Origin of the sequence: Shewanella sp. 10B, from assembly GCF_023475885.1 — a bacterium.
GTDB lineage: Bacteria > Pseudomonadota > Gammaproteobacteria > Enterobacterales > Shewanellaceae > Shewanella > Shewanella mangrovisoli.
Window position 1 is genome coordinate 57,672 of the sequence record NZ_JAMDJO010000003.1, and the last position, 115,343, is coordinate 173,014.

General features: G+C 48.5%; 95 protein-coding genes, 1 pseudogene and 1 riboswitch (2 of these 97 cut by a window edge). Of the genes and pseudogenes, 41 read left to right on the forward strand and 55 right to left on the reverse strand.

Annotated elements, in window-relative coordinates:
- Nucleotides 1–44: the start of a 50S ribosomal protein L21 gene (gene rplU, locus M0415_RS12590; RefSeq protein ID WP_011073451.1), read on the reverse strand. Its footprint begins 268 nt before the window's first position; only the first 44 of its 312 coding nucleotides appear in the window; the start codon lies at nt 42–44; its stop codon lies off the left edge, out of view.
- Between the two features lie 273 nt (nt 45–317).
- On the opposite strand from rplU, the gene ispB reads away from it, so the two are divergent.
- A complete protein-coding gene (gene ispB, locus M0415_RS12595; protein ID WP_041413124.1) occupies nt 318–1,289 on the forward strand; it encodes an octaprenyl diphosphate synthase in 972 nt (323 codons plus the stop codon).
- 76 nt (nt 1,290–1,365) lie between these two features.
- Here ispB and ung read toward each other — a convergent pair whose 3' ends face one another.
- Together ung and M0415_RS12605 are read right to left on the reverse strand one after the other, a co-directional pair.
- Entirely contained in the window at nt 1,366–2,031 is a 666-nt protein-coding gene (gene ung / locus M0415_RS12600) for a uracil-DNA glycosylase (protein ID WP_088210352.1), read from the reverse strand.
- Nucleotides 2,032–2,314: 283 nt separating this feature from the next.
- Nucleotides 2,315–2,749 carry a hypothetical protein gene (locus tag M0415_RS12605; RefSeq protein WP_249556081.1) on the reverse strand — a complete coding sequence of 145 codons (435 nt, stop codon included), beginning with the start codon at nt 2,747–2,749 and terminating at the stop codon, nt 2,315–2,317.
- 395 nt (nt 2,750–3,144) lie between these two features.
- On the opposite strand from M0415_RS12605, the gene M0415_RS12610 reads away from it, so the two are divergent.
- Nucleotides 3,145–3,456 (forward strand): DUF3144 domain-containing protein, encoded by a 312-nt coding sequence (locus M0415_RS12610; RefSeq protein ID WP_220053708.1) that lies wholly within the window; start codon nt 3,145–3,147, stop codon nt 3,454–3,456.
- Nucleotides 3,457–3,576: 120 nt separating this feature from the next.
- On the opposite strand, the gene M0415_RS12615 is transcribed toward M0415_RS12610, so the two are convergent.
- Nucleotides 3,577–4,191, reverse strand: a complete 615-nt coding sequence (locus M0415_RS12615; protein WP_011621685.1) for a LysE family translocator — start codon at nt 4,189–4,191, stop codon at nt 3,577–3,579.
- Nucleotides 4,192–4,277: 86 nt separating this feature from the next.
- Complete coding sequence (locus M0415_RS12620; protein ID WP_249556082.1) at nt 4,278–5,828, reverse strand: S10 family peptidase; 1,551 nt, start codon at nt 5,826–5,828, stop codon at nt 4,278–4,280.
- A gap of 203 nt (nt 5,829–6,031) precedes the next feature.
- On the opposite strand from M0415_RS12620, the gene M0415_RS12625 reads away from it, so the two are divergent.
- The 6 genes from M0415_RS12625 to M0415_RS12650 all read left to right on the forward strand — a co-directional run bounded on the left by M0415_RS12625 (nt 6,032) and on the right by M0415_RS12650 (nt 13,331).
- Complete coding sequence (locus M0415_RS12625; protein ID WP_023269049.1) at nt 6,032–6,577, forward strand: thioredoxin family protein; 546 nt, start codon at nt 6,032–6,034, stop codon at nt 6,575–6,577.
- A gap of 511 nt (nt 6,578–7,088) precedes the next feature.
- On the forward strand, nt 7,089–8,552 hold the full coding sequence (locus M0415_RS12630) for a sigma-54 interaction domain-containing protein (RefSeq protein WP_249556083.1): 1,464 nt from the start codon (nt 7,089–7,091) through the stop codon (nt 8,550–8,552).
- Nucleotides 8,553–8,715: 163 nt separating this feature from the next.
- The gene (gene ccoG, locus M0415_RS12635) at nt 8,716–10,149 is read left to right on the forward strand and encodes a cytochrome c oxidase accessory protein CcoG (protein ID WP_249556084.1); all 1,434 of its coding nucleotides are present in this window, start codon (nt 8,716–8,718) and stop codon (nt 10,147–10,149) included.
- A 341-nt stretch (nt 10,150–10,490) separates the two neighbouring features.
- Entirely contained in the window at nt 10,491–10,715 is a 225-nt protein-coding gene (locus M0415_RS12640) for a ParD-like family protein (protein WP_011621680.1), read from the forward strand.
- Nucleotides 10,708–11,490 carry a type I methionyl aminopeptidase gene (gene map / locus M0415_RS12645; RefSeq protein WP_249556085.1) on the forward strand — a complete coding sequence of 261 codons (783 nt, stop codon included), beginning with the start codon at nt 10,708–10,710 and terminating at the stop codon, nt 11,488–11,490. The genes M0415_RS12640 and map overlap by 8 nt, the downstream gene beginning before the upstream one ends.
- Nucleotides 11,491–11,726: 236 nt before the next feature.
- Nucleotides 11,727–13,331, forward strand: a complete 1,605-nt coding sequence (locus tag M0415_RS12650) for a long-chain-fatty-acid--CoA ligase (RefSeq protein ID WP_249556086.1) — start codon at nt 11,727–11,729, stop codon at nt 13,329–13,331.
- A 102-nt stretch (nt 13,332–13,433) separates the two neighbouring features.
- Here M0415_RS12650 and M0415_RS12655 read toward each other — a convergent pair whose 3' ends face one another.
- The 4 genes from M0415_RS12655 to M0415_RS12670 form a co-directional block, all read right to left on the reverse strand.
- Nucleotides 13,434–15,221, reverse strand: a complete 1,788-nt coding sequence (locus tag M0415_RS12655) for an ABC transporter ATP-binding protein/permease (protein WP_249556087.1) — start codon at nt 15,219–15,221, stop codon at nt 13,434–13,436.
- A 334-nt stretch (nt 15,222–15,555) separates the two neighbouring features.
- Nucleotides 15,556–16,113, reverse strand: coding sequence for a heme utilization protein HutZ (gene hutZ / locus M0415_RS12660; RefSeq protein WP_249556088.1), 558 nt, complete (start codon nt 16,111–16,113; stop codon nt 15,556–15,558).
- A 30-nt stretch (nt 16,114–16,143) separates the two neighbouring features.
- Nucleotides 16,144–16,698, reverse strand: a complete 555-nt coding sequence (gene hutX, locus M0415_RS12665; protein WP_249556089.1) for a heme utilization cystosolic carrier protein HutX — start codon at nt 16,696–16,698, stop codon at nt 16,144–16,146.
- Between the two features lie 21 nt (nt 16,699–16,719).
- Nucleotides 16,720–18,807 carry a TonB-dependent hemoglobin/transferrin/lactoferrin family receptor gene (locus tag M0415_RS12670; RefSeq protein WP_249556090.1) on the reverse strand — a complete coding sequence of 696 codons (2,088 nt, stop codon included), beginning with the start codon at nt 18,805–18,807 and terminating at the stop codon, nt 16,720–16,722.
- Nucleotides 18,808–19,055: 248 nt separating this feature from the next.
- Here M0415_RS12670 and M0415_RS12675 point away from each other — a divergent pair, with 248 nt between their 5' ends.
- The 7 genes from M0415_RS12675 (at nt 19,056) to M0415_RS12705 (ending at nt 24,477) form a co-directional block, all read left to right on the forward strand.
- Nucleotides 19,056–19,919 (forward strand): energy transducer TonB, encoded by an 864-nt coding sequence (locus M0415_RS12675; protein ID WP_249556091.1) that lies wholly within the window; start codon nt 19,056–19,058, stop codon nt 19,917–19,919.
- Nucleotides 19,920–20,001: 82 nt separating this feature from the next.
- Nucleotides 20,002–20,739, forward strand: a complete 738-nt coding sequence (locus M0415_RS12680) for a MotA/TolQ/ExbB proton channel family protein (RefSeq protein WP_249556092.1) — start codon at nt 20,002–20,004, stop codon at nt 20,737–20,739.
- On the forward strand, nt 20,736–21,173 hold the full coding sequence (locus M0415_RS12685) for an ExbD/TolR family protein (RefSeq protein WP_249556093.1): 438 nt from the start codon (nt 20,736–20,738) through the stop codon (nt 21,171–21,173). The genes M0415_RS12680 and M0415_RS12685 overlap by 4 nt, the downstream gene beginning before the upstream one ends.
- A 92-nt stretch (nt 21,174–21,265) precedes the next feature.
- Nucleotides 21,266–22,189, forward strand: a complete 924-nt coding sequence (locus tag M0415_RS12690; RefSeq protein WP_249556094.1) for a hemin ABC transporter substrate-binding protein — start codon at nt 21,266–21,268, stop codon at nt 22,187–22,189.
- Between the two features lie 17 nt (nt 22,190–22,206).
- On the forward strand, nt 22,207–23,223 hold the full coding sequence (locus M0415_RS12695) for a FecCD family ABC transporter permease (RefSeq protein ID WP_249556095.1): 1,017 nt from the start codon (nt 22,207–22,209) through the stop codon (nt 23,221–23,223).
- Nucleotides 23,224–23,234: 11 nt separating this feature from the next.
- Nucleotides 23,235–24,053: a heme ABC transporter ATP-binding protein gene (locus tag M0415_RS12700; RefSeq protein ID WP_249556096.1), complete on the forward strand. Its 819-nt coding sequence runs from the start codon at nt 23,235–23,237 to the stop codon at nt 24,051–24,053.
- An 82-nt stretch (nt 24,054–24,135) separates the two neighbouring features.
- Complete coding sequence (locus M0415_RS12705; RefSeq protein ID WP_220053722.1) at nt 24,136–24,477, forward strand: DUF2956 domain-containing protein; 342 nt, start codon at nt 24,136–24,138, stop codon at nt 24,475–24,477.
- Here M0415_RS12705 and M0415_RS12710 read toward each other — a convergent pair.
- The 3 genes from M0415_RS12710 to M0415_RS12720 all read right to left on the reverse strand — a co-directional run bounded on the left by M0415_RS12710 (nt 24,474) and on the right by M0415_RS12720 (nt 26,758).
- Complete coding sequence (locus tag M0415_RS12710) at nt 24,474–24,839, reverse strand: hypothetical protein (protein ID WP_249556097.1); 366 nt, start codon at nt 24,837–24,839, stop codon at nt 24,474–24,476. The two genes, M0415_RS12705 and M0415_RS12710, sit on opposite strands and share 4 nt — an antisense overlap.
- Nucleotides 24,840–24,950: 111 nt before the next feature.
- Complete coding sequence (locus tag M0415_RS12715; RefSeq protein WP_249556098.1) at nt 24,951–26,426, reverse strand: NAD(P)/FAD-dependent oxidoreductase; 1,476 nt, start codon at nt 26,424–26,426, stop codon at nt 24,951–24,953.
- Nucleotides 26,423–26,758, reverse strand: coding sequence for a winged helix-turn-helix domain-containing protein (locus M0415_RS12720; protein ID WP_249556099.1), 336 nt, complete (start codon nt 26,756–26,758; stop codon nt 26,423–26,425). Before M0415_RS12720 ends, M0415_RS12715 begins: the two co-directional genes overlap by 4 nt.
- A 198-nt stretch (nt 26,759–26,956) precedes the next feature.
- On the opposite strand from M0415_RS12720, the gene M0415_RS12725 reads away from it, so the two are divergent.
- Entirely contained in the window at nt 26,957–27,508 is a 552-nt protein-coding gene (locus M0415_RS12725) for a DUF924 family protein (RefSeq protein WP_249556100.1), read from the forward strand.
- A 160-nt stretch (nt 27,509–27,668) separates the two neighbouring features.
- Nucleotides 27,669–28,490: a substrate-binding periplasmic protein gene (locus tag M0415_RS12730; protein ID WP_086902734.1), complete on the forward strand. Its 822-nt coding sequence runs from the start codon at nt 27,669–27,671 to the stop codon at nt 28,488–28,490.
- A 2-nt stretch (nt 28,491–28,492) separates the two neighbouring features.
- Here M0415_RS12730 and M0415_RS12735 read toward each other — a convergent pair whose 3' ends face one another.
- From M0415_RS12735 to M0415_RS12745, 3 genes are all read right to left on the reverse strand, one after another.
- Nucleotides 28,493–28,930, reverse strand: a complete 438-nt coding sequence (locus M0415_RS12735) for a universal stress protein (protein ID WP_086902702.1) — start codon at nt 28,928–28,930, stop codon at nt 28,493–28,495.
- Between the two features lie 163 nt (nt 28,931–29,093).
- Nucleotides 29,094–29,525, reverse strand: coding sequence for a universal stress protein (locus tag M0415_RS12740; RefSeq protein WP_011718062.1), 432 nt, complete (start codon nt 29,523–29,525; stop codon nt 29,094–29,096).
- A gap of 19 nt (nt 29,526–29,544) precedes the next feature.
- Nucleotides 29,545–29,943, reverse strand: coding sequence for a SpoIIAA family protein (locus M0415_RS12745; RefSeq protein ID WP_011718063.1), 399 nt, complete (start codon nt 29,941–29,943; stop codon nt 29,545–29,547).
- Nucleotides 29,944–30,140: 197 nt separating this feature from the next.
- Here M0415_RS12745 and M0415_RS12750 point away from each other — a divergent pair, with 197 nt between their 5' ends.
- Nucleotides 30,141–31,565: a coniferyl aldehyde dehydrogenase gene (locus M0415_RS12750; protein ID WP_086902701.1), complete on the forward strand. Its 1,425-nt coding sequence runs from the start codon at nt 30,141–30,143 to the stop codon at nt 31,563–31,565.
- A gap of 21 nt (nt 31,566–31,586) precedes the next feature.
- On the forward strand, nt 31,587–32,189 hold the full coding sequence (locus M0415_RS12755; protein ID WP_086902700.1) for a TetR/AcrR family transcriptional regulator: 603 nt from the start codon (nt 31,587–31,589) through the stop codon (nt 32,187–32,189).
- A 58-nt stretch (nt 32,190–32,247) separates the two neighbouring features.
- On the opposite strand, the gene M0415_RS12760 is transcribed toward M0415_RS12755, so the two are convergent.
- From M0415_RS12760 to M0415_RS12805, 10 genes are all read right to left on the reverse strand, one after another.
- Complete coding sequence (locus M0415_RS12760; RefSeq protein WP_086902699.1) at nt 32,248–33,054, reverse strand: CsgG/HfaB family protein; 807 nt, start codon at nt 33,052–33,054, stop codon at nt 32,248–32,250.
- On the reverse strand, nt 33,054–33,449 hold the full coding sequence (locus tag M0415_RS12765; protein ID WP_011627049.1) for a curli assembly protein CsgF: 396 nt from the start codon (nt 33,447–33,449) through the stop codon (nt 33,054–33,056). Before M0415_RS12765 ends, M0415_RS12760 begins: the two co-directional genes overlap by 1 nt.
- A gap of 10 nt (nt 33,450–33,459) precedes the next feature.
- Complete coding sequence (locus tag M0415_RS12770) at nt 33,460–33,870, reverse strand: curli production assembly/transport protein CsgE (protein ID WP_086902698.1); 411 nt, start codon at nt 33,868–33,870, stop codon at nt 33,460–33,462.
- A gap of 232 nt (nt 33,871–34,102) precedes the next feature.
- Entirely contained in the window at nt 34,103–35,758 is a 1,656-nt protein-coding gene (locus M0415_RS12775; protein WP_086902697.1) for a sensor histidine kinase, read from the reverse strand.
- 40 nt (nt 35,759–35,798) lie between these two features.
- The gene (locus M0415_RS12780) at nt 35,799–37,235 is read right to left on the reverse strand and encodes a sigma-54-dependent transcriptional regulator (protein WP_249556101.1); all 1,437 of its coding nucleotides are present in this window, start codon (nt 37,233–37,235) and stop codon (nt 35,799–35,801) included.
- A gap of 96 nt (nt 37,236–37,331) precedes the next feature.
- Nucleotides 37,332–38,531 carry an ABC transporter permease gene (locus tag M0415_RS12785; protein ID WP_249556102.1) on the reverse strand — a complete coding sequence of 400 codons (1,200 nt, stop codon included), beginning with the start codon at nt 38,529–38,531 and terminating at the stop codon, nt 37,332–37,334.
- Between the two features lie 11 nt (nt 38,532–38,542).
- The gene (locus M0415_RS12790; protein WP_249556103.1) at nt 38,543–39,847 is read right to left on the reverse strand and encodes an ABC transporter permease; all 1,305 of its coding nucleotides are present in this window, start codon (nt 39,845–39,847) and stop codon (nt 38,543–38,545) included.
- 8 nt (nt 39,848–39,855) lie between these two features.
- Nucleotides 39,856–40,596 (reverse strand): ABC transporter ATP-binding protein, encoded by a 741-nt coding sequence (locus tag M0415_RS12795; RefSeq protein ID WP_011621658.1) that lies wholly within the window; start codon nt 40,594–40,596, stop codon nt 39,856–39,858.
- Nucleotides 40,597–40,691: 95 nt separating this feature from the next.
- Entirely contained in the window at nt 40,692–40,967 is a 276-nt protein-coding gene (locus tag M0415_RS12800; protein ID WP_249556104.1) for a hypothetical protein, read from the reverse strand.
- A gap of 95 nt (nt 40,968–41,062) precedes the next feature.
- Entirely contained in the window at nt 41,063–42,325 is a 1,263-nt protein-coding gene (locus M0415_RS12805; RefSeq protein WP_249556105.1) for an efflux RND transporter periplasmic adaptor subunit, read from the reverse strand.
- A gap of 369 nt (nt 42,326–42,694) precedes the next feature.
- On the opposite strand from M0415_RS12805, the gene pyrC reads away from it, so the two are divergent.
- The 4 genes from pyrC to M0415_RS12825 all read left to right on the forward strand — a co-directional run bounded on the left by pyrC (nt 42,695) and on the right by M0415_RS12825 (nt 45,964).
- Nucleotides 42,695–43,726 carry a dihydroorotase gene (pyrC, locus tag M0415_RS12810; protein WP_249556106.1) on the forward strand — a complete coding sequence of 344 codons (1,032 nt, stop codon included), beginning with the start codon at nt 42,695–42,697 and terminating at the stop codon, nt 43,724–43,726.
- Nucleotides 43,727–43,861: 135 nt separating this feature from the next.
- On the forward strand, nt 43,862–44,908 hold the full coding sequence (locus M0415_RS12815) for a hypothetical protein (protein WP_249556107.1): 1,047 nt from the start codon (nt 43,862–43,864) through the stop codon (nt 44,906–44,908).
- Nucleotides 44,909–45,067: 159 nt separating this feature from the next.
- Nucleotides 45,068–45,424 carry a nuclear transport factor 2 family protein gene (locus M0415_RS12820; protein WP_249556618.1) on the forward strand — a complete coding sequence of 119 codons (357 nt, stop codon included), beginning with the start codon at nt 45,068–45,070 and terminating at the stop codon, nt 45,422–45,424.
- A gap of 246 nt (nt 45,425–45,670) precedes the next feature.
- Nucleotides 45,671–45,964, forward strand: coding sequence for a DUF3144 domain-containing protein (locus M0415_RS12825; RefSeq protein WP_011621652.1), 294 nt, complete (start codon nt 45,671–45,673; stop codon nt 45,962–45,964).
- Between the two features lie 157 nt (nt 45,965–46,121).
- On the opposite strand, the gene M0415_RS12830 is transcribed toward M0415_RS12825, so the two are convergent.
- From M0415_RS12830 to M0415_RS12900, 15 genes are all read right to left on the reverse strand, one after another.
- Complete coding sequence (locus M0415_RS12830) at nt 46,122–46,346, reverse strand: hypothetical protein (protein ID WP_088210316.1); 225 nt, start codon at nt 46,344–46,346, stop codon at nt 46,122–46,124.
- 331 nt (nt 46,347–46,677) lie between these two features.
- Nucleotides 46,678–47,004 (reverse strand): hypothetical protein, encoded by a 327-nt coding sequence (locus M0415_RS12835; RefSeq protein ID WP_249556108.1) that lies wholly within the window; start codon nt 47,002–47,004, stop codon nt 46,678–46,680.
- A gap of 53 nt (nt 47,005–47,057) precedes the next feature.
- Nucleotides 47,058–47,441, reverse strand: coding sequence for an MAPEG family protein (locus tag M0415_RS12840; RefSeq protein ID WP_011718077.1), 384 nt, complete (start codon nt 47,439–47,441; stop codon nt 47,058–47,060).
- 44 nt (nt 47,442–47,485) lie between these two features.
- The gene (locus M0415_RS12845; protein ID WP_011718078.1) at nt 47,486–47,881 is read right to left on the reverse strand and encodes a GNAT family N-acetyltransferase; all 396 of its coding nucleotides are present in this window, start codon (nt 47,879–47,881) and stop codon (nt 47,486–47,488) included.
- Nucleotides 47,882–47,891: 10 nt separating this feature from the next.
- Nucleotides 47,892–48,446: a P-loop nucleotide/nucleoside kinase family protein gene (locus M0415_RS12850; RefSeq protein ID WP_249556109.1), complete on the reverse strand. Its 555-nt coding sequence runs from the start codon at nt 48,444–48,446 to the stop codon at nt 47,892–47,894.
- Between the two features lie 80 nt (nt 48,447–48,526).
- Nucleotides 48,527–49,351 (reverse strand): cobalamin-binding protein, encoded by an 825-nt coding sequence (locus tag M0415_RS12855; protein WP_249556110.1) that lies wholly within the window; start codon nt 49,349–49,351, stop codon nt 48,527–48,529.
- A gap of 15 nt (nt 49,352–49,366) precedes the next feature.
- Complete coding sequence (locus M0415_RS12860; protein ID WP_249556111.1) at nt 49,367–50,404, reverse strand: T6SS phospholipase effector Tle1-like catalytic domain-containing protein; 1,038 nt, start codon at nt 50,402–50,404, stop codon at nt 49,367–49,369.
- Between the two features lie 148 nt (nt 50,405–50,552).
- Nucleotides 50,553–51,188 (reverse strand): cob(I)yrinic acid a,c-diamide adenosyltransferase, encoded by a 636-nt coding sequence (cobO, locus tag M0415_RS12865; RefSeq protein WP_011718082.1) that lies wholly within the window; start codon nt 51,186–51,188, stop codon nt 50,553–50,555.
- Between the two features lie 28 nt (nt 51,189–51,216).
- On the reverse strand, nt 51,217–52,842 hold the full coding sequence (locus tag M0415_RS12870) for a cobyric acid synthase (RefSeq protein ID WP_249556112.1): 1,626 nt from the start codon (nt 52,840–52,842) through the stop codon (nt 51,217–51,219).
- A gap of 87 nt (nt 52,843–52,929) precedes the next feature.
- Entirely contained in the window at nt 52,930–53,532 is a 603-nt protein-coding gene (cobU, locus tag M0415_RS12875; RefSeq protein WP_088210311.1) for a bifunctional adenosylcobinamide kinase/adenosylcobinamide-phosphate guanylyltransferase, read from the reverse strand.
- Entirely contained in the window at nt 53,529–54,317 is a 789-nt protein-coding gene (locus M0415_RS12880) for an adenosylcobinamide-GDP ribazoletransferase (protein ID WP_011621638.1), read from the reverse strand. The genes cobU and M0415_RS12880 overlap by 4 nt, the downstream gene beginning before the upstream one ends.
- A gap of 96 nt (nt 54,318–54,413) precedes the next feature.
- Nucleotides 54,414–55,466, reverse strand: coding sequence for a nicotinate-nucleotide--dimethylbenzimidazole phosphoribosyltransferase (gene cobT / locus M0415_RS12885; protein ID WP_249556113.1), 1,053 nt, complete (start codon nt 55,464–55,466; stop codon nt 54,414–54,416).
- A gap of 162 nt (nt 55,467–55,628) precedes the next feature.
- A complete protein-coding gene (locus tag M0415_RS12890) occupies nt 55,629–56,777 on the reverse strand; it encodes a FecCD family ABC transporter permease (RefSeq protein ID WP_249556114.1) in 1,149 nt (382 codons plus the stop codon).
- The gene (locus M0415_RS12895; protein WP_249556619.1) at nt 56,774–57,754 is read right to left on the reverse strand and encodes an ABC transporter ATP-binding protein; all 981 of its coding nucleotides are present in this window, start codon (nt 57,752–57,754) and stop codon (nt 56,774–56,776) included. The genes M0415_RS12890 and M0415_RS12895 overlap by 4 nt, the downstream gene beginning before the upstream one ends.
- Before the next feature lie 133 nt (nt 57,755–57,887).
- Nucleotides 57,888–58,054, reverse strand: a riboswitch (cobalamin riboswitch).
- A gap of 172 nt (nt 58,055–58,226) precedes the next feature.
- Nucleotides 58,227–58,949, reverse strand: a complete 723-nt coding sequence (locus tag M0415_RS12900; protein WP_249556115.1) for a histidine phosphatase family protein — start codon at nt 58,947–58,949, stop codon at nt 58,227–58,229.
- 209 nt (nt 58,950–59,158) lie between these two features.
- Here M0415_RS12900 and metH point away from each other — a divergent pair, with 209 nt between their 5' ends.
- The 4 genes from metH to M0415_RS12920 all read left to right on the forward strand — a co-directional run bounded on the left by metH (nt 59,159) and on the right by M0415_RS12920 (nt 67,270).
- The gene (gene metH, locus M0415_RS12905) at nt 59,159–62,893 is read left to right on the forward strand and encodes a methionine synthase (protein ID WP_249556116.1); all 3,735 of its coding nucleotides are present in this window, start codon (nt 59,159–59,161) and stop codon (nt 62,891–62,893) included.
- Between the two features lie 797 nt (nt 62,894–63,690).
- Entirely contained in the window at nt 63,691–63,849 is a 159-nt protein-coding gene (locus M0415_RS12910) for a hypothetical protein (protein WP_249556117.1), read from the forward strand.
- A complete protein-coding gene (locus tag M0415_RS12915) occupies nt 63,828–64,670 on the forward strand; it encodes a HamA C-terminal domain-containing protein (protein WP_502957206.1) in 843 nt (280 codons plus the stop codon). Before M0415_RS12910 ends, M0415_RS12915 begins: the two co-directional genes overlap by 22 nt.
- 8 nt (nt 64,671–64,678) lie before the next feature.
- Nucleotides 64,679–67,270: a DEAD/DEAH box helicase gene (locus M0415_RS12920; protein WP_249556119.1), complete on the forward strand. Its 2,592-nt coding sequence runs from the start codon at nt 64,679–64,681 to the stop codon at nt 67,268–67,270.
- A 493-nt stretch (nt 67,271–67,763) separates the two neighbouring features.
- On the opposite strand, the gene M0415_RS12925 is transcribed toward M0415_RS12920, so the two are convergent.
- Entirely contained in the window at nt 67,764–68,726 is a 963-nt protein-coding gene (locus M0415_RS12925) for a dienelactone hydrolase family protein (protein ID WP_249556120.1), read from the reverse strand.
- A 271-nt stretch (nt 68,727–68,997) separates the two neighbouring features.
- Between M0415_RS12925 and M0415_RS12930 the strand changes: the two genes are divergently transcribed.
- The 4 genes and pseudogenes from M0415_RS12930 to M0415_RS12945 all read left to right on the forward strand — a co-directional run bounded on the left by M0415_RS12930 (nt 68,998) and on the right by M0415_RS12945 (nt 76,809).
- Nucleotides 68,998–71,286 carry a hypothetical protein gene (locus M0415_RS12930; protein ID WP_249556121.1) on the forward strand — a complete coding sequence of 763 codons (2,289 nt, stop codon included), beginning with the start codon at nt 68,998–69,000 and terminating at the stop codon, nt 71,284–71,286.
- A 9-nt stretch (nt 71,287–71,295) separates the two neighbouring features.
- Nucleotides 71,296–73,029: a toxin-antitoxin system YwqK family antitoxin gene (locus M0415_RS12935; protein WP_249556122.1), complete on the forward strand. Its 1,734-nt coding sequence runs from the start codon at nt 71,296–71,298 to the stop codon at nt 73,027–73,029.
- Between the two features lie 160 nt (nt 73,030–73,189).
- A pseudogene (locus M0415_RS12940) lies at nt 73,190–75,501 on the forward strand (toxin-antitoxin system YwqK family antitoxin).
- Nucleotides 75,502–75,711: 210 nt separating this feature from the next.
- Entirely contained in the window at nt 75,712–76,809 is a 1,098-nt protein-coding gene (locus tag M0415_RS12945) for a calcium:cation antiporter (RefSeq protein WP_220053753.1), read from the forward strand.
- A gap of 29 nt (nt 76,810–76,838) precedes the next feature.
- Here M0415_RS12945 and M0415_RS12950 read toward each other — a convergent pair whose 3' ends face one another.
- From M0415_RS12950 to prfB, 4 genes are all read right to left on the reverse strand, one after another.
- Complete coding sequence (locus M0415_RS12950) at nt 76,839–78,428, reverse strand: rhomboid family intramembrane serine protease (RefSeq protein ID WP_249556124.1); 1,590 nt, start codon at nt 78,426–78,428, stop codon at nt 76,839–76,841.
- A 189-nt stretch (nt 78,429–78,617) separates the two neighbouring features.
- Nucleotides 78,618–79,574: a D-alanyl-D-alanine endopeptidase gene (gene pbpG / locus M0415_RS12955; protein ID WP_011621623.1), complete on the reverse strand. Its 957-nt coding sequence runs from the start codon at nt 79,572–79,574 to the stop codon at nt 78,618–78,620.
- Between the two features lie 356 nt (nt 79,575–79,930).
- On the reverse strand, nt 79,931–81,433 hold the full coding sequence (gene lysS, locus M0415_RS12960; RefSeq protein ID WP_249556125.1) for a lysine--tRNA ligase: 1,503 nt from the start codon (nt 81,431–81,433) through the stop codon (nt 79,931–79,933).
- 29 nt (nt 81,434–81,462) lie between these two features.
- A protein-coding gene (gene prfB, locus M0415_RS12965; RefSeq protein WP_161629216.1) for a peptide chain release factor 2 occupies nt 81,463–82,561 on the reverse strand; the annotation gives its coding sequence in 2 pieces (ribosomal slippage) (nt 81,463–82,485 and nt 82,487–82,561; 1,098 coding nt in all).
- A 524-nt stretch (nt 82,562–83,085) separates the two neighbouring features.
- Here prfB and fdhF point away from each other — a divergent pair.
- Nucleotides 83,086–87,384: a formate dehydrogenase subunit alpha gene (fdhF, locus tag M0415_RS12970; protein ID WP_249556126.1), complete on the forward strand. Its 4,299-nt coding sequence runs from the start codon at nt 83,086–83,088 to the stop codon at nt 87,382–87,384.
- A 113-nt stretch (nt 87,385–87,497) separates the two neighbouring features.
- Here fdhF and M0415_RS12975 read toward each other — a convergent pair whose 3' ends face one another.
- The 4 genes from M0415_RS12975 to M0415_RS12990 all read right to left on the reverse strand — a co-directional run bounded on the left by M0415_RS12975 (nt 87,498) and on the right by M0415_RS12990 (nt 101,348).
- Entirely contained in the window at nt 87,498–89,162 is a 1,665-nt protein-coding gene (locus M0415_RS12975) for a methyl-accepting chemotaxis protein (protein WP_249556127.1), read from the reverse strand.
- A gap of 135 nt (nt 89,163–89,297) precedes the next feature.
- Complete coding sequence (gene chrA, locus M0415_RS12980) at nt 89,298–90,449, reverse strand: chromate efflux transporter (protein WP_249556128.1); 1,152 nt, start codon at nt 90,447–90,449, stop codon at nt 89,298–89,300.
- 184 nt (nt 90,450–90,633) lie between these two features.
- A complete protein-coding gene (locus tag M0415_RS12985; protein WP_249556129.1) occupies nt 90,634–95,742 on the reverse strand; it encodes a S8 family serine peptidase in 5,109 nt (1,702 codons plus the stop codon).
- Nucleotides 95,743–96,230: 488 nt separating this feature from the next.
- Entirely contained in the window at nt 96,231–101,348 is a 5,118-nt protein-coding gene (locus M0415_RS12990) for a S8 family serine peptidase (RefSeq protein ID WP_249556130.1), read from the reverse strand.
- 293 nt (nt 101,349–101,641) lie between these two features.
- On the opposite strand from M0415_RS12990, the gene M0415_RS12995 reads away from it, so the two are divergent.
- From M0415_RS12995 to M0415_RS13010, 4 genes are read left to right on the forward strand one after another with little or no spacing between them, the layout of a single operon-like run.
- Nucleotides 101,642–102,484: a MipA/OmpV family protein gene (locus M0415_RS12995; protein ID WP_249556131.1), complete on the forward strand. Its 843-nt coding sequence runs from the start codon at nt 101,642–101,644 to the stop codon at nt 102,482–102,484.
- A complete protein-coding gene (locus M0415_RS13000; RefSeq protein ID WP_220056414.1) occupies nt 102,474–102,893 on the forward strand; it encodes a DUF3019 domain-containing protein in 420 nt (139 codons plus the stop codon). The genes M0415_RS12995 and M0415_RS13000 overlap by 11 nt, the downstream gene beginning before the upstream one ends.
- A complete protein-coding gene (locus M0415_RS13005) occupies nt 102,890–103,612 on the forward strand; it encodes a response regulator transcription factor (protein WP_011718112.1) in 723 nt (240 codons plus the stop codon). Before M0415_RS13000 ends, M0415_RS13005 begins: the two co-directional genes overlap by 4 nt.
- A 5-nt stretch (nt 103,613–103,617) precedes the next feature.
- Entirely contained in the window at nt 103,618–104,847 is a 1,230-nt protein-coding gene (locus tag M0415_RS13010; RefSeq protein ID WP_088210289.1) for an ATP-binding protein, read from the forward strand.
- A gap of 14 nt (nt 104,848–104,861) precedes the next feature.
- Here the strand turns inward: M0415_RS13010 and rlmC are convergent, their stop codons facing one another.
- From rlmC to ohrR, 3 genes are all read right to left on the reverse strand, one after another.
- Nucleotides 104,862–106,016 (reverse strand): 23S rRNA (uracil(747)-C(5))-methyltransferase RlmC, encoded by a 1,155-nt coding sequence (gene rlmC / locus M0415_RS13015; protein WP_249556132.1) that lies wholly within the window; start codon nt 106,014–106,016, stop codon nt 104,862–104,864.
- Nucleotides 106,017–106,194: 178 nt separating this feature from the next.
- Nucleotides 106,195–107,370, reverse strand: coding sequence for a glycerol-3-phosphate dehydrogenase/oxidase (locus M0415_RS13020; protein ID WP_249556620.1), 1,176 nt, complete (start codon nt 107,368–107,370; stop codon nt 106,195–106,197).
- Between the two features lie 80 nt (nt 107,371–107,450).
- Nucleotides 107,451–107,948, reverse strand: coding sequence for a transcriptional regulator OhrR (ohrR, locus tag M0415_RS13025; protein ID WP_249556133.1), 498 nt, complete (start codon nt 107,946–107,948; stop codon nt 107,451–107,453).
- Nucleotides 107,949–108,077: 129 nt separating this feature from the next.
- Between ohrR and M0415_RS13030 the strand changes: the two genes are divergently transcribed.
- The 3 genes from M0415_RS13030 to M0415_RS13040 all read left to right on the forward strand — a co-directional run bounded on the left by M0415_RS13030 (nt 108,078) and on the right by M0415_RS13040 (nt 110,438).
- Nucleotides 108,078–108,503 (forward strand): organic hydroperoxide resistance protein, encoded by a 426-nt coding sequence (locus M0415_RS13030; RefSeq protein ID WP_249556134.1) that lies wholly within the window; start codon nt 108,078–108,080, stop codon nt 108,501–108,503.
- 226 nt (nt 108,504–108,729) lie between these two features.
- The gene (locus tag M0415_RS13035) at nt 108,730–110,154 is read left to right on the forward strand and encodes a cytochrome C biosynthesis protein (RefSeq protein ID WP_249556135.1); all 1,425 of its coding nucleotides are present in this window, start codon (nt 108,730–108,732) and stop codon (nt 110,152–110,154) included.
- Between the two features lie 98 nt (nt 110,155–110,252).
- Complete coding sequence (locus M0415_RS13040) at nt 110,253–110,438, forward strand: hypothetical protein (protein WP_011718119.1); 186 nt, start codon at nt 110,253–110,255, stop codon at nt 110,436–110,438.
- Between the two features lie 132 nt (nt 110,439–110,570).
- Here the strand turns inward: M0415_RS13040 and M0415_RS13045 are convergent, their stop codons facing one another.
- The 3 genes from M0415_RS13045 to M0415_RS13055 all read right to left on the reverse strand — a co-directional run bounded on the left by M0415_RS13045 (nt 110,571) and on the right by M0415_RS13055 (nt 111,854).
- Nucleotides 110,571–110,861, reverse strand: coding sequence for a hypothetical protein (locus M0415_RS13045; RefSeq protein WP_011621606.1), 291 nt, complete (start codon nt 110,859–110,861; stop codon nt 110,571–110,573).
- A 61-nt stretch (nt 110,862–110,922) separates the two neighbouring features.
- The gene (locus M0415_RS13050; protein ID WP_249556136.1) at nt 110,923–111,447 is read right to left on the reverse strand and encodes a class I SAM-dependent methyltransferase; all 525 of its coding nucleotides are present in this window, start codon (nt 111,445–111,447) and stop codon (nt 110,923–110,925) included.
- Nucleotides 111,444–111,854 (reverse strand): hypothetical protein, encoded by a 411-nt coding sequence (locus tag M0415_RS13055; RefSeq protein ID WP_089067080.1) that lies wholly within the window; start codon nt 111,852–111,854, stop codon nt 111,444–111,446. Before M0415_RS13055 ends, M0415_RS13050 begins: the two co-directional genes overlap by 4 nt.
- A 504-nt stretch (nt 111,855–112,358) precedes the next feature.
- Here M0415_RS13055 and fccA point away from each other — a divergent pair.
- Nucleotides 112,359–114,149: a fumarate reductase flavoprotein subunit FccA gene (gene fccA / locus M0415_RS13060; RefSeq protein ID WP_249556137.1), complete on the forward strand. Its 1,791-nt coding sequence runs from the start codon at nt 112,359–112,361 to the stop codon at nt 114,147–114,149.
- Between the two features lie 245 nt (nt 114,150–114,394).
- On the forward strand, nt 114,395–115,343 hold the 5' portion of the coding sequence (ldhA, locus tag M0415_RS13065; RefSeq protein ID WP_249556138.1) for a lactate dehydrogenase LdhA. It continues 41 nt past the right edge of the window; only the first 949 of its 990 coding nucleotides appear in the window; the start codon lies at nt 114,395–114,397; its stop codon lies beyond the right edge, outside the window.

Sequence of the window (115,343 nt, forward strand, 5' to 3'; positions counted from 1 at the left end):
GCTACACGGTGTTGTTTACCACCACTTTGAAAAACAGCGTACATAGCTATTTTACTCCGATATTCCTAACACGCTGGCTCACACTATGGGAGGCAGGGTGCTACAAAAACTTTATTGACAATGGGCGCGGAGTTTACGCGAAGAATCCTTATCTGGCAAGCCCTAATTAGGAAAGAATAAAAAAAGGCCGGAATAACTCGCACATTAGTAGTGTGAGTACTGTCATATGTCGGAATTTTAGGTAAAATTCATTCTATATAACACGTGAGCCTAAAATAGAGGCCGGGTACGTAATGGCCCCACAACCAGAGTCTATTATGGATTTAAACGCTATTCGTCAACTGGCTGACACTGATATGCAAGCAGTCAATCAGCTGATCTATAAACAGCTGGAGTCAGATGTCGCCCTGATAAACCAGTTAGGTTTCTACATTATTAATGGTGGTGGTAAACGTCTTCGTCCTTTACTGTCCGTCCTCGCAGCACGCGCCGTCGACTACCAAGGTGAAGCCCACCTTAAGCTTGCCGCGATTATTGAATTTATTCATACCGCCTCATTATTGCACGATGATGTGGTCGATGAATCGACCCTCAGACGCGGCCGCGAAACCGCCAACGCTCTCTTTGGTAACAGCGCCAGTGTATTAGTGGGTGACTTCCTTTATACCCGCTCATTCCAAATGATGACCGAACTCGACAGCATGCGCGTACTGCGTGTATTAGCCGATACCACCAACGTATTGGCCGAGGGGGAAGTATTGCAGTTAATGAACTGTAATGACCCTAATACCACAGAAGAAAGCTATATGCGGGTGATTTATTGCAAGACAGCTAAGCTATTCGAAGCCGCCACCTTACTGGCCGCCGTATTAGCTGGCGCCACTCCTGAGCAAGAGGCCGCATTAGGCGACTATGGTAAGTATTTAGGTACTGCCTTCCAGTTAACAGATGATTTGCTTGACTACACCGCCGACAGTGAAGAGTTAGGTAAAAACATCGGTGATGACCTCGCCGAAGGTAAGCCGACCTTACCGCTGATCTATGCCATTGCCCATGGCACAGAAGAAGAACAGCAACTCATTCGTCAAGCGATTGAGCAAGGTGATGGTACCCATGCCATTGAAAAAATTGTTGCCGCTCTGCATCACTGCGGCGCGCTCACTTACACTCAGCAAAAAGCCATTGAAGAATCCAACAAGGCGATTGCGGCATTGGCGGTATTACCCGACAGTGATTTCAAAACCGCATTAATTTCGCTGGCAAAAATCTCCGTTGACCGCAACCACTAATTGGCTGCGATAAACCAATAAAAAGGCCTTGCTTAGCAAGGCCTTTTTATTTTTAGCGTTCTTTATCAAAGTGAACTTAAACCTGCCATTGGATCGGTGCTTCGCCCCTTGCCATCAGCAGTTGGTTCACTTTAGAGAAATGCCCACAACCAAAGAAGCCGCGATAAGCTGAGAGCGGTGACGGATGCGGCCCCGACAAAATTTGATGCTGTGGCGCAGTAATCACCGCCCCTTTTTTGATGGCATGGCTGCCCCAGAGTACGAAAATAATCGGCTGCTCCTGCGCATTAAGCAGCTTTAATGCCTCAGTGGTAAAAGTTTCCCAGCCCGCATTGGCGTGTGAATGAGCTTGCCCCTGCTCCACCGTCAGCACGGTATTGAGCATTAAGATCCCCTGCTCCGCCCATTGGGTTAAATCGCCATGGTTAGGGATTTGGAAACCGGGAATATCGTTCACTAACTCTTTATACATATTGGCCAGCGATGGTGGCGGTTTAATGCCTCGTTTAACCGAGAAACACAGGCCGTGGGCTTGGTCGGGACCATGGTAGGGATCTTGGCCGATAAGTACCACACGCACCTTTTCCAAGGGAGTTGTCTTAAAGGCGTTGAACACATCCTCCTTGGGGGGATAAATCACCTTACCCGACGCACGCTCTTGATTCACAAATGCAATCAACTGCTGGTAATAGGGTTGAGCACGTTGATAATCGATAAATTCCTGCCAAGTTGCCACAGTCACAATCTTTTCCTCTGGTTAGAATGCCGTTAGCTTAAAAGTGATAGCGTAACATGACAAGCCAACTCAGGTTTTTATTCCCTAGTCTTGAGATATCTCAAGCATATTATGACCTAAATCCATCGCCGCCCTTTAGCACAAGGCAATCGATTACTATCAAAAGGCGCCCCTTATCGCGAAAGCGCAATCGAGCAAAGCAGAGTGCTGTTCCTAGACGCTTTGACTCGCATATAGATCTGATAAGCATCAACTACATTGATAGGGGCGTTTGTGCAAACAATCCTTGTTAATCTCGACCACGGTGACCATGACCACGGTCGTCATCCCAATCTTTGCGGCGCTCATGTTTGTCGTAATGCTTGTGGTGATGCTTATCCTGTTTATAGGTGCGGTAGCGAGGGACATATTCGTCACGATACCAGCCATCTTGCACAAAATAGACCGGACGACCACAGGCACCGTAGGAGGCACAATAGCGTCCCCATTTTTTCGCATGACCTGGCGGTACATGCAGATAGATAGGTTCATACACGACCCGCGACTGCTCGATGATGATAGGCTGTTCGTAAATCACCTGTGGACGAGGAAAATTACCAATATTGATCTGACCGTAAAAGTTTGGATCGCCGATGTTAATCGACACTCCGACATCTGCCGCAATGGCCGAAGATGAAGCTGCAGCGAGTAGTAAGGCTGACAGAGTAAGTTTAATTGCTTTCATGGCGGTTCTCCTGTTGATGGAAGCAGTATGCGAGTGGCTAACTGAACAGAAGATGAATCCTCACAGGAGGCTAAATCGGATATTATTCCCCTCACATTGCCATGTAGAGGTTTTACTTCGGCAGACTATCTACATCCCAAATCGATAAGGATCCAAACCACGATGACGGAACTGATACGCATCTGCTTCTTTGAGCGAACAACACTTAACCAATTGATAAAAATTACAATATCGCCAAACCAACCTTCAAACCAACTGCAATTAAGCGATGGATAACCTACTTAGTATTGAGCTAACGACAACAGATACAGATCCCAATAGTTAAGCGTTAACGATTCCTTCTGGCCGAATTTAGGATAGAATCGCCCACCAATAAATTATTTTGAGTAAGCGCTATGACTGATACCAGCAACACCACGATTTTTGAACTTGCCGATCAATTTATTGCCTTAGCCAATCAGCTAAGCCAGCAGGAAGGTGATGTCGGTAAAGTCGGCACGGCCCTGCGTTTTGCCGCGGCCCGTTTTAACGCCTTTGAAGCCGCGATTAAATCTGCCGATTTAGGCGCAGAAAAAGACAACGCGCTCGACTGGTTTAGCGCCGAATACCGCGAAATGCTAAACGACAACCTAGACGACCATATCGCCAATCCACCCGTTATGCAGGAAGAAGCAGTGGATGATTCGGTACAAATCTTTAAAGGCTGATGATGCGCTAAACGCCAAGCATCGTCTGCCAAAATCCCATAAAAAACGCCATCCTAGGATGGCGTTTTTTTATATCTGAACACTTATCTCTTCGCATTGTTCTAAACGCATTGCAATACGTTAGAGGGTATACACCACGCGTATCGCGAGCAGGATCAGCACCACGCCAGAAAGTTTATCAATAAGCCCTGCTTTTTCCCGCAACTTAGGCAATACGCTCGAATGGGACAGCAGTAAGGCAATCAAAGTATACCAAAGCCCATCAACCACCAAAGGCGTTAACACGATAAGCGCTTGACCCGTCAAGCTATCGGCCACCATCACAAACTGACTAAACAGCGCTAAAAAGAACAACATAATCTTAGGATTGAACAGGGAAATCGCGATACCATCGCGCGCCGCAGTGAGCGTATCCGTCGCCTCCCCCGCCGCAAGTTTTGCCTGCATGCCTCCGTTTGAGCGCAATGCTTGGATCCCCATCCATGCGAGATAGAGCGCGCCTAAAATCGCGATCCCATTAAAAATCAACGGCGCTTTTTTCAATACAACGGCTAGACCGAGTAACGTCACTAACGCATAAATGCCAATACCAATCGAGTGCGCCCAAGCGCAAACGATCCCCTTGCCGCGACCACCGCCCAAGGTATGACGCACAACCATGGCCAAACTCGGCCCGGGAGACATAGCGCCCAAGCAACAAATCGCCAACAGCCCTAACCAAGTACTAAAGCTCATTTTTAACCCTTTAAAGCATAAAAAGGCCCTCTATAGGGCCTTCACAGGAGTGGCAGTTTAACACTGGCCAAACAATACGGTCACTCTCATTTAGCCGCGTTAGGATGATAAAAAGTGCGGATATCTTGTACCAGTTGCGCAAGCGATGCGGGCTCTATATACATCATGTGGCCTGCCTTGTAGTAATGCATAGTGACGCGGCTATTATCTATACCATTATCGGCAAAGGTATTTTCAGTCGCAAAGAAGGGCGTCGCAAAATCGAAATAACCGTTACCGACAAAAATGCGCAGGTCTTTATTCTCGCGCTGCGCCTGCCCTAAATAGGGCGCCACATTCACATAATGCATTTGCTTACCGCTGATATTCCAGTTCCAGCCACGGTTAACATCGGTGGAGAGCACGTTGAAGGGGCGCGATAATTTAACCCCTAAATCCTCATACAGATATTGGTGAATAGCCGCCGTATAAGCACCATCGATACCATATCCTGACGGGTCGTTATCAGTCGAGTCACCACCACTGTCGTAATCTTTGCCGGTGTAGCGGCTGTCTAATCGCCCGACGGTCAAATCCTGATCCCTGAGCAATTCCTTGGTATAGCGACTCGCACTCACCCGCAAATTCACTCGGTCGAGGTAAGACTCACTCAAGCCGGTAAAACGCGCCAACTGTTTGCGTACACTCTGATAATCGCTTTGCGCCAAACGGCTGCCCTGCAATAGGGCTAAGGCGTAATCTTTAATTGCGAATTGACGCGCCTGTTCGATAAACGCTTCGAGCCCCAAGGCCTTGTCGGCCTCGCTGACTTTATTGTGATAAAACGCGGTTGCCGCCATGGTTGGTAAAAAACCAATGTAGGGTTGGTTATTACCCGGTTGATAGCGGGCGTGGCTAAAGTCGAGAATCGATGAAATCAGCATCACGCCATTGACCGAGATATCGGTCCAACCGCCTTGGAGCTCATCCACTAATGCCGCGGCTCGCGTCGTACCATAGCTTTCACCCGCAAGATATTTAGGTGAATTCCAACGCTTATGTTCAATCAACCAACGGCGCATAAACTCAGCAATCGATTGGGCATCTTCTTTCACGCCCCAAAAATCGGCGCCTTTCTTCTCTCCGAGAGCGCGGCTAAAACCCGTGCCCACAGGGTCGATAAACACTAAGTCAGACTCATCGAGTAATGAGTAATCGTTGGCTTCTATCCGATAAGGCGCCGCACCATCATCTTTAGCATCACCTGGCACAATCACACGTTTTGGCCCAAAGAGCCCCATGTGCAGCCACAGCGAGGCAGAACCTGGGCCACCGTTAAAAATAAACGTGACCGGGCGTTTACTGCTGTCCTGCACATCATCCCGTAAATACGTAATAGAGAAGATGCTGGCCTGAGGCTCTCCCTTATCATCCTCTAAAATGGTCTCACCACTGATGGCTTGATAACTGATCTTCTGATTTTGAATCGTCATTCTATGCTTAGTGGTCACCACCTCTGGCACTAGCTTATCCACTTTGGCATCGCTTTTTTTAGCTGGCTCGGCATGGCCGACCATGGATACAGTGAATAACAAGGGCAGCAACACACTTACCCATATCAGCCTTGAGGGCGATTGCTTCTCTGTTAGCGCTCGCATCAATTATTCTTCCCTTCTGTAGTGGTTATTTTGTGATCTTTTTATTGGAGCACCAGCTTACAAAGACTGTGCACTCGGCGCAAAAGCACAATTGCAACCGAATGCGTCAAAGGTTTAATCGGCTTTTAAAGCATAAATTCACGCAGATTTAAGCTGTTAACCGCTAAGATAGATTGGATTATTGGAAACTCATGTAGGCATCTATGGGCACTATCACTCTTATCAGTCTGGTCATTCTCGCATTACTTGTGGGCGCGATTGGCCTGTTAATCTGGCAACGCAGCAAAGGTAAATGCATTCCACTGGCAGTAATTTTTGTGTTGGGATTTTTCGCCGTCGGCCTAGGCGGAATTATCGGTTTTGTACATAAAGGCGAAGATTATCAAGCCTATCAAAAGCTGCAGTGGCACACGCTGGCCCCTGAAAAAATCGCGCCACTGGTCGCCGATGGCTACACAGTGTTTGTGGATATCACCTCTGACTGGTGTAGCATTTGCCAAACCAACAAGGCTGAAGTCACGCATAGGGAACAAGTGGTGAATGCGCTGATGGCCGACAAGGTTATATTGATGCAGGGAAATTGGAGCGAAGCCGATTCCACCATTGCGGGTTATATGAAGCATGAAGGCGTACCGGGCACACCTTACAATAAGGTTTATGGCCCAAGGGCGCCTAACGGCATAGTGCTGCCTTCAACACTCACCATAGAGGCCGTGCTTAATGGCTTAGCTCAGGCAAAAGCACTGTAAGCGGTTTACTTGGCTTAAACTTCAAAAACAAAGCTTTAAGATTCAAACACTCGCGCAATAAAAAAGGCTGCATCGCAGCCTTTTTGCACACTTCAAATCAGTAGAAAGCAATTTTCCGGAAAGGTGGGCAGAAAATCACTCCGTACTCTTAACAACCGTCTAACCCCAAAACGCTATTTGACTCGCTCGTTCACTCACACCGTACTTCAATAAACATCCCCAAGTTGCCGTGAATTCCCAGTATTAAGGGCGAGCCTGCTTTGTTCAGGTCAACTTAGCCAAAGATATTTGTGAAACATTTTTATAACAATTTACTCTTTTACGCCAGCACTAAATACAACTTTCGAACGATTAAAATATAAGCTCTTTATTATCAACAAGTTAATGGTCAGACCTCTAAACATATCTCTAAACCATTCAATTCAAGCATTACTGAATAACTCACGATATATCGCGACACGACTCAAGGGGTTATACTCTGGGCACTCATTCGTATTAAGGAATCAACGGAATGACCTCAACACAGCCCGCCGCAATGCCCTTAGATAAACATTTTCTGCCCGAAAATCAGTTACTGCTTAATGCCGTGGGTGAAGGTATTTATGGGTTTGATTTAAATGGTAATGCTGTCTTTATCAATCCTGCCGCCGAGCGCATGACGGGCTGGAAAAATGAAGAATTACTCGGCAAAAATATCCATAATTGCCATCATCATAGCCACGCGGATGGCAGTCATTATCCGCAGGAAGATTGCCCCATCTACAATACGTTAAAAGATGGGATAGCAAGGGAAATTACCCACGATGTGTTCTGGCGTAAGGATGGCAGCAGCTTTCCAGTGCATTACAGCTCTACGCCCGTCTATCGGGATAACAAGCTTATCGGGGTGGTCGCGATATTTCGCGATATTAGTATTCAGAAACAAACCGAGCAGTCGCTACGCCAAGCTTTGGCGCAGGTTCAGGCTCTATCGGAGCAACTTGCCAGCGAGAATCACTATCTCCAAGCCGAGTTAGCCGATAAGACCGGCGATGTGGATATTTCGGGCACTAGCGCGGTGATCCGCCATATGATCCAGCAACTGCATATGGTGGCCAATACCGACAGTACCGTGTTGATTTGTGGCGAGAATGGCACAGGCAAAGAACTGGTTGCCCGCAACTTGCATCAACTGAGTCGCCGTAAAGATAAACCCATGATCAGTGTTAACTGCGCGGCGTTTTCAGCATCACTGCTAGAGAGTGAGTTGTTTGGCCATGAGAAAGGCGCCTTTACCGGTGCGACTCAGCAACGCAAGGGCCGCTTCGAGCTCGCCCATCAAGGCACACTGTTTCTCGATGAGGTGGCCGAATTAAGTTTGGAGGCGCAATCTAAGTTACTGCGGGTGATCCAAGAGCAATCCTTTGAACGACTCGGCGGCAGCGAAACCATCAAGGTCGATATTCGCTTAGTCGCCGCCAGCCACCATGATTTACTCAAGCGCGTTGAACAGGGCTTATTCAGGATGGATCTCTATTACCGCTTGAATGTCTTCCCTATTCAAGTGCCGCCGCTGAGGGCAAGGCTTGAAGATATGCCCGAGCTTGTCAGCCACATTTTGCATTCCCTAAACCGCAAACTCGGTAAGAAACTGCGCGGCGTAAGCCAAAAAGGTCTGCAAAAACTGATGGCCTACAGCTGGCCTGGCAATGTGCGCGAATTACAGAATATCCTCGAACGGGAGGCCATTTTATCCCAAACGGATATTTTACAAATCCATGCCATGCCTACGCATCACCTACAGACTCAAACCGCGGCTTCGCCGTTACAAACCTTGGCCGAGGCGGAAGCGCAACATATAGAGCAAACATTAAAGCAGCTCAACTGGCGTATTTCGGGCCCCAATGGGGCGGCTAATGTGCTCGGCGTCCCGCCAAGTACACTCAGATCGCGGATGAAGAAACTCGGGATTACACGCCAAACCCCTGCAAAATAATAGCCTTAAAAAACGCGATATATCGCCAATTAGCGATGTATCGTGACACCAGCCAAATCGCAATCCAATTTAATCATTAAATATCAATACGTTAAAACGCAAAACTCTTGGCCTAACGCTTGCTATAGGGAGCCGAATCTTATTTAAGCCGTTAGGACAGCATATGCCCAAGAGTGACACCCTACAGAGTGAGAACGCCAAACGCCCCTCTGCCGAGCAATTTATCCCCGTAAAAAATATCCAGGCGGACGATAAGCCAGCACATAAAAGCAGTGGCCAGATTCATTTCCGTGAGCAGAAGGGCTATTTTCAACGCCTGAGAACCACAATGAATAGCCTATTAGTGCTGCTGTTTTTTGTCCTGCCCTTTATTTCCTTTGATGGTCGGCAAGCAATATTGCTGGATGTGAGTCAGCAACAGTTCTTCTTTTTTGGCCTCACGCTCTGGCCACAGGATTTCACCTTACTCGCTTGGGTGTTTATTGCCGCCGCCTTTGGATTGTTTTTCATCACAGTGTTTTGGGGGCGCGTCTGGTGTGGCTATCTTTGCCCGCAAACCGCGTGGACTTTTATGTTTGTCTGGCTCGAGAGCCGGATTGAGGGCAACAGCAACAAACGTAAATTGCTCGATAAGGCGCCATGGTCAGCCAATAAACTCGGTAAAAGAAGTCTCAAACACGGTCTGTGGGGATTAGCCGCCTTAATTACCGGCTGTGGATTTATTGGTTATTTCATTCCCGCCCGCGAACTCTACTTGGATATTTTTACCGGCAACGCTGGCTTTTGGACGACCTGCTGGGTATGGTTTTTCGCCATTTGTACCTACTTAAATGCAGGCTGGATGCGCGAGCAAATGTGCTTACACTGCTGCCCCTATGCGCGTTTTCAGGCCGTCATGTTCGATGCCAACACCAAAACCGTGACCTATGATGCCGCACGCGGCGAAGCGCGCGGTCCACGTAAACGCAAACAACAGACTGAACTCGGTGATTGTGTTGACTGTAACTTATGTGTCGAAGTTTGCCCGACGGGAATTGATATTCGCCAAGGCCTCCAATACGAATGCATTAACTGCGGCGCCTGTGTCGATGCTTGTAATGAAACCATGCAAAAATTCGACTACAAACAAAATCTAATTAGCTATGTCAGCGAGAATGAATTAAAGGGCATAGCCCATTCCAACTGGCGCTCGCCACGCTTTTTAGGTTACGGCGCCGCAGTTGTCATTATGTTGGTTGTGATAGGTTTAGATCTTTCTAGTCGCAGTGAAATTCAGCTTAACGTCATTCGCGACAGGCAAAGCCTGTACCGCGAAACCGCCGATAACAAAGTTGAAAATACCTACCAGTTGAAGATCCGTAATAAGACTCAGCAAACCAAGCAATATCAACTCGCGGTCAACAGCGAAATGCCCTTCAGCTTAATTGCCGATCCTGTCATTACTCTCGCTCCAGGCGAGCAGTCGGATTATCCCGTGACAGTATTAGCCGATAAGGATGCAATCCCAACGGGGCGCAAAATTATCGAATTCTCGGTAACGGATGTCAGCAAACCTGAACAAAGCGTTAGCCAAGAAACTGGCTTCTTTAGCCCTTAGCGTAATGCGCTAGTGTGCTCGCCAATAAACGAACACACTGCATGACTGTTAGTCACTTCTATTAATGATGCCCGTTGGATCACTGTGGTTCGCCGGGCTTTTTTGTTCACCTTATTTCGTTAAATCAGCTAAATAGCCTCAACTCGCGCCGCACAAATATGAAGTACGTCAATTCAACACCATTGCCTCCTAACCACTTATCTTGCGCCTGTATTGCGTTTGCGGTTACTGCTTAGAAGAGACTCGGCTGTCATTTTTGCAAACCAATGTCGATTTATCATTGACGAACCACAATACAGATCGAATACAATAAACATACAAAACATATATAAAGTATATTTATGGGCATAGTTAAAATTTCCGAAGAACTGCATGATGAGCTGAGAAAAGCCAGTTCGGTCATGTCACGTTCAATCAACTCACAGGCGGAATTCTGGATAAGGATCGGGATGCTGGCAGAGTTGCATCCACAACTCTCTTTTAATCAGTTAGTCGCCGATTTGATGAAATCTGCGGACGTGAACCTAGCTAACGTGACCCAAGTAAAGGAAATGGCCGATGAATAATCAGGTGAAGATAAAATCTGCCAAAGAAATTGCACTGATGCGCCGTGCGGGGCAATTACTAGCTCAAGTATTTCAAATGCTTGATACCTATGTCCGGCCCGGCATCAGCACCATGGACATCAACGATACGGTCGAAGCCTTTATCGTCAATGAGCTAAAATCGCGTCCCGCCAGTAAAGGTCAGTATGGCTATCAATATGTGCTGAATTCGTCCATTAACGAAGTGGTCTGCCATGGTGTGCCCTCAGCGAATGAGGTCATCAAAAGCACAGATATCATTAACTTAGATATTACCCTCGAGAAAGACGGCTATATTGCCGACTCCAGTAAAATGTATGTGATGCCACAGGCACCCGCCGAAGCGAAGAAGCTGGCCGATGTTACTTATCTTGCCATGTGGCAGGGGATCAAACAGGTAAAACCTAGGGCGACTCTAGGCGATATTGGCCATGCGATTCAACAATATGCCCAATCCTTTGGTTATAGCATAGTCAAAGATTACTGCGGCCATGGGATAGGTCAAGAAATGCATGAAGAGCCGCAAGTCCTTCACTATGGAAAGCCGAATCAAGGCCTTAAGCTCAAAGCGGGCATGGTGTTTACCATTGAGCCCATGGTGAATCAGGGCACAGAAAAGATAAAGCTCAAAAAAGATGGTTGGACGGTTGTTACCCGCGATAAAAAACTCTCGGCGCAATCGGAACATACGATACTTGTTACCCCCACGGGATACGAAGTGCTCACCCTACGCCATGATGAGCAATCTCCCCGCTAATTTCGACGCTAACTCTCGCTTTTTCATCTCAAATTCAGCTGTGCTGTAGTAAATTTGCACTGCAGTTCACCGCCCTTCATTAGAGTAAAAATTCTATTTTTACAATTGGATAGCTGTGCAAATTGCTACAATAATTTAACGATAAACGTTGACCTGACAGGTTGAATCCTTCTAATCTAAACACTCGTTTGATTTTAAAATAATAACAACGATAAACCTATTTGAGGTAGTTAGGCATGGCATACGATCAAGAGTCACAACTCGAACTTGGCAAATACTCATCACTCATAGACTTAATCGAACGCACTAGCCAACGCTTTGGTGATAAAACGGCATATGCTTGTTTGGGGAAAACCAGCAGCTTCAATGACATAGAACGCGATTCACGCTATTTTGCCGCCTATTTGCAGAATAACACTAACCTAAAACCCGGCGATCGAATCGCGATTCAATTACCCAATATTACCCAGTTCGTTATCGCCGCCTATGGTGCGCTGCGGGCGGGACTTATCCTCGTCAACACTAACCCGCTCTACACCGAAAGAGAGCTTATTCATCAGTTTAATGACTCTGGTGCTAAGGCCTTAGTGGTGCTGTCGGATCTATTGCCAACCCTCGCCAAAGTGGTTGCGACCACACCAATTGAATTGGTGATTTCGACCCACCAGTTAGATCTTATCGACCCACAAGTTCAGCCCAAAACGGGGCTTAAAAATGTCGAATTCTGCCAAGTGCTAAAACAAGGGGCTGAACTGCCCTTTAGCCGTTTTGTCCCTGCCGCAGGGGACTTAGCGGCGCTGCAATATACAGGTGGTACTACGGGCCTCTCCAAGGGAGCCATGCTGACCCACGGTAATATGCTCGCCAATGCGGCGCAGGTAAAATCCCGTATTGGCAGTGTTATCACCGAAGGCGAAGATATTTTTGTCGCGCCACTGCCGATTTACCATATCTACGCCTTTATGGTGAACTTAGTACTGTATTTTGAATGTGGTGGTTGCTCGGTATTAATCCCCAATCCCCGTGATATTAGTGGCTTAATCAAGACACTGGCGAAATACCCTTTTACCGGTTTTGCAGGGCTTAACACCCTCTTTGTCGCTTTGTGTCATCAGCCCGAATTTAAGGCGCTGGATTTCAGTCATTTAAAAATCACGATTTCGGGCGGTACAGCACTCACCGCTGCCGCTGCCAATATCTGGCAGCAAACCACGGGCAATACCATCAGTGAAGGTTACGGGTTATCCGAAACCTCACCGGTAATTTCACTCAATGCCCCCGGATATCAGAAGATTGGCACTATCGGTAAGCCCGTACTCGGCACTGAGGTCAAACTGTTAGACGAAAACGGCAATGAAGTCGCGCAAGGGGAAGCGGGTGAACTCGCCGCCCGTGGGCCACAAGTGATGCGAGGTTATTGGAATAATCCCCAAGAAACGGCCAATGTGATGACTGCCGATGGTTTCTTTAAAACCGGGGATATTGCGATTTTGAACGAGGAAGGATTCCACCAAATCGTTGACCGCAAAAAGGATATGATTATTGTCTCCGGCTTTAACGTCTATCCGAATGAGGTCGAAAACGTGCTCGCCAGCCATCCAAATATCATTGAATGTGCCGTGGTTGGCGTAAAGGATGAACACTCAGGAGAAGCGGTCAAAGCCTTTGTTGTGCTAAAAGATGACAGCCAAGATCATGAGCAGATGAAAACCGCTATTCTTAACTTCTGCCGCGAGCAACTCACGGCCTACAAGCTACCCAAGTTGATTGAATTTATGCCGCAGCTACCTAAAAGTACCGTGGGTAAAATTCTACGCAGAGAACTGAAACATCAGGCTTAAACTTACCTAAACATCAGTGATGTGTGAGCAGTCTGAAATCCAAAATAAAACCCCAGAGCAACACTCTGGGGTTTTATTTACATGACATTCCCCATTCAAACCTTACTCGCTCAGCGCACTCACTTCATCCGTGAGTAGCTGCAAACTGGCAAACTCACGATATAGAGCATTGGTTTGTATAAGAGTTTGATGCTTACCACTGGCGACGATACGCCCTTTATCGAACACGATAATTCGGTCCGCATTGATCACAGTGGCGAGGCGATGGGCGATGATAAGCGTGGTTTTCCCCTTCATCAATTCATCGAGTGCCTGCTTCACTTTTTGCTCGCTTAAGGCATCGAGCGCACTGGTCGCCTCGTCGAGCAGCAAGATAGGCCTGTCGGCTAAAATGGCCCTCGCAATGGCGATACGCTGCTTTTGACCACCGGATAAGCGCACGCCACGTTCACCCAAATAGGTTTGATAACCTTCACTAAACTCACTGATAAACTCATGGGCACGGGCTGCGATACAGGCATCTATCACCTCCTGCTCGCTGGTATCGACGCGGCCATAGCGCACATTCTCTAGCACACTGGTGGCAAAAATCACTGAGTCCTGCGGCACAAGCGCAAACTGTGCCCGCAAATCCTTTGGTGAAAGCTCAGCAATATCAATCCTATCCAAATGAATGCTGCCCGAAGACGGCACATAAAACCGCTGCAATAACTGAAATAAGGTACTCTTGCCGGCCCCACTCGGCCCGACCAAGGCCACCCGCTCGCCCGCGGTTATCGTTAGATCTAAGTCACTGAGCACTAACTGAGTTTGCTCGGGATAATGGAAGTTCAGTTGTTGCAGTTGCAGCTCGCCACGCACTTTCGCGGGCAGCGTTTTAGGCACCTGTGGCGCAGGAATATCGACCTCAGTTTCGGCCAGTTCGATTAAGCGCTCGGCGGCGCCCGAGGCGCGTTGGATTTCACCCACGACTTCACTAATGGTGGCGACGGCACCTGCCACCATCACGGCATAAAACATAAAGGCCGAGAGTTCGCCGCCCGTCATCTTACCTGACATCACATCGTGGGCGCCGACCCAAGTCACAGATGCTATGGCGGCAATACTTAAAAACATCACGGAGGAAATCAACATGGCGCGGTAACGAATGCGACCACTGGCGGCGGTCATCACATCTTCGACGCGGCCATTGAACAAACTGCGGTCCTTATCCTCATGACCATAGGCTTGCACTGTGTGGATTTCATGTAAGGTTTCATCCACATAGGCACCCAAATCCGCCACCCTATCTTGACTCTCCCGCGCTAAGGTTCGCACTTTTCGGCCAAAGAAACCGACAGGCCCTAGCACCAAAGGCACGGCCAGTAGCACCAGCAGCGTCATCTTCACGCTAGTGATCCCCATCATCGCCAGCCCGCCGATCACAGTCACAGCGGAACGCAGCGCCATCGACAGACTCGAGCCGACCACGGTTTGCAGCAGAGTCGAGTCGGCGGTGAAGCGCGAAATCACCTCACCGGTACGCACCTTGGCATAGAAGGCAGGAGACAGCTTCAGCAGTTGATTGTAAACCGTCAGCCTTATATCGGCGCTGACCCGCTCGCCGAGCCAAGTCATCAGATAAAAACGGCAAAACACCGCAGTGCCACTCACAGCGGTGATCAGCAGCACCAACAGAATAATTTCATTGAGGCGCTGGGCGTTATCCTTAATAAAACCTTCGTCCACCATCAGCCGCACGCCTTGCCCGAGGGATAGCCAGGCCAAGGAGCCAATCAACAGAAATACAATCGCCGCCACCACCCGCAGGCGATAGGGCTTAAGAAATTGCCAAATCCAGGGCAATACCGCCCGTTGGCGAATCGAAGAATTAGCAGCGTTGTGAGACATAGTGGACTCTGATAATGATCGTGGGGGAAGTGTACTCGATTCTGTAGGCTCAGTTAGCGGTTTGTTCACTATTGATATCCTTAGGCTTTATATGCCCATCAACCTTAACATATGCGAGTATTAACAGAGCATACCCGAAAGCCTTAAGGATAAACAAAGTGACTTTCGCAAGGCATAGATATACTGCGGGCAATAACAAAGAATGAAGGCATAACGAAATATCTCGAGGAATATAACAATAAACCCGCCTAGATAGCGGGTTTATGCTTGCGCCTTGAGTCGGTCAAGCTCAAGGCGCTGATTCTCAAAACAGAAATGTTTAAGCTAAAGTCACTTAAGCTACCTGCATATCTTCGGGCGCTTTAGGTGTGCCATGGTGCCCATCACGCTTCCAGTTGACATCGAGTAATTCGCTGCCTGTCAGACTAAAGGCTTGGCCAAAACCTTTCACATACAATCCCTGATGGGGCGCTAACTTATACAGATTAAAGTCCATCAGTGCCGCGAGGTTATCGGACATGTCGCCAAAGCGTGTTGATAACAGGCTGACTCCCTTACTAAAGGTGGGCGTATCCCGCTCAACCGCTTGAGCGATTGCATCGAAAGTGAGGCGTTTACGGGCGAATACCGACTTAGCTTCGGCTTCATCCTCCACCAGCATGACAGACACTTTGGTCGACTGCTTAAGATTGTGGCCATGACGTGCTAAGTCACTCACTAAGATGTAAAAACCATCGTCAGCTAAGGCAAACGGGGCGTAACTGGCATTGGGTTGCCCATCCATATCGACTGTTGCGAGCTGCAAAGTATGGCGCTGTTGTTTAAAGGCCTCAATTTCGGGTAACAGTTTGTCCCTTAAACGTTGTTCTTGCTCGGAGATTTCAGGCTTCATATTGGATACCTTAATAAATTATATCGATGACTATTGAGTGGCAAAGGTGCTCGCTAGCGTTTTAAAACGGCGAACTTGCTCAGGAAAAAGCACTCTTTGCTTGTCTCGTCCTAAATAAACTTTGAATACCACCTCGCCTTGAGGGCCAAAAAAGTTAATCGAATGGCTCTCACTGCCCCTAAAGGGTCTACTGATTAACGCGATCGCTCGCATGTTATCCAGCTTGAGATGGCCATGAAGGCCATCGCCTTTGCTGTAGAGGTTGTAATATCCATGGGCAAATTTCCCTTGGGGAAAATCACCTTTAAATTCAAAAACGCTGCCCGAGAGCATCACTATCGTGGTCAGAGGTCCCCACTCGGGTAAGCTCTGCAGCAGTTCGTCGATTTGTGTCAAAGGTAGAAACACCCGCTGCGCTTGCGGCAGTGCCGCGACCACATCAAGCTCGGCAATCCCTAATTCACTCGCCAGTTGTGCAGGCATTAAATCGGGCTGGCTGACAAAGCGCTGCCTTAACATGGACTGCGAGTCGGCATCAGTGTGATGGCTCGGGTGGCTGATTTCAGTGTCGATTGTCTGTGTCATTTGCATCTCCTAAAGCTGGGCCTAGAACATATAACGTGCTGACAACTTCATATTGCGACCAGGTTGATACAGGGTCTGCCATGCCTGCTGGTATTTCTCGTCACCAATGTTTTCGATGGCGAAGTCGACTCTCAGGCCAGACATAGCCCCCATCGCTGGCTCCCAAGCGAGGTACACATCCCACAGGGTGTAGTCGTCATACTTAGCCACGCGATAACCTTCGGGCGTATTGGATTGGCTGGCGACATAGGTCACTCGGGTGCCGAGTTTCATATCGCCTTCCATGATGCCTTGGGATAGATCGACGTTAAACTTATTGGCGGGCATACCCTCGATATAGTCGCCAGTCTTACGGTCTTCACCTCGGGTCTGACCGTAATTCATCGCCAGCCGTGTTTGCCCAATGCGATAACGGCCGCTCAGCTCAAATCCAGTTAATTGCGCATCTTCCACGTTATTCCATGAGGTGGTTTGCTCAAATCCTGGGATCCCCATTAACGGATTGGAGACTTGCTGAACGATAAAATCGTCCACATCGTTACGGAAGATGTTTAAGGTGAAAGCCAGCTCATCATCTCCAGCTAAGTCGTTGAAACGAAAATCGGCTTTCAGTTCTTTATTGCGGGCGACTTCAGACTTTAAGTTAGGATTCGTCGCAAAGGTATTACACAGACCTTGGGGTAAAAATCCGGGGATCGGCGGAATGCAATAATGGGTACCAGTAGAAAACATTTCCTCAACCGTTGGCGCACGGAAAGCCTGATCATATCGTGCACTTAAGGTCAGCCACTGCTGAGTCTGCCAGCTCAAACCCAGCGAAGGCGATAACTCATTGTCATCCGCGGAGGCATTGAGGTTGTGACTCTCGTTTTTGAAGCTGTCATAACGTAAGGCGGCGTCGAGATTGACGGTTTGCGTCAATTGAATATCGGCACGGGTAAAGGCGCCCCACACTGTGGTCTCACCATCGATATCCCCTGGACGCTGCCCCACTTGGCCCCTATCGTCTCTAACGGTTTTAAGGGTATCGCGATAACCATCGACACCATAGGTCAGCTTAGTATTGCCAAGTTGCGAACTGTTGTTGAGATTGATGCCAATGGTGCGGTATTCGGTGCTATCGAATTGACCTTTTGTCACTCGGTCTTCGTCATAATCCGTGCTATTCCAATAGACCTGCACTTTAGTGTCCAAATACGGATTATTTGCCGGCGCCAAGCTGTAATTAAGGGTAACGTTTTGATCGTCCGTTTTGCGGCGCACTAAAGGCACTGAACTGCTCACCGCAGCGGAAGGATTACTCGGCACGAGTTCATTAATCTTGTTTACTCTTGCCGATAACTCTAAGCGTGAAGCCTCATCGGCTTGCCATCCAAACTTAGCCAAACCACTGCTCCCCAAAGAAGCACTGTTCGCTAAGGTTTCGTCATTACCCGTATTGATATTATTGGAGTCGAAGTAAGATCCATTGATTAACCAATCAATAGTATCTTGTTGACCATACACGGCAGCGCTGGTTTTAGTGCGGTCGCCATTAGTGTCATACCCTTGCTTTAGATAGCCACCAAAGGTTTCGTTAGGAGCCAAGAAGTCTTGAGCCGATTTAGTATTCTGCGCCACCACACCACCGATAGCACCACTGCCCCAGAGGCTACTAGCAGGACCGCGAATCACCTCAATTGATTTGAGTAATTCTGGATCCATAAAGTAAGAACCACGGTGACCAGAACTGGTATTTTGCCTTGCACCATCAATGGTTTGTAATACACGATCGCCGCTTAAGCCACGGATCTCAACCCCTTGAGACGTCGCTCTTGGGCCATTGGTTAAAGTGATGTTAGCTTCATTCTTTAGCGCTTCGGCAACCGATGATGCCTGAGCCACATTGAGCTGCTCTTCACTCACAACGGCAACACTGCGGCTAGTTTGGGAGACTTTTTCACTCAAACGTGTTGCGCTGACTAATACTTCATCAAACTCAGTCTCGGCTAATCCCGGTTTCTTTTCCTTTTGCTGCGCAGTCACACCTTCTTCAGCCGCTAACGTGAAGCTTAGCGCCGTAGTCGTTAATGCGATCGCAATGGCGATAACTAACGGCTTCTTTTGCATGGTTACATCCTTAAATCATCAATGATATTAATCGATTAGAATTCAAATCGACCATGTATGGTTAGTCCGTCAACCTAGGTCGAGCTGCTGCATTTTTGAGCATCCATTTTCGTAATTGCTGGCACTCTAACTGAGATTGGAAAATTGATCAAATAGAAATCATTATCATTTGCGATCTTATTTATATTCACGTATCTTAATTAGCATTGATTGATGGGCGACTGTTTTTTGAACTTGGAAGGCGTACTGTGACACCGAAACGATATCTGGTTTTTGGCGCATTAACCGTTGCAATCCAAACGGGTGTGATTGCATCGCAGCCTGCTATGCCATTACTAAGTAGTCTCAGTGAATCGACACAAATGACCGCACTCAAAGAAGCAAATAAAGCGGTTACCTTAAGCTTTGCAGCTCCTCGTGCAGCAGAAAAATCAGCGATAAAAAATACGCCTGCAAATACGATTACCGAAGATGCGATTTCAACAAATGTGCCTAATACCAGTAAGCCCCAAACGGCGTCAGCACTCACTGATACACCAGTAACTGAAATGGCAAAGCAAGCCTCCGCACCAACCACAGCTAAGCCGCGAACGATTCAATCCGCAGTGCAGAACAAGCCAACGTCGAACACATCCTCTAAGGCTGATGCGACAACAGCAAAGCCTCTTATGGCCGCAAATACACAGCATCAGAAAGAAACTGAAGAGATAACAAAACCTTCTGACTTAGTGTTGTCGCAAATGGCAGAAATCAAGGCTCAAGATAATGCCGCTATTAACAACACCAATATGACGTCCACCAGTGTCAGCGAGAACACTAAAGCCACTCCCGAGATTATTGAACTGGCGACGCCAACTTTTGCCAGTAAACCGCCGCAACCTACCTATCCACGCATGGCACGTAAAAAAGGGCTTGAAGGCACGGCGACGGTAGAAGTGCTGTTTAACGAATTTGGACAACAGCTCGCCCTCACCTTAGTGAAAAGCTCAGGCGTGGGGCTGCTAGATCAAGCGGCATTAGAGGCGGTGGAGACCTGGGAGTTTCAAGCTCCCACCAACAAACTGGCCAGCCATTACAAGGTGAGAGTACCTATTCGCTTCGCCTTAAATTGAACGTCCCTAACCGCAGCATTTCAGTTATCGCTGATAGCTTGATAACCATTATTAGATAACGAATTTGACCTAAGAGGCTCAATTGCCCATGACTGACTTTTCCACCCTACAGGCTCAACTCGGCGCCCTGACTTGGCCGCTACTTATCTGCGCCTTTCTCGCGTTAATGATTTGCCTCGAACGTAGTGCCTTATTTTTACAGCAATCCTTTGCATCTATATCACCCAAAAAACAGGCTTGGGTGAAAACGCTGCGTCAATCCGATGCCAAGGCTTGCAGTGAAACTATTCAAGCACTTATCGAGAGTACGAGTCGTCAGCAGGACTTACTGACAAGGGGCGCCAATTTACTGCTAAAACAAGCCGATAAGCCAAAGCCGCTCAGGGAAGAATTACTCAGCCTGTGGCTGAACAAGCAGCAAAGGGACTTACAAGCGGGCCTCAAGTTACTGCAAGTGATTGGGATTATTAGCCCGTTACTGGGTCTATTGGGAACAGTATTGGGGCTGATTGAGATGTTCGCCCAGTTAGGGCAATCCCAAGGTCCTGTCACCCCATCACAGCTCAGCGCCGGGCTTGGGCTGGCGATGAACACCACGGCAGCGGGTCTAATTATCGCGGTGCCGACCATTACTGCCGCCCATCTGTTTGGGATCTGGGCCCATAGTCAATGCGTAAAAGTGAGTCATGTATTGAATCAGCTCAATTTGTGGCTATCTGGGGTTGAACATATCGCCCTCGAGCAGAATCACTATCAGGCTTTTGCCGACGTTAATCGCACGAAACCCGCCTCTAACACTCAACTCGAGTCACAGCCATGATCAGTGCCGATAGAGCCTCATTACCTCAAGCGGGGATCTCGGCCTTAGAGCCCCTTCCGAGCATCGATCTTACGGCGTTGATTGACATTATTTTTATCGTCTTAGTATTTTTATTGCTCACCGCCAATAGCCGTTTGATGAGTTTACCCGTGGAAGTGCCGCAAAGCCCAAGCAGCGCCATCACGGCTGTCGAACCTAAAGAATCCATCGCTATTAATATCCTGGCAAACGCTCCCCACTGGGTGCTAAACGGCGAGACCTATTCCGAGTTAAACGCCTTCAATTCGGCATTTGAAGAACGACTAAAACGTCATCCTCAGGCCAGTATTGTTATCGCGGCAGATAAAGCCGCGCCAGTAGAACCCTTAATGCAGCTGTTAGCGCTCTTGCAGGGCAATGCCATCAGCCAGACGCAGATTTTGATGGAGCATTAATCGCTTAGGTTAAAGCAGAACATTTTTCGAAACCATTTCCCTTGGCAGTACCTTTTGCCTGCCTTGCACACAGATGAAGTAGGAGTTTATCCATGTTGTTTCAAGCCAATCGTCATGCCAATAAATCAGCCAATAACTGGCGGCTATTTTTCCAGGCGCTCAGCCTCTCAACATTCGCGGCCTTATTCTCGACTAATGCCTTATCGCAGGAGATAAAACTGGTTAGCGCGGGCGCTGGGGTGACAGAGTTGGTGCTTGCCCTCGATGCCGCCGACGAGCTGGTTGCAGTGGACTCCACCAGCTATCTTCCCGAGCACTTGGCGTCAATTGCCAAATTGGGGTATCACAGAATGTTGTCGGCCGAGGGCATTATGGCGTTGTCACCAACTCTAGTTGTCGGCTCTGAGGTGATGGGGCCAGAAACCACGCTCAATGTGCTCAAACAGGCCAAGATAGAGGTGGTGAAGTTACCCTCCAGTGCCGATGAGAAACAGCTGATGACCAATATTGATACCCTAGCTCAGCTACTGAAACGCACAGACCAAGCGACACAGTTAAAACAAGATTTGCATCAAAGACTTGAAGGACTAAATAAACAGCAACAGCAATTGAACCAACAGCAGGCCCAGCCGAAAATTCTGTTTATGTTATTACAGGAAGGACGCGGCGCCCGCGTCGGCGGCAAAGGTACTGCGGCCGATACCATTATCGCGCTCTCTGGGGCGAAAAATATTGCCGACTTTGAAGGTTATAAGAGTCTATCCCAAGAGGGCATACTCTCACTCCAGCCCGATGTGATTTTACTCTCTAAGCGCAGCGAACAGAGCGATGCACAAACGGATGAACAAACCGCGCAAGCACTCTTAAAGGAAATGCCGTTACTCGCCCACACTCCCGCAGGCAAAAATGGCCATATTCAAGCCCTTGCCCCACAAGCCTTACTCGGCGGGTTAGGCATTAGCGCTATCGGTGCGGCTGAAACCTTAGCCGCCACGTTGCTCAAGCAAAGTCAATAATTTTAGGGCTGATGAGTATGTTACAACATCGCTGGCTATGGCCCACCATGGCAATGCTGCTTATCCTCAGCAGCCTGCTTTCCGTCAGTGTCGGGCCGGTGAATATCAGCCTTATCGACTCCCTCAGCGCGGTGTTTAATTGGGCCACGGAGCAAAACATTGGCAATCTTGCTCCCCACGAGCAACTGGTTGTCAGCAATGTCCGCTTGCCTCGCACCTTACTAGCCCTTGCCGTTGGGGCTATGTTGGCCCAATGCGGTGCTGTTATGCAGGGGTTGTTTAGTAACCCTCTGGCAGATCCTGGAATTATTGGCGTGTCATCCGGCGCGGCATTAGGTGCGGCCATCTGCATAGTGCTGTTCCCTCACGCCGAATCTGTCATGATTTCTGTCAGTGCTTTTGGCTCTGGTTTAATCACTACCCTTATTGTCTATCGTCTTGCCAGCAGCGCTTTAGGCACATCGGTCGTGTTATTGCTCTTATCTGGCGTCGCCGTTGCCGCACTCGCCGGAGCTGGGATTGGCGTATTAACCTATTTAGCCAATGATATGGCGCTCAGGGATTTAACTCTATGGCAAATGGGCAGTATTGCCGGCGCACAATGGCAATATGTGGGCTTATGTTTAGTGGTGTTAGCCCTGCTGAGTTGGCAATTTAATCGTGATGCTAAGGCACTTAATGCCCTGCTGCTCGGTGAGGCCGAGGCCAGGCATTTAGGCATTGATGTTGATTCACTCAAGCTGAGACTCATCCTGCTCTGCGCCTTAGGGGTCGGCGTCAGTGTTGCGGCAACGGGCATTATCGGTTTTATTGGCTTAGTAGTGCCCCATTTAGTGCGTATGTTGCTGGGGCCAGATCATCAACGCCTCCTCCCCATGAGCGCCCTGTTAGGTGCCGCCTTGTTGGCACTTGCCGATATCGGCGCGCGCGCCTTTTTACCCCCAGCGGAACTCCCCGTTGGCTTAGTGACTGCGCTCATTGGCGCACCATTCTTTATCTTTTTACTCCTGCAACAACGCAGCAAATTAATCTAAGCGAGAACCCCATGGCTATGAGCTTATCGGCTGCGCCCGTCGCTAAACAACATTTTGAACGTACCCAATTAAGCGTGGATAGACTTAGCTACGCTATCGGCGATAAAGCGGTGTTAAAGGACATTAGTGTGCAATTTCAACCGGGCAGTGTCACCGCACTGTTAGGACCTAATGGCGCGGGTAAGTCCACACTGTTAAAGGCGCTGTGCCAAGAGATCCCCGCCGCGCGCGGCAGCATTTGGCTTGGGCACTGCCCGCTTGTCGATTGGCCAAGGGCAGAACTGGCAAAATCGCTTGCAGTGTTACCGCAGCACGCGAGTTTAACCTTTCCCTTTAAGGTGAATGAAGTGGTTGCTATGGGGCTTTATCCCTTAACCTTGAGTCAAAAAGAGGGACAGCAGTTAGTTACAAAATGGCTCACCGAGGTGGAGATAGTGCACTTGGCGCAGCGTAGCTACCCCACCCTTTCGGGCGGTGAAAAACAAAGAGTGCAGCTAGCGCGGGTATTAACTCAATTGAGCCAATCCCCCTTCCCGCCGATTTTACTGCTCGACGAACCCACCTCGGCACTGGATTTGGCGCAGCAACATAAGATATTAGCGCTGGCAAAAAATCTCGCCCACAAGCACGCCTACACTGTGATTGTGGTACTACACGATCTCAATCAGGCCGTCCGTTACAGCGATAGAGTTATCGTCCTCAAGCAGGGTGAAATCGTCAGTGAAGGCTCGGCAAGCAAGGCCTTATCAGCCGAGATAATTCGGCAGGTGTGGGATTATGAACCTGAGTTTATTCCTGCACCACAGGGCGGTTATCCATTGATTTTTTAGTCCGAAATCGAACTCGCTAAGCTTTTTCACTTAAGGTTAAGGGTATAATCGTGCCAATCGATATCGCCAGTACATTGAGCAGATGAAAAACACAATTTCCACCGAGACGCAGCAAGACGCCTTAAGCATTGCCAAAGCCACGCAAAAACCGGGGCAAACGAAGGAACAGACTAAGCTTATCGCTCAAGGGATTGAAAAAGGCATTGCCGAATACAAAAAACGCCAAAAAGCCAAGGCCCGTGAGCGCGATAAATTGAGAAAACAACAACTAAGGGTAAGAAACCAACAAGCAAGCGCGGCCGACGAGATGGATGACGGCGAAGATTTTTCGCTGCCGCAGACTCAATTTACTCCTGTCGCTTGGGCCGCCATCGCCCTGTTACTCCTTAGCTGGCTTGGCTTTGGAGCCTATATCTTCCTTTAACTCAGGAGATTAACGCGTAACGTATCAAGGTAGATGGCAAGCTCCTGCGGCAGAAATGTTTGTGCAGTAAGCGCCTTAGCATTGATATTGCCAGCCTTTAGCTGGACTCGCCCTGTCTCCGGCAAAAAGACCAACTCAATCCAGTTGGCTCTGTCGGGGTAGCCATCGAGTGTTAGGCAAAGCGTATTGTCCCGCTCTATCGCAAACTGACAATCCCAGCATTGGCCGACAAGATCGAGCAGCACTTGCCCGCTTTGTGTATCGGTTAATCTCGGCGCATACACCCAATGGGACATGCGCATTTCATGGGGAATGGTCTCAAGCTTAAAGCGGCCCTGTAGAAAAAACTGTTCGGTTAACATATTCGGATCATCAAAGTAGTTATCATGTATGAAAAATCGTGTATGAATAAATCGTGTATGAATAAAAATGACTCGGTAATGGGCTGATTAACTCACTGGTTTATAAGCAGATTAACTCATTAAGCCTTCTAATCGATTCGCGAGCCACTTAGCTAAGCCCTTTTGCCAAGCCGCACTCTTTGGCTGACTGTAGAGCCTATCTTCCCACGCAAAAATCTTGTTCATACCATGGTAAGCGAGCCAAGGTAAAGGCTCGCGCTCCCAGGGGGCTAATACCTGTTGAACTGGAGCATTAAACGCCCAAGGCATAGATACAAGCTGTGTATCACGCCCTAATATCAAGTCCACCAGCGTGCGGGCAAATAGGTTTGCCGCCCCGACACCTTCCCCGCCATAGCCGCCAATCAGGCCTAAACCGAGACTTTTATCAAAGATGGCATGGGGAGTAAAGCGCCTCGCCAAGGCTAAGGTACCGCCCCAACCATGGGTAATTTCAACACCCTTAAGTTGAGGAAATAACGCCAATAATAATTGATAACGAAAGCCAAATTCGCCCTCGAAAACACGCTGAGGTGAGCTTTGATTGGCGGTAAATTTCGCATTAAACAGTTTAGGGTCAAAACCAAATTCGGTGCGAATTTTCGCCCCAAAGCCATAGCCGCCACGGGCACCAAATATCAGCCGATTATCAGGGCTACGCTGACCGTAAGTCACTATGCGGCTGGCATCACTAAAGGTCGCGCGATTAGCCAAGCCAATTGCATCCCATGAGGCGTCCGTTAACGGCTCGGTGGCGATAAGTAAGCTCTGCACGGGTAAGGTAAATCGCCCAAGTCCACTGAGCTGACGCAGATAACCTTCCACTGCGGGCACCACAATCGCCGCCCGAACATTTCCTTGCGGGGTCTGTAATTGGGTTTGTGCATCGCCAAGATGCGCCATGTGAATTACAGACGTGCGCTCGTAGATCTTCACCCCTAAGCTTTGTACGAGCTCGGCCAAGCCACAGACGAGTTTCGCCGGGTGTATTCGCGCGCAATGGGGCGTAAAAAGTGCCGCTTGGCCCTCGGCCATAGACACTTGCTTATCGAGCTCGGTCTTATCCAGCCAACGAATATCTTCTTCACCAAAACCTTCTGCGCGCCACTGCGCTAATTCGGCTCGAATATTGGCTAATTGCTCGGGATAACGCGCCGCCACCCGCAGGTTACCGCCATGGTGTAAATCACAGTCGATATGATGCTTGGCGCAAACAGTGGCCACTTCAGAAATAGTTGCTTGAATAATGGCTTTAGCGATAAGGCGCTGCTCGCCCTCGACCCGATTGAGATAGGCGACATCGCCACTGAAACTGCCCATCAACCAACCACCATTGCGGCCGGATGCACCTTGGCCTATGCGTTCGGCCTCTAGGATAACCACAGACAGATTTGGCTGGTATTGTTTTAGATAATAGGCCGTCCAAAGTCCGGAATACCCCGCACCGATAATGGCCACATCGGCGCTGATATCCTGCTCTAAGGGCGGTAAAACGGCTCGTTGAGTTAACTTAGGCTCAGTGTCGAACCAAAATCCGCGCTCTTTCACACCGAGGCTTCACTCGAGGCATTAACACCAATGATTGCAGCAATTTCATCGACATGGGTATCAACCCAGGCGCTGCTGATAGGCCCCCAAGTGACGATACGATAATAACCTGCATTGTTACGGCTGCCGTCCTGCACAAACTCGACTCGAATCCCAATATCTTCAAATGCGGCGATAGAATCCTGCAACGTGCGCCGAGGCATTCCAGTTAACTTATTGAGTGATAAAAGATTATGTCGTTCATCATCCATTAAATGCGCTAAATATAACTTACGCAAAAATGCCTTATGCTGTTTCGACATCGATTGAGCGGCTGCGGCTTCTAGGGGCATAGAGGAACGATCCAAAAATTGACCAAGAGACTATAAAATTACTTGATATTCAGTGAATAAGAAATAGCCTCAGCGCAAATTATTAGTCAGAGTTTACAGGGTTACCCCCGCCAATATTGAACAAATTTACCTCATTGACTTGTGTTTATCCCCCCATGGCTGTTATTTCTAAAAGGAGTCAATCTATGGGAGTAAGTGATGAGCCAAATGATTACCGCTGAGCAAGTGTTACATTTCTGGTTTGAGGAAATCTCACCTAAATCTTGGTGGATCAAAGACCCTGAATTTGATGCCTTAATCCAGTCCCGCTTTGAAGACTTACTCAAACAAGCCAAACGGGGTGAACTTGCCGATTGGCGCATCACGCCTCATGGACGTTTAGCCGAAATCATAGTGCTGGATCAATTCTCCCGAAATATTTATCGCGATACGCCCGCTGCCTTTGAGGCCGACGCCATTGCCCTCGTTCTTGCCCAAGAGGCCGTCGCCCAGCAGGTTGACCAAGCACTTAAGCCAAAACAAGTGCCATTTTTATTTATGCCCTACATGCATAGCGAGTCGCCGCAGATCCATCAAGTTGCAGTGAAATTGTTCAACCGAGAAGCGGCTATCGCCAATTTAGCATTTGAACTGAGGCACAAGGAGATTATTGACAGATTTGGTCGTTATCCCCATCGAAACAATATATTAGGCAGAGAATCTACCACAGAAGAAATCGCCTTTTTAAGCCAACCAGGGTCCTCCTTCTAAAAGCCTGATTGCGCTTTTGCTAAATAAAATAACTAAGACTATAAATTAGCAAACTACACTTATTGCTGTAGGTCATGGAGCGGCCAATACAGGTTGGTGACTCACAACGAGGTATTGATGAGTGATGAAACACGCTAAAGTTGCTTCAGGTTCCGCCAGAATGTCCCGGCTTCGTTACCGATTGTTGGGCTTAGCCGCCCTAATTCATCCCCAAATAATGCAGGCGGCGGAGCTGAAAATTGGGGTAAGCCTTTCTATTCCCCCCTATGTCATTCAAGAATCCAACAGCGGTTTAGAGCTTGAATTGTTATATCAAGCATTAGCCGTCAAAGGTCACAACGCCAGCATTCACTACCTGCCCTTGGCCCGTACTTTCCATGAGCTCAAGGAAGGCAAACTCGACGGCATTATCAACATTAAAGACGGCATGGTTGATAAAGTCTTTTACTCCGATGTCGCCATCCGCTACCAAAACTGCGCCATCAGCCTCGATGATAAAGACTTCACTATCAATAGCGTTAAAGACTTAGACGGCAAGAAGGTGGTCGCCTTCCAACGCGCTTCGATATTGCTTGGGGAAGAATTTACCCAAATGGCGAAGACCAATCCCAGTTATCAGGAACAGGCCAGGCAGATACAACAAGTGTATATGCTGATGAAGCACAGGGCCGATGTGGTGGTGATGGATAAGAATATCTTTAAATACTATCTCAAGCAGGCATTTATCGAGGGGAAATTGACCGAGGCAGAAATCAAGCAAGTGGCTATTTGCAATCGTATTTTCCCACCTACAGAATATAAATTTGCCTTCTTAAATGAACAAATTCGTGATGACTTTAATCAAGGATTAAAGCAGATCACCGAAGATGGAACACTCAACGCACTACAGGAAAAATATCGACGTTTAGTGTCCCTAGATAATGAGGCCGAGGCGGCTAATACCCTGCTGGATCATTCAGTGTTAAAGCATGATCCGCTCTGAACCTACTTAACGACTAGTACTGGACACTTAGCGAGTCGCACCACATCTTGACTCACATGGGGTTTTAAAAAGTCCATTAAGCTAGTGCTACCATGGCTGGCAATCACCACCATGCCTACATCGGAGGCTTCGGCGAGAATTTCTTCACTGGCATCACCATGGCGAATGACGGGTTTGATATTAAGGCCTGACTTTAATCCCTGTTGCATCTCCTGCTGAAGGCTTTGCATTTTTTGTTCAACAAATTCGGCGAGCTGTTGCTCTAACGTCGCAGGCGTCTCCACTGCCACACCGTAAAAGTGGGCGCTTCGCGCCGGGCTAACGACATGCAACAAGCGGATATCCACCTGATAAAGATTTGCCATTTCAACCGCATATTTAAGAGCGTGGGCGGCAGTTGCCGAAAAGTCCGTCGGGCATAACACTTCTTGAGTACGCATAATCTTATCCATCGCTTATGGTTGTTTCGCCCAATAAATGGGGGCTGATAATCTGTATTTTATAGCAGTAAATCGGGACAAGCAGCTAGGTCGTAAAATTAATTATGCTTTAGCAATCAAAAACAAAGGGCGCCTTAGCGCCCTCTTATCAAAGCTTTAAATGCTATTTCACTACCAGTACGGGGCAAGCGGCGCCATTGGCCACGGCCTCGGCGACATTGGTGTGTAAAAAGTGCGAGATCCCCGTCCGGCCATGGCTGGCAATCACCACCATGCCCACATCCTTACCATTGGCTTCTTCTAAGATCTGATCGACGGGATCGCCACGGCGAATTAGGGTGGTAATAGGTAATTCGGTTTTGAGGCCCTCGAGTAAAGCCTGCATCTTGGTTGCGGCGGCTTCTTCCATACTCTTAGCGAGTTCCTCAGGCGTGATCGCTAAGATCATATAGTTCTCGTCACCGATGGGTTGCTCAACAACGTGTAATATCTTTAGCCCTACATGGTATAGATTTGCCATTTCAATAGCATAACGTAGCGCATGGGCCGCAGTTTCCGAAAAATCTGTGGGCCAGAGTATTTGACCTGAACGCATAATCTGTTCTCCTTAATGGCTAGTCATCGTTAAGCTCATCTTTGAGCCAAGTAATAGCATCCAGCTTATCGACAAAAAACTTAACCTCGGCCGGAGTGAACCAGTTTGCCAGCTTTGCCATCACCTCCTGTAGCGTCGTTTTACCGACTATGGCAATCCGCTCAAAGTGACGAACATGCTTAACCCCTAGTTTTAGATCGTCCCAAGCGGCTTGAAGTTCCCAACCTTCGAGCTCAGTCACATCGACTAAGGCATAAATATCGGGATCTTTTACCCCTGCTAACGCGGCCTCGAGCACGGGCACCATCACCTCATAATCTTGATGAGTTAAGGTACCAACCGCTTTAAAGGCAACAAAAAAATCATCATCGCCATAACGCTCAATGCCAACAGAAATACCATGCTTTAACAAAGTCATACCTACTCCTTGTCTAACAAACTACCTTTTAAGTGTAGAAGTTAAGCCCATAACAGGCCGTGATCTTGCTCATAAAAGCACCAGAACACTTGCGTATGCTCACGCTGTTCGCTAGGATAAACCGACTAGTCAGTCGGTTTATTTTTATACACCACAAATCGCTTCCAAAGCTTAAGACTTGCATCCGAGGAATCACTATGAATATGGCAACAGAACCAGCAAAAATCTCGCCACTCACCGAGTTACTCCAACGCCAACGTGCAAGTTACTTGGCCGCTCCGAATCCCGATTACGCTATCCGTAAAGAACGCTTAATCCGCCTTAAAGCCGCCTTGCTGAAATTCCAACAGCCGCTCGTCGAGGCGCTGTCACAGGACTATGGCCACAGATCGGTCGACGACAGCTTGATTTCCGACATTATGCCCGTGGTCAATAACATCAATTACAGCCTGAAAAACCTGAAGAAATGGCTCAAGCCAAGCCGCCGTCATGCGGGAATCTTACTCGCCCCCGCCCAAGTGAAAGTGCATTATCAACCACTTGGGGTTATTGGGATAATCGTGCCGTGGAACTTCCCCGTCATGCTCTCTATCGGTCCCTTAGTCACGGCCATCGCCGCAGGCAACCATGCCATGCTCAAACTCTCGGAATTTACCCCAGCAACCAATAGCGTCATTAAGCAATTGCTCGCCGAAGTGTTTGAAGAATCCCATGTTGCCGTGGTCGAAGGGGAAGCCGATGTCGCGGCGCAGTTTTCAGCCCTGCCCTTCGATCATCTGCTGTTCACTGGTTCAACCACAGTCGGTCGCCATGTGATGCGCGCCGCCGCTAATAATCTCACGCCAGTGACTCTCGAGCTGGGCGGGAAGTCGCCAGTGATTATCGCCCCCGATATGCCACTTGAGATAGCAGTAGAACGAATGATTTATGGCAAGTGTTTGAATGCTGGACAAATCTGTGTAGCACCTGACTATGTGCTTTGCCCTAAGGCGAAAGTGGCAGAATTCATCCAAGCCTATCAGGCGAAATTCCAGGCCATGTATGGCGCCATTACTCATAACAAAGACTACGGCAGCATTATTAATGCCCGCCAGTTTGAACGTCTGCTAACCGTGCTTGAGGATGCCAAGGCTAAAGGGGCTAAAGTGATCCCCACCTCGAATGACGTGATTGATAGCCAGCATCGTAAACTCGCCACTCAGCTCATTACCGACACCACCGAAGATATGCTACTGATGCAAGAAGAAATCTTCGGCCCACTGCTGCCTGTGATTGGTTATGACAACTTAGATGAAGCCATTAGCTACGTGAACCATCGCGCCCGCCCTTTAGCACTGTATGTGATGAGCTTTGATGAAGCGAGCCAACAAAAAATCCTCAAGCAAACCCATTCCGGCGGTGTGTGCATCAACGAAACCGTGTTCCATGTGGCGGCCGATGATGCCCCCTTTGGCGGTATCGGCCCATCGGGTATGGGGCATTACCACGGCAAGGAAGGATTCCTCACCTTTAGCCACGCTAAAACCGTGCTTAGCCGAGGTCGCTTCAACACGGGTAAGTTTGTCCATCCTCCCTATGGCACTTTTATCCAACGCATGTTGATGAAGCTGTTTTTACGCTAACACGGGCGCTTAGGAGTAGTTATGTCGACCATATTATCAACAGACACTAAACCCATGACAGATAAACGTCAGGCCATTTTGGAGACCGCCTTACGCTTATTTGTCGACCAAGGGTTTCATGGCACCTCGACCGCATCGATAGCCAAACAAGCGGGCGTCGCCACGGGCACTCTGTTCCATCATTTTCCGACCAAGGAAGCACTGATGGAAAGCCTGTTTCTTACCATCAAGCAAGAATTTGCCGATGCCTTGTTGCTAAAGGTCGGCGAGGGGCAAGATCTTAAGCACAATGCCGAAACACTCTGGCAGAGTGCGATCGATTGGTCGATTGAAAACCAAGTCAAGCAATTGTTTTTCCAGCAATATTCCATGTCGCCGCAGATAGCGGTGCATATTCGCGAGCAGGCGATGAACAGCATCTTAGGTTTTATCGCGCAATTGATAAAACAGGGGCAGTTAATGGGACTGATTGCACACTATCCCGTTGATTTGATGTTGGAAAACTGTCACGGACAATACTTGGCCGCCACGCGCTTTTTTATCGATAACCCAGCATTAGGCAAAGATAAACATTACCGTGATGCCAGCTTTGCACTGTTTTGGAAGGCATTACAGGCCGATTAACCATAAAAAAACCGAGCCAGACATGTCGCTGGCTCGGTGCTTGTTATCGCAACGGGAATTAACCTTGGCTCAACTCCTGCTGTCTTTCAGCGGGTTGTGTCACCTGAGCCTGACTCCAATAACCTTGCTTAATGCCCTTATCAATCAACTCGGCAACCGCGAGTTCGATGGCCTGCAACACGCAAAATTGCACGGGTTCGTTAGTGGTAAAACCGACTTCCGCCTCGGCCAAACGATTCAAACTGGTATAGCGGAACAGACCTGCACGCATTTCCTGCGAAAGTACCCTTTTACTCGTAGATACAGACATCATCACTTTCCCCGTGTGCACATCGACCGCGCGCAGATAGATAGTGACTAAATCCTCACGGTACATTTCCGAGGCGCCGATGCCATAGTATTCCACTCCAGTACCGCCGGTGCTGGTGTTGGTCTCGTAGCTGATAATACCGCCTTCTAATAGCAATCTCGCCGTCGATAACACTGGAATATCATCACCCTTAGTACCATTTTGTTTGTTGCTGATTTTGCGCTCGGTCAGTAGATTTTGCAGGCCCTCACGCTCGACGGGTGTAAACCATTTAGAGTCAATCAAGGTTTGCATCAGCATCGATGTCGCCCCTTGTGTAACCGCAGTAGAGAATGAACTCACGTTAGCCTGAGGCTTATACTGGCCCGTTTGGTCGCGAAATGAATACACGGCCACAGGGATAGGAAACTTAGGCCCAGGCTGATTCTGTAGCCCTTTCATCACCTCACTCATCGGATTAACTTGAGCGGGCGTGATATTTAAGTCAGGCTTTGGGATCAAACTACAGGCTGACATACTCAGCAGCATCAGGGCGATAAACACTAAACGAGTCATTAGTTTCCGCCTCCGAAAGTTGGCATTTCAATCACTGTCACTTCACCGGTTTCGATATTGGTGATGGTCAGCATCACCCCTGTGCCAGTTGAAGCCACTTCAATACGGAAATCACCGGTATCGTACACCCCATCGGTGATCTCCCCATCAGCCACGCCACGGGTGATGGAGTTAATGATGTTACGTTCTAAGGATTCCTTAAAGCGGGTAACAAAGTCCTTCTCGGTCGAGCTGGCTTTGTTATCATTTTGAGCCTGCGCTTTGTTCAGCAGAAAGGAGCCATTAAGCGGATTACCGCCAAAGCTGGGATTCACAGGGGTATAGATTAATTCGGTTGCTTGGCTTGTGCATGCCATGCAGAGCACGGCAAGAGAAAGTAACGTCCTGTAAGTCATTATTATTATCCTAAAAGTCGTCCGTTGTTCCTGAAAAATCACCCGTAATGGCATTGGCTCGAACCTGAGCTAAGTAATCAATCGTCAGCAATATGGCCTGCTCTGCGCTTTCCTTAATCGGATTGGCGCGGCGGCCAAAGTGCGTGGTATAGATACGCGTACCGTTGACCTCTAAGGTTAAAACCGTGCCCGCCTGCGGAAACACAGTCTCATATAAGGTCACGTTAAAGCCTTGGGTAAAGGGCAATTCGCGCCAATAACTTGAATAGTAAAAGCCAAAATCCTTACCAAAACGGGTTAAGGTTCTGTCTATAACTAATCCACTGATTTCAATGTCATCATCGGCCAAAACACTGGGGGAACTGACAAGCAGCAAGGGACACAAGATGCAGACGAACAACCGCTTTTTTAACGATCTCACTTTCCTCTCCCTGTTGATGAAAGCCACCCATTGCGCGATATCCAAAGCCGAACCAAGGGCCAGCCCTTAGTCAACATTTTCGCTTACGCAGGGTAACAGGGCAGCCGATCTTTCGTCATTAGAGGGAGGGGTAAATTAGCCCGAAAAGCTAAGGTAAAAACCGCAAAATAGCCCATTTGGGTAATACATTCGGCTGAGGAGTGAAACCTCTTGATACACACTTAAACGCGGTTTATTGCGGCAGCCACAAGTGTACCGATAGGCCGCCGTCGCTACAGTTATGCATGCTAATACTGCCATCGTGGGCTTCGATAATTTCGCGGCAAAGGGGCAGGCCTAAACCCGTGCCCGATTGTTTAGTCGAGTAAAAGGGCAATAGGGCTTGCTCTAACACTTCCTCGGACATACCACTGCCACGATCTTCGATTTTGATACTAAAGCCCGTCCCATCGACCATGGTTTGGTGGCGAATCGAAAGCGTCACTTCATCGGGGTTAGAACCTGATTCATGGGCATTTTTCAGTAAATTCAGCAGGACTTGCTCCATTTGCCCTTGGTCGAAATAGCCCATTTCAGCGGGTAACTCATTGGCTAAGGTAAAAGGGTAATGTTGGGTTAAATGCTCGATAAGCTGCTGCCACGGCACATCACGTCGCTGCGGTAAAGGCAGTTTAGCAAAGCGCGCATAATTGAAAATAAACTGGCTCAAGTGATTCGTGCGACTCTCTATGGTGTCGAATATCAGCTTAAGCTTGGGATTATCGAGATCTTTCGTCAGTAAACGCCCCGAGTTCACCATGGAGGCGATGGGCGCAACGGAATTATTTAGCTCATGGCTGATAATGCGGATCACCTTCTTCCATACCGCCACTTCCTGACGATTAAGCTCTCGGGTCATCTGCTTAAGCAAGATTAAGTTATGCTGTTGGTTATTCAGTAAAAACTGGCCACGGCTCAGATACCAAGTCTCAGTATCATCCTCACCCATGGTAAACAGGCCGCTCTTTTCCTGCTTAAGGGCCAAGGCAAGCGCTTCGGGTAAGTCTTGCAGCAGCTCGTCGAGGCTCAAGCCTTCCATCTTGCCTTTGATATGAAAAAGATGCCGCGCCGCATCGTTGGCATACATGAGTTTTTGGTGATCGTTAAACAGCAGCATCACATTCGGAGAGCTTTGAATTACCTTATCCAGCAGCAATTCCCGCTGGTAAATATATTGCCGCTCTTGGCGCAGCTTAGCCGCCGAATCATTGAATAACTCCGCCAACGCTTTCAGCTGCCCTTCACCATTCGCCGGAATGCTCACGCTAAAGTCATTGTCGTTAAAGTTGAGTAAACCAACCTCTAATGCATTGAGACTGCGAGCTAAATGGCGGGTAAACCAAGCCACACCCAAGGCACAGGTGCCGCAGGCAAACAGTAATATGAATAGCCATTCAGTGATTGGCGGAGTGGACACTGCCTGGTGTTCTAACTTCAACTTAGGCAGCGAGATAGGTTCAGCGGGTGGCGCTATGGGGGGCACTTCAGGATGGACTGAAGGGCTAAAGAGTCCGTCTTTAAGTTGCTCGAGTTTATAGAGCTTAATTTGCAGCTGTTCTTGCTTAAGTTGCTCCAACTTTTGCAGCTCATGCTTAATCTGTTCCGCCCTTAAACGCTCCTGCAATGGCAGAGTTTGCTGTAATTGCTCGTTATTTTTAATCGCTGCCTCGACAGTCTCTTGCAGCTTATCTACATCGAGGGGCGGTATAGTTATATCGGGGATCTTGATGGGCGCAGCGACTTCAACGGGCGAGATAGTCGGACGATAGCTCACAACACCTAAGGTCAAGAGCACACCTAAGGCGCAACAAACGGTTGAATAAATGATTAATTTTGTTCGCAGTTGCACCTAAAATTCCGCCTAATGCTCAGTGTTTATCATGCTATGACTATTTTTCTAGACCAAACTTATCCATGCGGCGATACAAGGCCTGTCGACTCAAGCCTAGGGATTTCGCCACGCGCGCAATCACGCCCTTGTGTTGCCTCAGGGCCATTTCAATCTGCTCACGGCTAACATCCATAGCGTCGCTGGAGTCCGATTGAGCAGGTACGTCATGATGCAAACTTTTCACCTGCGGTTCAATCGGTGTTATTGCGGACAAGGTTCGCCCAAATGTCGTAGTGTTTATTGCACTGGAATGACTTCCATGGGCGGGTGGTAACCCAAAATCGGCTTCGGTTAACACTCGGCTTTGGGCCAATAGCGCCGCACGTTTGCAGGCATTTTCCAACTCCCGCACATTGCCCGGCCAGCGGTGCTGCAATAGGGCTTGCTGCGCCGGTTTACTCAGGCTAAAACCCTCGCCGACAAAATGCTTCACTAAGGGCAAGATATCATCAATGCGTTGATTCAACGGCGGTAAGGCCAATTCAATCACATTCAAGCGGTAGAATAAGTCCTCACGGAAACGCCCCTCGGCAATATCTTGGGCCAGGTCGGCGTTAGTCGCACTGATCACCCTCACCTTCACCTTTAAGGTTTTGTGGCTGCCTAAGCGCTCGAATTCTCCGGTTTGTAATACCCGCAGCAATTTCACTTGGCCAGACAGGGGTAAATTACCTATTTCGTCCAAAAACAGCGTGCCGCCATCGGCCGCTTCAAAGCGACCAATGCGCGCCTTATTGGCGCCGGTAAAAGCTCCCGCCTCGGCACCAAAGAGTTCTGCTTCGAGCAACTCCATCGGCAAGGCGCCCACATTCACCTTGATAAACGGTTTGTTTTTTAAGGGAGAATTAGCGTGAATAATATCGGCAAGTTTGTCTTTACCCGCACCATTGGGGCCGGTGATCAACACTGACACATCTGAACGCGCCAGTTGCAAGGCTAAGTCGATACAGCGCTGCATAGCGCCACTGCCAAACACGATTCCACAGAGATCCGCATCGGCGATCGCCACCTGACGCTGGGAATTCACTCGTTCGAGTTGTTGGTTTGCACGGGCAAGTTTATGTAGCGCGATTAAATTAGTGATACTGTTAAGTAACTTAGCATCATCCCACGGTTTACCCATATAATCGGCGGCGCCCGCTTTAACTAGCTCGACCGCTGTTTCAAGCTGGGTCCAGGCCGTCATCAGAATGATCGGCAGATCTTGCTGACGCTCACGCAGGGCATAAAACAGCTGCCGCCCTTCTTCACCCGAGGTGGTATCGCGGGTGAAGTTCATATCTTGGATAACCAAATCAACATCTTGGGTTGCCATTAGGTTAAGGGCATCTTCGGGCGTATGACAAGTCAACACCTGATAACCATTGATCTCCAGCATTAAACCTAAGGCCTGGCAGATGGCATGGTTATCGTCGACAATCAGAATAGTGTCCATGTGAGCATGTGCGTCCTGAGTAAAACTATTAACCTTAAAGTAACAAAAAGTGCAATAACATCCTACTGTTATCGCACTTAATGCCCTTCAACTTATTTAAACACTGCGGGTGGCTGTCGCCGGAGAAATCTTCGCGGCCTTGCGAGCCGGTAAGTACACCGCAAGGGTGGTTACCGCAAACAGCCCCGCCACAGTCAACAATGGATAGACTATCTCCAGCATCGGCAGGCTATAGAGGCTCATCAATTGCTGGCCGAGCTGAATCGCTAACAGCACACCAATGCCGCCGCCGAGCAAGCAGAGCAGATAGTTTTCGACGAGAAAGTAGCTGATAATATCGCGCTTTTTCGCCCCTAACGCACGGCGAGTGCCGATTTGCTTAGTGCGGCGCTGGATATTAAACATCACCATGCCTGTCACCCCAAGGGATGTGATCAGCAGCAGTAACACCACCATCATGGTCAGTACGGTTGCCATTAACTCATGGTCACGGTACGCCTCGATACGGCGCTCTCCCATGGTCGTAAAACCTTCGACCACGCGGCTCGGATATTCCTTGTGCAGCAGCTCGGGAATGACTTCCTTGAGGCGAGCCATATCGCTCGACTTAGCTCTTACTAAATAGCGTTTATAGTCAGCGGGATAATTCACCGACAACACTGAGCTAAACTCCAAGTTTTTGTTATCCACCCACGCCGTTTGTAAGCGCTCCAGCACTCCAATCACCACAAAGTGCTGCGTGCCCATATAGACGCTTTTCCCGAGCGCGGTTTCATTCGGCCATACCTTATCGGCAAAGGCTTTAGTGACGAGCATCTTGCCACCATCTTCCAGCAACTCTGTGGTGATCTCCTGGGGATAGAAGTTACGTCCTTCGACTAACTTCAGCCCTAGGGAGTTGATAAAATGCTCATCACTCATATACATGCCCGTATTGGGCGTGGATTTAGCACGCTCATCGGGCCCCAGCGTAAAGTTACTCGACCAACCGCCGCCGCTCAGGGGAGCCATTGAGGTGGGCGCAACATCAATCACCCCAGGAATAGCACGCAGAAGTTCCAAATCCCGTTTATCCTGCGCGACTAAATCCGTCGATTTATCAAAATGATAAACACTGAAATCGAAAACTTCGTTTTCAACAACCCCCGAGTCACGCGCCATTAAATTCAAACGCTCGGCGATAATAAAGCTCGCATTCGCGACGATAGCCACAGATAAAATGATCTGTAATAACAGCAACAAGGGGCCGCTTTTACTGCGTAATAAACTGCTGAGAATAGGTTTGATATGTAACATATTGCCCCCGATTATTGGCTCTTAAGATAAACACTTGGGTTAGTAGTACACACACGCCACGCGGGGTAGATACCAGCCACCACAGCCGCCAAAATCGCGATCATTGGTGCTATCAACCACATACTGGTATCGAGGTGAGTTAAAGACGCCTCCAAGTCAAACTTCTTGGTCAGCAGCATCAATGAGCCCCAGGCCCAAGCCAAGCCGAGTAAACCGCCGAATAACCCCATCAAGGACACTTCCACCATATGTTGGGCAAAGATCTGCCCTTGGCTAGCGCCGATGGCGCGGCGCACGCCGATCTCGGGAGCACGGCGTAAAAACTTAGACAGCAACAACCCTAACATATTGACTAAACAGACGATTAAGAAGAGTGCACTCAGGCCCACCAGCACCTTGTTATCCTCCGGCACCACTTTATTGATGGCTAACCATTGGTCAACATCGGACAACTGCACATCGGCCTTAGGCGAGCTAAAGCGGCCTAATTTCTTTTGTTGATCAATATATTGACGTACCCACTGACGGTATTCAGCCACTTGCTCAGGCGTATCCAGTTGCACCCAATACTGCGTCCAATGCTTTTCAGAGGTTAAACGCTGTGCATAGGTGTTGATGCTTTCATAGTTCCAGCCGTTGGTATTCCCCCAACTGCCATATTCCTCAATCGGCGCTAAGCTGTAGGGCACAAACAAGGTATCCACATTGCCAAAGGCGCCGTTGTTAAGGTCGTAATAGTTTGGACTCGGCTCCCAGGGCTTAAGTACTCCAACCACCTGATAAGGCTTAGCATTGAAATAAATCGTCTTGCCGACACTATTTTGGCCCGCAAACAGCGTCTTATTTAGCTCATTGGTCAACACCACTTCGTAGCGAGCATCCTGATCGACACTGTCATCCCACGCCTGACCATATTGAAACTCGAGGCCAAACAGTGGGAAAAAGTCGTTATTGGTTACCCTAACCCGAGATTGCAGCACGGGTAAAAAAGCCGGGTCTTCGGTTTGCACCGCGCCGCCCGTGCGAAACATAGGGGTTTGCAGGCTCGGAATATCACTCTTGAGTAAGTTCATCCCGTCTTGATAGGTGATCTGTTGATCGAAACGATCCCAGGCATCTGGACCTTGGCTCCACAGCTGCACCGCAAACAATTGACCCGACTTCTCCCCAGCAGGGTTAATCGACATCATTTTATAGATGTTGAGTGTAGTGATAGTGATGCCAATGCCGATTGAAATCGCCATGATCATCAATGCCGACAACATAGGCGTTTTTTTGATGCTACGCCAAGCTAAATCTAAGTAATAGAAGAACATAACCGCTCCTAGCCTTGGGCGTTAGCAACCAGTTTATCGACACTGCCGTGGCTTGCACTGCGGGCCGCATTGGGTTGATACATGGTAAAGTCGCAGACTTGACCATCGACAATTTGAATATTGCGCTGAGCACGGCGAGCCAGTTCAGGATCGTGGGTCACCATGATGATCGTGGTGCCAGACTGGTTAATATTCTCCAATAATTCCATCACTTGGCGGGCCATTAAACTGTCGAGGTTACCCGTAGGTTCGTCGGCGAGCAGAAAACGAGGTTCCCCCGCTAAAGCGCGGGCAATCGCCACCCTTTGCTGTTGACCGCCGGATAATTGGGTCGGCAAATGCTTCATCCGCGCACCTAAGCCCACTTGCTCTAATGCTTGCTCCACACGGCGTTTGCGCTCCTTGGCACTGAAACCACGGTAGCGCAGCGGCACTTCAATGTTTTCCGCGAGGTTAAGATCGGGGATCAAGTTAAAGCCTTGGAAGATAAAGCCAATCTTCTCGTTGCGTACGGCAGCACTCTTGTTATCACTAAGGTTAGAGACATTAATCCCATCTAAAAAATAATCCCCATGGGTGAAGCCTTCAAGCAAGCCTGCAATATTTAAGAAGGTGGTTTTACCTGAGCCCGAAGGACCCGTAACCGCCACAAACTCGCCCTCGTTCACCTCAAGGTTGAAATCCCGCAGCGCGTGGGTTTCCACTAAGTCCGTTTTAAAAACCTTGCTGATATTCTTCATTGATAACATTTTAATTTCCTTGATTAATTTTTATCTTTGCGCGCAAACGGCTTATAAAACGCGCAAGTTTTTTATCTTTAAGTGGTAACGGCTACACAAAGCCCTTACCCCGCAAAACGGCCCATCACAAACCCACTCAAGGCATCGAACAACCCATTGAGACTGGCGAATATAAAGCTCACACTTTCCATCGAGACATCACCCACCTGGCGCACTTCTTCTAGGGGATTCGTCCATTCCAAAATATTTAAGCCGAGGAAAAACCAGCTGTTGGCCTCACCTATGCCCAGCTCAACCGCCACGACCAGTAAGGCTAAGGCCAGAACGCCAAACAATTTGGATGACATAAACAGACCAAGATCGACACTTTTAGTACGCATAATGAACTCCTTGTACACCTTAGCCGCAGACTTTTTAGCCAGAGCGGCGTTAATTACATCAATTTGATTAATAAGTAATTTTTGACTATCGGTCATCAATGCATTTTGACCTGTTCGGCATGATTGAAGGGCTCAACACTGGAGATCACCCATTCGTCACCCGCTTTACCGCCTTCGATCACTTCCACCTGACTCATACTGGTACTGCCGAGCTTAATGTCGCGGCGGGTAGCAATATCGCCTTCGACTTGGTAAACCTCATCGCCACCACCGCTGGTCATAAAGGCTCCGCGTTTGACCATCAACACATTCGCCCTGTGTTCGAGCAAAACTCTGGCGGAGATCCGTTGGTTTTGGCGCAGCTTCAAGCTTTCACTCTGGACAAACTGCACTCTGGCGGTCACTTCACGGTTACGCACTTCGGGGGAAATCGAGGATAACTTGCCCATGAGTTTGACTTCACCGAAGCTCAGTTCGACCTCCATTCCGAGTCCTAACTCGTCGGCGTAGGATTCAGGCACTGCCAACTCGGCCTCATAGGCACTTAAATCGACTACGGTCAGAATGGGTTGATTGGCGCTCAGACGCGTTTTTTGCTCGGTCAACCAGTTACCAATAATGCCGCTCACCGGCGCCTTGATATTTAAGGCGTCGACCTGACGCTCAAGCTCTTTGACCGCCAGACTCTGACGCTCCATTTCCAAGGCCTTGTTTTTCACCTCAAAGGTTAAGGTATCCTTGGTTAAGGCCACTTCCTGCTCCGCATGCTTAAATTTCAGTTTTGCCTTGTGCAGATCGTCCTTGCCCTTCTCATAGTCGATTTGGCTGATCAGTTTAGATTGGATCAGTAAATCTCCACGACGGCTCTCCCGATCGGCGGCTTCCAAATCGACCGAGGCCATGTCTAAGGTTTGATTGACTTGTAATTGATTACGTCTGGCGTCTAGCTTGGCACGTTCAAGGGCGCTCTCTAATCCCGCCAATAGCGATTTCGCCTGCTCTAATTGATTGGTTAATCTTGGACTCTCCAACTTTGCGACCACATCACCTTTGCTGACGCTATCCCCAGGGTTGCTCAGTAGCGTCACTGTGCCTTCTTCGGTGCTGTAGAGGATTGGCGCATTGGCGGCAACAATTTTGCCCGTGGTGGCCACATCTCGAGTGAGCGTGCCAACATATAAAGTGGCGGTAGTGAGCTCGCTGCGGCTGATGGACTGGCTGACTTTATCGCTACCAAAACTGGCCCACACTAAGGCGCTGACCAGTAAGGTGCAGCCGCCAATCATCAGAGGCAACTTGAGACGTTTGGCGGTTGATGGCACAAGGACTTTATCTTGGCCGCTGGTATCTTTAATCATGGCGTTTCTCGCTTCCCTGTCGGAGGGCTGGATAGGCCCATCGCTACGGACACTATTAAAAATCGATATCCAGTAATAGCAACGCCTATGCCAATTTCGTTAAAACATTTATTTTCAGTCAGTTAAGTGGAATTCAAGATAAAAGTGTCCGCGGACACCGAGGGCTTTATTAAAAAGTGTCCGCAGGTTTTCGCAAAAGTGTCCGCTGAAAAGCGGTTTGCCAAATAAGAGGAAGACGGAGTGCGGACACTCAACATGCGTTAACACTTTTATTGGTGAAATGGCTGAGTTTCCCTTTACAGCTAAATCCTTGCCACATAAGATCCTGCCACCCTCGCAGCAGAAACATTCAACAAGATGAATCGCCCTATGACAACACTCACTATTACTCGTCCTGACGACTGGCACATTCACCTAAGAGACGGCGCACAATTAAAAGACACGGTTCGCGATATCAGCCGCTATATGGGCCGCGCTATCGTGATGCCTAACTTGGTTCTTCCCGCTATCGATACCGAAACCGCCTTGGCTTATTACGATCGTATCAAGGCGCAAGTGCCAGCCGGCTCGCAATTTGAACCCTTAATGGTGTTGTATCTCACCGACAAAACCAGCCCAGAAGAAATCCGTAAAGCCAAAGCCTCAGGCAAAATCGTGGCCGCTAAACTCTACCCAGCAGGCGCGACCACCAACTCGGATTCTGGCGTGACCGATTTGAAGAACATCTACCCCGCCCTCGAAGCGATGCAGGAAGTGGGCATGTTGTTCCTAGTGCATGGTGAAGTGACTGATTCATCGATTGATATTTTCGACCGCGAGCGCGTATTTATTGAGAATATCCTCAGCAAGATCGTGGCCGATTTCCCGAAGCTTAAAATCGTTCTCGAACATATCACCACTAAGGATGCGGTCGATTTTGTGACTCAAGCGTCTGACAACGTGGCCGCCACGATCACCGCGCACCACTTGCTCTATAACCGCAACCATATGTTGGCTGGCGGTATTCGTCCGCACTTCTATTGCCTGCCGATTTTAAAGCGCAATACCCACCAGCAAGCACTGTTAGGCGCCGCGGCCAGCGGCAATAAGAAGTTCTTCCTCGGTACCGACTCAGCGCCACACGCCAAAGATCGTAAAGAAGCCGCCTGTGGCTGCGCGGGTTCTTATACTGCCCATGCGGCCATTGAGCTGTACGCCGAAGCCTTTGAATCGGTCAATGCGCTGGATAAACTAGAAGCCTTTGCCAGCTTCAACGGCCCAGATTTTTACAATCTGCCCCGCAACAGCGATACCATCACCCTAGTGAAAAAATCTTGGGATGTGCCCGTCAGTTACCCACTTGGCGACAACAATGTAGTGCCAATTCGCGCCGGCGAACAAATCGATTGGCAGGTTGAATAAACAGGCCTTTTAAGGCGATAAACGGCTATCTAAGCCTGCCTTTTATCAAGCTTGAAACCGTTAAGAGTCGCCTTAAGGCGACTTTTTTATAACCAGCAAATAACGCCATAAGCGATTATTTTTTAAGAGAAAAACATGAATACACGGAAGTTACTAACGCTGCTGTCCTCAAGCCTATTGCTTGCCACTACGCTACCTTTTAGCACTCTTGCCGCCGATGAACTCTCAGGGATTTGGCAGGGCACGCTGGGTAAAAGCAGTATAAGAGTCTGCTTTAATCAATACGGCAGCGGCAGTTATTACTATCAACGCTACCTAACTCCAATACAACTCGAGCTGCAAAACGGTATTTGGAAAGAAGAAAACAATACTGGAAACTGGCAGTTCGATAGCGCTACGGCGCAGCAACTCAGCGGCCATTGGTTTAAAGACAATTCAGGCAAATCCTTACCCATAAAGCTTGAGCGCCAACTCAGCCCCGATAACCAGGATGACTGCGGCGCCGATGCCTACAATCTGCCGCTTGAAACTAAACCCTCACTGAGCCGTGGAAAATGGCAAGCCTTTCAAACCATTGAATACCGTCCACTAACCTATGGCACCGAAGTCGGCATCGAATTTAACGGCCCACAAAAAGGCATTCCCGCCATTAATCAGTGGCTTGAGAAAAAGCTCACCGATGATGCGCAACTGGCACAGACCTTTGATACGCGCCGCAGAATGTTGTCGCAAATGGGCCATTTTGTGGCCGATGAAACCTATGCAGAACCGATCTTCCTCAATCAGCATTGGCTCAGTGTGCGCTTATATCGCTGGGCGGCAGGTTTTGGCGCCAATGGGATCAGCCAAGAGTTTGTTAGCTTCTCCCTCGCCGATGGTAAACCTTTCCATCCGTGGCAGTGGTTTATCGCCGATAAACCCACGCAAACCTTGCCAGAAAGCATGAGTTATCAGCTCCCACCTGCACTTAAGGAAAAGCTGTTTGCCAATGCGGCACCAGATGCCGAATGCCCAAGTGCCGATGGCTCAGGCTACTATCAACTCACCCTCGAGGCGAATGGGATTAAGTTTTGGGAAATGCCTCGTGGCGATGGTTGTGAGCAGGAGTTTATCTTAACCCCTCAAGAAGCCATGCCCTTTGCCACACCTTGGGGGAAAACGCAACTTAAGCTATTGGAGTAATAGCATTTAATATAGATTCATCATTAAATCGCGATAGCGGGAAAGCTGGCTGAGATAACGATAATAAGCGTTGAAAGCCCTTTCTCGTTAACCTTAACGGGCTAACGTCTCTTGTCAGACTCAGCCCCTATTTTAAAGGAAGATAGCTTGAGCCAGCAAATGCCCCAGATAGCAGAACAAACAGCCGAAGCCTTAGTGCAAGCCCAGTTAGTCGCCTATAACCAACGCGACCTTGCAAGCTTTGTAGCGTTTTTTAGCAACGATGTTTGTATTTACCGCCCACCCGCCACGGAGCCCGTGATCCGAGGCAAGGCTGCCTTTAGTGATTTCTATCAGAATGAACGTTTTAACTTGCCGCATCTGCACGCCGAGATCCTCAATCGTATGGTGGTCGGCAATAAAGTGGTCGATCACGAACGGATCAGCGGCATCCGCGAGGAGCCCTTTGAAGTCATGGTGGTCTTTGAAGTCTCTAATGGCCTTATCCAAGCAATGTGGAGCTTTGCCGCTAACTAGGGCGAGCTCTAAATGGTCATATCAAGCTGACTAGCGTAGCAACAAGCATCTGCAGCAAAGACGCTCGCCAAAGCAGTGAAAAGTGTTACGCCTATCCCATATTTCATTTCGGCGCCGCCTTTTGGTGTGATATCAACGGATTCTGTGAAGCGCACGACTGTCCCTCAACCACAAAATACCTTAGGGTTATTAAAAGGGCGATGCACTCAACGCCCTCTTCACTTTGCCCAACAATAGGAATTGCTGATGTCTGATAACCAACAAGCCTTTTACGAACGTGCCACCGAGATGATTAAGCTCGCGAACCAGCAAAACCAAAACACCGAGATCCAAACCGGTGAGGTCAGCGCTTCCTTTATGTGGGCCGTCGCCCGCTACAACGCTTGGTTTGGTTCCACCAGCTTTGAATCCAAAGAACAAATGCAGGCCAAAAAACAGGAAATGATGGATTACTATATCGAGCGCTATAAAGAGATGATCGACGCCAATCTCGAAGACTATATCGAAAACTTCGACCACTACCGCGCCACACAAAAGTAGCCAGTGAACAAACAGCAGCTCTAACAAGATTGCTTTAGTTGGTTTTAGGGCTCATAAGCCCAAGAGGGGCAAATAGGATTATTTGCCCCTCTAGTTTGACACTGTGGCGAACAGCTTCTTACTTATGCGCAGCAAGAACAAAGATGATACATCGCCGTTATTGAGTGCATGCGTTTGTCGTTTGGCAGTCGGCTGCGGCCTGACGCTTAAGCTGCTGAGCATATAGCTCCGCCGCTGCTTTTGCCTTTCGAGCCTCTACCTTATGTTGCACATTCTCCACCAAGACCTTATCAAAGGTCTCCATTCCAAAATGGTCGGAAACATCCTGATAAATAAACCAAGATGCAAAGGCGACAATGCCATAGGTCATTAGACGTAACATGGTTTTTAAACCTCAACAATTGTATCAACAACTGCAATATAACTGAGGTTTTTCATAAAGAAAACTGTCAATTTAATGGCTTAAAATTGTCAAATTACCACCATTATTCAATAGGATACAAAAACACAAAAACCTTTAATTACATCAATTTAGCTATTTGAGACCAAAGTCAGCTTCTAGCCGTCAAAATTGGCTATTAACCATTAAAAATGAGCGATTATTTGACATAGTTTTTTAAGTGACAATAAATCATGTACTGCTTAACTAATGTCAGAAAGTCGACGATAAATTCATCAATTGTGATTTTTGACACAGCACACCAAGCACTAAGCTATAGTGCTGTCTTAAGTTGATGGAGACCCCTTTCCCGCCATAGCTGGATTGCACGACGAGATAAGGGTTCAAACTCTCTGGATTTATCTCTGCCTCGATAAATTGAGCGGCTGTTTTCAGCAATCGGCACCGAATAATGAATGTCATAGGCGAGTTGCGTTAAGTATTCTCGCCCCATCTCACGATAGCGCGCAGATTCCTGTTCATTTAATGGGATCAAGTAGTGATAACCAAATGCACTCATACTGCAGTTAGCATCCAGATAAAGTTCGCCCTCATGTTCAAACAAAAACCAGGCTCGATTCTCAGTATCCACCACTCTCATCTCAACTCCGTCGATCTTAGAGACTCACATCACTGTTAACCAACACTAGCTCGTTAAAACGCTTGGAAGAAGACCCCAAAGGCGCTGAAAATCGCCACAAACCAAGACAGTGAACGTAATGTGCCTTTATTCAGTAGATACAAGATCTGATACGCCACCCGCGCGACAATATGCACAACCGCCAACCACTCAGCAGTCGCAGTGACTTTGCCCGTGGCGATAACCGTCACTACGGCTAAACCAAAAATCAGTAGGGATTCGAAGGCGTTTTGATGTCCAGCGAGTGCCCGCGCACCAAATCCGGTTAATTGCGCCTGTTGAGTTCGCGGATGATGATTATCATAACCGCCGGCTTTGGCCATTGCCCATGCGACAGGGCCTTTGGCCAAATACGGCAATAACATAGCGATAAATAAGCAAATCAGTAACGTGTTCATCTTTAAGGGATCCTATTGTTTTTGTTGTGTATGCAAGCCTGCGCCTATTTCACCAGATACATGCCTTCGCTGGCGGGGCGACTGAATTTAAAACCAAATTTTTCATAGAGTTCAGGCACATCGGCCATTAAGGTGATATAAGCCCCCGTAAAAGCCTCACGGTCTAGGTAGGCCATAATATGCTGCATAATCAATCGGCCAAGCCCCTTGCCTTGATGCTCAGGATCTACTGCCACATCGACGATCTCAAAGTTAATCGCCCCATCCCCCACAACCCGCCCCATACCCACGGTTTGGGTACCACAGTTAATTTGCACGCCGTATAAACTCTTTGGCAGCGCCTTGACGACACCCGCCAAAGGTCGAGGACTTAGGCCCGAAATCTGCCGTAAACGTATAAAATCTTCAACCGACGCCACTTGCTCTATCACTTGGTACATAGTTCATTACTCAACAGTCTGATGACTCAAGGATTTCAATATTAAGGCCCTCTTCTTCCGTGGGCGCTTGAAAGAAACTGCTCACATGCCAGTACACGGCTTCGGTATCGAACTGGGCGCGTTCTGGCTCTGCTTGGCGGCGCAGGGCAAGGCGACTCAGACATAACTCATCGCTGTGCTTTAGATAAATCAGTCGATGGGCCGCCCCCGTATCGAGACTCAAGCCCAGCAACCAACGCCTTTGATTGAGGGTATTAGCAGGAAAATCCATGACCACAGTTAATCCGGCCAGCAGCAGTGCCTCAATGTGGCGCTTCAGTAGCGGCTTGAGGCGAGCGGCGTAATGAATATAGGCATCAAAGTCTTTAATTTCATTTGGATATAAAGTCGCTAGCCATTCATCTTCACTGATGAGCACGCAGCGTTCCCCCTTGGCCAGTTCACGAGCTAAGGTCGATTTACCCGCGCCCATCTTGCCGCACAGCAGCACGAGTGTGCCCTTATCACTGATTTCTGAATTGGCGCCTGAACTGATATCTACACTGACATTGATTGATGTCGACATCTTTATCCCCCTTACGCGCATTCCCTGCTGCAATAGACTATTAACGCGCTTTAATTACGCACTTTAGTTACACGCTTTAGCTAACGCGCTTTATCCAAGGCATCACATACGGCTTTTACTCCGAGTAACGCTCTGGGTGTCGCGCGGTGTAATAAATCGGCATTTAATTGATAAATATGCTGGTTTTTAACCGCGGGGATTTCGGCCCATTGGCTCCAATCAATCCCTTTGACATTACCCTCCTCTTCGCTCTGTAAAATCACCTCGGGCAAGGTCAGTAACACATTCTCCAAACTCACCTGCGGGTAATCACTCGCCGCATCGTAGAAAACGTTTTTGCCATGGCAAACACCTATGATTTGCTGGATCCAGCTGTTTTTGGCGACCGTCATTAAGGGCGTCGACCACAGCTGATAAAACACCTTTGGCTCGGATTTAGCCGCATTCTCGCTACGTAATCGAAGCAACTCACTGCGATAATCCGCCGCCACTCGACTCGCCTGCTCTGTGTGTCCCGTCAGCTCACCTAACTCCTCAATTTCTTTGGCGACATCCTCAAGCGTTTTTGGGGAGCTGCTATAGAGTTTAAAACCTAAGTTTTTAAGTTGATTGATATCCTCGGCTTTATTGCCCGTGTCCCACACCACAATCAGATCGGGATTAAGCTCTAATACCCGCTCAATCTGGATCCCATAATAACCACCGATACTGGGGATTTTTTTCGCCGCTTCGGGATAATCCGCATAATCTGTCGCGGCCACAATCGACTCCCCCGCGCCGATGGCGTAGAGCATTTCAACCGCATGGGGCGAAAGCGCAATAATACGTTTTGCAGGCTCGGCCATCGCCACTATGGGTAACAGCGCCAAGCTCAGGCCGAGGGCAATAAAGCGTCGCATTAACATGATGTTCCTTATGATTTAATCGATGAATTCTTCTGGCCAGCCGAACTGCTCAAGGTAGGTCTGCAGGTTTTTAGGCCGATATTTAGGGTCTTGATCCCAGCGCGTTTTCACCGAGCGATGCAGCAACACGGGCGCGACGTTAGGGTCGATCGGGCGCAAATAGGATTGCTTAATTCGGTAAAAACTGCGGCGCGAGTCGTGTAAGGTTGCCAAAGGATTAGGGTGTAAACTCGCCGCTAGGTGCGGCTCTAAGCTCAAATTAAACCGCTCAGCCTCGGCCATCATCCACGCGAGCGCATTATCCGATAGTAGCGAGCCATCCTTATCCGGCTGATAGCTGCCACCAATATTGCTATGGGCGCCCGCAAACCAGACCTGTTGCATATCCATATTGTCGCGCAGTTGCCAAATCGTGGGTTCGAAGTCGCTGCGGTGTTCGTCTATCGCCAAGGCATGGCGGGCAACCCGCACATTACGGCCAATCTTAGTGTCGTAAAATTCGTCTTTATCTTCGAATAAGCCGAGGAACGAAATCGGGATCCCCATGGCGCCCACCGTATCCCACACGCCGACAAACTGAATCTCCCGCGATTCGTGGCTATGCTTTTGTCTAAATTCAACGGATTTATCGCCGCTTGGGGCAAAGGGCGCACTGCTTTTTTTATAGTGGTCAAAGGCTTGCTGTATAAGCCGAGCATCGGGGCGCTTAAGAATGCCGCAATTATTAATAAGGCCACACAAACAGCGCACTGTGTAGGCGCCTCGGCTAAAGCCAAAGAGATAGATCTCATCACCGGGGGAGTAGTTCTGCACTATGTAGCGGTAACCATCCATGATGTTTTTATGTAGTCCACGCCCTGTCGCGCCGCCGATGGCTTGATCGTAATAGGAGCCAACGCCCCAGTCGTAAAACACCTGCTGGGGTTTTCCATCGGCCGCCATCGGGCTGATGGCCCGCGCCAGACGCAGCACATTGGTGGGAAAATCCACCTTAAGGTCTTTCTCCGGCCGATTCCAAGTACCGTCGGCACAAATCACAATACGTTTATTCATCACATCATCCTTGAGTTACCCATGCTACTCACGCTATCAATAAAAACGCTAACGATAGAGACGCTAACGGATTTTACCGAGGAACAACAGCCCTAATTGGGTTTAAAGGGCGGCTCGCGGTGTAACCCATCCGCCTTAGCCGCCCTGCTTAATAGTCGAATCCCGGCTGTGCTTTAATGCCCGCTTCGAAGGCATGTTTAATCGGCTGCACTTCGCTGACAGTATCCGCCAGTTCGATAATCGCGCGGTGGCAAGCACGGCCAGTGATAATCACATGCTGCATCGGCGGACGGTTTTTCAGTGCAGTGAGTACCCGCTCCACATCGAGGTAATGGTAACTCACCATATAGGTCAGCTCATCGAGCATTAAACAATCAATACTCTCATCTTGGAGTAATGCTTCGGCGGCTTCCCACGCCACGAGGGCTGCGGCAGTATCCTTTTCTCTGTCTTGGGTTTCCCAGGTAAAGCCTGTGCCCATCACATGAAAGGCCACGCCCGCACCTTCAAGCAGATTACGCTCGCCACATTCCCATGTGCCCTTGATAAATTGCACTACCGCCGCTTTTTTGCCATGGCCGACTGCGCGGGCAACCGTGCCAAAACCTGAGGTCGACTTGCCTTTGCCATTGCCTGTGAGCACCAGCAGAATGCCTTTTTCTTCTTGGGCGGCGGCAATTTTAGCGTCCACACCCGCCTTCACTTTTTGCTGACGCGCCTTATGGCGTTCGGCTTTGATTTGCGCTTGCTCGTTGTCGAGCTGTTTTTCGTTCTCTACTGTCATGATCTTTTGTTCTTCCTACTGCTAACACTTATGCATTTATAATGGATGCGAGCTTTTGCATATCGAGGTGCCCGGCTAATACATCGGCCAAACGCTCCAGCTGTTGCTCGCGAATATCATTGATATCAATCGTTTGAGCATTTTCCAACCCCGCCCAGTTAAGGACGAGCTGGCAGGCCTCTGGGCTGTCGAATAGCCCATGTAAATAGCTGCCGAGCACTTGCCCGTCGTCACTTAAACAGCCATCGGCAAAAGACTTTTCTGCCTGTTGATCGCAAACACTCTCACTTTTCAAGCGTAATGGCGCACTCTTGGCGGCATCACTGGAGGTGAGATATTGGGACTCACCGCAGTGGATCTCATAGCCCTTGACCTCTACTTGTTGCCCTTGCAGCGCTAAATGGCCTGTGACCCTACGTAGCTGTTTTTCAGCCTTAAATTCGGTGGTAATGGGTAAATATCCCAAACCTTGGCTCACGCCGAGCGTGTCTTCAATCCCCATAGGATCGGCAATGCTTTCACCCAGCATTTGATAACCGCCACAAATCCCCAGCAGCTTACCCCCATAGCGCAAATGCTTGGCAATTTGGTTATCCCAACCCTGCTCACGCAAAAAAGCCAAGTCCGCTCGGACATTCTTACTGCCGGGTAAAATCAGCAGATCGGCGGCAATATCCTGCGTCTGGGCAGAGGTCTGAGTCTGGAGCGAGACATAATCAAAATCGATATCTGGGTGCAGTCTAAGCGGGTCAAAATCCGTATGATTACTGGTGCGGGGATACACTAATACCCGCACCTTAAAACGGCTCTTTGCCTGCTTAGTGGGCGACTCGATAAGTGCATCCTCGGCGTCTAAATGCAAATCATGCAAATAGGGCAACACGCCCAACACGGGCTTTTGCGTATGGGCCTCGAGCCAATCGAGACCAGACTGTAACAGCCTGATATCGCCTCGAAAGCGATTGATCACAAAGCCTTTTACCCTAGCCTGCTCGGAGGGCGACAATAGCGCTAAGGTGCCCACTAAATGGGCAAACACCCCGCCTTTATCGATGTCGGCAATGATGATCACTGGGCAGTCGACCGCCTCGGCAAAGCCCATATTGGCGATATCACCTTCACGCAGATTAATTTCCGCCGGGCTTCCCGCCCCTTCAACCACAATCGTTTGGTATTGCTGACCTAAACGGCCAAAGGATTCCAGCACGGCATTTAGCGCCATGGCTTTATAATCCTTAGACTTTTCCCCGAAAAAGGCAGAGGCCTCTAAGGTGGTTAAGGCTTTACCGTGCACTATGATCTGTGCGCCCGTGTCCGAACTTGGCTTAAGCAGGATGGGATTAAAATCCGTGTGCGGCGCGAGAAAACAGGCTGCGGCTTGCAGCGCCTGAGCGCGGCCAATCTCGCCACCATCAATGGTGACTGCGCTGTTAAGCGCCATATTCTGTGGCTTAAAAGGCGCGACCTTAACGCCCTCACGGGCGAGCAATCGACAAATCCCCGCTACCAACGTACTTTTGCCCGCATCCGAGGTTGTCCCCTGCACCATAAGCACTTTTGCGCCTGAATGCTGAGCTTCACTTTGGCTTACAACACCTTGAAACTGGTTTTGCGACAAGGCCGAAGTAGGATTAGAGGCGTTATTTGAATTCATGGGCAAGAACATCACTCAACAGAGGAAAATAAACTAAAGGGGAATCGGTTCACTCCCTTACTAAGAATGCATTGATGACACAGTGTCTTAGCTCGATTTAAGCACCAATGGCAGACCCGCCACCACTAAGGTCACATTATCCGCCACCTCGGCAACGGCCTGATTTAACCAACCCGCCTCATCGACAAACTGGCGACTCAATTCGCCCAAGGGCACAATGCCAGAGCCGACCTCATTGCTGATTAAAATCACTACGCCCTCAAGGGTGCTTAAGGTCTGGATAAAATCGGCGCGCTGCTGCCGCCAGTGTTCTAAAGGCTCATGGCGAGAGCGGGCAAAATCCAAGGCAAAGTCCGATTCCGTTGAAGCGGGCTCGGCCTCGGGGCTTTGTGCAAGTAGTTGATTGGTGAGCCAGAGCGTTAAACAATCCACCAGAATCACTCGGCCGGGTTTGGCTAAGTGTTTGAGCTTGGCGGTTAATGCCAAGGGTTCTTCGACGAGTTGCCAGTCAATATCATCCTTGGCACGTCCATCCTGATGTAAACGAATGCGACTGCTCATTTCGGCATCGAGCGCTTGTGCGGTCGCTAGATAGCAGGCATCGAATCCGAGGGCGGTATACTGGCGCACTAAGGCTTCGCCGTAGCGACTCTTGCCACTACGTGCGCCGCCTAGCACTAAATGGATCACAGTATGCTACCCACAACCAGCAGCACGAAGTAACAGACGATTTCGCAGATCTGCTGCGCCGCACCTAAGGTATCGCCCGTGTAACCACCGATTTGGCGTCTAAAAATCACCACAATCAAACGGCGTAGACCTATCATCACCAGTAACAATGACAGCGCGGCAATGCCCTTAAGCACTAGCAGCACTAACACGCCGCTGGCGATCAAAATAAACAGTTCATTAATGCCTTGATGCTGCGCTAACGGCTTGGATTTACTGGACTCATCGTCGCGCACATATTTCTCGGTAAAGATAAGGCTGGCGGCAACTACGCGGCTCACAGTATGGGCGACTATCATCGCCGAGCCTGCAACTACAGGGTCATAAAGTGCGAGTTCCACTAATAATTGCCACTTGAGCATCAGCACGAGCATCAAAGCCAAGGCGCCGTAGCTCCCTAGGCGAGAGTCTTTCATGATCCGCAGCTTGTCTTCCGCCGTCCAACCGCCACCGAAACCATCGAAGGTATCGGCTAAACCGTCCTCGTGAAAACCACCCGTTAACAGCACGCCCGTGACCATAGACAGCAGCACAGACACCCCAGCGGGCAACCAGTTTTGGGTGAGCCAAAACACGATAGCACTGAGTAGCCCCACCAGCAGGCCCACTAAGCCAAAGTAACGGCTGGCTTTGTTGAGTTTGTCGGCATCGACCTCAACCCATTTGGGCATAGGAATGCGGGTAAAATAGCCCATGGCCACTAAAAACAAATCTATCTCTTTGTGCCAGCTTTCGCGTTCTGACATAAAGCATCCTTAGTGAATTAACACTTGCTGCAAGGTTTAAGATTAAAAAGGTCTGCTAAAAGTTATTATTTTAAATAAGCCACTTAGCAGCGCACATCATACAACAGCCTCAATACCCGCATCACTAAAACTCGCCATTTGATTGTAAAAATTTACAGCGGCTTGAATTAACGGCAATGCCAAGGCGGCGCCCGTGCCTTCGCCTAATCGCAGCCCTAAAGATAACAAGGGCTTAGCCTTTAAATGTTCCAACATGCGCTGATGGCCTTGCTCCTCGGAGCGGTGGGCAAAAATCAAATAATCCCGCACATTCGCGTTGATACTCACGGCAACCAAAGCCGCCGCGGTTGCAATAAAACCATCCACCACGACCAGCATCTTGCGCTCGGCAGCGGCGAGCATGGCCCCCGTCATCTGCACAATTTCAAAGCCGCCCAAACAGGCCAGCACTTGCCGAGGCCCTGTCATCGCACTCTGGTGTAACAACAGCGCGAGTTCGATAAGCATCTGTTTACGCTCTAGGGTCTCGCTATTGATCCCCGTACCACGGCCAACACAGTCGGCTACATCGAGTTGCATAATGGCCGCCATAATCGCCGCCGCTGACGAAGTATTGCCTATGCCCATCTCACCAAAGGCGACCAAGTTACAGCCCGCCTGATGGTGACGCTCGATTAACGCCTGCGCCATGGCAAAGCCCTTATCCACGCAAGCTAACGTCATGGCTGGCTCTAGGTGAATCGCTGCCGTTCCCGCGCCAAGGCGTTGGTCGATAATGCCTTCGGCATCTTCAACTGGGGTTAAAATACCGCAATCAATCACTTCGAGATTGAAGCCTAACTGACGACAAAACACATTGATGGCCGCGCCGCCATGGGCAAAGTTTTGCACCATCTGCCGCGTGACTTCGCTCGGGGCAATCGACACCCCTTCGGCAGCAATCCCATGATCTCCGGCAAACACCAACATGGTAGGGTTAACTATCTGTAATTGCTGCGGCCCTTGAATGCGGGCAATTTGCAACGCTAAGGACTCTAACTGCCCCAGAGCGCCGGGCGGCTTAGTCTTAAGATCGATCTTTTGCTGGATGAGTTGATCCTGCGCTTTACTCACAGGCTCGATTTGAAATAACGGGACAGATTGAGGCATTCACACTCCAGTGGCAATGTCGAATCCAATGATAGATCCGCTGCTAATAACTCATTTGCGAGTACGTTCGCTAACACATTCTAGAACAACAACTACGAAGCATCCTGCTGCAATTTGCCATACGCACTTAGTACTAAATTTCGGCAATCCATAAGACCCATGCTAATTCGATAGCTTGCGCCGACGCAAAATCAGCAAAAAGAAGAAGCTACCAATCGCAGCGGTAATAATCCCCACGGGTAATTCCTGATTGCCAAGCAAACATCGGGCGAGTACATCAATCCACACCATAAACAGCCCGCCCACCAGCGCCGTCAGTAAGATGGGCTGACGACCGGGGAATAACAAACGAACTGTGTGCGGGATCATCAAGCCGACAAAGCCAATGCCGCCACAGGTCGCCACTAAAATCGCGGTGATAAACGAACAGAGCAGCAACATATTGAGGCGCAGCTTAGGCACATTCACCCCTAAGGTGTGGGCCGTTTCATCCCCGGCTTGCAGGGCCATGATTTGGCGTTTCCAACCTAGGATAATAAAAAAGCTTAGTAGCACCACTAAAGACGGCAGCACCAGCAGCGACCAACTGGCCTTAGCAAAACTGCCAAGGCTCCAAAATAACACCGATGCGGTAGCCTGCGGGCTGGCAAAGTACAGTAATAAACTGGTTAAGGCGCTAAACATAAAGGAAGTGGCCACCCCAGAGAGCAACATGCGTTCTACTTGGCTCTTAAGGCCTAACCCAGCTAACGCCAGCACGATTAGCACCGACAGACTGGCACCAATAAAGGCGCCGAAGGGTAAGCTAAACCATAACAAGCCAGCAAAAGTCCCTGTACCGCTAAAAATCCCCGAATTGGCGATCGTGCCCGCATTGCCAAACAGGCCAGAACCAGTGAACAGCGTCAGCATGACCACGGCGCCGAAGGAGGCGCCAGAGCTAATGCCGAATAGATAAGGATCGGCAAGGGGGTTACGGGTCACGGTTTGCAGCACGCTGCCCGCCAAGGACAGCCCCGCCCCCGCCACAAAGGCGAGTATAATCCGTGGCAGTCGCAGCTCCATCACAATCCGCTCTGTCATGCTGCTGGTACTCACGGCCTCATCGGCCATAAACAAGTGACTGAGTTTATTGATAAACACCTGCAACACATCTAAAAAGCTAATATTGGCCGCACCAAAACTCGCGGCGGCGATGGGGGTAAGCAGGGCAAAACCCGCCAAGCCTAAGATGAGCCATTGCTGGCGCGTGAGCGGCGTAAAAATATGGCTAAAAAAATTCATGGTCACCAGTTTAAGTGTGTCTATCATGGCGTGTTCTCGACGCTCTCATTTTGCAATGCAGCTCTTTGTAAGACCTCGCTTGGCGCGCCGGGGTTATGACAGGCGCAAGCCTCTGATGCTCTAGCTTGAGCCGAAGCTGCGTGGGAGTCACTCGCCGCGTCCACTGCATCGATCTTGGGCTTTTGATAACCATAAAAGTAATTAATCAAGGGGTTACCATGCTGGGGATGGGGCGTCACTTGGGCACATACCCCAAAGACTTCGGCGATACGTTCCTCGGTTAGAACCTGAGCTGGCGTGCCCATGGCACTCACCTGCCCCTTATCGAGCAGCAGTAAGTGGTCGCACAGGGCGCTGGCTAAATTCAAGTCGTGAATCGAGGCGATTACGCTGATCCCAAGGCTACGCACTAGCTCTAAGATTTGAATTTGATAGCGGATATCGAGGTGGTTTGTCGGCTCATCTAAAATCAACAATTGCGGCTGCTGCACTATGGCGCGGGCGATCAGGGCGCGTTGCTTCTCACCGCCCGATAAACGATCGTATTGTTGATGCACTTTATGACTGAGGCCTACCTTTTCCAGCGCCTTAGCAATTTTTTCACCGTCGCCGCTGGAGTTGGTATCAAACATCCCCTTATGCGGCGTGAGTCCCATGGCAACCAATTGCTCTGTGGTCATGTCGAAGTATTGCGGCGTATCCTGCTGCACCACCGCCACTTTACAGGCAAACGCCTTGGGCGACAGCTCGCTAATATCCTGCGAAAACAAACTGATATGACCTTTAGCAGGGCGAATAAAGCGGTATAAACAGCGCAGCAAACTGGATTTACCCGCGCCGTTGGGGCCAATCAGCCCGAGCATTTCCCCCTGCGGCAGGGCAAAGCTTATCTCCGAGAGAATGGTTTTTCCCTCAATCGCCCAGCTCAATTGGCTGACCTTAAGTGCCATATTGGCGGAAGTCGCAGCGGGCGCTATGGGCGCAAGGCTCGATGTGGAATGCATCACTAACGATTGCTCCCACATGGATATTGATTGGTGTTATCTGTGCCTGCTGCCACTTGGGCCAACAAGGCGAAACTCATTAATGTCATCTTCTGCTCCCTCGAGTTACCCGCTCGAGAACTAAGGCTGCACGCAGCGAAAACAGAAATAGGCAGGTATCCTGACTCGTAGGGGAAGACACAATGTTCTTCGACTACTCACAGTTGCGGGTACAGTTCGGGCTACTGACGGGCAGCTCCCCGATTCCCTATTATGTTTGGGTTATCCGGCGCGCTTCAACACTGTTGCCTTTAAGCAATAGCACTCAATCGCACAAAATTCCCAACACCTATTTCTGCGACCTTTGGGCTTAACGTACAGGGTTCGTTATCTGGCTCAAATGTCAGGGAAAAGCATTATCCTATATCTTGCCCATTAGGCAATGCTGTTTAAATCAGAAAATTTTCATCATCCGATGACTGATGCTTTTAAGCTACTCACAGTGGCCCGATGGCCAGTCTAAACGCCAGTATCTTTTACCTTGCTCATCCTCGAGCACATTAATAGTCACCACCGCCGCCACGGGTAAGGCGAGCTGACTGTAAAAACCTAAGGTTTTCACCGCCCCCAGCGCTTTTGACATCAAGTGGCGAATAACCCCGCCGTGGGTCACTACCCAGATATTGGCTGCAGGTGCACTGGCATTAAACTCCCCATGGGCCTGTTCATCATCCATCGCCAGCAGGGCAAACTCTTTATCAAGGATTTGTGCTATCGCGCCATCGATGCGGGCCTCGAAACTTGCCATGGCTTCACCATTGGGCGGCGTCACCTCCCAGGGATTCTGCCAATAGGCCGCCATCCGCTCGCCGTCGTGTTGATATAAGTCATCGAGCAGACAGCCATCCCAATCGCCAAAGGCTATTTCCTGTAACTCCTCCAGCAGGTTGACCTTGAGCGGCAAAGGCGCGGGCGCATCTAAACTCACGCCCACGGACGCACTCGAATGCAGCTCAGCCGCAAAGACCTTAGCAAACTCGGCGCAGCGCCTTGAGGTCGAGCTATAAATGCCATGGCACACAGTCGCCTGCGCCGCCACCGCCGCCGACATCTGCCGCCAACCCTTGTCGCTCAGTGGCACATCGACTCGACCCCGCAAAATCGCCCCGCCCTCGCATTCTCCATGGCGTAACAGTAATAACCTGAGCTGCTTCATCTAATCTTTCCTTTTAGCGTTTTTATCTGCCTTATCTCGCCTATGCTATACCAACTTTAGCCTTGCCCTGACAATCCGATGTCGCGTATTATGGACGTCTATACGTATAAATGTCCAAAACATAACGAACGACATTCAATAATAAAATGCAATTTGTCACCCGATTGCGTACTTTGGACTCAACTTAGCTGTAGTAAAGGTAATCATTTATGGCGATATTTCTCCATCGAGCCAGCCAAACACTGGCAGACATTCGCAAGCAGTTGTCAAAGCGCATTCTGATTTTAGACGGCGCCATGGGCACTATGATCCAAGGCTACAAGCTTGAGGAAGAGGATTACCGTGGCGAGCGCTTCAAGGATTGGCATACCGACGTTAAGGGCAATAACGATCTTTTAGTACTCACGCAGCCACACATCATCAAACAAATTCACATCGACTACCTAAAAGCTGGTGCCGATATTATTGAAACCAACACCTTCAACGCCACTACTATCGCCATGGCCGACTACGATATGCAGTCGCTGTCCGCCGAGATTAACCGCGAAGGTGCGCGCCTCGCCCGTGAGGCCTGTGATGAAATCGAGCAGGCCACGGGTAAGCCACGTTATGTCGCCGGTGTGTTAGGGCCCACTAACCGTACCTGCTCTATCAGCCCCGATGTTAACGATCCTGGTTTTCGCAATATCCACTTTGATGAGTTAGTGACCGCTTACTGCGAATCGACCCGCGCCTTAATTGAGGGCGGCGCCGATATCATTATGGTCGAGACCATCTTCGATACCTTAAATGCTAAGGCCGCCTTATTTGCCATCGAAACCGTGTTCGATGAACTCTTTGGGCCAAATTCACCCGCGCGTTTGCCGGTTATGATCTCAGGCACTATTACCGATGCCTCGGGCCGAACCCTGACCGGACAAACCACCGAAGCCTTTTATAACTCCCTTCGCCATATCAAGCCCTTATCCATCGGCCTTAACTGCGCCCTCGGCCCTAAGGAGCTGCGCCCCTACGTCGAAGAACTGTCGCGCATCGCCGAGTGTTATGTCTCGGCGCACCCTAACGCGGGTCTGCCAAACGAGTTTGGCGGTTACGATGAAACCCCAGAAGATATGGCGAGCGTTATCCAAGAATGGGCCCGTGAAGGCATGCTCAACATTATCGGCGGCTGCTGTGGTAGCACGCCCGAGCATATTAAGGTTATTCGCGAAGCCGTAGAACCGTTTGCGCCACGGGTACTGCCCGAGATCCCCGTCGCCTGCCGTCTCTCTGGTTTGGAACCGCTCACTATCGACGCCCAAACCCTGTTTGTGAACGTGGGTGAACGTACCAACGTCACTGGCTCGGCCAAGTTTTTAAAACTGATCAAAGAAGGTAAGTTCGAGCAGGCGCTTGATGTTGCCCGTGAACAGGTAGAAAGCGGCGCGCAGATCATCGACATCAACATGGACGAAGGCATGCTCGATGGCGTCGAGGTAATGCATAAGTTCTTAAATCTTATCGCCTCTGAGCCGGATATCAGCCGTGTGCCGATTATGATCGACTCCTCAAAGTGGGAGGTGATTGAAGCGGGCCTCAAATGTATTCAAGGCAAGGGAATCGTCAACTCTATCTCCTTGAAGGAAGGCGAAGAGAAGTTTATCGAGCAGGCAACCCTAGTGAAACGCTACGGCGCCGCGGCGATTATTATGGCGTTCGACGAGCAAGGTCAGGCCGACACTAAGGCGCGCAAAGTCGAGATCTGTACCCGCGCGTATCGCGTGCTGGTCGATAAGGTCGGCTTTCCGCCCGAAGACATTATCTTCGACCCTAATATCTTCGCCATTGCCACGGGTATCGATGAGCACGATAACTATGCCGTCGATTTTATTGAAGCCATTAAAGAGATTAAGGCCACCCTGCCCCACGCGATGATTTCGGGCGGTGTGTCGAACGTGTCGTTCTCCTTCCGCGGTAACAACCCAGTGCGTGAGGCGATTCATGCGGTATTCCTATACCACGCAATTAAAGTCGGCATGGACATGGGTATCGTCAACGCGGGCCAATTAGCGATTTACGATGATATCGATCCCGAACTTAAGGATAAGGTCGAGAACGTCGTGCTCAACCTGCCTTGCCCAGTTGAAGACTCAAACAATACCGAGCAATTGCTTGAGATTGCAGAAAAATTCCGTGGCGATGGCTCAAGTAGTGCTAAAAAAGAAGATTTAGAATGGCGCTCATGGCCGGTGAATCAACGTCTCGCCCATGCGCTGGTCAAAGGTATCACCGAATTTATCGATGAAGATACCGAAGCGGCTCGCCAAGCAGCCTCACGACCACTTGATGTGATTGAAGGCCCGCTGATGGATGGGATGAATATCGTCGGCGACCTGTTTGGCTCGGGCAAAATGTTCCTGCCACAGGTGGTGAAGTCGGCGCGGGTGATGAAAAAGGCCGTGGCCTACCTCAACCCCTTTATCGAGCAAGAGAAAGTCGAAGGCCAATCTAACGGCAGAATTTTGATGGTCACGGTTAAGGGCGACGTGCACGATATCGGCAAGAATATTGTCGGCGTAGTGCTCGCCTGTAACGGTTTTGAGGTGTTCGACTTAGGCGTGATGGTGTCGGTGGAACGCATTCTCGAGGCAGTGAAAGAGCACAATATCGATATTATCGGTATGTCCGGGCTTATCACCCCAAGTCTCGATGAGATGGTGCATAATGTGAAAACCTTCCACCGTGAAGGCCTTACCATTCCAGCGATTATCGGCGGCGCTACCTGCTCGAAAATCCATACTGCGGTGAAAATTGCCCCCCATTATCCCCATGGCGCGATTTACATTGCCGACGCCTCGCGCGCCGTGCCTATGGTCAGCAAGCTAGTCAGCAACGAAACTCGCCAAGCGACTATTGATGAGACCTACGCCGAATACGAAGAGATGCGCATTAAGCGTTTATCGCAAACCAAGCGTAAGGAAATCGTCTCGCTAGAGGCTGCCCGCGAAAACCGCTGTCAGCACGACTGGGCAAACTACACCCCGTTCAAACCCAATGTGCTGGGTCGCCAAGTGTTTGAAGACTATCCATTAACCGACTTAGTCGACCGTATCGACTGGACGCCCTTCTTCCGCGCATGGGAGCTGCACGGCCATTACCCCGAGATCTTAACCGACAAAGTAGTGGGGGTTGAGGCACAGAAACTGTTCGCCGATGGTCAGGCGATGCTTAAAAAAATCATCGATGAAAAATGGCTCACCGCCAAGGGCGTGATTGGGCTATTCCCCGCCAATACCGTCGGCTTCGATGATATTGAGCTCTATACCGACGAGACTCGCACCGAAGTCGAAATGACCACCCATCACCTGCGGATGCAGCTTGAGCGTGTGGGTAACGATAACTTCTGTCTGGCCGACTTTGTAGCGCCAAAAGACAGCGGCGTAGCCGACTATATGGGCGGCTTTGCGGTGACCGCAGGTCATGGTATCGATGAGCATATCGCCCGCTTTGAGGCGAACCACGATGACTACAACGCCATTATGCTCAAGTGTTTAGCCGACCGTTTAGCCGAAGCCTTTGCCGAGCGGATGCACGAGCGCGTGCGTAAGGAATTCTGGGGTTATGCCGCCGATGAGCAGCTCGATAACGAAGCCTTAATTCGTGAGAAATACAAAGGGATCCGCCCCGCACCGGGTTACCCAGCGTGTCCAGATCACACCGAAAAAGGCCTGCTGTGGGAACTGTTAAAGCCGAATGAAACCATTGGCTTAAACATTACCGAAAGCTACGCCATGTTCCCCACCGCCGCGGTATCCGGCTGGTATTTTGCCCACCCGAAATCCCGCTACTTTGGCGTGACCAATATTGGCCGCGATCAGGTAGAAGATTACGCTAAGCGTAAGGGGATGACAGTCGCCGAAACGGAAAAGTGGCTAGCGCCAGTGCTTGACTATGACCCTGAATAGGGAGTGATCCAGAGTAATCATGTTTACTCTGTGAGTTGTCTTAGGTGAACTCAGTAAATAGATAAAATAAGGGGCTAAATCCTAGCCCCTTAATTTTTTTGGTTTAATTTTGAAGTTTCAATTTGAGATTTCGAAAATCAAAGTCAAGGTCAACGTCGTGGGGCTTCACCCCACACCCGATGTTGCTGGTTCGTTTTGCATTGCGAACTAGCAACCATATCGCTGTAAAGTAATGGGGCAACTCATTGCCTGCCGCAGGCTTTCGCACTGTTACCCCGGTGACACGCCGTAAATACATCCCTGTAGGCTCTACTAAAACATCCATGTTTTAGAAGGTCACTGGTGCAACAGTGCCCTATCTGGTGTACCCATTAGGCTCTGCAGAAATTGCATGGGCTAATTCAGAAAAAATCATCATATAAAAGACTTATTTCGCACTTATTCGAAAATCACCGATTTTCATTCGCCCCTTCCCCGATGCTGCGCAGACGTCCTGTCTGCGTCACGTGATTTTCTTCAATGCACTTCAGCAACTTCGCAAAGGAGGTGACCTTCTGGAGGCTCGGTGTTCGTTATGAATCTCAAAAGATACTGCTGGTCTAAAAACTTCCTCCAATTCAATTTTTTTTCTAGTCTTAATATCCGATTGATTACGAACAATGTGCAAAATAAAACATGCAGAAATCATGCAGTTGCTCGCTTTCTACACAGAATGATTTTTGTTATTGTGTAAATCAAATTTTAAATCTGTGGGTTGTGAGTAATTTTGCCAATTGATAGGCGTTAAGATTATGCACATGCGCACGATACAAATATTTGAAGTGATTAATATGGAAAAATTAAAAGCTATTGATTGGCCAAGCCTAGTTGCTGGCAAGCATTCATGGATTGATGATCATTTCACTGTTCACTCTATTCTTGAAGATAAAAAACTATCTGTCGATTCTTCTCTCTAGATTTTTCTGGCACTCAACAAGAGGTCCAGACTTTAACTGAATCCATGGCAGCATCAATTGAACACTATGTATTCGATGAAAAACAGTTAGCAAGTTTCCGTAAAGAAGGAAAAGCACCACTCCAAAAAGCAATGAAGTTTTTTGGTAAGACAAACCCTGATATGGATGGAAAGTATGGGGAGCTTCTCCTATATCTCCTTACAGAAAAATTTCTAAATACACCTCTGGTGAGCCACAAACTATCTCTTCTCACTAATACTAACGATCAGGTCAAAGGTGGAGATGGAGTTTTCTTTGGAAATTACAAAGATGAACTAGCTATTTTGATTGGAGAGTCCAAAATCCATCAAGGAGCAGCTGGGGCAATGGAAGATGCACTAGATTCATTGAATAGATTTTATGACAGCTATAGCTCAGGTCAGTTAGGGCATGAAATGTTTATCGCCCGGTCAAATATTTCAGATAATTTCTCCTCATTAGAGGACGCTGAAAGCCTATATCATGCATTCACTCCTGGAACTGAGCAGTACAAAAATTGTGTTAAAGCGCATCCAGTTCTACTTGTTTTCGAATCAAGTAAGATCAGTACGATAGAAGAAAATGCAAAAAACAAAGAAGACGCCGAACAGATGTTTAGCGAGTGGCTTACAGAAAGGTCAAAAGAAATACAAAAACTTTTAGGAGAAAAGCTAGATAAGTACTCAGAGCTTAAGAAAGTCTATATTGACGTATTTCTTATACCACTTACTAACGTATCAAAATTCAAATACTCGCTCTACAGTGATATCCACGGTGTAGATTATGTAGCACCTAAAAAGTAGATAATACGATGAAGATATATTCCCAAGCCGTAAACCATGAAGACTTTATTAGAGTGTTTGATAAGTTATTGGAAAAGTTGTTTCTCGAGGACAAAATAACAGACAGCGTAAAAATTGACCTTCACAACGATGAAATCAAGAAAGCCACTTGGCTCGCTTCGATAGCAGCCTTGAGCGATAATGATAAAGAGCGCAACATGGCAAATGCGTTTGGTGCACTGCTTCATCTAACAGATAAAGAGAACGAGATATACAAACGTGCTTGCTATATCCTCCAATCAAGAACGGGAAATCTGATAACCAGCAGCCATATACCAAAGCTCTTCCAGAAAGATAATATTCTTAAAGACTACGGTACGCTTCTAAATTTTGAACTTGCCGCGCACCGAGCACTTTTAGAGCACGAATTTTCCGATAAGACAAAGATTTTTTTCACTGAATTTCAAAAAAAGCTCTGGGAGCATTTAAATTCAGGTGAAAACGTGGCTATTTCAGCACCGACATCCGCAGGAAAGTCATTTATTATTAAAAAATATATTATTGAGCTGGTTAAAGAAGGGGCAAAGAATATAATTTTCATAGTACCTACAAAAGCGTTAATAAACCAAGTAAGCAATGAACTGAAAAGTCAGTTTCATGAAAATGCACACGTATATACCACCTACATAGCGAACGAAGAAGATGATTTGGCAACTATTTATGTATTGACACCAGAGAGGTGTTTAAAACTTCTCCAACATGAAAATGCATCTCCACCAAAACTCATATTCATGGATGAAGTGCACAATATTGAATCAGGTTCTAGAGGTGTCATATTTGAGAATATTTTGTATCGAGTAATATCAACGTGGTCTTCTACTCAGTTAGTCGTTGCAGGCCCGTTCATCAGCTCACTCTCGGACAGCATAAAAAAGATATGCAATATTTCTATTATCGATCATCAAACATTATCTTCTCCTGTGTTTCAGGTTCGCTCTGCACTTACCTTCTATCCGAGCAAAAAGATCGCTCAGTACAGGATTTCTAGCCCTACTCAAAGAATTATTTCTGGCGAGATAAAGCTTAAAAAGTCTCTGTACTCAAAAATTAAGGGGAATAAAGGCGAAGCATTGGAAGTTATCGCTGATATGTTCTCTCCAGAAGAGCACAATATCTATTATGCTCCAACAAAAAGTAGTGCAGAAAAATGGGCAAGTAAAATTGCTCCTGTGATAGCATCAAAGAACCCAAAGATTATTGAAGCAGCTGACTCTAGGATTAAAGATCTTATCGACTTCCTTGAGGAAGAAGTTCACCCTGATTACTCTCTTATACGAGCTTTGAGGTTAGGGGTTGCATATCACCATGCAGGTCTACCAGATATTGCTAGGCAAGAAGTAGAGGAACTTTTTTCAGAATCAATTATTAAAAATATTGTTTGTACATCTACCTTATTACAAGGTGTGAATCTACCAGCAGATAGGCTAATAGTAATAAGTCCAAAAGTTGATAAATCAGAAATGGCAGACTTTGACTTCCTTAATCTTCTTGGTCGTGCAGGAAGAGCAAACACTAAGCTTTATGGTGAAATTTATTGTATAGATGTTGTTGATGATGAATGGGGGAGTAAGCGACTCGAAACAGATGTAAATAAAACAGTTGACACATCATCAAACCTTTTTTTGAGGAAGAATGAACATTATTTATCCCTAATTGCAGATATGTCTAGTGAGGAGATTCGTGAAATTACCGGAGATAAAAATTTCTATGGAAATTTATCTTACTTAAGGTCAGTTTTCAAAACGGACAGAAATCACTTTGACAGAATCCTTTTGAACTCTGGGATTGCAACTGAAATAGTCAAAGACTTCTCAAGTAAACTAGAGTCTATGTATAGCGAAATGTCGATACCACAGGAACTCATAGCCAAGAATCCATTTATTGATCCGATTCTACAGAATAAACTTTTCATAGCCATAGAGACCGAAGGTATTTCAAATTGGTTAATTAGTAGAAAGCCAATGAGTAAAGGTGGTATTGACACTGAAATCGGACCATTTTCAGAAATAAGCTACTACAACCAACTGTTGAGTGTGTTCAGAAGGCTAAATGATATATTTAATATCGAATTCGAGCTGAATAGCAGCAGTTACTCCATCGATGATTATATAAATATTGGTCGTCTTGTAAGAGACGCGCATCGCTGGATGTCTGGTAAGAAACATAAATTTTTTATTCTTGATGTAATTGGCGAAAATAATAGTGATGAAGACGCGGTTGATAAAGCCGCACGGAGAATAACCACCCATATAAGCAAAAACTTAACTTTTATAGCAGTTAAGTACCTTATGCTATGGTCTGACATGCTCTCGTACTTCTTGAGTGAAGAGAATGTTGAAGAGAATGCTTACATCCTAAATCTTCCATCAATGCTTGAAATGGGTAGTTATGACCCTGTTGTTTTGGAGCTTATGAGTTGTGGAATTAATAGATCAGTAGCACTTTCGATTTCCAGCAAGGTTAAGAACATCGACGTTTCTGCTGAAAAAGCACTTGCTGTCATAAACAAAGACAGGCTACCTAATATCTTTAAGAGACATTTGATAAAAGCGGGATATTAATCAAGCTAGACAAGCGACGTCGAACAGATGTGCGCGTGCTGGCGGCGTTAGAATTTTACTGATTGGGCTGGCAGAACTTTTTGGATAAACAGAGTACAGAGTAGCTACAGAGTTCACCATCCCCTCGGAGTTGCCGCAGGGCGAATAGACAAATTGCGTGAGTCTCGCCATGGATGGCGAGCTAGCTTTCGCAGGTGCAGGGACGCATCCTTCGGAAGCGATAGCAAATTTGGCAATGAGCACAAGGGGCTTTCAACTCCGTTAGGGGCGTCTTGGAGCATCCAAGGAGGATAGGACGAGCAGTCCTCCTTGGTCGGGTGTGGGGTGAAGCCCCACGACTTTGATTCACCTCGGCCGTCAGGCCGCAATAAACAGATAACAGCAATATGATCTAGTGTGGGGTGAATCCCCACGACTTTGATTTATCTCGGCCGATAGGCCGCAGCAAATGTGTCCCCACATCCCAAAATTCCCTTTTGCAATTCGGCAATCCCTAACCTTGTAGATGCTTCCCAAAGAAATCCAAGGTTCTTGCCCATGCAAGCTCGGCGGTTGGCTCATCATAACGGGCGGTGGAATCATTATGAAAACCATGATTCACATTGGGATAGAGGTAGGCAATATACTCGGCCTTGTTAGCCTTTAATTGGGTTTCGTACTCGGCCCAAGTGTCGTTAATCCGTTGATCTAAAGCGGCAAATTGCAACATCAGCGGGCCTTTAACTCGGCTGCGTAGCTCTGTGGCTGCAGGCGTGCCATAAAAAGGCACGCCTGCAGCTAGCTCATCGGGAATGCTGGCGGCCAGCATATTGACTATGTAGCCGCCAAAGCAGAAACCGACGGCGCCGAGTTTGCCATTACTCTGGGGGTGGGCCTTTAAAAAGCGCGCGGCGGCGATAAAGTCCTGCTCGATTTTGGCTCTGTCGAGACTGGCTTGCATGGCACGCCCCGCATCGTCATTACCTGGATAACCACCGAGGCTATAAAGCGCATCGGGGGCAAAAGCTATATAGCCTTTGGCCGCTAAGCGGCGAGCAACATCTTCGATATAGGGATTCAGGCCACGGTTTTCATGCACCACTAATACAACAGCGGCTTTTTTGATGGGATCCAAGGTCTTAGGATCGCCCGCCTCTTTACCGGGAATCAGCATAGATGTCGGCATCACTAAATAACCGCGACCTTCACCATAGCCCTCGGGGGAAGGAAACTTCACATAACTGCCTTGAATGCTGGGATCGTTAAAGGAGACTTGCTCGGCTAAGGCATAGTTGGGCATGAGTGCGCCAGTGAGCGTTGTCATGGTAAAGCCCAGTGCCACTAGGCCTGCGAGGCGAGCCATAAACTCGCGGCGGTCGATGATGCCGTGGGCATATTCATCGTACCAATCAAAGGCCTCCTGCGGGATAGGCTGGGCAGCTGGCGCGTTATTGTCGGACTTGGGTTGTGGGCTCATCGTTCTTTCTCCATTGAACAAGCTACCACAGGTTTATCTTCCCTAGCTTGTGAGTTATCTAGCGGCGTTAACAAGAGTAAAGGATGAAGCCTGATTAGGGCAATCGGCTTTCTCGCCTTAGGCCGATATTTATCATGCAAACTTACGACTGATCTTGCCCCCTGATTGGCATGAGCTTTTTATTCCCTAGGGGCTTTTTTGTGTATAATGTCGCCAATTTTCGGATTAATAGATTTACATTTCAATAACATAAGTTGCCAATGGAGTTCAGATGGCTATAGGGATATGCAGGGTAATTTGTACCACTCTTACGCTCACGGTTGGGTTAACGGCGTGCGATAGCGCAGGCTCTAATAAATCGGGGGGCATTCCCAGCGCACGTGAATATCAGGTGATTTCGACCCTCAGCATTAATGATGGTATTGAAACCCAAAAGAACATGCAGGGTCGCGTGCTACTGAATTACCAGTTGCAGGACGCTCAGGGTAAAGCGACCAGCTTAACCACCCCATTGACCAATGATGCCCACTTCTTCGTTCAGCCGAGCCTGATGCAATTAAGCGATCGCGGCCTGCCTATCCCCATCAGCAATATCGATCCAAAAAACAGTGGCAAAGAGCTCACCTCCATCATTCAAGCGGGCTTTAATCTCGAGCTGAAAAATGGTGACAACAATCGGCTCACGCCCGTTACCCAGATAAATCAGAAGGATATCGCCGAGCTATTTAACCGCTGGACGAGCCTTAAGTCCCTATTTGAGCAATCGCCTACCCTGCCCGTGCAGCTTGAGCCCCGCGTGGGTTATAGCGTTAGCGCCCCCATGGATGAGCGGTTAATCTGGACGGTTGAGCAAGTCAGCGACAATAGATTGCTGGCGGTGTTACAGAATAAACAGCAACAGGGCGAAAACATTAACCTTAAGGTCTACGGCAAGTTCGAGCTTAACCGTAAAACCGGTTGGTTAGAGAGCATGGCGCTATTTAAACAGGATGAACAGCGGGGAAGAACCTTTATCCAGCGCATCGTTATGGCGCCTAAGGATCGCCCAGATGTGATGAGCCTGCTTTGGTATGCCGATGACAACTACGATGCCGAGCGGGATATCGATGATAAACAAAAAGAGCTTTATCCCATCAGCGATGTGCCGCGGGAATACAAGCCTATCGACAAGGCATTTATCCAATCCTTATTAGCTGATCACCAAGGGATTATTGATAATATTGGCGACTGGGGCAGCGATACTCCCGAGGAGATCCAACTGCGCTTTGTGCATGCCATGAGTCCGCAATATGTGGTCGGTAATATGCGCTATGAGGACATCACCGCCTTTGATGAGAGCGGAAAAGCGTTAGATCTCAACTTCTGGCAACACAGCACGGGGGCGGCGGTCAATTTCAGCCGCAACATTGAGTCGTCGACCAACATTATCGCCACGGGTTGGGATAACACCGCCGATAAACTCAAGCGGATAAGTTATATCAACGCTAAGCTCACCTTAGTTCCCGAGGCGAATAGCATCATCGATAAATCCTGGGACGAACTGCTCGCTACGCCCTATACCTTTGGTGATGCCAGCCTCACGATCCAGCCAATCGATGCGGGCGCTAAGCTATTTAAAGTAGTCATCAAGCAGAGCGACAGCCACAAGATCCACCTCGGTCTTCAGCAGTTAACAGGCAAAATGGCCTATGCCAGCCCCGAATCAGAATATCCTAAGTGGCTCACCCTGACCGATAAAGAACTGCTAACGGAATTGACCAGTGCCAATGATAGCCATCCGCTGACCACCAACGCACTGCTACTTAAGTTAGACGAAATCCCAAAAAGCCTAGTGCTAGTAACGAGTCAACCCCAACCTGAGCTCAGCCAAAGCAAGCAGATCCGTTTTGTTCCCGAAGCCGAGTACAACCAAAATCTTGCCAATCCCCTGAGCGAGTTTGGCAGCGTCAGCATGGGCGACTCCTTCTCGGATAAGCTGGTCTCGTCCAAGCCAGAAATCAGTGCGGTGAAAGATATAAAAACGGCAACTGAAAACGGTCACAACTTATATATCCCCATGTCTGCCGCGTTAGCGACGGCCTGTAAGCCCGAAATAGCACAAGGCTTTAATGAAGGCACACAGACTGTGGCTTGGCAGTTTGTGCCCAATGGGCCCGAAGGCGCGGCTTACCATTTGATGACACCCGACCGCGTGCGCCAGTACTTCTACGATAAGCGCATTCAAGGCACTATCCATTGCAAAGGCGATATCCACTGGCAAACCTTGCCGCAATCTGTCACCGAGCGCCCTTGGTTAATCGATTTGCAAACCTGGCTGACCGATACGGGTTATGGCAAGGAGCCGAGTAAAGATTTACCCAATTACATCAGAGTCGAGAATGCTCAAGGCAAGCCACTAACGATTCGTTTGCCCGAAGAGACTGAGTATAGGATTGATGAGGTGCTGTTAGATGGCCGCTATTTGAGTGTCACAGGCGCCGCCGCTAAGGTGAGTTATATGACTATCTCCCAAGAAGCCGTCGATATTCCCTATGAATTCACCTTTAAACCTTTGCCTTAAGGAGCGGTTATGCGTCCATTTACTGTAAAACTGCTCCTAGGAGCGCTCGCCCTCATCAGTACCCATGCCAATGCGGAAAAGGTATTACTCGATGCCAATTGGAATGTCATCAAGGATGAGAAAAAAGCTCTGTACTATTTTGAACAACCCGTTGATCAGACTGATGGTTACTACAAGATCGAGGTTTACTACAAAGAGAAGAATAGGCTTTTCTGCTCAACGGCCATCGCCGATAAAAATATTGGTAAGGCACTCACTAGCGAGCAATTTCGCGGGCCTTATCAATGTCACTTCGACGATGGAACCCCCTACGAACAGGGCTTTCGTAACGCGCAAGGTCAGCTCGATGGCGTCATCAAAAAGTACATTGCCACGGGTCAGTTATATACTGAGTCGCACTATCAAAATGGTGTAAAACAAGGCCAAGAAACGAGTTATTGGAATGGCGGCAATATCCGCAACAAAACCACCTATAAAGATGGCCAAGCCGTCGGTATCAGCGAAAATTTTAGTCCCGAAGGTGAAGTCACCGCCAAAATCTGCCATGACCCCACCTGCGTCAGCCAATATTTTAATCTAGGCAAACTCAACCGTGAGGAGCATAAGGTTGATGGCCTACTGCAAGGCACAGAGACCACTTGGGGGCTGAATGGACAAGTTATCTCCACCCAAGAGTGGTTTAAGGATAAAAAACACGGCGACTACTTTAGCTATTTTGACAATGGCAAGGTAGAGCAGCACTTTCAGTATCAACAGAATTATAAGGTCGGTGAGCAGCTCACTTATTTTGAAAATGGCCAGCTCAAATTAAAGGAAGTCACCAACGATAAGGGCGATGTCATCCAGGCTATCGAATACGATGACAAGGGTGAGATTAAACGCACTACCGACAGCAAATACCAAGGTAATCGCTGGGTTTATCGCAAACAGCAGCGCTATCGCGATGGCCAATTGATTGAGACTCAAGAAGAGGACAAACTCAAAAACTGGTCGCTTTCTGAAACCTTCAAACAAGGCTTGTTAATCGAGCGTCAGGAGCTACTCAATAAGCAATTGAATGGCTTACAAATCAAATCCTTCGACTACAACGATGTCATCACCCTCACCCGTGAATATTATCAGGCGGGTAAGCGTGAAGGCGCCTATGAGACGGTGAAAATAGAGCCTGCCACGGGCAAAAGTCAGCTGGTAGAGCAAGGCCAGTATGCCAAGGATAAACAAGCAGGCACTTGGAAGAAATATCAGGACGACGCCACCATCACCTATAGCCACGATGATAATGGCGAGCTCCATGGTGAATACCTCAACAAGACCAACTCAGGGCAGTTGCTTGAATCCATGCACTTTAAACATGGCAAACCCGATGGCTTAGTCCAGCGTTACGCCAGTAATGGCCAAGTGTATGAAAAAGGCGAATACCTTAATGAACTGCGCCAAGGCGATTGGGTATTCACCGATAACGAATTCCAATATCGCCCAAGGCCGAATCCTGAAAGACGTTCTTGGCATGGTCGCTTCGACAAGGGTAAACAAGTCGGCCACTGGGAACTGCGTACAGTCGAGGATTATGTGCTCGAAATTGCTAACTATGACGACCAAGGTAACTTGCATGGTAAGCAATACCAGTTATCGAATAATGGCTCGATACAGGTGATTAATCATTACAATCACGGCCAGTTTTTAAATCAGGAAACACCGCCGCCCGTCTTACCCGTTGAAGATAGCGTGTTTCCTTTTTATTAACGAAAGCAGGTGGCGTTAAGCTGTTTAGCTTAACGCCAATCGCGTAAACTAACTCGCCGTGCACTCGGCCAAAGTGCACAGCATCAACATAGTGTAAACATTAGGATTCTTATACTGGCCGCCCATTGCGCGGCCCTAAGATCCACAGCAAGGGATCAGCATGTACAACTCGCCATTTCGCTTTATTAGCCTCGCCATTGCCGGGATCAGCCTAGTCGGCGTCCATGCACAGGCGGCGCAAAACCTCTCCTCCATGATGGTCGAAATTCGCCAGCAGGACGGTATTCCCAGCTATTACAATCTCGCCACGGGCATGCCCTTAAATGGTGATATCGCCATCGTTCGCGATAACCAAGGTTATACCTTAGGGCAATTTTCGCAGGGGATACCGAATGGGAAATGGCAGGTTTTTCATAGTAATAACAGCAGAATTGTCGAAGGTTACTATCAACTCGGTTACCAAGATGGCACCTGGCGACTGTTCGACTTAGATGGCGCCATGACCGAGGAGCAGCAATTTGCCAAGGGAGTCCCCGTTGGCGAATGGAAGGAATTTAACGCCACGGGCAATGTTACCCAAAGCACCCTCTATAAAAATGGCCAAAAGTCCCAAGTAAAACGATTCTTCCCGAGTGGCAAATTACAGGCGCAAGAAAGCTACCTCGATAACCTTCGCCACGGTAAATGGGAAAGCTTTTATGAAAACGGCACCCTCTCCCAAAGCCAAACCTACGCTAATAACCAACTCTCTGGCCCCTATCTCGAGCAAAATGCCGAGGGCCAAGTCGTTGTAAGTGGCCGCTTCGATGCCGACGGCCGCCGCCAAGGTTTATGGGAAACCTTTTTCGACGATGGCACTAAGGCCAGTGCCAGCCAATTTAATCTCGATAAACTCGAGGGTGAAGAACGCACCTTTTATCCCAGTGGCGAACTGGCAAGCCTGTGCCACTATCAAGCGGGACTTCGCCACGGTAAATGCCAACAATTCAATGAACTGGGCAAACTCCAAGTGGAGGAACAATACCTCAACGATGTACTAGAGGGACGCCAGCAATACTTTAACCTTGAGGGTGTACTCACCAGCGATTTGAACTACAAGCAGGATATGCTCGCTGGCACGCAAAAGTATTTCCATCCCAACGGCCAACTGAAAGAGCTGCGAACCTATCAGGACTCGCAACTGGCCGATAATGGTCAATACCCCTTGCATGGCCCCTCTGAGCGTTATGATGCGGACGGTAACCTTATCGAAAAAAGCAGCTACAACATGGGCTTGAAGGATGGATTATTTGAGCGCTATAACGGCGGTAAACTGCAAACCGCTGAGGTATGGAAGCTAGGCCAAAGAGACGGAGAATTCCGTCGTTACCACACCAATGGCCAACTACGCAGCTTAGATGTGTATGTCGATGGCAAACTCACTGGCCGATCTGAGTCCTACTATGAGGATGGCTCGGTGAATGAACGTGGTGAGCGCATCGAAGGCGCGTGGGTCGGTAAATACGAATCCTTTTACGACAATGGCAAACCAAGAGAACTCGCCCACTACGCCCGCACGAAAGCGGATAACAGCAATAGCTATCCCCTCGATGGCCACTTTAGTCGCTGGTATTACAATGGCGATCTCAATGAGGAAGGGGATTATCAAAACGGCGTAAAAGAGGGACTGTGGATCCAGTATCAGCAGGGGCAAAAACAAAAAGAACAGACCTTTGTTAACGGCAAACTCAATGGCGACTATGCCGAGTATTACCAAGGTCGACGCCGCGTCACTGGCCAATATGAGGATAATCAAAAAAACGGTCTCTGGATTGATTACCGCTACGAAGCCAAAGATCCAACCTACGGCGCGATCCCCGAGGGCAATATCAGCCAGAAAACCCATTGGAAGGACAATAAGCGCCATGGCACCAGCGAGTACTACAGCTTTAAGCAAGTGGTTTATCGCTTAGAAACCTATGATAACAATGATAAAACAGGCACCTATGCCGAATATTATCCTAACAATGGCCAGCTCAAACTCAGCGGTACTATGGATAAAGGCAAGCAAACGGGGCTGTGGGAAAGCTGGTACGAGGATGGCATTTTAGCCGCCAGCAGCGAGTTTTTAGATAACCAACAACAGGGCAGCAGCAAAGAGTATTACAGCAATGGCCAGCTCAAGCTCGAAGCCCAATACACTAAAGGCGAGCTGGACGGCGAGCGCCGGGAATACCACCAAAATGGTAAACCTAAACTGACTGAAACTTGGTTAAAAGGCCAGAAGGAAGGTGATGCCAGCTATTACCACACCAATGGCAAACTCGCCGAACAAGGAAGCTTTTTGCGGGATCGTAAGGAAGGTTTGTGGCAACAATTTTGGCCCAATGGCGAAAAACGCAGTGAGGGTAGCTATATTGCCGATCGCCAAGCGGGGATTGGAATAATTACGATCAGCTCGGCAAGTTGATCAATACCGAGCACCATGGCTAAGACATTGCTTTAGCCTGCATGCGGCTTGTCTAAATCTGCACACAACATCGGCTAAGTCAAAGGTATTAATCGAGAACTGGGGTTTGGAATAAAAAAGCGATCTCGCTCAAAAATTTATGCCTAACCCCAAATCTAAAGGATTATTCATGCAAAATGTGCCATAACCAATGTCTATACTAACGGCCTTTTTCCGCTTTGGATCAACTGCCTATGAAGACATTTATCAAAGACGAATTTGCCCTGCTGCTCGGAATACTCACGTTAGTATTCTTTAAAACGGGTGGCGATAGCTTGCTGGCCGATGGCACAGCACTCTCAACTTATATTCCCGTTTCACTCGCCCTGCTCGGAGTAGTGACTTGGGCGATTTTCTCTGTGGTGCGTCACTCAGACGCGCTTGCCATCAAGCTCGGTGACCCCTATGGCACCTTGATTTTAACCCTGTCGGTGATTTCGCTCGAAGTCGTGATGATTTCTTCGGTGATGTTAACGGGCGAGCCAAACCCCGTGATGGCAAGGGATACCATGTTTGCCGTGGTAATGTTAATTATCAACGGCTTAGTCGGTTTCACCCTCTTACTTGGCGGTTGGCGCTATCATACCCAGCACTTTAATTTAGATGGGGTGAAATCCTATTTAGTGGCGATTATTCCCCTCGCCCTGCTCTGTTTAGTGCTACCTAACTTTACCGAGGGCGGCACCATTGGCAGCATGTCTAAGCCTATGTCTTGGATGCTGATCATCATCTCGATTTTGCTCTATGGCATCTTTCTAGTGATCCAGACCAAGAGCCATAGCCACTTTTTTGTCGATGCCGACCATGAGGACCACGAAGAGCATCATGGCATACTGCGCAGCAATATCTACCACACAGTGCTGTTGATTGGTTATTTGCTGGTGGTGATTCTGCTCGCCAAAACCCTTGCTATGCCAATTAATTACAGTGTGGCCTCTCTCGGGGCGCCGCCAGCACTGGGTGGCTTTATTGTCGCCTGTTTGATCTTATCGCCAGAGGCCGTGGGTGGCTTTAAGGCTGCACTCAACAATCAACTGCAGCGAGCGATGAATCTCTATTTTGGTTCTGTACTCGCCACTATTGCGCTTACCGTGCCCGCAGTGTTGATTATTGGATCTCTTATCGACCAAGAAGTCCACCTAGGCCTATCTGCGGCGGATATGGTGCTATTGGCCACCAGTTTAATGGTCTGCAAAGTCAGTTTTAGCAGCGGTCGAACCAATGCACTCCATGGGGCGACCCATATAGTGCTGTTTATCGTGTACCTCTTCCTGATGTTTGAGCACGCCTAAATACCGCTTACATTCAATAGTAAAACCCATTAGCCGAGGATTTTCCTCGGCTTTTTATTGGCCTGCGACTGCACCTTGTTTGGACGTAGCAAGCTCCCAAGCAGCAGCCCACTGCCCAAACCACCAAGGTGCGCGGCATTATCCACACCGCCAAAGAGTCCCATCACAAGACTGGCAGTAACAAATAGGGTCAGATTCAGGGCGAGCGGCATATTGTCCGCCAAGGGCAATAAACCCAACCATATCCAGATGGTCAACACCCCAAATAGCCCCATGATAGCGCCCGAGGCACCTATGCTGATCGTCGCCTCATACCAGCCTATGCTGGCCATACTCGCCACTAAACCACAGCACAGATAGACCCAGAGTAAACGCCATTTGCCCAGCAGTGGCTCCAAAAACATCCCAGCAAAAACCAGCCCGTATAAGTTAAAGACCAAATGCATCAGGCCGCCGTGCAAAAACACATTGCTGATTAAACGCCAGACTTGTTGCTCAAGCACCAACTGACGAAGATTTGCCCCCCAATCGAGTAACACACTGTTTGGTAGGGCGATAACGTGCTGGCTGACAAAGGCCATCAATACAAATATCAAGGTGTTGATATAGAGCAAGATAGGCGTGATAACAAAGCCCTGCCGAGGTTTTAATTCGGCCAAAAAACCATAGAGTTCTGCCTTAGGTTTTTCCATACTCAGCTGCGCAGCCAAGGACTTAGACGCCTGCGTCTCATCCAGCTTTAACATCAGACTCATCAACAACCACAGAATGGCCCCAAAGCTTAACCAAGTGATAATCCACGCCAGTTTATGGCCATTACGCGCCTCGAAGGGTTGATTCACTGGCATCAAGACGGTTTGATACCCCTCGAAGTAGACTGAGCTTTTTTGGGCTGCGGAGAGTAACTGAGTGTAACGGCTTGACGGGCCGATACGGTCAAGATAGACAAAGTCATCAGGGGTTAAGGCATTAAACTCTTGTTGGCTATGATGAATAAACTCTTGAAATAGCGCTTCTTTCTCCTGTTGTTCGAGTCGATTACTGATCGTTTTCTCATAAACTTTGCCATACCATGCCAAGGCCTTAGCACCGACCCGCCAACTCTCGTTACGTTTAGCGAAAATTGGCATCGCAATATACAGGCTCATGCGCAGCTCACTGTTGCCCTTGCCTATGGGCTCAATATTGCGCTGCACCCCTATATGTTTTTTGTCGATATAAAACTGATTTAATTGGTAATACTTGGTCTGCGGCTGATGCAATAGTGCATTGATGGACTCGAGTTGAGTCAACTTGCCCGTTGCGCTATTAAGGTATTCCTGCGCCACGATAGTAGGTACGGCCAGCAACAGCACAGCAATCACAAAATAGATAAAACGGCTATTACTCTTGGTAAAACGGAATAACTTAAGCCTCGGCCTTAAATAGAAAAACAGCAAGGGCCAAGGCAATATCAGCGGCAGCCAGAAATTGATAATCGATTCGTCAATGCTCAGTAGTTGGAACTCGATAATCAACAACCAATGGAGCAAGCTATAACCTGAGACAAATAGCAGGCAGAGCAGTATAAAGGGCACATAGATCAACTGGAGTTTTTTTAAGATTAACGCCACACGCATATCATCCTTGAGAGAAAAATCCCGCCAATGATACGGCGTATCGCCACACAACGCACCCTTAGCGGGATGATTGCTTGAATTTTAGTGAAACCAATCAATCCTCTACAACAAAAGTGCTGGACAAATGACAACAAAAAGGCCAGAACGATTCTGGCCATTTTGTTGAATGGATAAGCAATTAATGCCTGCTTAGGTCTCGCTGACTTTGGCAAACTGCTGCTGGCTACGCTGCTTTTTATACTGCTTAGCTTCGGCTGGGATAGGAGTCACTTTGCCTGTTTCTAACCAGTTACGTAAACGGTTGGCATCCGCCATATGGGTGTATTTTCCATAGGCATCGAGCACCACAAAAGCCACTTGGCGTTTAGCCATTTCGGTACGCATTACTAAACAATGGCCAGCTTCATTGGTAAAGCCAGTTTTAGTGAGGTGAATATTCCAGTTATCTTTGTAAACCAAACGGTTAGTGTTTCTAAAGTCGAGGCTGTACTTAGGTTTGCCAAAGGTGACGGTTTTCTTTTCGGTCGAGCTTAACTGACCTAACATGGGATAGCCTTCGCTGGCCTTGAGTAACACCACTAGATCGCGGGCACTCGAAACGTTTTTCTCTGACAGCCCAGTCGGCTCCACATAACGAGTATTCTTCATGCCTAGGGCTTTTGCCTTAGCGTTCATCGCCTTAATAAAGGCCTTATGACCACCGGGATAATGGTGGGCAAGACTCGCCGCAGCACGGTTTTCCGATGACATTAATGTCAGCAATAACATATCTTTACGGCTAATTTCACTGCCGATACGCACTCGTGAGTAGACACCGCGCATTTCCTTAGTGTCATTGATATTGATGGCAAGCTTTTCATCCATGGGTAACTTAGCATCTAAGGTCACCATGGCGGTCATCAGTTTAGTCACAGAGGCAATGGGCCTTACGGCATCGGGATTACTGGAATAGAGAATTTCGTTGGTTTTTAGATCCACCACCAGCGCACTATTGGCGGCCACTTCCTGCTGTTTTGCAGGGGCTTTTTTCGCCGTGGCGGTGCTTTTTGTAGTGACAGAAGCCGAATCGGCAGAATGCGCTGTCGCGGCAACAGTTAAACTGCTGCATACCAAGATAAAACTACCAAGCAGAGAAGGGATCTTCATGTAGATTTCACTGAGTCGTTAGATAAGTCGAATGTGCTACGCACAAGGTTGAAGCTAAGTATAAGAGGTCTGTGGAAAAAGGAATAGAATCCCCATCGACTTTTATCAGTAATATCAGCACTTTTTACATTAAAAAATTAATGCAAAATAACAGCGTAAAACATTAACATAAATGAATAACTAAGCAGCACGATCCATGATAATAGTAATCAGCAGTGACTAAACCTATAAAATAGTTTTTTTATAGTGAAATAACTCAAAAGCTTTGCAAGTAAAAATATCACTGCCATAAAAAAACCAGCCTAACGGCTGGTTTTTATTACTCGCTCTTGGTGTTGAATCAACACCTAACAGGCTTAGGCCTGTGGGCGCATCGCTGGGAACAGGATCACGTCACGGATAGTGTGAGTGTTAGTGAATAGCATCACTAAACGGTCGATACCGATACCTTGACCCGCTGTTGGTGGTAAACCGTGTTCCAGTGCAGTGATGTAGTCTGCATCGTAGAACATGGCTTCGTCGTCACCCGCGTCTTTCGCGTCAACCTGTGCTTTAAAGCGGCTGTCTTGGTCTTCAGCATCGTTTAACTCACTGAAACCGTTAGCCACTTCACGGCCACCGATGAAGAATTCAAAACGGTCGGTGATGAAGTGATTGTCATCGTTACGACGTGCCAGTGGCGAAATGTCCGCTGGGTAGCCAGTGATGAAAGTCGGTTGCATTAGCTGCCATTCAGCGGTTTCACCGAAGATTTCTTCTAATAGCTGACCACAGGTCCAGAACTTCTCGATCTTGATGCCTAGGCTGATCGCCAATTCACGCATGAATTCAAGATCTTTCACTTGCTCGTAGGTCATGGCTTGGATAGTCGCGTTGTCAGGATTGTACTTCTGAATCGCTTCTAACATGCTTAAACGGGCATATGGGCCACCGAAATCAACGGTGTGCTCGCCGTATGGCATTTTCGCGCTGCCTAATAGCTCAATCGCGATAGAGCTTAATAGCTCTTCGGTTAAGTCCATCAGATCTTTGTAGTCAGCGTAGGCCATATAGAATTCCATCATAGTGAATTCCGGGTTGTGGCGTGGCGACAGACCTTCGTTACGGAAGTTACGGTTGATTTCGAATACGCGCTCAAAACCACCAACTACTAAACGCTTGAGGTATAACTCTGGCGCGATACGCAGGTACATTGGCATGTCCAGCGCGTTGTGGTGCGTGATAAATGGACGGGCTGAAGCGCCACCTGGGATCACGTGCATCATTGGGGTTTCAACTTCCATGAACTCTTTTTTGATCATGAAGTTACGGATAGCTGCAACCACTTTTGAACGCATTACGAAGGCTTGACGAGATTCTTCGTTAACGATTAAGTCCACATAACGTTGGCGGTAACGGGTTTCTTGGTCGGTTAAGCCGTGGAATTTCTCTGGCAGAGGACGCAGTGCTTTAGTCAGCAGTTGGTACTCTTCCATATTCACGTACAGATCGCCTTTACCAGACAAGTGCAACTGACCGGTTACGCCGATGATGTCACCGATATCCAGACCTTGGTAACGGTCTTTCAGATCCGCTTGAACGCCTTTTTCAGCGTAAGCTTGGATACGACCAGACACGTCTTGGATCACCAGGAATGGGCCACGTTTTGCCATGATACGGCCAGCGATGCTGGTTTTAAAACCTAAGGCTTCGAGTTCTTCCTTAGTGTTTTGACCGTATTTTTCCTGCAACTCAGCCGCTTTGTGGGTGCGACGGAAAGTATTAGGGTGAGCATTAGCGCTGCAGTTCGGGCGAATGCTTTCTAGCTTGGCACGACGCTCGGCAATCAGTTTGTTTTCATCTTGTACTTGTTCAGTCATCTTATTTCTCGTCTATACCTTTGAATTAATTACAGCCCTGATTTCAAACTGGCTTCGATAAACTTGTCCAGATCGCCATCGAGTACCGCTTGGGTATTGCGCGTCTCCACGCTAGTGCGTAAGTCTTTAATACGGGAATCATCCAATACATAAGAACGGATCTGGCTGCCCCAACCGATGTCAGATTTAGCATCTTCGGCGGCTTGCTTTTCCGCATTTTGCTTATGCATTTCTAATTCGAACAGTTTGGCTTTTAACTGCTTCATCGCCGAATCTTTGTTCTTGTGCTGTGAACGGTCGTTCTGGCACTGCACTACCGTGTTAGTCGGTAAGTGGGTAATACGTACCGCAGATTCGGTTCGGTTAACGTGCTGACCACCCGCACCCGAGGCGCGGTATACGTCGATACGTAAGTCAGCAGGATTAATGTCAATGGTGATATCGTCATCAATCTCTGGGTAAACGAATACCGAGCAGAAAGAAGTATGGCGGCGGCCCGATGAGTCGAATGGCGATTTACGCACTAAACGGTGCACGCCCGTCTCGGTACGTAACCAACCGAAAGCATACTCACCGGTGAATTTAATGGTCGCGCCCTTAATACCGGCGACGTCACCATCGGTGACTTCCATCAGCTCAGGGCTGAATCCGTGGGCTTCGCCCCAACGCAGGTACATACGCAGTACCATGTTGGCCCAGTCTTGTGCCTCAGTACCGCCACTGCCCGATTGAATGTCTAAGTAACAATCGGAGGCATCATGTTGACCAGAGAACATACGGCGGAATTCGAGTTCGGCCAAACGGCTCTCTAAATAATCCAGCTCTTTGGTGGTTTCATTGAAGGTGTCTTCGTCTTCTTCTTCGATGGCAAGCTCTAGCAGACCTTCAACGTCTTCAAGACCTGCGTCCATATCATCGATAGTTTTGACAACGGCTTCGAGGCTGGCGCGCTCTTTACCTAGGGCTTGAGCACGTTCTGGCTCGTTCCACACCTCAGAACTTTCAAGTTCACGGCTGACTTCTTCTAGACGCTCATGCTTAGCATCGTAGTCAAAGATACCCCCTAAGAAGCTGCGTACGCTCGGCAAGCTCCTTAATTTTGAATTTTACTGGATTAACTTCAAACATGGATTTTCTTCGCTTTATTTTTGCCGTTTCAATGGATTTTCCATCAAAGGAGGCGGCGATTAACAGTATTTGCAACCGCGCATTTTAACCTAACAACGGCTGTAAACCTAGGGCGTGTTGACACTTCAGGGCGATTTTATCAGCCTAAAAAGCACCGCTGGCGCCAGCAGATTAACAGACAAAGCCGAGTTAAGACTGTGATCCTACATGAAATAACCCGTTTAACGCCTCGTTCAAACATAAATTTGAGCAAGCTAAACAGTGATAATCACTAAAAACCTCAAAGGATTAAGCTAGATACAGATAAATCAAATATAAAACACCAAGTAAATCACAACTTTCCACCACCAAACCTTCATCAGCGCACAGTCTGATACGGGTTTGTGATGACAACGGCAATTTAGCGTCAAACTTCCCCCGCCCATAAGCGTCTTCTAAAGCGCTCTAGTTATACTCAAACCCACCTTAAGCCTGCCGCTTTACGCCAATGCAGCAAGCACCCTACAAATATAAAAGGCCTTGGGATGATAGAACTTAACATCGACAATCACAGCGTCACGGCCGAGCCGAACGATAACCTATTACAGGCGGCCCGTAAGGCGGGCATAGCCATTCCGAGCCTGTGCGACCCAACGGATGCGACACGGCAATTGGGCACAGCTCCTAACGCCGATAAACAGGACTGCAACCTCTGCCTAGTGCAAATCGAAAATACCGATGCCAGCCTGCGCTGCGTTAAAGCCTGTGAAACGCCCGCCGAAGCGGGCTTAAAAGTCATCACACAATCGGCATATTTAACTAAACAGCGCCAAGCTGCATTGAGCACGATTTTAAGTGACCACTTTGCCGATTGTGAGGCCCCCTGCCAGCTGGCCTGCCCTGCGGGCGTCGATGTACAAAGTTACCTGTACCACATTGCCCAAGGCGACCACACCCAAGCCATTAAAGTCATTAAAGACACTCTGCCGCTGCCGCTGTCGATTGGCCGAGTCTGCCCCGCGTTTTGCGAGAGCGAATGCCGCCGCGGCCTCGTCGATGACCCCATTGCCATTCGTCAACTTAAGCGCCACGCCGCCGATTTAGACTTAGCCGACGATGAACAAGGCAATAGCTATCAGCCGCCGCGCCTCGCCGACACAGGCAAGAAAATTGCCATTATTGGCGCGGGCCCCGCGGGTTTAAGCGCGGGTTATTACCTGTCAAACCAAGGGCATAGTGTTGAGATATTTGAAGCCATGCCCCAGGCGGGCGGCTGGCTGCGCTACGGGATCCCCGAATACCGTTTACCTAAGGCGATTCTCGATAAAGAAATCGAGCTGCTGTGCCGTAATGGGTTAACCATTCATACCGATACTCGCCTCGGCCATGAAATTCACTTAGCCCAGCTGGTCGCCGATTTCGACGCTGTGTGCCTCGCCATCGGTGCCCAAAAAGCGGTACCGATGAACTACAAAGGCTCAGCGCTTGCGGGCTGTTACCTTGGGGTGGATTTTCTTAAGGATCATTGCCTCGACAAACAATTGAAGTTAGGTAAGAAAGTCGCCGTGATTGGCGGCGGCAACACCGCCATCGACTGCGCCCGCACCGCGGTGCGTGAAGGTTGCGATGTCACCTTAATCTACCGCCGCACCCGCGCCGAAATGCCCGCCGAAGCCTACGAAGTACATGAGGCCGAAGTTGAAGGCGTGAAATTCCATTTCTTAACTAATCCCATTGAAAATCATAGTGATGCTAATGGACAGGTAGAAGCTGTCACCTTCAGCCAAATGGTGCTCGGTGAAGCCGATGCCTCGGGTAGACGCGCGCCCGTGGACACGGGAGAAACCTTTACCGAGGCCTTCGATACCGTTATCGCCGCCGTCTCCCAAGCGCCGGATCTGAGCTTTATGCAGGATCCTATGGGGCAACTCAGCCATGGCGAACTGGCGCTGAGCCGCTGGAACACCCTAATTGGTTGTGAGCAAACCATGTCATCTGGTGTAGAAAAACTGTTTGTGATGGGCGATGCCCGCCGTGGCCCCGCGACAGCCGTCGCCGCGATTGGCGATGGCCGTAAAGCGGCAATCGCTATTGATAAGATGCTAAAAATTGGCCTTAGCTGTAATTTACATGCCCATGCGTTTAACTCGGTTAAAACCATTCCAAGCGCCCCCATTCCAAGTGCCCTTAAGCAAACCGAAACAAGCTCAAATGCAGGGTCAAGGCTTTATCCCCATACGCAGCGCCAGCCCCGCTTGAAGATGCCCGAACTCACGGCGCTGCAACGGCTGCTGAATTACAGTGAAGTTGAGCTTGGTTTTCCGGCCGATGCCGCCATGCAAGAGGCGGCGCGTTGTCTCGAGTGCGCCTGTCAGGCCAATACCGACTGTAAGCTGAGGGATTACGCCACGGATTACGGTGTCGAGGCCAAAAGCTTAACCACTGAAAATGCGCGCCATTTCAGTGTTGATAAGAGTGCGCCCTTTATTCAATTCGATGCCAACCGCTGTATTAGCTGCGGCAAATGCGTCGATGTGTGTCAGCTGCAGAGTGGCCACTGCGCGATTCAATTTAGCCAAGATTCCTACCAGGCGCTGCCGCAGGAAATCAGCCAACCCCTTGAGCGCCGAGCGCCGAGAGTCGGCTTTAGTGCGAGCATGGCCGATAGCCACTGTGTGCAATGTGGTAACTGTGTGCAGGTTTGTCCGACGGGTGCACTGGTCGATGCCCGAGATAAACGCCAAGGGGATAGTACAGAGTTAAAAACCGCCTCAACGATTTGTACTTACTGCGGCGTGGGCTGTCGTCTAGACCTTAAAATCGACCCCAACGCCAATCGCATCCGCCATATCGAAGGCAATAAGGACTCGGTCGTTAACCAAGGCATGCTGTGCGTTAAGGGACGTTTTGGCTTCGATTTTATTCACAGCGACAAACGTCTTACTACGCCACTGATCCGTAAAAACGGCGAGCTACAACCGAGTAGCTGGCCCGAAGCCATCGCCTATGTGGCAAAACGCTTAACCGAGATAAAACAAAAAGATGGCAGCAATGCCCTCGCCAGCCTCGCCTCGGCCAAGGCCACCAACGAAGATAACTTTGTGCTGCAAAAGTTTGTTCGTAGCGTTCTTGGCACCAACAATATCGATCACTGCGCTCGCCTCTGCCATTCATCGACGGTAACGGGCTTGCAGCAAAGTATTGGTAGCGGCGCCATGACCAATGATATTCCGAGCATCAAGGACTCGGACGTCATCTTTATCTTAGGGTCGGATACCACCTGCGCTCATCCGATTATCGCCTCAAAAATCCAGCAGGCGGTGATGCAGCACGGCGCGCGCTTACTAGTCGCCGATCCTAAGCGGGTTGGCATTGCCGAAAAGGCCGAGCTGTATGTCGCCCATAGGCCGGGCACGGATGTGATGTTGCTCAACGCCATTATGGCGGAAATTATTCGCCACGATTGGCAGGATAAAGCCTATATTGCCGAGCGCACCGAAGGCATTGAGGCCCTCTATGCAGAGTTAGCCAAGGACGATTATTCCCTCGAAAACGCAGCGCTTATCACGGGCGTAAAAGCCGAAGACATTGCCCGCCTCGCACGTACCATAGGCACGGCCGAAAAGACCGCGGTTTACTACGCCATGGGTATCACTCAGCATACGACGGGGCACGATAACGTCACCGCCATCTCTAATTTGCAGCTACTTTGCGGCAATATTGGTGTATCAGGCGCGGGCATTAACCCACTTCGCGGCCAGAGCAATGTCCAAGGTGCCTGCGATATGGGCGCCCTACCCAACTATTTTAGCGGTTATCAAAAGGTCACGGATCTTCATGCCAGAATGCGTTTCGAAAACCATTGGCAAACGCCGTTATCGGGGGAAATTGGCGTCACTGCAACCCATATGATGCACGATATTGCCAAGGGCAAAATTAAAGCCTTGTATGTGATGGGTGAGAATCCAGTGCTCAGCGATCCCGACCAAGCCCATGTGCTTAATGCATTGAGCCAAATCGAGTTTCTGGTGGTGCAGGATATCTTTTTAACCGAGACGGCCGAGCTTGCCCATGTGGTCTTACCCGCCGCCGCATTTGTGGAAAAACGCGGTCACTTTACCAATACCGAACGTCGGGTGCAGCGGCTCGAGCAGGCACTCGCCTCACCGGGTGAGGCCTTACCCGATTGGCAGATAGTGCAAGCCGTCGCTAACGCCATGGGCGCATGCTGGGACTATGCCAACGAAGAGGCCATCTGGCGCGAAATCAACGAACTTACTCCGCAGTATCGCGGCATTCGTTGGGACAGATTAAGTGCCAATGCCGAAGGTAAGATTTCTCAAGGGATTCAATGGCCCTGTCCGGATGAAACCCATCCCGGAACACCGATTATGCACCAGAGCCAATTCACTCGAGGCTTAGGCTTATTTACGCCTGTCAGTTATCGCCTTCCCGCCGAGATGCCCTGCAACGAGTATCCGCTAACGCTGTCAACGGGGCGGCTGTTGGAGCAGTTCCACACGGGCACACTCACCCGTAAGACACCAGGGCTGGATTTACTCGGCGCGCCTAAGGTGATGATTTCGGTTTATGATGCGGAGCAACTGGGGATAAACAATGGCGATAAACTTCGCCTCACTACCCGCCGCGGAGAGATTGAAATCGATGCCTTTGTGACTAAACGCGCCCAAGCAGGTGTACTGTTCCTGCCGTTCCATTTTGTGGAAGCGGCGGCGAATAAGCTCACTATCAATGCCTTAGATCCTGTGGCTTATATTCCCGAATATAAGGTCTGTGCGGTCAGGGCTGAAAAGGTGGCAGCAAAGGTGAGTGAACCAGCTTAAGGCTTACGCATAGAGCGCCTGCAAGGGATAAACCCACCGCTGGATATAAAAAACGGGAGACATTGTCTCCCGTTTTTATTCGCGAATTTAATTAACTTGTTTAATTAGATGAGTTAAATCTTAAACTGCCCCACCAATTTACCGAGGTTAATCCCTTCCTGAGACACGGTTTGACTCACCTTGGCCGCATCTTCACTGGAATGCAGTAGCTCGTTAACGATCTCTTGGATGGCATAAACGTTACGGTTGATTTCTTCGGTCACAGAGCTTTGCTCGGTCGCCGCCGTCGCAATTTGAGTACTCATATCATTAATCGCGGTCACCGCCGATGTCACAGAGCCTAAGCTCTCGGAAATAGCGCGGGAAGAATCCACCGAACGCACGCAGCTCTGCTGGCTCTCGTCCATGGTTTTAACTGCGACCGAGACTAACTTATGCAGCTCAGAGAGCATTTCGTTAATTTCTAAGGTACTTGCCTGAGTACGGCTGGCAAGATTACGCACTTCGTCGGCCACCACGGCAAAACCACGGCCCTGTTCACCGGCGCGGGCCGCTTCAATCGCCGCGTTAAGGGCCAGCAGGTTAGTTTGCTCGGCAATGCCGCCAATCACAGACAACACACTGTTAATCTTTTGCGATTGCTCGCTTAAGGATTTAATACTGCCCGCAGCATTGTTGATTTGCGACATGAGTCCGGCAATCTCTTCGAGAGAGACATCGACGCAGCGCTGGGCATTGGCCACATCCCCTGTAGCGGCTTGGGTCGCCTCGGCCACTTGGGTGGTATTTTGCGCCACTTCACTCGCGGTGGACGACATCTCGGTAATGGCCGTCACCACTTGGTCTGTCTCGTTGTTATGGCTAAGCAACTGGCTCGACATCACTTTGGTTTGGTCATGAATCGCATTGGCGGCGGATTTCACCTTAGCCGTTGCATTGGCCACATCGCCGATAATGGTTTGCAGCTTATCGACAAACAAGTTAAAGGCTTGACCTAACTGAGCAATTTCATCCTCGCCCTTCACGCTTAAGCGTTTGGTTAAGTCACCTTCACCCTTAGCGATATCATTCAGACTGTCCGCCATATTCTTAATCGGCACCACCATACGATGGGCGGCGACCATGATGATAAAGGCCGTGATCCCCGTCAGCACTAAGGCGATTAATAGGATCATGAAGGACTTATCGGCCATTTGTTCGGTCACGGTTTGGCGGTAATCCTCGACTACGGCTTCGATATCGTCGATATAAGCCCCTGTACCTAGCATCCAGTCAGTACCTGGAACCATCATCACATAGCTAATCTTCTCGATTTGCTCGTTAGTATTGGGCTTTTGATAGTAATAGGAAAAGTTACCGTCACCGCGTTTGGCCGCATCCAGCAAACCGACAATGATCTTAGTACCGCGTGGGTCGGTCATATCGATTTTGTTTTGCCCTTCGAGATTAGGCATTAAGGCATGGAAAATGTTTTTGCCTTGGGAATCATAAATAAAGAAATAACCCGCGCTGCCAAAACGAATATCACGTAGGGCTTGGTTCACATTGCCTTGGTCTTTCAATGACAGTTGATATTGCACAATCCCTGCAGCAATTTCGGTCGCTTCTTTGATTTGTTGTTTACGTTCGCCCACCAATTTTGTTCTAAAGGTCACCACTTCTTCCGCGAGAGATTCCTGCTCGACGTAGTAGGAAACGGTCATCAGCACTAATAAGGTCAAAATTAGGGGAAACAAAGACAACAGCAGTAGTTTATTACGCAGGCTTAAATTCGACATGCTTGCTTACTCCAGGGTGATCGAGCTTATATTTTTTTATATTTATGAAGTATAGCCAAAACAGTGCAACATCTTTGCGTTTAACTTAACAAATATCGTATTAATCTCAGGCACCAGCTTTAGGAAGTCATTCGCTTAACCAAGTAATATCAATCCGATACCACACAGGCTAAAGCCTAAAACCAATAGCAGCATCTGCGGTTTGAAGAGCTTTAACGCACCAAAACCGAGCAAGACTATGGCCATATCCATGGCGGATAATACCCCTTGAGTAAACACGGGTTGGTATAGCGCCGCAGCCAATAACCCCACCACACAGGCGTTGACACCGGCAAGCATACCGGCAATCTTGGATCTGGCGGCAATTGCATGCCAACTCTTTAAGCCCACCAGCATCAATAAAAATCCCGGTAAGAAGATAGCTAGAGTTGCGATAGCCGCGCCGACAAAGGGATTCTCAAGCATCATCTCGGCGCCAAGGAAGGTCGCAAAAGTGAACATAGGCCCTGGCACGGCTTGGGCAAAGGCATAGCCAGTGAGGAAGCGATCGCTACTCAGAGAATTGCCAACCGCAGTCTCAAGCAACGGCAGCACCACATGACCGCCACCGAAGACTAAGCTGCCAGCGCGATAAAACTCACCGAAGATCCCAGCTTCAACACCAAGCTCTAAAGCAAAAAAGCTCCACAAAAACAAGGCGATAAATATACCTAAGCTCAGGTGGTTCAAACGAATGGGGTCAGGCTTTTGAGACTCACTCTCGGTTGAACTCAAGAATGATAAGCCTAAAAGCGCGGCAAGAATTAACAGCGCAATTTGGGTCCACAAGAATGGGAAAATCAGTATGCTCGCGGCGCTGCCAAGCATCAATAAGCGCGCGGTTTTACGCTGGCAAAACTGGCTGAACATCGCCAGCACTGCATCCGCCACCACGACCACAGCCAAGAGTTTTAAGCCATGGACTATGCCCTGCATATAATTGTTACCTAACCAAGCGGCGGTGGTTACGGCCAGCAGATACATCAATACAAAGGAAGGTAAGGTAAATCCGGCAAAGGCGGCTATGGCGCCGAGCAGTCCACCCCTATGGTAACCAATGGCAAAACCGACCTGACTCGAACCGGGTCCCGGCATAAATTGGCTTAAAGCCACTAAGCTGGCATAACGTTTATCATCAAGCCAACCGAGTTCGTTGACAAAGGTTTGTCGAAAATAGCCGATATGCGCCGCAGGTCCGCCAAAACTCATCAGTCCAAGGGTTAAAAAACGTAAGAATATCTGCAGCATATGCTTTGCCTTTCGATGCATAAAGTAAGCGAGATTATGCCATTAAAAAGACATTTTGATGAAAAGGAAATACTGTTACAGCGAAAGAGCGCTAAGCCATAGAAACAAAAAAGCCGGCAAAATCCATTTGCCGGCATCCTAAATTCAGGATAAATATCAATTGACTAGGAAGTCAAACCCATGATTAGTGAGTTTTTCTTCTTCTGATCAATGCCCCGAGAGCCAGTAGCATAGATAAACCTCCTAAAGCACCACCACTATCCTTATTGGTGTCAGGGTCAGGTGTCACAGGTGGCGTAGTCGGTTCAACACCATCGGATTCAACGGTCAGCATAAAGCTAGTGCTCGCTGCATCTGTTGGGTTTTCCACATCACTCACAGTCACAGTAATTTCTACATCGCCGTGGAAGTTAGCTTCTGGTGTAATCGTGATGCTTGAACCTGAAGTGTCGCCATTCACTACAGCGCTGATGTGCTCACCCGTTACGGTGATCTTGTTCACGCTGTTTTGCTCATCGGCATAAATGACTTTCAAGCCTTCTAAGCGAGTGTTTTCAGCAATCGTTTGGTTAGCAATGCGAGCCACAGTGATGTTACTTGGTACAGTGACTGTGCGTGACATGCTGATGTTCGCCATACCATCAATCTGACTGACCGCATCCACAGTTAAGGCTTTACCTGGTGCATTTGTAGTGACTTTAGTCCAAGCCGTCACTTCAAATTGAGATGACTCTGGGCCAACGTAGTCGTAACACACAACTAAACCGTTGTGGATCTTATCCTTAAGACCATTCCAAGCGTATTGCTCACCTTTGTAACCGCCAGCTGGGCCTAGTCTAGAGACAGCACCTTTGAAGCCCTGTAGACCGATAGAACCGCGATCATTTTGGCTACCATAGTCGATATTATCGTAGGCCATGATCAGTTCGTATTCACCGTCGCCAAAGCGAGTGTTAACGTTGAACAGCAGCTCGAAGTCGAATCTATCGTCACGCTCTTCCCACTGCCAAACAGCTTGAGAATCTCTATCCAACTGCTTGTAAGAACGCGCATTATCGTACTCAATAATACCCCAACCTGAAGAGGTACTACCCACGGTGATACCAGCAATTTCACTGCTGGTCAGCACTAAAGGCACACTCAGCAGATCTTGAACGGTTCCCCTATAGTCGTATCCACGCCACAGCACACCAATACTTGCCCATGGAGCATTGTTATACGGGAAGACATCATGCCAAGGGAAGAATATCTTCTCACTCTCATAGAGGTTGATAATACCCGTACCCAAAATTTGCAGACTATTGTTATTCCAAATGTTCATGGTTTCTGAGTTGTTATACAGGTGATAACCCGTATATTCCCCACCAAACAAGGTGCTGATTGGCAATTTCACACCTGTTTGATAGTTGATCATATTATTGCTACCAGTTGTTGCCTTACCGGTTGCAGGATTAATGACTGTAGGCTGGAAACCACTCATTGTTGGATAAATACCGAACTCTTCTAAGTCTACGTAACCACCTGGGTTGCTGTTACCAAAGTTTGGCGTACGGCATAGTGGATCAGTTTCGTTAGTCGTGATCTTGTAGTGAGCGTAGTCACCTAAAGTATTAGGCTGAACACCGCTGATGGTCAGCTTTTTACCTTCAAGCTTAATATCTTTAACAATCGCACTTGAAGAGCTATACACATCTTCCGCTTTCAGGCTTAGCCCTTCTGGAATGGTAGCTTCGATACTAAATGCACGATCCGCACCAGACTCGTTCGCTTGAACTTGGAAAGTGAATGGTAATTGTTGACCAATTAACGCCTTAGTCTGGGTAGTGTCTAAATTCACATCATCCACACCACGGTTCAGTTTAAAGGCCACCTTACCTATGTTACCCGCGTTAACAGCAGAAGTACCAAAGTCAACTAAGGAGTAATACACATCACCCGAAGACATCTCTGGGATATTCCAGTTTACGTTGATATCGACAGCATCAGTGCCATTGCTGGCCGGGACTTCAACGCCCATATTACTGGCAACTTGGTCACTCACTACCGTTGCGGCATATTGGAAGGTTTCCATTACGCCTGCGTTATAGTTATTAGAAGAACTGCCTTTTCTTGGGTTATAGAAAATAGCCCAATAGGTGCCTTCATCTGGCTCATTAATATTACAGAAGTTGTTATATACACCGTCGTTAGACACGCATAGTGTTTCTTCTAATGGGTCGGCTAGACCGTTACCGTTATAGTCCTTACCTACATAAATAAGGATATTACCCTTATCCCATTCGCCATTAAATGGAGAATCTACCCCACCTAAAGTTTCAACAATCAGACGACGACTACCCGCTGGCACATCGATCATCTCAACGTGAGTCGCTTCGTCCACACGCTTTGTGATATCAGCGCTAGGATCCGGATTGAGATTCCATGGGTAGGTGTTTTCATCATCCTTTGGCAGAGTTGCGGTTTTCACTTCTGCTTTTACAGGCTCGAAAATACGACCATGAATGCTATCACCTTCAGGTAAATTAATACCTTTAATCACTGCACTGGCGTTATTGCGATGTGCCGTAGTTTGCAGGCTAGATGGCATATCATTGTTGTCGTACTTAAAGACGATTGGCCAATGGGCTTCTGACGCATTATTGCTAATTTCAGTGAAGATTAAGTTTGAGTGCAGCTCAACCTCAGCATTACTGAACGGATCTTGGGTATCCATGATTGACGCTTCAACCACGATATCCATGGTTTCACCGGCCTTCAGCGTAAACTCGCTTGGATAAGCCTTGATGGTAACCCCATTTTGCACAGCTTGACTCTGTGAATCCATGTGCCAGTTGATCACATCGCCGTTCGTCACGCTCCAGCTACCATCTTTCGTTGCACGAATGGTACGGATCCATTGACACTTAGGCTTACATTCAAAGCTCACTAACTGTGGAATGTTTAACTTATGTACTACACCGCCATTGTTAGGATCGGCCGATTTGAAGTTATCAATGGTTTCATCCATCACAAAGCCAGCATTAACGGCATTTTTCACGTTAATACGGCCAGTACCGGCGCGGTAGGTTGAAGCAAGTTCAACATCACCTGTTGCAGCGTTCAGACGGCGGTATTGAACTTTATTTTCCGCTGTCATCGCCAGAGCAGATTGTACTTCTGTTGCAGTCCAATCCTTGTTCACTTGACGGATCAATGCCAAAGCACCCGCCACATGTGGCGACGCCATAGAAGTACCACTGATCATCGCAAAGTCGCTTGATGGGGAGGTGGTATCAAACGGATGCTCGTCGGCATAGGCGGCAAAAATATCCACACCAGGAGCTGCGACTGCTGGGATCAAGGCTTCTGGCGTCGAAGTACTCGGGCCGCGTGATGAGAATGCCGCTAACCAATCGGCTTTTTCAGGGTTGAGATTACGCTCGATTTCAGTCTCGGTGATCGTCAGGGTATGACCCGTGCCTTTGTTCAACCAGCCATATAGACCGCTGCCGCTGGACGTACCCCAGTTTTCTTGGGTGATATGGATTGAAGGTACTGAGTAAGATACCGCAGGAACAATCGCTTCACCCGCTGCGTAGTTGTACAGAATCATACCGTCTGCACCACCAGCTTTCACGTTGTCGGCTTTCACGCTACGGGCAATACCTGTGGTGCTTTTTGTGTCGTTACGACGACAGGCCACAATCACATCGACAGGATTGCCATCGGCATCAGTCAAGTCGAAAGTACCTGCAGGGAATGGGTTAGCACAGTATTCGTCACTGTAGTTTCTTGCCATTACCACACGGCCAGTCACCGATTCTTTGTTGATCACGCCGCCGCTGATTTCACTCCACGTTGGAGTGGTTAAACCACCAACAGGGTCAACCAGTTTAGTGGTGATATCAATTACGCGATCATGGGTCGTTGCCGCAACATTCAATAACCACGGAGAAGCGTGGTCAATTGCGCCGAAGTATTCGGCTGCACCACCATATTGACCAGAGTTACCCGCCGCAACGGCAACAGAGATACCGGCTTCACGGGCAGCAAGGAAGGCTAGCTCAACATCGCTCGCCCAAGGATTCGACTCTTGACCACCGATAGAGAAGTTGATGACGTCCACGCCATCTTTAATGGCATCTTCAATACCCGCTACTAGCGCTTCGCCAGGACAGCCTGCACCTATATGGTTGTCTGGGTAACAAACTTGGTAAGAAACAATGTTCGCGTGTGGTGCAACACCACTAATGCTTGGGAATAACCCCGCTTTGATCACTCGACCATCGGAGGCTTCGGTGTCACTAACACCAGCAAGATAATCAACGTTTAACAGTACGTTACCGGCAGCAGTAGAAGCTACGTGTGAACCGTGACCTTGATAATCCTCACCCACTGCAGGACGGGTTACACCGAAATTACCGTTGGTAAAGTTATCGGTGATCACAGGATATGAACGCACACCAATCAACTTATCGTTACACAGGGTTTCGAAACCCACTTTGGTACAGTCACCAACGTAGTTTCCAGCGCCCCAAGGGTTGTCATGTTTGTAACCATCTTCACCGATTGCCGCGAATGATCTGTGATCCGTGTTAATACCGGTATCGATAATCCCCATAATAACGCCTTCACCTTTGTAAGGCAGGCCGTCTGGGGTTGCAGTTCCAGTCCAAATCTTATCAGCCTGAATCAGCTGAGGGCCAGCATCTGACTGTAATTCATAGGTTTTTGACAGGCGAACGGAGGCAACATTAGGAAGGTCAGCAACACGCTGTGCTTCTTCCTGTGTCATGGCAATAGAGAAACCGTTTACTGCGTTGGTAAACTGTTGACGCGCCTGACGCGCACCTACATGTGACTGAATATCAGCCAGCACTTGCTTTTGATTAGATAACAATTGCGCACGGTATTTTTGTACTGCGCGGTTTGCAGGCTGACCATCAACATATAATTTTGAGGCTTTTGCCGTTCTTGCTGAAGCGTTATCAGTGCCTAAAAGCTCAGCACTTACCTGCGCCAAAGGTTTTTGGTTTAATCGAACGATATAGACCTGTTCACCAGTCAAACCTTCCTCATACTGAAACTTGTTCGCTTGAGGATTGATTTGGATATTGACACCCACACCTTGCTCACCCACTTGCGCTTTGGCTTGCTCGGCATTTAATTGGTTGATCTGGTCAGATGTTAACTGCAAACCTTTAATTTTTTGTACTTGGTTCTTATGTACATCGCCAATGCTTGCAGCAGCCTGCATAGCACCAGCACCATAAAGGGCGGCAGCAACAGTGTAAGTTATTAACTTCAGCTTCACTTTGCTTCTCCGTTATTGTTGTAGTTGGTCATTTATCACACGACCTAACTGCCTGGTGGCGCCCTAATCTAAACACCAACGAATTAAAACACTCAGCACTTTGACGTAACATTTTGTACACAAAAACAAGGCTAAATAGGAAACTTTTGGCAAACAAACAATAGTGACTCAGTATTTATCTTTGAAAAACATCAAATAAAAACAAAACATATCGATTACAAACGAAGAATTAGAGAATCACACTAAGCCAAAATTTTAGACATTGTTTTAATTGTTATTTTTTGTATCAAAAACAATGAAGTAATGAGATATATCAGGATGGTAAGCAGAGAGAAGAAACCGAAATACAACAAACCAGAGTAGGTATGGATTGAACCATCACACTGTCGTTTCGAATAGAATCACAAAACAAAAAAGCCGGCAAAATCCATTTGCCGGCATCCTAAATTCAGGATAAATATCAATTGACTAGGAAGTCAAACCCATGGTTAGTGAGTTTTTCTTCTTCTGATCAATGCCCCGAGAGCCAGTAGCATAGATAAACCACCTAATGCACCACCGCTGCTTTCTTCAGACGGTGTTTCTGGTGTAGTCGGTGTTACAGGCGCAGTCGGTTCAACACCATCGGATTCAACGGTCAGCATAAAGCTAGTGCTCGCTGCATCGGCTGGGTTTTCCACATCACTCACAGTCACTGTGACTTCTACGTCGCCGTGGAAGTTAGCTTCTGGTGTAATAGTGATGCTTGAACCTGAAGTGTTGCCATTTACCACAGCGCTGATGTGCTCACCCGTTACGGTGATCTTGTTCACGCTGTTTTGCTCATCGGCAAACACAACCTTCAAACCTTCTAAGCTCGTGTTTTCCGCGATCGTTTGGTCGGCAATCGCACCAATGCTGATGTTAGAAGGCACAGTTACACTGTGGCTCATATTGATATCAGCCATACCATCGACTTGGCTAACCGCATCAACCGTCAACACTTGGCCAGCAGCGGTGTTTTTAACTGTCGTCCAAGCCGTCACTTCAAATTGTGATGACTCTGGGCCAACGTAGTCGTAACAAATCACGAGACCATTGCTGACTTTGTCCTTCAGGTTATCGAAGGCGTATTGCTCACCGAGGTATTTCTGCAGTGGGCCATAGGCATATAGACCGCCTTGGAAGCCTTGCAGACCGATAGAACCACGACCATCTTGTGAACCAAAGTTGATATTGTCGTAGGCCATCATCATCTCGTACTCACCGTCACCGAAGCGGGTGTTCACGTTGAAGATAAGCTCGAAGTCGAATCTATCGTCCTTCTCTTCCCACTGGTAAACACGGTTTGCATCGTATCCTAATGGCTTGTAAGAACGAGCATTATCGTATTCCAAGATACCCCAACCGGTTTGAGTACTCGCGATAGAGATACCCGCACGTTCAGTTGATGTATTAACCAATGGCGCACTCAGAATATCTTGAGTCGCACCGGCACCTAGGCCAAATCCACGCCACAACATACCGATAGCAGCGTATGGGAAGCTGTTGTACGGGAAGATGTCATGGTACGGATAGAAGAATGGCTGCCCTTGGAATAGGGACACAATACCGTGGCCACGAATATCCAGTGAGTTTTGTTTATAGATGTTGATTTGGTCTTGGTTGTTATACAGGTGGAAACGATCATAAGTACCACCAAACACAGTGCTAATCGGTAAGGTAATACCGTTGCGATATAGGATGTTATTATCCTTACCGCTCAACGCTTTACCATTAGAACCATACTCAACTGGCGCAAAACCACTGAAGATGGGGTAGATAGCAAACTCTTCTAAGTTTACATAACCGCCCGGTTTCTTGTTACCAAAGTTTGGCGTACGGCACATAGCGTCATCAATGTTAGTGGTGACGTTGTAACGTGGCTCAAGATCGCGGGTATCGGGTTGAATACCACTGATAGTCAGCTTGCCATTTTCCAGTTTCACATCCTTAACGATGGCGCTCGAAGAAGTCAGTACATCTTCAGGGCGCAGGCTTAATCCAGCCGGAATGTTCGCAACTATGCTAAATGCACGGTCAACACCGGTATCGTTAGGTTGTACCTCGAAGGTAAATGGAATCTGGTCACCCGCTACCGCCGCCGTTTGGGTGGCGTCTAAGTGCACATCATCGATGCCGCGCTCGAGTTTAAAGGCGACTTTACCAATGTTACCCGCGTTCACCTCTGAGGTTCCAAAGTCCAGTAACGAGTAATACACGTCACCTTCTTTCATCTCTGGCATATCCCAATTGACTTTAATATCAATAGGATCGCGACCATTGCTCGCAGGTACTTCAACACTCATATCGCTGGCAACTTGGTCCATTACAACTGTCGTCGCATATTGGAAGGTTTCTTCCAGTGCATTGTGATAGTTGTTCGCCGCTGAGCCTTTTCTTGGGTTGTAGAACAACGCCCAATACTGACCTTCTTCTGGTTGGTTAATGTTACAGAAGTTGTTGTATTGGATGTGGTTAGACACGCAAAGCAACTCTTCGAAAGGATCGGCCTTACCGTTACCGTTATAGTCCTTACCGACGTAAACGATCAGGTTACCTTTATCTAAAGTCGCGCTGAGATCTGACTGAGTCGTACCGAAGGATTCAACGATTAAACGGCGCGCATTCGCTGGTACATCAATCAGTTCCACATGAGTGGCTTCGTCAATACGCAGATCCATCGGGATCGTTAAATCGGTATTGCTTGCCCAAGGGAAGTTACCATCGTCATCCTTTGGCAGCACCACGGTTTTCACATCTGCTTTCACTGGACTGAAAATACGGCCATGGATGTTGTCGCCCTCAGGTAAATCGATACCTTTGATCACAGCATTGGCATCATTACGATGAGCCACTGCGCTTAAACGTCCTGGCATGCCGTTTTTGTCGTATTTAAAGACCACAGGCCAGTGCGCCTCTGAGGCTTTGCCGCTCGCTTCGGTGAAGATCAGGTTTGAATGCAGCTCAACTTCGGCGTTACTAAACCAATCTTGGGTATCCATGATTGATGCTTCAACCACGATATCCATGGTCTCGCCCGCCGCTAAGGTAAACTCGCTTGGTGACACCTTAATAGACACACCGTTTTGGACTAACTGTGAACGTGAATCCACGCTCCAGTTGATCACATCACTGTTAGTGACACTCCAAGTACCGTCTTTAGTCGCCTTAATGGTACGGATCCATTGACACTTAGGCTTACATTCGAAGTTCACTAATTGTGGGATGTTCAGCTTATGAACAGCGCCACCATTGTGTGGATCCGCCGCTTTAAAGCGCTCTACGGTTTCATCCATCACAAAGCCCGCATTCACCGCATTGGCCACGTTGATGCGGCCAGTACCCGCACGGTAAGTTGAGGCTAAAGCCACATCACCATTCTTGTCATCCAAGCGATAGTATTGCACTTTGTTTTCAGCCGTCATCGCCAATGCCGATTGGATTTCAGTCGCGCTCCAGCTTGGCTGAGCTTGGCGTAACAAGGCCATCGAACCCGCCACATGCGGCGATGCCATTGAAGTCCCGCTTAAGAAGGCAAAGTCACCCGATGCAGGTGAACCACTAAATGGATGTTCATCGGCAAAGGCCGCATAGATGTTCACGCCAGGCGCCGCAACCGCAGGGATCAACGCTTCAGGCGTCGATGGGCTTGGGCCACGAGAGGAGAATGCCGCTAACCAATCTGCACGCTCTGGGTCGATAGTGCGTTCGATGGTCGTGCCAGAAATGGTCAGCATGTGGTAGTTACCTTTTGCCAGCCAATCACTTAAGCCATAACCTGCCATGCCGTTATCATAACGACCGTCCCACTCTTCCTTAGTAATATGAATACTCGGAACTGAGTAAGAAGCCGTTGGCACCAGGGCATCACCGTTAGCATAGTTATACATGATCATGCCATCGGCGCCGCCCGCTTTGATGTTGTCCGCCTTCACGGAACGCGCAATACCGTTGGTATCGCTTAAGCTGTTACGCTTACAAACCACAATCACGTCAGTTGGGTTACCGTCGCCATCCTTAAGGTCGAAGGTACCGGCAGGGAAAGGTTTAGCACAGTATTCATCACCAAAGGTTTTAGCGTTAACCACCATACCCGTGACTGGTGCCGCGTTGATCGCGCCGCCGACAATTTCGCTCCATTTTGGCGTTTCGCTGCCGCCCATAGGGTCAATCAGCTTAGTCGTGATTTCAACTTCACGGGCGTGGGTGCTGGCCGCTACGTTCATTAACCAAGGTGATGCGTGGTCAATCAGACCAAAATATTCTTTATAACCTGCTGGTTGGCCTGAGTTACCCGCCGCCACCGCGACAGAAATACCGGCTTCGCGAGCAGACAAGAAGGCTAATTCCACATCATCTACCCAAGGGTTTGAATCTTGGCCACCGATGGAGAAGTTGATGACATCAACGCCATCGCTGATTGCATCTTCAATACCGGCAATCAGCGCCTCACCAGGACAGCCTGCATTCAGCTGGTTATCCGGATGACAGACTTGGTAAGCGACGATGTTCGCATGGGGAGCAACACCACTCATGCGCGGGAACAGATTCGGTTTAATCACAGCGCCATCGGAAACGGCTTTGCCACCTTCTGGGCTAACATAATCCACATCCAGCAGCACGTTACCCGCTGCGGTAGAAGCAACGTGTGAGCCGTGGCCTTGGTAGTCTTCACCTACTGCAGGGCGAGTCGCACCATAAACACCGCTGGTAAAATTATCGGTAATCACAGGATAAGAGCGAACGCCAATTAACTTGTCGTTACACATGGTCTCAAAACCGCTCTTGGTACAGTCACCTACGTAGTTACCGGCGCCCCAAGGGTTGCTGTGCTTATAACCATCGTCACCGACAGCGGCAAATGAGCGGTGATCTGAGTTAATCCCGGTATCGACGATACCAACAATAATCCCCTCACCTTTGTAAGGTACGGCTTCAGTCGCTTCACCCGACCAAATCTTATCGGCTTGGATAAGCTCAGGGCCCGCATCCGAGAATAGCTCATAGTTTTTCGAGCGACGTACTGAAGACACATTAGCTAACTGAGACACACGCTGCGCCTCTTCCTGTGTCATCGCCATCGAGAAACCGTTCACTGCATTAGTAAATTGTTGGCGAACTTGGCGCGCACCGACGGTCGATTGAATATCGGCAATCACTTGTCTTTGGCTATCGAGTAAGCGGCTACGGTAGTTCTTTACCGCGCTACTTGCAGGTTGTCCGGCAACGAATAATTTTTGGCTTGACGATTTCGCAACAGTTTTGCTGGCATTGCTGCTAGCAAACAGTTCCGTACTCACTTGTGCCAGTGGTTTTTGGTTTAAACGAACGATGTAGATCTGCTCACCGGTCAAACCTTCCTCATATTCGAATTTGTTAGCTTGAGGGGTAATTTGAAGGTTGAGTCCAACCCCTTGTGCCGAATCATCGATCTCGGCTTGGGGGGCATTTAACTTTGCAATTTGTTCTGGTGTTAACTGCAAACCTTTAAGTTGATGTACATCGCCTATGCTAGCAGCAGCCTGCATAGCACCAGCACCATAAAGGGCGGCAGCAATAGTACAAGTTAGTATTTTAAGCTTCACTTTGCTTTCTCCATTATTGTTATCGCAAGCCGTTTATCACGGACAAGCTGCCTAGCGGCCAACCATCTAAGCATTCAAGCTGGAGAAAACAGCAACACTTTTACGTAGCATTTTGTACAACCCATTAACACAACAAAAACACACTGATTACACAAAGGCTTACTGACAAAGATGTAGCATTTTGTAGCACCATGAATAATTATGCTTAAATTCTGTGAACAAAATGATAGGCTGAGGCTCGTCTTAATGCGGTTTAGCAATGCATTTAAACAACATTGGGGATTATCTAAGAAGTGACAGTTAACGTCAGAAAACAATGTTTACCACTCGTATTACTACTGAGTTGGTGCACCACACTGCAAGCTAAAGAAATTGAAACAGTTTCCGCCGGAGACTGGCAGATTTCCCTTGCCGCAGGTTATGGCGCACTCGAAAACCCAAGGGCAAAAGTTGAAAATATCAACACTTGGATACTGCCCACTTGGTATTACTACGGTAAGAACTTTTATGTCGAAAACTTCACCTTAGGTTACAGCCTGTACGAGTCAGAAAGCTTTATTGTCGACCTACAGACACGTTTTAATGAGGACGGTTTTTTCTACGAATTCGATGGACTGAATAAACTATTACTGAGTGATATTTTAGGTTATACCCCAGTGAAGCAGCCCATCAATCCTAAAGTCGTCAAATTCGAGGAAATTGAACGCAATCTTTCCTACCTAGGTGGACTCAATGCCACTTGGGTGACGCCCTATCTCGATATCAGCCTAGGTTACTTCCACGATATTACCGGCGTTCACCAAGGTAACGAGATCCAGCTTAGACTCAAACGCAGTCAGGCGTTTTCATGGGGGGCGCTCGGCTTTGAGATTGGGGCAATTCGCAAGAGTGAAAACCTCGTCGGCTACTACTATCAGCTCACTAAAGAGGAAGAAGGCCCGCTGCGAACCAAATATCAACCCTCAGCCGCCATCAATTACCATGCCGGCAGCGTGGTCAATGTGCCCATTTTCGACAGCGTTAATTTTGTGGCTATACTCGAATATACTTGGTTAGGACAAGAAATCACTGACAGCGTATTGATAGATAAAGCTGGCTATGTTTCTGGATTTGTTGGAATTAGCTATGACTTCTAAGGCATACCATTCCAATTCGCTGTGGCTCACCTACTGCACCTATTGCAGCTTAATTATCGCCTGTTTCGTCAGCCTATCTTGCCTTGCCGACGAACTGAGGATCACGCCAAATACCTGTGCAGTGACACTAGAAAAGCCCGACTGCCACTTAGACTTACTCATTGAGTATCAATCGGATATTCCGCAATCACTCTGTGTATGGCTCACGACAGAAACCGTTGCTATCGCCTGCTTTCAAGATAGGCTCGATTTTAAATACCAAATACAACTGACCTTAGCGAAAGATACCTTGTTCGAACTCAGGGATCCCAAAAACAATAGCTTAGTAACCACAGCATTAGTCAAAGTCGCTAAGTTTGAACCCGCCAACCCCAGAAGACGTCGTGGACTGAACTGGAACTTATTATGACAAGCGCGCCAATGCCTGAACCCTTATCGCAAATCCTGTTAATTGAAGACGACCAACCCCTTGCCGAACTGGTCTGCACTTATTTAACCCAAGAAGGTTACAAGCTTATCCATTTAGATAATGCCGAAGACGCGCTGATCCGCCGGGATACCGATGAGTTTGACCTGATCATTTGCGATGTCATGCTGCCAGGGCAAGATGGTTTTAGTATTTACCCGCAGTTAGCGGCGAGTTATCCCTGCCCGATTATCTTCCTGACGGCGCTCGATAATCATGCCGACCAAATTCGAGGATTAAATCTTGGCGCCTGCGATTATTTGCTCAAACCCGTAGTACCGCCTTTACTGCTGGCGCGGATTAAGGCCAACCTGCGCAAACAGCAATCCAGCAGTAGCCGCAGTAAACTTAAGTTACACGACCTATTTTTAGACCCCAACCTACAGCAAGTGAATCTGGGGGATGAAGCCTTATCTTTTACCACTAAGGAGTTTTCACTGCTGTGGATCTTCGCCCTGCACGCCGGCAAAGTGTTATCGCGGGAGTTTTTATTCGAACAACTCGTGGGCCGCGAATATGATGGTTTAGACAGGGCTATCGACTTAAAAATCAGCCGCCTGCGTAAACGTTTAGATGAGCTGAATGTACCGGGACTGGCCATAACGACTATTCATGGGAAAGGTTATTTATTCAATTACTTACCAACCCAAGGTCGGACCTAATCCAAATGAAATTTCAGTTCTACCGCTTGTTTATCTTTTTACTGCTGTCCTGCGGAATCGTGATCTGGAGCTTTGGTCAGCTCGCCGAACATTTCGCCCACGACGAATACAACTACCAAATCGACGTCGACGACCTACTGCAAAATTATGATGAGCAACTACCTAAGATAAAGCGCATTCCCGTTGCCTCTCTCTCGCTGCCAGAAAATTTGCAATCCTCACTGCAACAGGGGGCGACAATCGCCCTGCGCCATAGCAGTAATGAGCTCTATTATTATCGCCTCGATAAGGATAGCAGCCATATCTTAGTGCTAGGCCCAGTGCAAACACCTGTACCGAAGGAGCGCAATACCAGTTTGATTTTATTGGGGTTATATTCATCACTCTGCTTGGTTGCCCTCTGGTGGATCTGGCCGGTATTTCGGGATCTTAACCATTTGCAGCAGGCCGCTATCGAATTTGGCCAAGCCCCGCGTAAACGACCTCAGGATATCCATAAACACTCGGCAATTTTCCCGCTTGCTAAAGCGTTTAACAGCGTCAGCCACCAAATCGTCGACTTTATTCAGATGCACAAGGAGCTGTCCCGCACCATCTCCCACGAGGTACGCACACCTCTTGCGCGAATGCGCTTTGCACTGGAAATTATTCGGCCACAAATCGATGCTAATTACGCTAACCGCTTAAATGAAGATATCGATGATATTGAACAACTTGCAGCGAATTATCTGTCTTTTGCTCGCCTAGAGCATAAGGAAGAAACTCTCAGCCAAGAATCACAATCCATTGAATTATTTATGGAAAAATTGGCCCACAAATATGCTATCTACCAACCTAAGTTTAATATTGTGTTTCACTATGAGGCGCAGCAGGCCCATTTCGACCCGATTGCGATGACGATTGCGATTCAAAACCTTGTCCAAAATGCCATGCGTTTCGCCCAACATGACATCCATGTCCACTTCCATCAGCAAGGTGGCATAAATCGGATCAGCGTCGAGGATGATGGTCCAGGATTTGAGGGTAAAGGCAAAAAACTGGTGGCCGCCTTCGAGCGGGATAGCCAGCAGAGCGATACCAGTGGCTATGGTTTAGGCTTGTATATCGTCAAGAAAATTGCCACTTGGCATTATGGCACACTGGAGTTAAGCCGCTCACAGGCCTTAGGCGGCGCCGAAATCAGCATTAGCTGGGACGATGCCTTAACGCCTAAAGCCGAAACTGACGCCGAGTAATTGAGTGCTGAGGTTTAGTCTTTGACTAATAAGGCTAACACTTCGAAATGATCAGAGTGAGGAAAAAGATCGAATAACTGCACCTTAGTTAACCGATAGCCACGGATATGGCCGAGATCTTTGGCTAAGGTTTTAGGATTGCAGCTGGAATACAAAATCGCCTTAGGCGCAAACTCACTTAAGGAATCGCACAGGGACTCACCAATCCCGCGGCGCGGTGGATTGACAATAATCAGCTCAGGCTTCGTTTGCGCCGCCTCGCCCTTGGCAAAGTCGGTGGAATCGAGCGCCATAAACTCTACTTTATCCAATCCCATCAACTGCGCCGACATTTTAGCACAGGCAATAGCTTCGGCTTCAATTTCAATCCCTGTCAGTGGGATTTCCTTGCTAGCACAATGCAAACCAAAGCCACCTACCCCACAGAATAAGTCCCAAAGGGAAGCTGGCGCGAAGTCGGCCACCCACTCACGGGCGGTTTGATACAGCTTTGCCGCCACCTGCGGATTGGTTTGAAAAAAGCTCTTGGGACGAATAAACAAAGGCACATCGTTAAAGCGCTCTTCGAGACGAGTATTTTCGGTGAGGAAAATCTCCTCTTCACCTTCCAAGATAGCCATATGAACAGGTTGCAAATTGACAGAGACGACTTTGATCTGTGGATATTCCACCATCAGCGCTGGCAATTCTCGCTCGATACGGGCGATGGCATCCCGCGAGCGCAGCACAAACCGCAACATATACTCGCCGCGCACTTGGCTGCGCGTCAGTAGGATAAATTTAAGCTCGCCCTTGGCCTTATCGACACGGTAAGGCGGAATGCCCGCCAGCTGCACAAAGCGCTCTAAACGGTGAAGCAAGGCTTGCATATCAACAGGATATAACAGACAGTCACACAGGCTCACCGCTTCGCCGCTGGGGCTAACAATCCCCAACACGGGGGCGTGAGCAGCACCCAAGGCGACCATTTTCGCCTTGTTACGAAAACCGCTGCTGTCACCCACAACCGGAGGTAAAAACTGCGGTTCGGTCTTATCGACAAAAGGCGCTAACAATTGCTGCAATTCTTGGGTTTTAGCCGCCAGTTGCTGCGCCATAGGGAGCTTAATATGGCGACAGGATTGGCATTGGCCTCGTTCAAAATACCCACATTGTACTAATGTACTCACAGCATCGTACCCACAGCAGTGCCCGTCTATCTTATCTATTGAGATGGCGAGTGAAATTTGGATGACAACTGAAGCATAACAAACACATTAAGGCCCCAGTCAAAAAGCGCCACACTTTAGCGTTTTTACGCCGAAAAATCACCTTGAAGTACAGCATTGGCCAATAGCCCGGCTCAGATTAACTTAATCTCAGGCTATCTACATCGGCGATCGGAGTGCGTTTTCCGAGTTTTTGTTCAACCCACTCAAGCACTTCGGCCGAGGTACTCCTAAAAGTTGTGAGCTTTCCGCCGTAGAGACTCAGTAATCTCGGGTGAGAAACTGAGGTTTGCATTAGTGTATCCCTTGGGCGCTCAAAGGCAGAGCTCGCTTGCTTAGGTAATACCCTCACGCCGCAAAAGGTCTGCACTATCTTGGTTTTGAGTTCATCAATGGATGGCGACAGAGGAAAGTAGTGCCGATAAATCCCTAAGAGATAATTTATTTCGGACTCTGTTACTTGGAGCGGTGAGTCTAAAGATGCCAGCACAGTTTCCGTGGTGCCAATCAGCATTTGACCATACCAAGGCATCACAAAAATCACCCGCTTATCGAAGCAAGATTCTAAATATAAGATGCCGTCGGGGGCGGGTAAATCCAGCAGTAAATGCGCGCCCTGCACCCAATCCAGCTCAACCCCAGCCAAGGGAGGTGACACCTTTGCTATCACCTCATTCACCCAAGGACCAGCGGCATTAATCACCAGCTTAGCGTCAATCTGCTGCACTTCGCCGCGATGTCGAAAGCTTAGGTCAATCTGCTCACCCAGGTGATTAAGCTGTAAAAACTCCGCCTCGGCATACACATGGGCGCCCAATGCCTCGGCACTACGGCCCACCGCTTGGGTCAGCAATTTATCGTCGGTTTGCGCGTCCCAATACTGGAACACGGCCTTCAAACCTTGGAGTTTAAGCCCGTTAAAACGATGCCAATGCACGGCGGGAATAGATACAAAGCGGCCAAGTGGATCAAATTCGCTGAGTAGCGCGTATAGGCTCAAGCCCGCCCGAATTGTCCAAGGGTTACGCTGACTGTCTTGATAGACGGGAATGTAAAAAGGCACGGCTTTGACTAAGCTGGGCGCGAAGTCGAGCAGATGGCGCCGCTCCTGCAAGGATTTGCGCACTAAGTTCACTTGCCCGCTTTCAAGATATCGCAACCCACCGTGGATTAACTTGCTGGAATTGGCCGAGGTTTGGCCGCCAATCTCGCCTTTTTCGATAAGCAGGGTCGAATACCCCGCCGCCGCCGCGTATTGGGCGATACCGACACCGCTGATCCCACCACCGATAATCGCAATATCGTATGAACTCATATCGGCTTTATCCATCCCAGCGCCTTGATGCTGCGTTTATCCATGTTCCACTCCCTTGCTATCACAGATTGGCTTTCACACTATTCGATACTGGCATGCAATTGCTTTAAAGCTTTGTCACACATGGCTTTAAGCGCCTTAAGATCTTCTATCTCAGCACCAATTTTACAGCGCATCAGATGCGGGATCTCACTCGCCTCAAGCTTTAGCGCCTGCCCTGCACTTGTCAGAGACAATACTCGAACCCTTTCATCTTGGTTGCTGCGTCCACGGCTCACCAATCCCTTCGACTCTAAACGTTTTAACAGAGGCGTCAACGTACCCGAATCGAGGAACAATTTATCCCCTAAGGTCTTCACGCTGATCCCCTGCTCCTGCCACAACACTAGCATGACCAAGTATTGGGGATAGGTTAAATCCAACTTATCGAGCATAGGACGATAGGCGCGCACCATGGCATTGGCTGCGCTGTAAAGAGAGAAACACACCTGATTCTCTAAACATAAGGCATTGTCTGCTTGGGTATTTTCCGCCGTATCCGACGTTTTATCTAAGGATGTTAACTCTGAATTAGGCATAGTCTTACCAAAAAACTTAAATATATTGCGCACAATATACTTGCATTCAGGGTAAAAATCGAATTATAGTTTAGCACAATTGAATTGTGCACAATTTAAATTACTATTTATCACTATGAGGAACGAAATATGAAAACATTATATGAAACTCGAGCTACCGCCAGAGCCGGTCGCCAAGGCCAAGTCAGTACCGATGATGGTTTACTCGATGTTGCACTCGCCTATCCAAAGGCGATGGGCGGAAGTGGATTGGCAACCAACCCTGAGCAACTGTTTGCAGCGGGTTATGCGGCCTGTTTCTCTAATGCGGTTTTACACGTCGCCAAAATCGGCAAAGTGGCCATTACTGAAGCGCCAGTCAGCGCAGTAGTTAGCATTAGTGCCAATGATGCGGGAGGCTTCGCCTTAACCGTCGCCCTAGAGGTGAATCTTGACCTCCCACAAGCCGAGGCCGAAGCCTTAGTACGTCATGCCCATCAAGTTTGTCCATACTCCAACGCTACACGCAATAATATCGATGTAAAACTGAGTGTTAATGGCGTGGCGTTAAACTAAGCCCAAAAGACAACAGTCACTATCGTCTAAAAAGCACCTCAGCGTGCTTTTTAGTTATCTGCCGCGAATCGCCCTTCCCATAAACCTGCCTAACTTCCCAAAAAACAGCTAATCGCGAGTTAACTAACATTTCTTAATGCTCAATTTAATCAAGGGGATTGAATTCAGTAGAGTAGTAGTCAGAGAACCGTTTAAATACCTATAACCCCACGATTGTGGAGGCGCCATGACTAAATACTTAACCAAATTCGCTCTGCTATGCTCCCTTGCTCTGGCCATGCTGAGCACACCAAGCTGGGCCGAAGAAACTCATAACCCGGACCAAACTTGGCATTATGTGAACGCCCAAGGAGAGCTGAAGATCAAGCTCTACTTCTTTTGGTCGAAAACCTGCCCGCACTGCGCCGAGGCCCATCCCTTTATCGACTCACTACCGCAGAAATATCCTTGGATAGAACTCGAATCCCATATGGTTTCGGCCCCTGGCGTGCAGGATATTTGGCAAAATATCGCCTCCAAAACCACGACAGAGGCTCGCTCTGTGCCTTATATGGCTAGCTGTGAAAAAGCCATTGTCGGTTATTCCAGCGAGGCGGTGACAGGTGAGTTTTTAGTGAATCGCTTGAAGAACTGTTACTTATCCCTAGGCGGCCAGTTAAGTGAAGCAGATATGCCAACCACAGGGACAACGGCTGCAGCGGCCACCAATAATGAGCCCCTGTTTGGCACCTGTGGAACCGACTCTGGCGAAGGCACCTGTGATGCCACCAGCCTTGCAAGTAACGATCAAGCCGAAGTGCAACCCGTTGAGTTACCACTTGTGGGTGTAGTGACGCCTGAGACCATGTCACTTCCCTTGCTCACCTTAGTGCTGGCGGGTGTCGATGCCTTTAACCCCTGCGCCTTCTTCGTGCTGCTGTTTTTATTGTCGATTATGGTTAACGCTAAGAGCCGCAGTCGTATGCTGTTAGTCGGCGGCATCTTCGTGTTCTTCTCCGGCTTTATTTACTTCCTGTTTATGACGGCTTGGCTAAACATTTTCCAATTGTTAGGCGCGGGCAGCGATGGCGGGATGATCATTTTAGCCGCAGGGATCTTAGCCTTGATCGCAGGCACGATAAACGTGAAGGATTACTTCTTCACTAAGGGTGACGTCACCCTGTCAATGTCGGCGGAAAACCGCACTAGCCTTATCAAACGCATGGGTAAACTGTCGAACTCCAGCAGCTTAGGCGCGCTGATTGTCGGCTCAACCGTGCTGGCCATTTTAGCCAATGCCTACGAGCTACTCTGTACTGCGGGCTTCCCGATGATTTATACCAGCGTGCTATCCATGCATAATCTGCCGGACATTGAGCGCTATATGTATTTGGTTTTATACAATATTGTTTATGTGATCCCACTGGCGATTATTGTGATTGTGTTTAGTGCGACCTTAGGTAAACGCAAGCTGACCGAAAAAGAAGGTCAAGCACTCAAGCTGATGTCCGGTGTGATGATGTTTGGTATGGGTGTCGCGCTAGTGTTAGATCCCACGGCGCTGCAGAGTGTTGGGCTGGCACTGGGATTAATTCTAGGCTCATTGGGCTTGACCGCCATCATAGTGCTCAGTCGCAAGTTGCTCACGGCCAAAGCGAATAAAACGGCATAAGCATTAGCTGGGTTTTGGATTGGCAAACTCGGGATAAAGGACTAAAGTAAAACCTGAGCTTGCCGATACAAAGGCTCAGCTTTCAATTGAGGTTAGTTATGTCTATTTCACTGAACACCCAAGCTATCACGCCTAACTTAGAAAATGGTGCCGTTGGCGTTAAAGTGGCGCAGTTAGCCAAAGAGCAGCAAAAGGCTGAAGGTCAAATTGCCGTTGATTTAATTAACGCAGCCGCACCTCAACCCGTGGGAAATACTGGCCACAATATCAACACGACGGCCTAATCCACTCGCAATAGCACCCGCAAGAGATTGATAAAAAAGCGCCCCGAATATTGGGGCGCTTTTTTGTTTAAGGCATTTGAGTGGAGTTAAGCCATTTAAGCGGACTAACCTGAGGCTCTACCTAACTCAGCCCTAAGAAAAGGCATTACCATTGACATGCATAATGGTGAATGTCCACACCACAAACGCGAGTGGAATATGCACTAAGGCATAGAAACATTGATCCAGCCGACTCATTCCCTTTGCCAGCCAAATCAAATACAGATGCAGGCCAATCACCACAGGGAACAACATAAATAACGGATACAAGGCAAAAGGGCTGGCATCGGCTAATAGGCTGTGACTCAACAGCGCCCAAGCCACCATCAGCGCCGTGGTTAAAGGTGGCGTGGCAACACGATACTGCTCTGGATACGGGAACATCCTTGGCCTCTTAAACTTCTTCAATACTGATACGGTCAGTCGCCCCGCGTTGGGGTGATGTCTAGGGTTTTCGAGCGATCAGCTGCGCCTTGGCACTTTCAGTACCAGCAGCATCGCTTAACCGACCTTCAAAGTAATGCAAAGGTTGCCAGTTAGCAAATACGGATTGCAGTTCGTTCTCTGTGAGTAAAAAATCAGGGTTGCGAGGTCGGCCAATTTGCGCCTGTTGCCAAGTAAAGGTCTCATACACAATCAGTCCGCCGGGCTTTAAGCTCGCAGCGATTTGCGGGAACAGTGGTCGATGTAAGTAATTAAAGACTAATACAATATCAAAGGACTCTTGGGGGAACTGAGGCGCGCTGCCGTCTTCTAAATTCCACTGCCATTGATGTGCTTTGTCGTGTGTCAGCTCGGCCAAGGCACTCAAATCCTGGTCGATAAAGGTCACTTCACAACCTTGGGAGAGAAACCACAGACCATTTCGGCCCGAACCGCAGGCTAAATCCAATACCTTAAACCCTGTAAGCTCTGGCCATGAAAACTGGGTAATTAAGCTCGAGACATTGCTGAGTGTGGCGTGTGTCATCCCTTTATCTCTTTTTTAGTGTCTATCTGTTTGCGATGGACTATCGAATAGTGTCTCAGCCCCGACGGGCCATGGGATACTATCACAGATAAAAATAACACTAAGATAAACAGTTCAGGCTTGTAGTTGGCAAGCGGCACAAACAGGCACAGTAGCCCTAATTTCCCAAGAGTTAACACGCCTTTCAGTTGAATTAACCAACGCCAATCTCGAATAATTTCCCACAACATCAATATGCTACCGGTACTCATCGCCAGATACCAATAATTGAGCCATAGGGATTTATCGACGCTCAATAATATTCCGCCGCCCGCTCCGGCAATCCCCAATATATGTAAGGCTCTTAGGGTTGTTTTACTCAGCCGCTGTACCCAAAAACGTCTTTCAGACATCTGCTGCCTTGCCATAGATTTAACCCCTTAGCACCACTCAAGTAACATTTTTGAAAAAATACATGTTATTTTCTCAAAAAACACTGGTGAGATTTAATTATTTACTGAATACTCACAGGATAAATATTCGAATATTTAAACTAAATAATCAAATCAAAAATAAATCATAAAAATTATGAAGTTAAAATAAACCCACCGTACAAGACTTTATTTTCTCACATCAATTCAGTAATGATAATTTAGCCCATTAAAATATGTTAACTCACGCAAGTTATACCGTATTCACTGAGTGATTAACTTCAATTTCGTTAATATTTTCAGCCATGTTGCACATTTCAAATATGTAATTCCTTTTGCAACAATCGTTATGTGACCTAAGTACGCATATACCTCTTTAGATAGTGGTAACTTTGTTCATGGAGAATACTCTAAAAGCGCGTGAGCCACGTAAAATATAAATATCACGCCATGATGAATAACCCTTATTAAGTAGATGAAATGTACGGCGGAGGAACGATTATGTTCACAAGAAAGATTCAAAAAACAGCACTAGCCATGCTGATCTCTGGTGCAATGGCAGGCACAGCCTATGCCGCGCCAGAAGTACTAGCCGATTTTCACGGTGAAATGGGTGGCTGCGATAGCTGCCACGTATCAGACAAAGGTGGCGTGACTAACGACAACCTGACCCATGAAAATGCCCAATGTGTTAGCTGCCACGGTGATTTAAAAGAACAGGCTGCAGCAACGCCAAAAGATAAAGTTTCTCCGCACAAATCTCACTTAATCGGTGAAATCGCTTGTACCAGCTGCCACAAAGGCCACGAAAAATCAGTAACTTATTGTGACGCTTGCCACAGCTTCGGCTTCGATATGCCATTTGGCGGCAAGTGGGAACGTAAGTTTGTGCCTGTTGATGCAGACAAAGCGGCTCAAGATAAAGCCATTGCCGCTGGCGTGAAAGAAACCACAGACGTCGTAGTTATCGGTTCGGGTGGTGCAGGTCTTGCTGCCGCCGTTTCAGCCCGTGATGCTGGCGCGAATGTGATTCTGTTAGAAAAAGAACCTATCCCAGGTGGTAACACTAAACTGGCTGCCGGCGGTATGAACGCTGCAGAAACTAAGCCACAGGCTAAGTTAGGTATCGAAGATAAGAAACAAATCATGATCGACGACACCATGAAAGGTGGTCGTAACATCAACGATCCTGAATTAGTGAAAGTCCTGGCCAACAACTCTTCAGACTCTATCGATTGGTTAACCTCTATGGGTGCCGACATGACTGACGTGGGCCGTATGGGTGGCGCAAGCGTTAACCGTAGTCACCGTCCAACTGGTGGTGCTGGTGTGGGTGCACACGTTGCACAAGTGCTGTGGGACAACGCCGTTAAACGTGGTACTGACATTCGTTTAAACAGCCGTGTTGTCCGCATCCTTGAAGATGCAAGCGGCAAAGTGACCGGTGTTTTAGTGAAAGGTGAATACACTGGCTACTATGTGATCAAGGCCGATGCCGTCGTGATTGCTGCCGGTGGTTTTGCGAAAAACAACGACCGCGTTGCTAAGTACGATCCTAAGTTAAAAGGCTTTAAAGCGACTAACCACCCAGGTGCAACCGGTGACGGCTTAGACGTTGCGCTGCAAGCAGGCGCAGCAACTCGTGACTTAGAATACATCCAAGCTCACCCAACTTACTCACCAGCCGGTGGTGTGATGATCACCGAAGCGGTACGTGGTAACGGTGCTATCGTGGTTAACCGTGACGGTAACCGCTTCATGAACGAAATCACGACCCGTGATAAAGCGTCTGCAGCGATTCTGCAACAGAAAGGCGAAAGCGCTTACCTAGTATTCGATGACTCTATCCGTAAGAGCTTAAAAGCCATCGAAGGTTATGTTCACTTGAACATCGTTAAAGAAGGCAAAACCATCGAAGATTTAGCGAAACAACTCGATGTGCCTGCCGCTGAACTGGCGAAAACCGTCACTTCTTACAACGGTTTTGTGAAATCAGGTAAAGACACGCAATTCGAGCGTCCAAACCTGCCACGTGAAATCGCCACTGCGCCTTTCTATGCTTTAGAAATCGCACCAGCGGTTCACCACACTATGGGTGGTATCGTTATCGATACTCAAGCCGAAGTGAAGAGTGAAAAAACCGGTAAACCTATCAGCGGTTTATACGCTGCAGGTGAAGTGACTGGTGGTGTTCACGGTGCTAACCGTTTAGGTGGTAACGCCATCTCTGATATCGTGACCTACGGCCGTATCGCGGGTGCATCTGCCGCTAAATACGCGAAAGACCACTAGTATCAAACGTTTCTAGGTTAAGGGACTAACCTAAGGCTCACATAGCACGACCCATTTGAGCCCAGCTTGAATCTTCAAGCTTATCAGTACAAGCGAGCCGTCAGGGGCTCGCTTTTTTTATGATTTTTTGTGCAATTGATGACAAAGCTCACTCTTTTTACGGGGTAAATTCATCACCAGAGGACAAACGTCGCCGAGTCACATACACTCAGTGCCAGTAACAATGTAACCTTTAGGTGATTGAAATGAGAATTGGATTTTTTAGCGCAAAACACTATGACATGCAGCATTTTAACCGTACAAATGCCGCATTTGGTGCGCAAATTGAGTATTTCGATTATCGCCTCTGCATGCAAACCGTTAAGCTTGCCGAAGGTTTTGAGGTGGTGTGCGCCTTTGTTAACGATTCCCTCTGTGAAGAAGTGTTGGTCGAGCTTGCCAAAGGTGGCACGAAAATCATTGCCATGCGCTGCGCGGGTTTTAACAATGTCGACTTAGTCGCCGCCAAACGCTTGGGCATGCAAGTGGTCAACGTGCCCGCGTATTCCCCCGAATCTGTGGCCGAGCATACTGTCGCCTTAATGCTGACCTTAAACCGGAAAATCCATAAGGCCTACCAACGCACCCGTGATGCGAACTTCTCCCTTGAAGGCTTGGTCGGTTTTAACATGTTTGGCAAAACCGTTGGCGTAATAGGCACAGGTAAGATCGGGGTCGCCACGATTAAAGTATTGCTCGGTTTTGGCTGTAAAGTCATAGCTTTTGACCCTTACCCAAATCCTGCGGTCGAAGCGCTCAATGTGGAATATCAGGATCTGGATACCATTTATGCCAACAGCGATATTATCAGCCTGCATTGCCCATTAACCGCCGATAACCACCATCTGCTGAATAAAGAAAGCTTTTCCAAGATGAAACCCGGCGTCATGGTGATCAACACCAGCCGCGGCGGTCTGCTCAACGCCTTCGATGCGATGGAAGCCTTAAAGCTTGGCCAGATTGGCTCCTTAGGGCTCGATGTGTATGAAAACGAAAAAGAATTGTTTTTCGAGGACAAGTCGAACCAAATCATTCAAGATGATGTGTTCCGTCGCCTATCCGCCTGCCATAACGTGATTTTTACCGGTCACCAAGCCTTCCTTACCGAAGAGGCGCTAGGCGCGATTGCACATACAACCCTGAGCAACGTCAAAG

What these genes read in the sequence shown, in the direction of transcription:
- ispB (WP_041413124.1), top strand. Translation starts at nt 318, where the DNA reads ATGGATTTAAACGCTATTCGTCAACTGGCTGACACTGATATGCAAGCA.
- M0415_RS12605 (WP_249556081.1), bottom strand. Translation starts at nt 2,749, where the DNA reads ATGAAAGCAATTAAACTTACTCTGTCAGCCTTACTACTCGCTGCAGCT.
- M0415_RS12610 (WP_220053708.1), top strand. Translation starts at nt 3,145, where the DNA reads ATGACTGATACCAGCAACACCACGATTTTTGAACTTGCCGATCAATTT.
- M0415_RS12615 (WP_011621685.1), bottom strand. Translation starts at nt 4,191, where the DNA reads ATGAGCTTTAGTACTTGGTTAGGGCTGTTGGCGATTTGTTGCTTGGGC.
- M0415_RS12620 (WP_249556082.1), bottom strand. Translation starts at nt 5,828, where the DNA reads ATGCGAGCGCTAACAGAGAAGCAATCGCCCTCAAGGCTGATATGGGTA.
- M0415_RS12625 (WP_023269049.1), top strand. Translation starts at nt 6,032, where the DNA reads ATGGGCACTATCACTCTTATCAGTCTGGTCATTCTCGCATTACTTGTG.
- M0415_RS12630 (WP_249556083.1), top strand. Translation starts at nt 7,089, where the DNA reads ATGACCTCAACACAGCCCGCCGCAATGCCCTTAGATAAACATTTTCTG.
- ccoG (WP_249556084.1), top strand. Translation starts at nt 8,716, where the DNA reads ATGCCCAAGAGTGACACCCTACAGAGTGAGAACGCCAAACGCCCCTCT.
- M0415_RS12640 (WP_011621680.1), top strand. Translation starts at nt 10,491, where the DNA reads ATGGGCATAGTTAAAATTTCCGAAGAACTGCATGATGAGCTGAGAAAA.
- map (WP_249556085.1), top strand. Translation starts at nt 10,708, where the DNA reads ATGAATAATCAGGTGAAGATAAAATCTGCCAAAGAAATTGCACTGATG.
- M0415_RS12650 (WP_249556086.1), top strand. Translation starts at nt 11,727, where the DNA reads ATGGCATACGATCAAGAGTCACAACTCGAACTTGGCAAATACTCATCA.
- M0415_RS12655 (WP_249556087.1), bottom strand. Translation starts at nt 15,221, where the DNA reads ATGTCTCACAACGCTGCTAATTCTTCGATTCGCCAACGGGCGGTATTG.
- hutZ (WP_249556088.1), bottom strand. Translation starts at nt 16,113, where the DNA reads ATGAAGCCTGAAATCTCCGAGCAAGAACAACGTTTAAGGGACAAACTG.
- hutX (WP_249556089.1), bottom strand. Translation starts at nt 16,698, where the DNA reads ATGACACAGACAATCGACACTGAAATCAGCCACCCGAGCCATCACACT.
- M0415_RS12670 (WP_249556090.1), bottom strand. Translation starts at nt 18,807, where the DNA reads ATGCAAAAGAAGCCGTTAGTTATCGCCATTGCGATCGCATTAACGACT.
- M0415_RS12685 (WP_249556093.1), top strand. Translation starts at nt 20,736, where the DNA reads ATGATCAGTGCCGATAGAGCCTCATTACCTCAAGCGGGGATCTCGGCC.
- M0415_RS12690 (WP_249556094.1), top strand. Translation starts at nt 21,266, where the DNA reads ATGTTGTTTCAAGCCAATCGTCATGCCAATAAATCAGCCAATAACTGG.
- M0415_RS12695 (WP_249556095.1), top strand. Translation starts at nt 22,207, where the DNA reads ATGTTACAACATCGCTGGCTATGGCCCACCATGGCAATGCTGCTTATC.
- M0415_RS12700 (WP_249556096.1), top strand. Translation starts at nt 23,235, where the DNA reads ATGGCTATGAGCTTATCGGCTGCGCCCGTCGCTAAACAACATTTTGAA.
- M0415_RS12705 (WP_220053722.1), top strand. Translation starts at nt 24,136, where the DNA reads ATGAAAAACACAATTTCCACCGAGACGCAGCAAGACGCCTTAAGCATT.
- M0415_RS12710 (WP_249556097.1), bottom strand. Translation starts at nt 24,839, where the DNA reads ATGTTAACCGAACAGTTTTTTCTACAGGGCCGCTTTAAGCTTGAGACC.
- M0415_RS12720 (WP_249556099.1), bottom strand. Translation starts at nt 26,758, where the DNA reads ATGCCCCTAGAAGCCGCAGCCGCTCAATCGATGTCGAAACAGCATAAG.
- M0415_RS12725 (WP_249556100.1), top strand. Translation starts at nt 26,957, where the DNA reads ATGAGCCAAATGATTACCGCTGAGCAAGTGTTACATTTCTGGTTTGAG.
- M0415_RS12730 (WP_086902734.1), top strand. Translation starts at nt 27,669, where the DNA reads ATGTCCCGGCTTCGTTACCGATTGTTGGGCTTAGCCGCCCTAATTCAT.
- M0415_RS12735 (WP_086902702.1), bottom strand. Translation starts at nt 28,930, where the DNA reads ATGCGTACTCAAGAAGTGTTATGCCCGACGGACTTTTCGGCAACTGCC.
- M0415_RS12740 (WP_011718062.1), bottom strand. Translation starts at nt 29,525, where the DNA reads ATGCGTTCAGGTCAAATACTCTGGCCCACAGATTTTTCGGAAACTGCG.
- M0415_RS12745 (WP_011718063.1), bottom strand. Translation starts at nt 29,943, where the DNA reads ATGACTTTGTTAAAGCATGGTATTTCTGTTGGCATTGAGCGTTATGGC.
- M0415_RS12750 (WP_086902701.1), top strand. Translation starts at nt 30,141, where the DNA reads ATGAATATGGCAACAGAACCAGCAAAAATCTCGCCACTCACCGAGTTA.
- M0415_RS12755 (WP_086902700.1), top strand. Translation starts at nt 31,587, where the DNA reads ATGTCGACCATATTATCAACAGACACTAAACCCATGACAGATAAACGT.
- M0415_RS12760 (WP_086902699.1), bottom strand. Translation starts at nt 33,054, where the DNA reads ATGACTCGTTTAGTGTTTATCGCCCTGATGCTGCTGAGTATGTCAGCC.
- M0415_RS12765 (WP_011627049.1), bottom strand. Translation starts at nt 33,449, where the DNA reads ATGACTTACAGGACGTTACTTTCTCTTGCCGTGCTCTGCATGGCATGC.
- M0415_RS12780 (WP_249556101.1), bottom strand. Translation starts at nt 37,235, where the DNA reads ATGGACACTATTCTGATTGTCGACGATAACCATGCCATCTGCCAGGCC.
- M0415_RS12785 (WP_249556102.1), bottom strand. Translation starts at nt 38,531, where the DNA reads ATGTTACATATCAAACCTATTCTCAGCAGTTTATTACGCAGTAAAAGC.
- M0415_RS12790 (WP_249556103.1), bottom strand. Translation starts at nt 39,847, where the DNA reads ATGTTCTTCTATTACTTAGATTTAGCTTGGCGTAGCATCAAAAAAACG.
- M0415_RS12795 (WP_011621658.1), bottom strand. Translation starts at nt 40,596, where the DNA reads ATGTTATCAATGAAGAATATCAGCAAGGTTTTTAAAACGGACTTAGTG.
- M0415_RS12800 (WP_249556104.1), bottom strand. Translation starts at nt 40,967, where the DNA reads ATGCGTACTAAAAGTGTCGATCTTGGTCTGTTTATGTCATCCAAATTG.
- M0415_RS12805 (WP_249556105.1), bottom strand. Translation starts at nt 42,325, where the DNA reads ATGATTAAAGATACCAGCGGCCAAGATAAAGTCCTTGTGCCATCAACC.
- pyrC (WP_249556106.1), top strand. Translation starts at nt 42,695, where the DNA reads ATGACAACACTCACTATTACTCGTCCTGACGACTGGCACATTCACCTA.
- M0415_RS12815 (WP_249556107.1), top strand. Translation starts at nt 43,862, where the DNA reads ATGAATACACGGAAGTTACTAACGCTGCTGTCCTCAAGCCTATTGCTT.
- M0415_RS12820 (WP_249556618.1), top strand. Translation starts at nt 45,068, where the DNA reads ATGCCCCAGATAGCAGAACAAACAGCCGAAGCCTTAGTGCAAGCCCAG.
- M0415_RS12825 (WP_011621652.1), top strand. Translation starts at nt 45,671, where the DNA reads ATGTCTGATAACCAACAAGCCTTTTACGAACGTGCCACCGAGATGATT.
- M0415_RS12830 (WP_088210316.1), bottom strand. Translation starts at nt 46,346, where the DNA reads ATGTTACGTCTAATGACCTATGGCATTGTCGCCTTTGCATCTTGGTTT.
- M0415_RS12835 (WP_249556108.1), bottom strand. Translation starts at nt 47,004, where the DNA reads ATGAGAGTGGTGGATACTGAGAATCGAGCCTGGTTTTTGTTTGAACAT.
- M0415_RS12840 (WP_011718077.1), bottom strand. Translation starts at nt 47,441, where the DNA reads ATGAACACGTTACTGATTTGCTTATTTATCGCTATGTTATTGCCGTAT.
- M0415_RS12845 (WP_011718078.1), bottom strand. Translation starts at nt 47,881, where the DNA reads ATGTACCAAGTGATAGAGCAAGTGGCGTCGGTTGAAGATTTTATACGT.
- M0415_RS12850 (WP_249556109.1), bottom strand. Translation starts at nt 48,446, where the DNA reads ATGTCGACATCAATCAATGTCAGTGTAGATATCAGTTCAGGCGCCAAT.
- M0415_RS12855 (WP_249556110.1), bottom strand. Translation starts at nt 49,351, where the DNA reads ATGTTAATGCGACGCTTTATTGCCCTCGGCCTGAGCTTGGCGCTGTTA.
- M0415_RS12860 (WP_249556111.1), bottom strand. Translation starts at nt 50,404, where the DNA reads ATGAATAAACGTATTGTGATTTGTGCCGACGGTACTTGGAATCGGCCG.
- cobO (WP_011718082.1), bottom strand. Translation starts at nt 51,188, where the DNA reads ATGACAGTAGAGAACGAAAAACAGCTCGACAACGAGCAAGCGCAAATC.
- M0415_RS12870 (WP_249556112.1), bottom strand. Translation starts at nt 52,842, where the DNA reads ATGAATTCAAATAACGCCTCTAATCCTACTTCGGCCTTGTCGCAAAAC.
- M0415_RS12880 (WP_011621638.1), bottom strand. Translation starts at nt 54,317, where the DNA reads ATGTCAGAACGCGAAAGCTGGCACAAAGAGATAGATTTGTTTTTAGTG.
- cobT (WP_249556113.1), bottom strand. Translation starts at nt 55,466, where the DNA reads ATGCCTCAATCTGTCCCGTTATTTCAAATCGAGCCTGTGAGTAAAGCG.
- M0415_RS12890 (WP_249556114.1), bottom strand. Translation starts at nt 56,777, where the DNA reads ATGATAGACACACTTAAACTGGTGACCATGAATTTTTTTAGCCATATT.
- M0415_RS12895 (WP_249556619.1), bottom strand. Translation starts at nt 57,754, where the DNA reads ATGCATTCCACATCGAGCCTTGCGCCCATAGCGCCCGCTGCGACTTCC.
- M0415_RS12900 (WP_249556115.1), bottom strand. Translation starts at nt 58,949, where the DNA reads ATGAAGCAGCTCAGGTTATTACTGTTACGCCATGGAGAATGCGAGGGC.
- metH (WP_249556116.1), top strand. Translation starts at nt 59,159, where the DNA reads ATGGCGATATTTCTCCATCGAGCCAGCCAAACACTGGCAGACATTCGC.
- M0415_RS12910 (WP_249556117.1), top strand. Translation starts at nt 63,691, where the DNA reads ATGCGCACGATACAAATATTTGAAGTGATTAATATGGAAAAATTAAAA.
- M0415_RS12920 (WP_249556119.1), top strand. Translation starts at nt 64,679, where the DNA reads ATGAAGATATATTCCCAAGCCGTAAACCATGAAGACTTTATTAGAGTG.
- M0415_RS12925 (WP_249556120.1), bottom strand. Translation starts at nt 68,726, where the DNA reads ATGAGCCCACAACCCAAGTCCGACAATAACGCGCCAGCTGCCCAGCCT.
- M0415_RS12930 (WP_249556121.1), top strand. Translation starts at nt 68,998, where the DNA reads ATGGCTATAGGGATATGCAGGGTAATTTGTACCACTCTTACGCTCACG.
- M0415_RS12935 (WP_249556122.1), top strand. Translation starts at nt 71,296, where the DNA reads ATGCGTCCATTTACTGTAAAACTGCTCCTAGGAGCGCTCGCCCTCATC.
- M0415_RS12945 (WP_220053753.1), top strand. Translation starts at nt 75,712, where the DNA reads ATGAAGACATTTATCAAAGACGAATTTGCCCTGCTGCTCGGAATACTC.
- M0415_RS12950 (WP_249556124.1), bottom strand. Translation starts at nt 78,428, where the DNA reads ATGCGTGTGGCGTTAATCTTAAAAAAACTCCAGTTGATCTATGTGCCC.
- pbpG (WP_011621623.1), bottom strand. Translation starts at nt 79,574, where the DNA reads ATGAAGATCCCTTCTCTGCTTGGTAGTTTTATCTTGGTATGCAGCAGT.
- lysS (WP_249556125.1), bottom strand. Translation starts at nt 81,433, where the DNA reads ATGACTGAACAAGTACAAGATGAAAACAAACTGATTGCCGAGCGTCGT.
- fdhF (WP_249556126.1), top strand. Translation starts at nt 83,086, where the DNA reads ATGATAGAACTTAACATCGACAATCACAGCGTCACGGCCGAGCCGAAC.
- M0415_RS12975 (WP_249556127.1), bottom strand. Translation starts at nt 89,162, where the DNA reads ATGTCGAATTTAAGCCTGCGTAATAAACTACTGCTGTTGTCTTTGTTT.
- chrA (WP_249556128.1), bottom strand. Translation starts at nt 90,449, where the DNA reads ATGCTGCAGATATTCTTACGTTTTTTAACCCTTGGACTGATGAGTTTT.
- M0415_RS13000 (WP_220056414.1), top strand. Translation starts at nt 102,474, where the DNA reads ATGACTTCTAAGGCATACCATTCCAATTCGCTGTGGCTCACCTACTGC.
- M0415_RS13005 (WP_011718112.1), top strand. Translation starts at nt 102,890, where the DNA reads ATGACAAGCGCGCCAATGCCTGAACCCTTATCGCAAATCCTGTTAATT.
- M0415_RS13010 (WP_088210289.1), top strand. Translation starts at nt 103,618, where the DNA reads ATGAAATTTCAGTTCTACCGCTTGTTTATCTTTTTACTGCTGTCCTGC.
- M0415_RS13020 (WP_249556620.1), bottom strand. Translation starts at nt 107,370, where the DNA reads ATGAGTTCATACGATATTGCGATTATCGGTGGTGGGATCAGCGGTGTC.
- ohrR (WP_249556133.1), bottom strand. Translation starts at nt 107,948, where the DNA reads ATGCCTAATTCAGAGTTAACATCCTTAGATAAAACGTCGGATACGGCG.
- M0415_RS13030 (WP_249556134.1), top strand. Translation starts at nt 108,078, where the DNA reads ATGAAAACATTATATGAAACTCGAGCTACCGCCAGAGCCGGTCGCCAA.
- M0415_RS13035 (WP_249556135.1), top strand. Translation starts at nt 108,730, where the DNA reads ATGACTAAATACTTAACCAAATTCGCTCTGCTATGCTCCCTTGCTCTG.
- M0415_RS13040 (WP_011718119.1), top strand. Translation starts at nt 110,253, where the DNA reads ATGTCTATTTCACTGAACACCCAAGCTATCACGCCTAACTTAGAAAAT.
- M0415_RS13045 (WP_011621606.1), bottom strand. Translation starts at nt 110,861, where the DNA reads ATGTTCCCGTATCCAGAGCAGTATCGTGTTGCCACGCCACCTTTAACC.
- M0415_RS13050 (WP_249556136.1), bottom strand. Translation starts at nt 111,447, where the DNA reads ATGACACACGCCACACTCAGCAATGTCTCGAGCTTAATTACCCAGTTT.
- M0415_RS13055 (WP_089067080.1), bottom strand. Translation starts at nt 111,854, where the DNA reads ATGGCAAGGCAGCAGATGTCTGAAAGACGTTTTTGGGTACAGCGGCTG.
- fccA (WP_249556137.1), top strand. Translation starts at nt 112,359, where the DNA reads ATGTTCACAAGAAAGATTCAAAAAACAGCACTAGCCATGCTGATCTCT.